General features: G+C 46.5%; 84 protein-coding genes and 1 tRNA gene. 56 read left to right on the top strand and 29 right to left on the bottom strand.

Annotation, left to right across the window (positions count from 1 at the left end; genetic code table 11):
* The first annotated feature begins 70 nt into the window (after nucleotides 1–70).
* The 13 genes from BGP75_RS26565 (at nucleotide 71) to BGP75_RS26505 (ending at nucleotide 14,709) form a co-directional block, all read left to right on the top strand.
* Nucleotides 71–147 (top strand) — tRNA-Asp (locus tag BGP75_RS26565).
* 247 nt (nucleotides 148–394) lie between these two features.
* Nucleotides 395–1,276, top strand: coding sequence for an NAD(+) kinase (locus tag BGP75_RS26560; protein WP_076721949.1), 882 nt, complete (start codon nucleotides 395–397; stop codon nucleotides 1,274–1,276).
* A 5-nt stretch (nucleotides 1,277–1,281) separates the two neighbouring features.
* Nucleotides 1,282–2,271, top strand: coding sequence for a metallophosphoesterase (locus tag BGP75_RS26555; protein ID WP_076721948.1), 990 nt, complete (start codon nucleotides 1,282–1,284; stop codon nucleotides 2,269–2,271).
* Between the two features lie 4 nt (nucleotides 2,272–2,275).
* A complete protein-coding gene (locus BGP75_RS26550) occupies nucleotides 2,276–3,148 on the top strand; it encodes a rhomboid family intramembrane serine protease (RefSeq protein ID WP_158070187.1) in 873 nt (290 codons plus the stop codon).
* 176 nt (nucleotides 3,149–3,324) lie between these two features.
* Nucleotides 3,325–3,594 (top strand): YeaC family protein, encoded by a 270-nt coding sequence (locus BGP75_RS26545; protein WP_076721946.1) that lies wholly within the window; start codon nucleotides 3,325–3,327, stop codon nucleotides 3,592–3,594.
* Nucleotides 3,595–3,687: 93 nt separating this feature from the next.
* Nucleotides 3,688–4,521 (top strand): DUF2797 domain-containing protein, encoded by an 834-nt coding sequence (locus BGP75_RS26540; protein WP_076721945.1) that lies wholly within the window; start codon nucleotides 3,688–3,690, stop codon nucleotides 4,519–4,521.
* A 77-nt stretch (nucleotides 4,522–4,598) separates the two neighbouring features.
* Nucleotides 4,599–7,232 carry an aminopeptidase N gene (pepN, locus tag BGP75_RS26535; RefSeq protein ID WP_076721944.1) on the top strand — a complete coding sequence of 878 codons (2,634 nt, stop codon included), beginning with the start codon at nucleotides 4,599–4,601 and terminating at the stop codon, nucleotides 7,230–7,232.
* Nucleotides 7,233–7,473: 241 nt separating this feature from the next.
* Complete coding sequence (locus BGP75_RS26530; protein WP_076721943.1) at nucleotides 7,474–7,860, top strand: hypothetical protein; 387 nt, start codon at nucleotides 7,474–7,476, stop codon at nucleotides 7,858–7,860.
* A 293-nt stretch (nucleotides 7,861–8,153) separates the two neighbouring features.
* Complete coding sequence (locus BGP75_RS26525; RefSeq protein WP_369832163.1) at nucleotides 8,154–8,858, top strand: YceH family protein; 705 nt, start codon at nucleotides 8,154–8,156, stop codon at nucleotides 8,856–8,858.
* Between the two features lie 23 nt (nucleotides 8,859–8,881).
* The gene (locus tag BGP75_RS26520) at nucleotides 8,882–9,421 is read left to right on the top strand and encodes a DUF924 family protein (RefSeq protein WP_076721941.1); all 540 of its coding nucleotides are present in this window, start codon (nucleotides 8,882–8,884) and stop codon (nucleotides 9,419–9,421) included.
* Between the two features lie 96 nt (nucleotides 9,422–9,517).
* Nucleotides 9,518–10,114, top strand: coding sequence for a DUF938 domain-containing protein (locus BGP75_RS26515; protein WP_076721940.1), 597 nt, complete (start codon nucleotides 9,518–9,520; stop codon nucleotides 10,112–10,114).
* A gap of 318 nt (nucleotides 10,115–10,432) precedes the next feature.
* Nucleotides 10,433–11,467, top strand: coding sequence for an ABC transporter substrate-binding protein (locus BGP75_RS26510; protein WP_158070186.1), 1,035 nt, complete (start codon nucleotides 10,433–10,435; stop codon nucleotides 11,465–11,467).
* A 23-nt stretch (nucleotides 11,468–11,490) separates the two neighbouring features.
* Nucleotides 11,491–14,709, top strand: a complete 3,219-nt coding sequence (locus BGP75_RS26505; protein WP_143821203.1) for a bifunctional diguanylate cyclase/phosphodiesterase — start codon at nucleotides 11,491–11,493, stop codon at nucleotides 14,707–14,709.
* A 61-nt stretch (nucleotides 14,710–14,770) separates the two neighbouring features.
* On the opposite strand, the gene BGP75_RS26500 is transcribed toward BGP75_RS26505, so the two are convergent.
* Entirely contained in the window at nucleotides 14,771–15,544 is a 774-nt protein-coding gene (locus tag BGP75_RS26500; protein ID WP_076721938.1) for a TIGR01458 family HAD-type hydrolase, read from the bottom strand.
* Between the two features lie 232 nt (nucleotides 15,545–15,776).
* Here BGP75_RS26500 and BGP75_RS26495 point away from each other — a divergent pair, with 232 nt between their 5' ends.
* Nucleotides 15,777–15,944, top strand: a complete 168-nt coding sequence (locus tag BGP75_RS26495) for a DUF3012 domain-containing protein (RefSeq protein ID WP_076721937.1) — start codon at nucleotides 15,777–15,779, stop codon at nucleotides 15,942–15,944.
* Between the two features lie 53 nt (nucleotides 15,945–15,997).
* On the opposite strand, the gene BGP75_RS26490 is transcribed toward BGP75_RS26495, so the two are convergent.
* A complete protein-coding gene (locus BGP75_RS26490; protein ID WP_076721936.1) occupies nucleotides 15,998–17,305 on the bottom strand; it encodes an ATP-binding protein in 1,308 nt (435 codons plus the stop codon).
* A gap of 239 nt (nucleotides 17,306–17,544) precedes the next feature.
* Between BGP75_RS26490 and BGP75_RS26485 the strand changes: the two genes are divergently transcribed.
* On the top strand, nucleotides 17,545–18,006 hold the full coding sequence (locus BGP75_RS26485; protein ID WP_076721935.1) for a GNAT family N-acetyltransferase: 462 nt from the start codon (nucleotides 17,545–17,547) through the stop codon (nucleotides 18,004–18,006).
* 72 nt (nucleotides 18,007–18,078) lie between these two features.
* On the opposite strand, the gene BGP75_RS26480 is transcribed toward BGP75_RS26485, so the two are convergent.
* The 5 genes from BGP75_RS26480 to BGP75_RS26455 form a co-directional block, all read right to left on the bottom strand.
* The gene (locus BGP75_RS26480) at nucleotides 18,079–19,857 is read right to left on the bottom strand and encodes an SLC13 family permease (protein ID WP_076721934.1); all 1,779 of its coding nucleotides are present in this window, start codon (nucleotides 19,855–19,857) and stop codon (nucleotides 18,079–18,081) included.
* A 192-nt stretch (nucleotides 19,858–20,049) separates the two neighbouring features.
* On the bottom strand, nucleotides 20,050–21,363 hold the full coding sequence (locus BGP75_RS26475; RefSeq protein WP_076721933.1) for a DUF945 family protein: 1,314 nt from the start codon (nucleotides 21,361–21,363) through the stop codon (nucleotides 20,050–20,052).
* Between the two features lie 131 nt (nucleotides 21,364–21,494).
* Nucleotides 21,495–22,886: an ATP-dependent RNA helicase DbpA gene (dbpA, locus tag BGP75_RS26470; protein WP_076721932.1), complete on the bottom strand. Its 1,392-nt coding sequence runs from the start codon at nucleotides 22,884–22,886 to the stop codon at nucleotides 21,495–21,497.
* A gap of 199 nt (nucleotides 22,887–23,085) precedes the next feature.
* Nucleotides 23,086–24,486, bottom strand: coding sequence for an SPOR domain-containing protein (locus BGP75_RS26465; protein WP_158070185.1), 1,401 nt, complete (start codon nucleotides 24,484–24,486; stop codon nucleotides 23,086–23,088).
* Nucleotides 24,487–24,751: 265 nt separating this feature from the next.
* Nucleotides 24,752–27,439 (bottom strand): EAL domain-containing protein, encoded by a 2,688-nt coding sequence (locus BGP75_RS26455; protein WP_076721929.1) that lies wholly within the window; start codon nucleotides 27,437–27,439, stop codon nucleotides 24,752–24,754.
* Nucleotides 27,440–27,834: 395 nt separating this feature from the next.
* Here BGP75_RS26455 and BGP75_RS26450 point away from each other — a divergent pair, with 395 nt between their 5' ends.
* The gene (locus BGP75_RS26450; RefSeq protein WP_076721928.1) at nucleotides 27,835–28,188 is read left to right on the top strand and encodes a HopJ type III effector protein; all 354 of its coding nucleotides are present in this window, start codon (nucleotides 27,835–27,837) and stop codon (nucleotides 28,186–28,188) included.
* Between the two features lie 198 nt (nucleotides 28,189–28,386).
* Nucleotides 28,387–29,874 carry an FMN-binding glutamate synthase family protein gene (locus tag BGP75_RS26445; protein ID WP_076721927.1) on the top strand — a complete coding sequence of 496 codons (1,488 nt, stop codon included), beginning with the start codon at nucleotides 28,387–28,389 and terminating at the stop codon, nucleotides 29,872–29,874.
* A 12-nt stretch (nucleotides 29,875–29,886) separates the two neighbouring features.
* Here the strand turns inward: BGP75_RS26445 and BGP75_RS26440 are convergent, their stop codons facing one another.
* The 7 genes from BGP75_RS26440 to BGP75_RS26410 form a co-directional block, all read right to left on the bottom strand.
* Nucleotides 29,887–31,440, bottom strand: coding sequence for a hypothetical protein (locus BGP75_RS26440; protein ID WP_233153035.1), 1,554 nt, complete (start codon nucleotides 31,438–31,440; stop codon nucleotides 29,887–29,889).
* A complete protein-coding gene (locus BGP75_RS26435; RefSeq protein ID WP_076721925.1) occupies nucleotides 31,358–31,954 on the bottom strand; it encodes a hypothetical protein in 597 nt (198 codons plus the stop codon). Before BGP75_RS26435 ends, BGP75_RS26440 begins: the two co-directional genes overlap by 83 nt.
* Nucleotides 31,955–32,095: 141 nt before the next feature.
* A complete protein-coding gene (locus BGP75_RS26430; protein WP_076721924.1) occupies nucleotides 32,096–33,499 on the bottom strand; it encodes an FAD-dependent oxidoreductase in 1,404 nt (467 codons plus the stop codon).
* Between the two features lie 374 nt (nucleotides 33,500–33,873).
* Entirely contained in the window at nucleotides 33,874–35,937 is a 2,064-nt protein-coding gene (locus BGP75_RS26425) for a hypothetical protein (RefSeq protein ID WP_076721923.1), read from the bottom strand.
* 328 nt (nucleotides 35,938–36,265) lie between these two features.
* The gene (locus BGP75_RS26420; RefSeq protein ID WP_158070184.1) at nucleotides 36,266–36,766 is read right to left on the bottom strand and encodes a DUF2750 domain-containing protein; all 501 of its coding nucleotides are present in this window, start codon (nucleotides 36,764–36,766) and stop codon (nucleotides 36,266–36,268) included.
* Nucleotides 36,741–37,094 (bottom strand): hypothetical protein, encoded by a 354-nt coding sequence (locus tag BGP75_RS26935; RefSeq protein WP_076721921.1) that lies wholly within the window; start codon nucleotides 37,092–37,094, stop codon nucleotides 36,741–36,743. Before BGP75_RS26935 ends, BGP75_RS26420 begins: the two co-directional genes overlap by 26 nt.
* Before the next feature lie 495 nt (nucleotides 37,095–37,589).
* Nucleotides 37,590–38,204 (bottom strand): flavin reductase family protein, encoded by a 615-nt coding sequence (locus tag BGP75_RS26410; protein WP_076721920.1) that lies wholly within the window; start codon nucleotides 38,202–38,204, stop codon nucleotides 37,590–37,592.
* A 252-nt stretch (nucleotides 38,205–38,456) separates the two neighbouring features.
* On the opposite strand from BGP75_RS26410, the gene BGP75_RS26405 reads away from it, so the two are divergent.
* On the top strand, nucleotides 38,457–38,687 hold the full coding sequence (locus tag BGP75_RS26405) for a hypothetical protein (protein ID WP_076721919.1): 231 nt from the start codon (nucleotides 38,457–38,459) through the stop codon (nucleotides 38,685–38,687).
* A gap of 109 nt (nucleotides 38,688–38,796) precedes the next feature.
* Here the strand turns inward: BGP75_RS26405 and BGP75_RS26400 are convergent, their stop codons facing one another.
* Nucleotides 38,797–39,579 (bottom strand): enoyl-CoA hydratase, encoded by a 783-nt coding sequence (locus BGP75_RS26400; RefSeq protein ID WP_198939547.1) that lies wholly within the window; start codon nucleotides 39,577–39,579, stop codon nucleotides 38,797–38,799.
* 230 nt (nucleotides 39,580–39,809) lie between these two features.
* Here BGP75_RS26400 and BGP75_RS26395 point away from each other — a divergent pair, with 230 nt between their 5' ends.
* On the top strand, nucleotides 39,810–40,763 hold the full coding sequence (locus BGP75_RS26395; RefSeq protein WP_076721917.1) for a tRNA-dihydrouridine synthase: 954 nt from the start codon (nucleotides 39,810–39,812) through the stop codon (nucleotides 40,761–40,763).
* 23 nt (nucleotides 40,764–40,786) lie between these two features.
* Here the strand turns inward: BGP75_RS26395 and BGP75_RS26390 are convergent, their stop codons facing one another.
* Entirely contained in the window at nucleotides 40,787–41,917 is a 1,131-nt protein-coding gene (locus tag BGP75_RS26390) for a methyltransferase (RefSeq protein ID WP_076721916.1), read from the bottom strand.
* Nucleotides 41,918–42,493: 576 nt separating this feature from the next.
* Complete coding sequence (locus tag BGP75_RS26385; RefSeq protein WP_076721915.1) at nucleotides 42,494–43,108, bottom strand: LysE/ArgO family amino acid transporter; 615 nt, start codon at nucleotides 43,106–43,108, stop codon at nucleotides 42,494–42,496.
* Between the two features lie 145 nt (nucleotides 43,109–43,253).
* On the opposite strand from BGP75_RS26385, the gene BGP75_RS26380 reads away from it, so the two are divergent.
* From BGP75_RS26380 to BGP75_RS26360, 5 genes are all read left to right on the top strand, one after another.
* Nucleotides 43,254–44,150: a LysR family transcriptional regulator ArgP gene (locus tag BGP75_RS26380; RefSeq protein ID WP_076721914.1), complete on the top strand. Its 897-nt coding sequence runs from the start codon at nucleotides 43,254–43,256 to the stop codon at nucleotides 44,148–44,150.
* 190 nt (nucleotides 44,151–44,340) lie between these two features.
* A complete protein-coding gene (locus BGP75_RS26375) occupies nucleotides 44,341–45,078 on the top strand; it encodes an SIMPL domain-containing protein (RefSeq protein ID WP_076721913.1) in 738 nt (245 codons plus the stop codon).
* Nucleotides 45,079–45,220: 142 nt separating this feature from the next.
* Complete coding sequence (locus tag BGP75_RS26370) at nucleotides 45,221–47,521, top strand: tRNA(Met) cytidine acetyltransferase TmcA (protein WP_076721912.1); 2,301 nt, start codon at nucleotides 45,221–45,223, stop codon at nucleotides 47,519–47,521.
* Between the two features lie 156 nt (nucleotides 47,522–47,677).
* A complete protein-coding gene (locus BGP75_RS26365) occupies nucleotides 47,678–48,697 on the top strand; it encodes a DUF1614 domain-containing protein (protein WP_076721911.1) in 1,020 nt (339 codons plus the stop codon).
* Entirely contained in the window at nucleotides 48,633–49,373 is a 741-nt protein-coding gene (locus tag BGP75_RS26360) for a glycerophosphodiester phosphodiesterase family protein (protein WP_076721910.1), read from the top strand. The genes BGP75_RS26365 and BGP75_RS26360 overlap by 65 nt, the downstream gene beginning before the upstream one ends.
* A gap of 208 nt (nucleotides 49,374–49,581) precedes the next feature.
* Here the strand turns inward: BGP75_RS26360 and BGP75_RS26355 are convergent, their stop codons facing one another.
* Genes BGP75_RS26355 through BGP75_RS26340 form a run of 4 tightly spaced genes read right to left on the bottom strand, consistent with a single transcriptional unit; the run spans nucleotide 49,582 to nucleotide 51,923 of the window.
* Nucleotides 49,582–49,893: a helix-turn-helix domain-containing protein gene (locus BGP75_RS26355; RefSeq protein WP_076721909.1), complete on the bottom strand. Its 312-nt coding sequence runs from the start codon at nucleotides 49,891–49,893 to the stop codon at nucleotides 49,582–49,584.
* Between the two features lie 56 nt (nucleotides 49,894–49,949).
* Entirely contained in the window at nucleotides 49,950–50,411 is a 462-nt protein-coding gene (locus BGP75_RS26350; RefSeq protein WP_076721908.1) for a hypothetical protein, read from the bottom strand.
* A 19-nt stretch (nucleotides 50,412–50,430) separates the two neighbouring features.
* Nucleotides 50,431–51,309: a hypothetical protein gene (locus BGP75_RS26345; RefSeq protein ID WP_083705088.1), complete on the bottom strand. Its 879-nt coding sequence runs from the start codon at nucleotides 51,307–51,309 to the stop codon at nucleotides 50,431–50,433.
* A complete protein-coding gene (locus BGP75_RS26340) occupies nucleotides 51,306–51,923 on the bottom strand; it encodes a PilZ domain-containing protein (protein WP_076721907.1) in 618 nt (205 codons plus the stop codon). Before BGP75_RS26340 ends, BGP75_RS26345 begins: the two co-directional genes overlap by 4 nt.
* 84 nt (nucleotides 51,924–52,007) lie before the next feature.
* Here BGP75_RS26340 and BGP75_RS26335 point away from each other — a divergent pair, with 84 nt between their 5' ends.
* Nucleotides 52,008–53,252, top strand: coding sequence for a lipoprotein-releasing ABC transporter permease subunit (locus BGP75_RS26335; protein ID WP_076721956.1), 1,245 nt, complete (start codon nucleotides 52,008–52,010; stop codon nucleotides 53,250–53,252).
* Between the two features lie 19 nt (nucleotides 53,253–53,271).
* Complete coding sequence (lolD, locus tag BGP75_RS26330; protein WP_143821205.1) at nucleotides 53,272–53,985, top strand: lipoprotein-releasing ABC transporter ATP-binding protein LolD; 714 nt, start codon at nucleotides 53,272–53,274, stop codon at nucleotides 53,983–53,985.
* Nucleotides 53,986–54,098: 113 nt separating this feature from the next.
* Here lolD and BGP75_RS26325 read toward each other — a convergent pair whose 3' ends face one another.
* Nucleotides 54,099–54,650, bottom strand: a complete 552-nt coding sequence (locus BGP75_RS26325) for a DUF2062 domain-containing protein (protein WP_076721906.1) — start codon at nucleotides 54,648–54,650, stop codon at nucleotides 54,099–54,101.
* Nucleotides 54,651–54,876: 226 nt separating this feature from the next.
* On the opposite strand from BGP75_RS26325, the gene BGP75_RS26320 reads away from it, so the two are divergent.
* The 10 genes from BGP75_RS26320 to murB all read left to right on the top strand — a co-directional run bounded on the left by BGP75_RS26320 (nucleotide 54,877) and on the right by murB (nucleotide 63,391).
* Nucleotides 54,877–55,821: a PD40 domain-containing protein gene (locus BGP75_RS26320; RefSeq protein ID WP_158070183.1), complete on the top strand. Its 945-nt coding sequence runs from the start codon at nucleotides 54,877–54,879 to the stop codon at nucleotides 55,819–55,821.
* Between the two features lie 95 nt (nucleotides 55,822–55,916).
* Nucleotides 55,917–56,111 (top strand): hypothetical protein, encoded by a 195-nt coding sequence (locus BGP75_RS27540; RefSeq protein WP_233153037.1) that lies wholly within the window; start codon nucleotides 55,917–55,919, stop codon nucleotides 56,109–56,111.
* Nucleotides 56,023–58,248: a DNA internalization-related competence protein ComEC/Rec2 gene (locus BGP75_RS26315; RefSeq protein ID WP_233153036.1), complete on the top strand. Its 2,226-nt coding sequence runs from the start codon at nucleotides 56,023–56,025 to the stop codon at nucleotides 58,246–58,248. The genes BGP75_RS27540 and BGP75_RS26315 overlap by 89 nt, the downstream gene beginning before the upstream one ends.
* A gap of 172 nt (nucleotides 58,249–58,420) precedes the next feature.
* Nucleotides 58,421–59,041: a MotA/TolQ/ExbB proton channel family protein gene (locus tag BGP75_RS26310; protein WP_076721954.1), complete on the top strand. Its 621-nt coding sequence runs from the start codon at nucleotides 58,421–58,423 to the stop codon at nucleotides 59,039–59,041.
* A gap of 61 nt (nucleotides 59,042–59,102) precedes the next feature.
* On the top strand, nucleotides 59,103–59,525 hold the full coding sequence (locus tag BGP75_RS26305) for a biopolymer transporter ExbD (protein WP_076721903.1): 423 nt from the start codon (nucleotides 59,103–59,105) through the stop codon (nucleotides 59,523–59,525).
* A gap of 3 nt (nucleotides 59,526–59,528) precedes the next feature.
* Nucleotides 59,529–60,503, top strand: a complete 975-nt coding sequence (gene lpxK / locus BGP75_RS26300) for a tetraacyldisaccharide 4'-kinase (RefSeq protein WP_076721902.1) — start codon at nucleotides 59,529–59,531, stop codon at nucleotides 60,501–60,503.
* Between the two features lie 127 nt (nucleotides 60,504–60,630).
* Nucleotides 60,631–60,816, top strand: coding sequence for a Trm112 family protein (locus BGP75_RS26295; RefSeq protein ID WP_076721901.1), 186 nt, complete (start codon nucleotides 60,631–60,633; stop codon nucleotides 60,814–60,816).
* A gap of 77 nt (nucleotides 60,817–60,893) precedes the next feature.
* The gene (gene kdsB / locus BGP75_RS26290) at nucleotides 60,894–61,664 is read left to right on the top strand and encodes a 3-deoxy-manno-octulosonate cytidylyltransferase (RefSeq protein WP_076721900.1); all 771 of its coding nucleotides are present in this window, start codon (nucleotides 60,894–60,896) and stop codon (nucleotides 61,662–61,664) included.
* A 187-nt stretch (nucleotides 61,665–61,851) separates the two neighbouring features.
* Nucleotides 61,852–62,382, top strand: a complete 531-nt coding sequence (locus tag BGP75_RS26285) for a low molecular weight protein-tyrosine-phosphatase (RefSeq protein ID WP_083705087.1) — start codon at nucleotides 61,852–61,854, stop codon at nucleotides 62,380–62,382.
* Nucleotides 62,372–63,391 carry a UDP-N-acetylmuramate dehydrogenase gene (murB, locus tag BGP75_RS26280; protein WP_076721898.1) on the top strand — a complete coding sequence of 340 codons (1,020 nt, stop codon included), beginning with the start codon at nucleotides 62,372–62,374 and terminating at the stop codon, nucleotides 63,389–63,391. Before BGP75_RS26285 ends, murB begins: the two co-directional genes overlap by 11 nt.
* Before the next feature lie 91 nt (nucleotides 63,392–63,482).
* Here murB and BGP75_RS26275 read toward each other — a convergent pair whose 3' ends face one another.
* The 3 genes from BGP75_RS26275 to rne all read right to left on the bottom strand — a co-directional run bounded on the left by BGP75_RS26275 (nucleotide 63,483) and on the right by rne (nucleotide 69,824).
* Nucleotides 63,483–65,567, bottom strand: a complete 2,085-nt coding sequence (locus BGP75_RS26275) for an ATP-binding protein (RefSeq protein ID WP_076721897.1) — start codon at nucleotides 65,565–65,567, stop codon at nucleotides 63,483–63,485.
* The gene (locus BGP75_RS26270) at nucleotides 65,567–66,262 is read right to left on the bottom strand and encodes a response regulator transcription factor (RefSeq protein WP_158070182.1); all 696 of its coding nucleotides are present in this window, start codon (nucleotides 66,260–66,262) and stop codon (nucleotides 65,567–65,569) included. Before BGP75_RS26270 ends, BGP75_RS26275 begins: the two co-directional genes overlap by 1 nt.
* A 328-nt stretch (nucleotides 66,263–66,590) precedes the next feature.
* Nucleotides 66,591–69,824 (bottom strand): ribonuclease E, encoded by a 3,234-nt coding sequence (gene rne, locus BGP75_RS26265; protein WP_233153033.1) that lies wholly within the window; start codon nucleotides 69,822–69,824, stop codon nucleotides 66,591–66,593.
* A gap of 799 nt (nucleotides 69,825–70,623) precedes the next feature.
* Here rne and rluC point away from each other — a divergent pair.
* From rluC to thrH, 4 genes are all read left to right on the top strand, one after another.
* A complete protein-coding gene (gene rluC / locus BGP75_RS26260) occupies nucleotides 70,624–71,598 on the top strand; it encodes a 23S rRNA pseudouridine(955/2504/2580) synthase RluC (RefSeq protein WP_076721952.1) in 975 nt (324 codons plus the stop codon).
* An 11-nt stretch (nucleotides 71,599–71,609) separates the two neighbouring features.
* Nucleotides 71,610–72,716: a DNA-binding protein gene (locus BGP75_RS26255; RefSeq protein WP_076721895.1), complete on the top strand. Its 1,107-nt coding sequence runs from the start codon at nucleotides 71,610–71,612 to the stop codon at nucleotides 72,714–72,716.
* A 276-nt stretch (nucleotides 72,717–72,992) separates the two neighbouring features.
* Nucleotides 72,993–73,967, top strand: coding sequence for an HTH-type transcriptional regulator CysB (gene cysB, locus BGP75_RS26250; RefSeq protein WP_076721894.1), 975 nt, complete (start codon nucleotides 72,993–72,995; stop codon nucleotides 73,965–73,967).
* 280 nt (nucleotides 73,968–74,247) lie between these two features.
* On the top strand, nucleotides 74,248–74,865 hold the full coding sequence (gene thrH, locus BGP75_RS26245; protein ID WP_076721893.1) for a bifunctional phosphoserine phosphatase/homoserine phosphotransferase ThrH: 618 nt from the start codon (nucleotides 74,248–74,250) through the stop codon (nucleotides 74,863–74,865).
* A 203-nt stretch (nucleotides 74,866–75,068) separates the two neighbouring features.
* Here thrH and pabB read toward each other — a convergent pair whose 3' ends face one another.
* Complete coding sequence (gene pabB, locus BGP75_RS26240) at nucleotides 75,069–76,451, bottom strand: aminodeoxychorismate synthase component I (RefSeq protein ID WP_083705086.1); 1,383 nt, start codon at nucleotides 76,449–76,451, stop codon at nucleotides 75,069–75,071.
* Nucleotides 76,452–76,672: 221 nt separating this feature from the next.
* Here pabB and BGP75_RS26235 point away from each other — a divergent pair, with 221 nt between their 5' ends.
* Nucleotides 76,673–77,569, top strand: a complete 897-nt coding sequence (locus BGP75_RS26235) for an alpha/beta fold hydrolase (RefSeq protein ID WP_076721891.1) — start codon at nucleotides 76,673–76,675, stop codon at nucleotides 77,567–77,569.
* Here BGP75_RS26235 and BGP75_RS26230 read toward each other — a convergent pair.
* The gene (locus BGP75_RS26230; RefSeq protein ID WP_076721890.1) at nucleotides 77,554–77,778 is read right to left on the bottom strand and encodes a hypothetical protein; all 225 of its coding nucleotides are present in this window, start codon (nucleotides 77,776–77,778) and stop codon (nucleotides 77,554–77,556) included. The genes BGP75_RS26235 and BGP75_RS26230 overlap by 16 nt on opposite strands.
* A 282-nt stretch (nucleotides 77,779–78,060) precedes the next feature.
* Here BGP75_RS26230 and BGP75_RS26225 point away from each other — a divergent pair, with 282 nt between their 5' ends.
* From BGP75_RS26225 to BGP75_RS26195, 6 genes are all read left to right on the top strand, one after another.
* Nucleotides 78,061–78,765, top strand: a complete 705-nt coding sequence (locus BGP75_RS26225) for a GntR family transcriptional regulator (protein WP_076721889.1) — start codon at nucleotides 78,061–78,063, stop codon at nucleotides 78,763–78,765.
* Between the two features lie 5 nt (nucleotides 78,766–78,770).
* A complete protein-coding gene (gene prpB / locus BGP75_RS26220; RefSeq protein WP_076721888.1) occupies nucleotides 78,771–79,661 on the top strand; it encodes a methylisocitrate lyase in 891 nt (296 codons plus the stop codon).
* Nucleotides 79,662–79,737: 76 nt separating this feature from the next.
* Nucleotides 79,738–80,865: a 2-methylcitrate synthase gene (gene prpC, locus BGP75_RS26215; protein WP_076721887.1), complete on the top strand. Its 1,128-nt coding sequence runs from the start codon at nucleotides 79,738–79,740 to the stop codon at nucleotides 80,863–80,865.
* A gap of 100 nt (nucleotides 80,866–80,965) precedes the next feature.
* Nucleotides 80,966–83,569, top strand: coding sequence for a Fe/S-dependent 2-methylisocitrate dehydratase AcnD (gene acnD, locus BGP75_RS26210; protein ID WP_076721886.1), 2,604 nt, complete (start codon nucleotides 80,966–80,968; stop codon nucleotides 83,567–83,569).
* 179 nt (nucleotides 83,570–83,748) lie between these two features.
* Nucleotides 83,749–84,927: a 2-methylaconitate cis-trans isomerase PrpF gene (gene prpF, locus BGP75_RS26205; protein ID WP_076721885.1), complete on the top strand. Its 1,179-nt coding sequence runs from the start codon at nucleotides 83,749–83,751 to the stop codon at nucleotides 84,925–84,927.
* 502 nt (nucleotides 84,928–85,429) lie between these two features.
* Nucleotides 85,430–86,164: an ABC transporter permease gene (locus tag BGP75_RS26195; protein ID WP_076721883.1), complete on the top strand. Its 735-nt coding sequence runs from the start codon at nucleotides 85,430–85,432 to the stop codon at nucleotides 86,162–86,164.
* A 63-nt stretch (nucleotides 86,165–86,227) separates the two neighbouring features.
* Here BGP75_RS26195 and BGP75_RS26190 read toward each other — a convergent pair whose 3' ends face one another.
* Nucleotides 86,228–86,890, bottom strand: a complete 663-nt coding sequence (locus tag BGP75_RS26190; protein ID WP_076721882.1) for a pseudouridine synthase — start codon at nucleotides 86,888–86,890, stop codon at nucleotides 86,228–86,230.
* Nucleotides 86,891–87,083: 193 nt separating this feature from the next.
* Between BGP75_RS26190 and BGP75_RS26185 the strand changes: the two genes are divergently transcribed.
* The 3 genes from BGP75_RS26185 (at nucleotide 87,084) to BGP75_RS26175 (ending at nucleotide 92,795) form a co-directional block, all read left to right on the top strand.
* Complete coding sequence (locus BGP75_RS26185) at nucleotides 87,084–87,836, top strand: DUF599 domain-containing protein (protein WP_076721881.1); 753 nt, start codon at nucleotides 87,084–87,086, stop codon at nucleotides 87,834–87,836.
* A gap of 152 nt (nucleotides 87,837–87,988) precedes the next feature.
* Nucleotides 87,989–89,899 carry a molecular chaperone HtpG gene (htpG, locus tag BGP75_RS26180; RefSeq protein WP_076721880.1) on the top strand — a complete coding sequence of 637 codons (1,911 nt, stop codon included), beginning with the start codon at nucleotides 87,989–87,991 and terminating at the stop codon, nucleotides 89,897–89,899.
* A gap of 145 nt (nucleotides 89,900–90,044) precedes the next feature.
* A complete protein-coding gene (locus tag BGP75_RS26175; protein WP_233153032.1) occupies nucleotides 90,045–92,795 on the top strand; it encodes a bifunctional acetate--CoA ligase family protein/GNAT family N-acetyltransferase in 2,751 nt (916 codons plus the stop codon).
* A gap of 120 nt (nucleotides 92,796–92,915) precedes the next feature.
* Here the strand turns inward: BGP75_RS26175 and BGP75_RS26170 are convergent, their stop codons facing one another.
* Nucleotides 92,916–93,200 carry a helix-turn-helix transcriptional regulator gene (locus BGP75_RS26170; protein WP_076721950.1) on the bottom strand — a complete coding sequence of 95 codons (285 nt, stop codon included), beginning with the start codon at nucleotides 93,198–93,200 and terminating at the stop codon, nucleotides 92,916–92,918.
* Between the two features lie 393 nt (nucleotides 93,201–93,593).
* Here BGP75_RS26170 and BGP75_RS26165 point away from each other — a divergent pair, with 393 nt between their 5' ends.
* From BGP75_RS26165 to BGP75_RS26140, 6 genes are all read left to right on the top strand, one after another.
* A complete protein-coding gene (locus BGP75_RS26165) occupies nucleotides 93,594–94,526 on the top strand; it encodes a universal stress protein (protein WP_076721879.1) in 933 nt (310 codons plus the stop codon).
* Nucleotides 94,527–94,766: 240 nt separating this feature from the next.
* The gene (locus BGP75_RS26160) at nucleotides 94,767–94,964 is read left to right on the top strand and encodes a hypothetical protein (protein ID WP_076721878.1); all 198 of its coding nucleotides are present in this window, start codon (nucleotides 94,767–94,769) and stop codon (nucleotides 94,962–94,964) included.
* Between the two features lie 260 nt (nucleotides 94,965–95,224).
* Complete coding sequence (locus BGP75_RS26155) at nucleotides 95,225–95,731, top strand: GNAT family N-acetyltransferase (RefSeq protein ID WP_076721877.1); 507 nt, start codon at nucleotides 95,225–95,227, stop codon at nucleotides 95,729–95,731.
* Between the two features lie 112 nt (nucleotides 95,732–95,843).
* Nucleotides 95,844–96,503 (top strand): phytanoyl-CoA dioxygenase family protein, encoded by a 660-nt coding sequence (locus BGP75_RS26150; RefSeq protein ID WP_076721876.1) that lies wholly within the window; start codon nucleotides 95,844–95,846, stop codon nucleotides 96,501–96,503.
* 116 nt (nucleotides 96,504–96,619) lie between these two features.
* On the top strand, nucleotides 96,620–97,090 hold the full coding sequence (locus tag BGP75_RS26145; RefSeq protein ID WP_076721875.1) for a hypothetical protein: 471 nt from the start codon (nucleotides 96,620–96,622) through the stop codon (nucleotides 97,088–97,090).
* An 88-nt stretch (nucleotides 97,091–97,178) separates the two neighbouring features.
* A complete protein-coding gene (locus BGP75_RS26140) occupies nucleotides 97,179–97,460 on the top strand; it encodes a hypothetical protein (RefSeq protein ID WP_076721874.1) in 282 nt (93 codons plus the stop codon).
* Nucleotides 97,461–97,674: the final 214 nt, after the last annotated feature.

The following is a 97,674-nucleotide window of genomic DNA, read 5'->3' as shown; positions in this document are numbered from 1 at the left end:
ATTGATGAAAAAGCAGTCGTTTTGAAAGAAGCACTGCAGCGAAGTCCTGATCAGTTTTCAGGCATATTGCGGAGCGGTAGTTCAGCTGGTTAGAATACCGGCCTGTCACGCCGGGGGTCGCGGGTTCGAATCCCGTCCGTTCCGCCACTTCTATCCTCATATACGATTGGCTGGCAAGAGTTTTTCTGCTCAAATAATATCCTCCAGTTCCTTTTTCGATAATCAGCAGCGATGCTGTTAGAAGCTGTTATAATTCTCACGCTCTTGCCCCTTGTCGATAGCTTTCAGACGGGTTTGGGCTGCCGAGTTGCTCTTTTACCTTTGTTCTTGGTTGTCCTTATAATAATGGTCATTGTCGCGGCTGAATTTTGTCCGTGTTATGGAACCTAAATCTATGGATCAGTTCAAAAATATTGGCCTGGTAGGTCGGCTGAACAGTAGTTCAGTTGTTGTTTCGTTGAAGCTTATCATTCCTTTTTTGCAAGAGCGTGGTTTAAACGTAATTGTAGATCGTGCAATAGGGGAGTTGGTTTCTGAGTATGGATTGCAAGAAAGTGCTCTCAGGTTGATGGGAGAAAGTTGCGACATGGTTATTGTTGTGGGCGGTGATGGAACTCTCCTTGGGGCCGCCAGGGAGCTGGCGCCATACAAGGTGCCAGTGTTGGGAGTGAATCGTGGTAACCTCGGTTTTCTCACTGATATTACCCCTGATCAGGTGTGTGAAAAAATTACAGAGGTGTTAGAGGGACGATACACCATTGAGAATAGATTCCTGATAGATGCATTTGTGCGACGAAAGGGGTTGCCTGTCGGAGAAGGCTCAGCACTCAATGAGGTGATTCTACATCCCGGTAAAACCGCCCGTCTAATTCGTTTTGACCTCTATATTGAAGGTGAGTACGTTTACAATCAACGTTCAGACGGACTGATTGTGGCGACTCCAACCGGTTCTACCGCCTATTCCTTGTCTGGAGGCGGCCCCATCATGCACCCTCGGCTGGATGCTATCGTGTTGGTTCCAATGTTCCCGCATACTCTCAGTAGCCGACCAATCGTGGTCGATGGAAATGTCGAGCTAAAAATTGTCGTTGATGAGCGCAATGAAACCTTTCCTAACGTCAGTTGTGATGGTCAGACAAACATTGTGTGTGCTCCTGGTGATGTCATAACTATCAGAAAAAAACCTCAAAAATTACGCCTTATCCATCCCTTAAGTTACAACTTTTATGAGACCTGTCGGAGTAAGCTTGGTTGGGGGGCAAAACTGGGTGAATAGGAGGTATGGTGAAATCTCGCGGTTATGATCTGATTGGCGACGTGCATGGCTGTGCTCGAACGTTGGAGCAGCTTTTATGCAAGCTGGGATACTCGCGACGAAATGGTTGCTATCGGCACCCCCAGCGCCGTGCTGTATTTTTGGGTGATATTGTCGACAGAGGAAACTTTATCCGGGAATCGTTACACCTTGTTCGAGAGATGGTTGACGCTGGTGTTGCCCAGATAGTCATTGGTAATCATGAGTATAATGCTATCGCATACTGCACTGAGGCAAGGCCTGATTCAGGGCGTGATTTTTTACGTGCTCATAATGAACGACATGAAAGACAAATTCGGGAATCCCTGGCGCAATTTGAAAATCATTCCAGCGAGTGGCAGGCGTTTTTGAAGTGGTTCAGAAAGATGCCGCTATTTCTTGAGTTTGATACATTTCGAGTGATTCATGCCTGTTGGGATAAAAACCTGATATCTGAACTTAAACGACGACAGATTCTTGATTTTAGTGATGATGAAATGCTTCATCGTTCCGCAGAATATGGAGGATTCGAATGGCAGGTTGCTGATAGGTTATTAAGGGGAACCTATCTACCGCTGCCAAACAGTGAAGTTATGACCAGCGAGGATGGCTACCGTCGTCGGGTCTACCGGACTCAGTTTTGGTCAACCACTCCAGAAATCCATAATGATGTCGTTTTTCAGCCGGATCCCTTGCCAGAGCATATTGGCTCGTTGCCTCTTTCCGTATCAGACCGGAAACAACTGTTGCATTACTCGAAGGAGGAGCCACCATTGTTTATAGGGCACTATTGGAGACAGGGCATTCCTGAATCAATTCGGCCGAACATTGCCTGCTTGGATTATAGTGCCGTGAAACAAGGAAAATTGGTGGCCTATCGTATGGATTCAGAATCTCGAATTGATAGAAAAAAATTTGTATGGGTCGATGTGGATCCGGATGATATTCAGCCGGCAGTGCAGATTGAAGGAGGCTGAAGCGTTGAATATAAAAATATTGGATATTCCCAGCTCGGAAGATTTACAGGAGTTTGCCGGCTTTTTGTGGCAGGCAAAGATTCCTCATCGTATTAGGCATCAGGGCGACCGTCAGGAGTTGTGGCTTCGAAATGCCGCGGATACTGATTATGTGCTTGAGCAGTACCAACGCTGGAAACAAGGGGATGAATTTGAGCTTGTCATGGCTCAGAATGACAATCCAAATCTGAAGGTGTCCCAGTTTATGTTCTGGGTTCAGCACGTGCCGGTTACACTGTCGTTAATTGTAATCAGTCTTGTACTGACGTTGCTGACCGGATTTGGCCGGCAAATGGAGTTTTTACATTGGTTTACGTTTGTCGATTTTACTTTCCAGGGACAGTACCCGGTATTCCAGAGTTTGGGTACGCTGATCGCTGAAGGGCAGTGGTGGCGTTGGATTTCACCGGTGTTTTTGCACTTCGGTTTTATGCATTTGGTGTTTAATTTATTGTGGACCTGGGAGCTTGGAAGACGAATAGAGTTAGTGCACAGGCGTTCAGTTATTGTTGTTCTGGTATTGTTTATGGGAGTGATGTCCAATATCTCTCAGTTCGTCATTACCGGGCCCATATTTGGTGGTTTGTCAGGCATTATTTTTGGTTTGATGGCGTACACCTGGCTTTGGGATCGCATATGTCCAGCCCATAGTTACGGTTTGCCGCCGGTTATGATGACATTTATGGTCGTTTGGCTGATCTTTGGTGTAAGTGGTTTACCCGAGAAAATGGGCCTGGGTTCTTTTGCCAATACGGCTCACCTTATCGGCTTGCTCAGTGGGCTGTTGTGCGCGCCACTGGTTTATTTGTTTCGGGATCAGTTGTGGCGAAAGATATAAGCAGGCACCGCTCTCCGGCGGGCGTTCAGAAGTCTCTGTTACTGATGACAGAGACTGCTCGCGTGGTATTATGGCCAGAAAGCTCTGATGTGGCATTTACCGTAGCTATGAAGACTATCTGGCACTGTCTGTATAATAGGGTGTAAACCGGATATTTTAAGGCGAAATACTGAATTATGACTTTTGAAGAATTATTGAAATCAATGAACCCTGAAGTTCATGCGTCAATGAAACGGGCTGTAGAATTAGGGAAGTGGCCGGATGGACGAAAACTCTCGGAAGAAGAACGAAAGGCCTGCATGCAAGCCGTTATCGCTTATGACGCTGAGCACCTGCCTGAAGAGGAGCGAGTGGGTTATATCAGCCGAAAAAAGGCTGATGGCAGCAATCATAGCCCTAGTCAGTCCACAGAAGATATTGTTAAGATACTCGGCAACGATACTTAGTGATTGTCTCCCATACCGGATATACCTGCGACTCTTACCAGCTAATATCCCCCGGTATTCTGGCCAACAAATAACAACTAGTAAGTCATATCCATGAGTTTACAGATTCAAGGCGCAGGTGCCCTGCGCAAGCTTCGGATTCAACTTGATTCTCCAGCGGTTTATAAAATGCCCGTCGGAGATCATGAAATAGACCTTAACGGACTTTTGGGAAAACCGATCCGGCTCAATTTCCTGGGTGCAATCAATTGCATACATTGCGGCCGCAAGACGAATAAAAGCTTTAATCAGGGCTATTGCTTTCCTTGCTTCAAGTCACTGCCTGAATGTGACAGTTGCATTATGAGCCCGGAAAAATGTCATTTTCACTTGGATACCTGTCGCGATCCTCTGTGGGGCGAACAACAATGTATGCAGGGGCACGTTGTTTACTTAGCAAACTCTTCCGGGCTGAAGGTTGGTATTACCCGAGCTTCGCAAGTTCCTACTCGCTGGCTTGATCAAGGCGCTGTGCAGGCGCTTCCTATTCTTCGAGTTGCGACACGCTACCAATCAGGTCTAATTGAAACTGCATTTAAAGAACATGTTAACGACCGCACTAACTGGCGGGCAATGCTTAAGAACAATGTTGAAATGCTGAATATGGAAGCGGAGCGCGATCGTCTTTTCGAGTTGCTGGATGAGCCATTAAGAGGGCTGGAACATCGATTTGGGGTCACCGCAATACAGCGTCTGCATCAGGCGGAAGAAGTTGCGTTAAAATACCCGGTTATTGACTATCCGAAGAAAATTACATCCCTGAGTTTTGATAAAACACCTATAGTTGAGGGAACTCTACAGGGTTTGAAGGGACAATATTTGATGTTGGATAGCGGCGTGATCAATATTCGAAAATTTGCAGCCTATGATATTGAGCTGCTTGCCTAGTATGCTCAGATGTTTACTCCCTAAATTATCCGAGCCCAGCGTACGAACATCGAGCTTTTCTTTTAGCAGGTTGAATCATGAGTAAGAACAATCCACAGCCCATTCATTTAAAAGATTATCGTGTCCCCTCATTTCTCATTGACAAAACTGATCTTCATTTCGAACTCGGTGATAAAGCGACTCTGGTTAAAAGCAAGTTGTCTTTGAGGCGAAATCCGGCCTGTACCGTTGCGAATGCTGCGCTAGAGCTGAATGGTGACAAATCATTGAATTTACGCCGTTTGGTGATTGACGGGAAAGACCTGTCGGTAGGGGACTATGAGCTGAGTGAAGAGCTGTTGCGGCTCGCAGATGTGCCTGATTACTTTACCCTGGAATGCGTTACGTTGATTAATCCCCAGGATAACACCTCGCTGGAGGGGCTCTATCAGTCAAATGGCATGTTCTGCACTCAGTGTGAAGCGGAAGGGTTTCGCAAGATTACCTACTACCTGGATCGTCCTGATGTAATGTCTGTTTTTACCACGACGATTGTTGCCAGTAAAAATAGATTTCCGGTTCTGTTATCAAACGGAAACCCTGTTGATCAAGGTGAAGTGGATAATGGACGCCATTGGGTAACCTGGGAAGATCCCTTCCCCAAACCTGCCTATTTGTTTGCGCTCGTGGGAGGCGACCTGGAGCTGGTTGAGGATCTTTTCATTACCGCCAGCGGTCGTCAGATTCCGCTGCGACTGTATGTTGAGAAGAAAGATCTGAATAAGTGCGAACACGCTTTAGACGCTTTAAAGCGATCGATGAGGTGGGATGAAGAGGTTTATGGTCGAGAATATGATCTGGACATCTTTATGATCGTTGCAGTGGACCACTTTAATATGGGGGCGATGGAAAATAAGGGGCTGAATATTTTTAACTCCTCATGTGTACTTGCCAACCCGCAAACAACGACTGACGATGCATTTCAGCGTATAGAAGGGATCGTTGCGCACGAATATTTCCATAACTGGTCTGGTAACAGGGTGACCTGTCGCGATTGGTTCCAGTTAAGCCTTAAAGAAGGGTTTACCGTATTTAGAGATTCAGAGTTTTCAGCTGACATGGGATCGCGGACGGTCAAGCGCATTGAGGACGTCAATGTTCTGCGTACCGCCCAGTTTGCTGAAGATGCAGGACCTATGGCTCACCCTGTACGGCCTGCTTCGTATATTGAAATTTCCAACTTCTACACCCTGACAGTGTATGAAAAAGGGGCTGAAGTGGTCAGAATGATTCATCGTCTCCTGGGTAAAGATCTGTTTCGCAAAGGGAGTGATTTATACTTTGATCGTTATGACGGCCAGGCGGTTACTACTGATGACTTTGTTGCCGCGATGGAGGAAGTCAGTGGCCAGGATTTAACGCAATTCCGGCGTTGGTATTCTCAGGCGGGAACTCCCCGTCTGGATGTTACCGATGAGTATGATCCTGCAAACAACTGTTACCGTTTGACGATTGAACAGAGCTGTGCCCCTTCTCCCGGACAGCCGGTTAAACAGCCTTACCATATACCAGTAGCGGTTGGATTGCTGGATGAAGAGGGTAAAGATATTCCTCTTACCGGGGGAGAAAGCACTGAACTGTTGCAGCTTAAAGAACAGAGCCAAACTTTTACCTTTGAGAACATTCCGAGCAAGCCGGTTCCTTCGTTACTACGTGGGTTCAGCGCCCCTGTGAAGCTGTGCTACAACTACAGCCGAGAAGATCTTGTTTTTCTGATGAGTCATGATAGTGACGGTTTTAATCGCTGGGAGGCGGGCCAAAAACTGTCAGTGGATATTATTCAAGGGTTGATCGCAGATTATCGGGCTGGACGCGAAGGGGTTCTGGATTCACTATTAGTGGACGCTTTTCGAAAAGTTCTATCGGATCGTAGTCTGGATCAGGCGATGGTGGCTAAAGTGTTGTTGCTGCCCTCCGAGGCTTATCTGGGAGAACTGGCCGAGGAGATTGATGTCGAAGCAATTCACAATGTCAGAGAGTTTGTCAGGAAAAGTCTTGCGACGCAGCTTCAAGATCTTTTCATGGACTGTTATCGTCGCAATCGGTCAACCGGAGGTTATGAACTCAACGCAGAAGCTGTTGCCCAGCGCCGTTTGCAAAACCTGAGTTTGGCCTATTTGATGACGCTGAACACACCGGCAGTATTAAAGTTAGCTCAAGAGCAATTTCAAAATGCGGACAACATGACCGATACTTTGTCTGCTTTAACTCAATTAGCCAATTGTGAGTTTGTCGAAGAACGGGATTCGGCCCTGGATGCTTTTTATCAGCGTTGGCATGATGATAGTCTAGTCGTTAATCAATGGTTCAGTGTCCAGGCTTCCGCAGCCAGGGATGATGCTTTGGAGCAGGTGCAGTCGTTACTTGAACATTCTGCATTTGATTTTAAGAATCCTAATCGAGTGCGTGCACTGATAGGTGTATTCTGTAATCAAAATTCGGTAGGGTTCCACCGGCTGGATGGAAAGGGCTATCGTTTTCTTTCTGATCAAATAATAAAGCTTGATGCAATGAACCCACAAATTGCATCACGATTGTTAACGCCTCTAACCCGTTGGAAAAAGTATGATAGTGAACGTAAGAAATTAATGACTGCTGAGTTAAAACGTATACTAGATACCAAGGGCTTGTCTAAGGACAGTTTTGAAGTCGCGAGTAAAAGTCTTGGTTGAGGGGGGGGATAGAGCTAAAAGCCGGAAAAATAATGAAAGACAAGGAGTAAGCCACTTGACTGAAGTCATCGCCTTATTGGTGCTGGTTTCTTAGTCTATAGTGATATGGCGGTGAGTTAGGAAGAGTTATATTCTTCTGTTTATTGATGCATGGTGAGAGATCAAGAACATTGCAGCCGAGCGGAATGCCCGCAATGCATAGCTACAATTTTTGTTAACAACGACAATAAGGACTGGATTGATGAATCAACATCTGTCTGCTTTTTTAAAGAGTGAATATCAGCGTAACTATCGACGATTTGAGGATCATTACACTAAGGGAGAATCGGCAAATAACGCCTTAAAACAGGCCAAAGCAAGCCGCATATGGATTGTAGGGGTCCTGGCTTTGTTGTTTTCGATGCACTCAGAATTTTATCTTGGTGTCGGGGCAGGTCTGATCGGGGCTTATTTTTATCAGATAGTTTCTGCCTACATGAAACGAGCACAGGCAGAAGATGTGGTTGAAGAGGTGGAGCGTTGGTTTAAGTCCAAGGGTGTTATTCTACAGGGTAAGACTGCATTCCTGAAGGATGATGATCAGCTGGAAAACCCTGTCGACTTGTTCCAGGACCGGATTTATCAGTAACACGGACATTTTTGCCTGTTCAGGTTCCTCTGAACAGCTACTTTAAAAAGGGGCTCCAGATCGGAGCCCCTTTTTTACAGATTAAGACAATCCATAAAATTACTGCTTTGTAGAAAATCTATTAGTTTTCCATACGGGGGCTAGCATAACTCTGAATGACCAAGGGACTTGTTTCAGTTAGCGGTGTTTTCCGGCGGTACCCTGTTATCTTTACTGGTTTTTTGTTGATAAGTTCCTGAGAAGGTCGCATATTTACAACTTCACGTTGCTGTAGAAGGATACCTTGAGTGGAGATGAAATTATCACCTAATGAATTGAGGGTCATCGGTTGTCTTCTTGAAAAAGAGAGAACCACACCGGACCAGTACCCTTTGTCCCTTAACGCACTTGTTAACGCCTGCAACCAGAAAAGTAATCGAGAACCGGTGCTGGAACTGTCTGAATCAGTCGTTCAGGAAACTCTGGATGAACTTGCCAAAAAAAGGCTGACTCGGGAAGAGTCGGGTTTTGGGAGTCGAGTGGTAAAGTATGGGCACCGTTTTTGTAATACTGAATTTAGTGAATTACAGTTAACTGAACAAGAGCTGGGAATTCTTTGCGTTCTTTTCTTAAGAGGTCCCCAAACACCAGGAGAGCTGAGAACAAGAACAAATCGCTTATGTCGTTTTGATGATATTCATCAAGTTGAAAGTGCTTTGTCCAGTCTGGCTGATCGTGAGGATGGCAAGCTTGTGCTTTGCTTACCTAAGGAGCCAGGAAAGCGGGAATCGAGATTTGCCCACCTGTTTGGTTTGGAACAGGAGGTGTCTGAATTTCTTTCCCTTGGTACCAGTCAGGAAGCAGATAACGCAGGCCGTTCGCAGGGTGATAATTCTGCCGCTTTTGTAGCGCAGGGGAGCGTTAACGAACAACTGGAGCAGAGGCTGAAGGCACTGGAACTGGAGGTAGAAACACTTCGCAGTGATCTTGATTCGTTGAGATCCCAACTGGGTGAGTAGCGGCAACTTGCTAGGGAAAATTTATGGAATATCAAGCGATTATCGACTTCTGGTTTAAGGAAGTAACACCGCAGCAAAAGTGGAAGAAAGATCCCGCTTTTGACCAGATGCTAAAAGAACGTTTTCTGGATATTAATCAGGCTGCTGCAAACTGTGAGCTTTTTGGCTGGCGTATTAACCCCTTGGGGCGCCTGGCTGAAATTATTGTTTTAGATCAGTTTTCACGTAATATTTTTCGAGACCAAGCTGAGTCTTTTTCTCAGGATTCTCTCGCTCTGGCACTCGCTCAGGAAGCTGTTGCTTGTAATGCTCCGGCCGGTCTCGATACTGAGCAGAGAAGCTTTCTGTATATGCCATACATGCATAGCGAATCTCCACTTGTTCATCAGCAGGCTGTTCAGCTGTTTTCAGAGGAAGGATTGGAAAACAGCTATAACTTTGAAATTAGACATAAGGAAATTATTGATCGTTTTGGGCGTTATCCGCATCGAAACGCAGTGCTTGGACGACAATCAACGCAGGCAGAATTGGAGTTTTTGGAGCAACCTGGTTCCTCTTTTTAGATCCAGGTTCCCTGGCCAGTACGGAGCCGTTTTGTTAAATATATTATTCAGTATTATCCGGTTTGTTCTCTCCCCTGGAGGAACTGAGGTGCGTAGATGATCGTTAATTTCAGTGAAGCTTGCGAGCGTAACAAAGAACCTATTTTAAAGATTCTTCGGCAGCACCTGAATAATGGGCAAAATGTTCTGGAGATTGGAAGTGGTTCAGGTCAGCATGCAGTGCACTTTGCCACCAAGATTCCAACACTAAGCTGGCAACCTACCGAAATATCAGAGAACCTCCAGAGTCTCCAATCCAATTTAGAGCAGTATGCTGGCTCTAATGTAAAACATCCTGTTGAGCTGAATGTTTGTGACGAGCTCTGGCCGGATTGCGGCTTTAATGCTGTTTATACCGCCAATACACTACATATCATCAGCGAACTCCTGGTGGAGTATCTCTTTCGTGGGGTCGGAAAAATTCTGGAAAAAGAAGGAATGCTAATAGTGTATGGACCGTTCCGCTATCAAGGGGAATACACCAGCGAAAGTAACGCTCGTTTTGACCAATGGCTCCAGAAAAGAGATCCATTGAGTGCCATTCGCTCATTTGAGTATGTTAATAAACTGGCTTCAGATCAGGGGCTTAAACTAGTGCAGGACATCCTGATGCCGGCAAACAATCAGATGTTGATTTGGCGAAAGACGATCTGAATAATCTTTTGATAACTGCAAAGATATCTTCAAACCTTGCTTATTTGTGATCGATATCAATGTTTACGCTAAGCTTTATGAACTTTAAATCGTAGCTGTGGTATTAGTATTTAACCCCAGTCGCCGGATGTTGTCTGATGGTGGTGACGCCGTGTTAAGGGAGATCAGAGTGTCTTGAGAATAGCCATATACGATCTGTAATTTGCCTTTCTTTGCAGCTTGCACTCGCCTTGTCTTCCTTCAGTGTTTGTTACGGCATATATGGTTCACTACGAGATATGGAGCGGTTATCAACGTAGCTCTTTGGAGGAGTGCAAGATGATAGGTCGAATGGCCAACCGGCCGACCTTGCTGTTATCACTTGCTTTGTTGGTCCTGATTGCTGGTATTTTCGGGGCTGGTTCAGCCAATGCAAATGAGGATAAACAGGCAAAAAAACACAATAAAGTGTTGGTTGTGATGAGCTATGAGGAGGATTTCTGCTGGTCAAAAGAGATTAAAGAAGGAATCGATTCCACGCTCGCTAAGCAGAGTGAGCTTACCTATTTTTATATGAATACAAAAACAGATTTGAGTGGCGGAGCTGCCAGGGCTGCTGAAGCCTATGAGCTATACCAAAAGCTTAAACCCGATGGGGTCATTGCTGTTGATGATAACGCCCAGCAGTTGTTTGTCGTTCCTTATCTTAAGGCTAAGGTTGAGACTCCGGTTATGTTTTGTGGAGTTAACGCTGAGCCAGATGAATACGGATACCCCGATATTAATGTATCAGGGGTCCTGGAGCGTGGGCATGTTAAAGAATCTATTTCGTTTCTGAAACAACTGATGCCTTCCTTATCATCAGTTGGTTTTATCACCAATAACAGCTCTTCCGGAAGAGCTGTTTTGAAGCAGATCAAGAAAGATTCTGATCACTATGGTGTCAACATCTGTGGCTTGACTGAGGTGAACAATCGCAATGATCTCTTTGAAGCTGCCAAAAAACTCGACTCTTTTTGTGATGCGGTTTATATAGAGAGTACTGAAGGCATTTTAGACCAGGGTGGTGATACATTATCCTATCAGCAAGTGTTAACGGACTTCACTTCAATATTTCGTGGTCCGATATTAGGTGCCAATCAGTATCATGTTGCCCAAGGAGCCTTAGCTGCAGTAATAAAAACAGGACAAGAACAGGGTGCTAAAGCCGCTTCGATGCTTATGCGCGCGATGAAAGGGGTCCCTGTGGCGCAATTACCCATTACTCGAAACTTTAAGGGAAGACGGGTTCTCAATGTTTCGACGATGAAAGCGCTGAATCTTAATCCCAGACCCATTATATTTCGAGGTACGGACTTTGTCCGTACTCAATAGTCCTCAGACAGGAAGTCAGTGTGGTGAATAATCCGTTTAAGAATGGAATTTCAATCAGCAAAAAACTGCTGATGCTCATGGTTTTAATAAGCCTAGCTTTCGTACTCGTAGCTACTATGGTGCTGGGATCCCTGTTCCAGGTGAAGGAGCTGTCAACAGATGTTGCAACCACTCAGATGTCCCGGGTCATCAGTAATTCTGAAGTAACCCGGGGATTACTAAGTGTTTTTGGCGACATCGATCAGCTCAGCTTTTTAATGGATAAAGATGGTTCCTCATTAACAAGCGCGCAGAACCGTCTGCAGTTTGAAATCAGCCAGATTACTCAAACAACCACTAATCTTGAATTAAAAGAACGGCTGAATGAACTCACTCGACAGTTAGATAAAATCATTGGTCAATACCAGTCTGTTAACAGGACCTATAATCATCTCAACGAGCTGGATCGCAGCATTAACATCACTATGTCCCGTTTCGAGGCCGATGTTAGTAATCAGCTGATTAATGCCACCATTGCAGGAGAGGATGCACCTTATATCCGTCAGGTAATGTCTTTGATTACCGGTTACCGCCAGAGTCTGTTACAAATTGAAAAGCAAAATGCAGCTCTGATGTCGGCATTTTTGATGCCGTTGAAAAAGCCTTCAGATAGATCAATCGTACCCCTGATCGATGATTTGTTATTAAGACTGGAAACTCTTTCCGCATCACCGCCGGAAATATCCGGGTATGGTGATCAGATTTCTGCGCTATTGTCGGAATACCGTGCAAGTTCTCTTGCCATGGAAAGCAGCATAGGGCTTATTTCAAATTCACTGGTGACGCTGGCTGTTCATAAGAAGGGGGTGCTTAAGACGATTGAGCAGACTGACGAGCAGACGAACCAGACTGTCCGCAAACTGGCTGATGACTTAGAGGCTATTGTTCGTTCTTCCGGGGTCTCAGTACTGTTGCTGTCACTCAGTGTTATGCTGCTTCTGGCGATGATTATATTTAAAATTGTGAAAACCAGTATTAATCAACCCCTGAAGCAGATCATCAGTGGAATCGAAGAGTTTCGGCAAGGCCGTTTGCTTAACCAGATAAGTGTTCATGATATTAGTGAATGGAGCACCATTGGTGAAGCGTTAAACAAGATGGCTAACGATCTCCATTTGAGCTATTCAGAGTTGAAAGAGAGTGAGGATAAGTTTTATCAGGTTTTTGAAAATGAACTAAATGGATTACTAATATTTGACCAGGATACAGGACTTTGTCTTGATGCAAATCGAGTTGCTCTGGACCTGTACGGATATAGTCTAAGAGAAATAAAGAAAATACGTGTGCAGGACTTTGAGATTACCTTACAGGAAGCACCGCAGGTTGATGGTAACGAAGGATGGATTAACACTTACCATCGGCGTCGTGATGGCCGTCGCTTTCCTGTGGAAGTGCATACCGGTATTTTCCAGAGACAGGGATGTAAGTATCTATTCAAGTCAGTTCGGGATAAAACCCATGAACGTCACCTGCAGAGAATGCAGAAGAAGACTCTTTCATTGCTGGAGGCTACTCTGGAGTCTACAGGAGAAGGTATTCTGGCGTTGTCACAGGAGGGGATGGTTCTTAATTTTAATAAGAAGTTTAGCCAGCTTTTCAATATTCCTGCATCGAAAATTAAAGAAAAAACAGGAAAGCAGATTTTACCTCTGGTGTTGCAGCAGTTGCAGGATAGAAAACAATTTAAAATGATGATCCGTCGTTCGCACCAGGGGACCAAAACCATCACCAATGAAGTGTTCAAACTGAAAGACGGGCGCATGTTTGAATGTCATTCTCAGCCTCAGCTGCTGGGAAATGAAGTGGTCGGACGCGTTTGGAATTTTAGAGATGTATCAGAGTATTTTAACATTATGGATGAGCTGCGCGATAAAGAGAGTCGCTTGGCGCATTTAGCCCATCATGATCCATTAACCGGTTTAGCTAACCGTTTGCTGTTTGTCGATCGTTTAGAACATGCGATACATAAAGCCAAGCGTTCACGGAAGAAGCTCGCGCTATTCTTTATTGATCTTGATCGTTTCAAAAGTATTAATGACAGCTTGGGGCATATTGCGGGGGATATGTTGTTAAAATCCTTTGCCGAGCGCTTAACATCCACGGTCAGACAGATTGACACCATCGCCAGACTGGGAGGGGATGAATTCACCCTTATTCTGGATTCCATTGATAGCGCACAGGATGCAGCAAATGTTGCATTGAAAATACTTGATTCACTTAATATGCCTTTCGAGGCGAATGAACATCGATTCTATGTAACCTCCAGCATCGGTATCAGCTTCTATCCTCAGGATGGTACTAGCGCCGAAGTTTTATTGAGAAATGCTGATGCCGCTATGTATCGTTCTAAGAATGAAGGCCGTAATACGTTCCATTTTTACACAGAAGATATGACTGTCCAGGCCTATGAACGGGTTAAAATGGAAGCGAGCCTACGTGCTGCTTTGGATGAGAATCAGTTTGTTGTCTATTATCAGCCGCAATATGATCTGGCTTGCGGGCGGTTAATGGGAGCTGAAGCCCTTGTCCGCTGGCAGCATCCTCAGCATGGTCTGATAGGCCCGGATAGATTTTTGCCGACTGCTGAAGAGGCTGGGCTGATTGTTTCTGTGGATGAATGGGTTTTTACAAATGTTTGCAAAAATCTGGCAGAAATGGAGGCGAAAGAAGTCAATCTGGAGGGGATTCGTGTGGCGGTCAATCTTTCAGGGGGGCAGTTAAAACAGGAGAGCTTGCCTGAAACCTTCGCAAAGATCATCGATCAAACAGGCTGTAATTCGAGCTTTCTGGAATTGGAAATCACCGAAGGCTTTATCATGGATCAGCCCGATCTTGCTACACGTATTCTTTATCAATTGAGAGATCTGGGTCTTCAGCTTTCAATTGATGATTTTGGTACGGGTTATTCTTCCCTCAGTTACCTTAAGCGGTTACCCATTAATAAGCTAAAAATTGATCGTTCTTTTGTGATGGATATTGTCGACGATCCCAATGATGCGGCGATTGCAAAGTCAGTTATAGCACTGGGTCATAGCATGAACTTACAGGTGGTTGCTGAAGGTATTGAGGAACCTGAGCAGGAGCTGTTTCTTAAGGCGGAAGGGTGTGACATGGGCCAGGGATATCTCTACAGCAGGCCCGTTGACGCCAGTGAGTTCGCGGCACTGTTAAAAAAGGGTTCAAGCTATGAGCAGGCGATATAGCACGGTCGTAAGGGTTGGTGATGATTTGAGGATGATCTTTTGATTTCTGCGCAAGGGTTAACTAATCGGGTTCTTCGCGAACCTGATTAAGGGCGAGATTCACCGCTTCTGCAACCGTCCCGGCAATATGAAATTTTTCCTGGATCAGTAATTCATCGCCCTTAAGGTACTTACCGGTTTTTACCAGACAGCCTGACAGGCCCGCTTTAATTGCACCTTGTACATCACCAAATATGTCATCACCGATCATCAGTACGCTATTTTCTGATACTCCTGTGGTCGCTACTATCTGCTTGAAAAAATCTGCGGAAGGTTTTCCCATTATGATGGGAGTTGAGGACGATGCATATTCAATTGCTTTGATAAAAGGGCCAGCATCAAGATGTAGCTGGTCGTCCAGCTTAAAGTAGCGATTACATCCAATTCCGATTAAAGGGGCACCAGCTTTGCATAGTTGAAATGCATAGTTAAGTTTTTTGTAACAGAAATTTTCTTCAGCATCTCCGATAATAACGGCGTTCGGGTTTTGTTGGTCCAGATCAGAGAACTCAGGAACTATCGATTGGTGGATAAGGCAATAAGGCCTGAGCTGGTGTTCTTTAACCCATTGTTTAGCTGCTATAGGAGCTGTATATAATTGCTCTGGAGGAATATCAAAACCTAAGTTTTTTAGATCGCCGATAATTTGATTACTTGTTCTTCGGGACGTATTGGTGACAAATCGAATGGCTAACCGACTGCGCTGAGCTTGAGCGACAGCTTCGACTGCTCCGGGGATTGCTGCGTTCCCGGTATAGAGGACGCCGCTAAGGTCAAAAAATATTGCCTGATACATAGGTTAGAGTGCTCTTTGTCCTAAAAGCCCTAAACTCCGATCAATAGCGATAACAGTCAGATTCAATCTGGCGGTGGTTATTTACTCGGTTTTTTCATTTTTTGTAACCAAGATGACAGCTTTTAGTATAGAACACTTCATTGATAATTGTCCTTTAGCAAGAGGAGGTTATGCCGATAAGACTATCTCGCTGACTAATCACATAGTAGAGAGAATACTGGAGAAATTTACGATGACCTTGAAGCATATACTGTTTGTGTTGATTATGGCTTCTGTCCTTGGCGGCTGCTCGCCTGAAATAGGCAGTGAGTCCTGGTGTCAGAATATGAAAGATAAGGATAAGGGTGATTGGACAGCCAGTGAAGCAACCGACTTTGCAAAGCACTGCATATTCAAGTAGCTGACTAAGGAGTGAGCTTGAAACTGAAATGAGAATAGAATCTAAGACAGATTTTATTCTTGGGCAGGATGCGGTTGCTGGGTAGGAAGGGTAATGATGAATTTCGTGCCTTTTCCTACCTCACTCTCTACTTTTAGCGTTCCATTATGCTTGTTGACTATTCCGTAAGATATAGCCAGGCCCAGGCCGGTTCCTTTCCCTATTGGCTTTGTCGTATAAAAAGGTTCAAAAATATGAGTTAGGTTCTCTTCCGGTATCCCGCTGCCGGAGTCTTCGATTTGAATGACTACGGTTTCATCTGTTTGAAGTGTTGAGATAGTAATTGTTCCAGCTGTATCGATAGATTGGGCCGCATTAACCAACAAGTTCATCAGAACCTGATTGATTTGACCGGGAATGCACTCAATATCCCTTATGCCCTCGTAATTCTTAACTACAGTGGTTTTATACTTCAGTTCGTTTTGGGCGACATTTAACGTGCTCTCCAGACATTTGTGGAGATCGACAATTTGCCAATCATCTGTTCCAGGGCGTGAAAAGTCCTTCAGGCTCTGAACAATTTTGGTGACACGATCAAGGCCTTCATTAGTCTCCTGAAGTAACTCAATCATATCCGTTTTAAGATAATCCAGATCGACCGATTTTTTGATTTCTTCAAGTGCCTGTAAATGGGTATCACGGGTCAGAGTTTTTTCGAGAGTTTCATAGGCAGAAATGACTTTAAGCAGGTCGGCGGAATAGGCGCCCAAGGTGGAAATATTTGAATGAATGTAGCCTACAGGGTTGTTGATTTCGTGTGCGACTCCAGCAGCCAGTTGCCCGATTGCCGACATTTTTTCAGACTGCATCAGCTGTTGATGGGCCTTCTTTAATTGCTCTTCGGTACTTTTTCGGGTGGTGACTTCCTGTTGAAGCTGATCTATTTTTCTTGCCAGCTGAGTTTGGAGGGTTTTTATACTTAAATGAGTTTCTATCCGGGCTCTTACTTCTTCCAGGTGAAAGGGCTTGGAGATAAAGTCAACGCCACCGGCACTTAATCCATTGACAATCGCTTGGGTGTCATCCAGTGCGCTCATGAACACAACAGGGATGGCTTTAGTTTTATCATCTTTTTTTAGTCGTGCGCAGGTTTCATAGCCGTCGATTCCTGGCATCAATACGTCCAGCAAGATAATGTCAGGGTTTATCCGCCTGGCTCGCTTCAACCCTTCTTCGCCACCTCGTGCCACAGATATTTGATAATTTTGATCAGCCAATTGGCTGACCAGAACACCGATGTTTGCCGGTGCATCATCAATAATCAATATTTGTTGCTGTCCTCTGGGGGCTGGAACCGCCCCATCTTCCTTAGAGTCGAGCATACTCTGCCTCTCACCTGTCCTTTTCCATCTAAGGATAGTCGTATTCGAGAGATAAAGGAGGATTAGAAAGAAATTAAAGCCAGAACTTTAAACACTATAAACTCTTTGGTAAAAGCAGATCAGTCAAGCTTGTTTCACCGGAAAATAAGGTAGCCTCCGAAACGGGTGATTTATAATCGGCAGAAGTTCAGATTAAACGGCCATCCATGCCGTTATTAATCGTTTAAGGGAGCTGCTATATGGGGCAGGGGAGCATTGATATCAGTTTTGAAAGACTGGGTAATACGGGGTTTTCTTTTGCTGAGGAAATAGTACGGGAAAACATGGCCGTATATTATCAACAGCATGAGTTAGGTTTTAACAGACAACAGTTTCGACAATTCCTGTCAGAATATGAAAGCTATATTCTAAAGACAGGGAATAATGAGATAGGAATCATCTGTCTATCATTTGAAGCGGATGTAGCATATATCCGCGATATTCAGTTATTGCCGGAGTATCAAAGCAAAGGGATTGGTTCATGGGTAATAAAGCAATTTGAAACAACGCTTCTCCGACGTAACTATAGGGCTCTGCGCCTTCGTGTTTTCGCCTCTAACCCCGCTTATCAGCTTTATCAGCGCTTAGGGTTTGCTGAAAAACGGAACGATGGAGCCACTATCGGAATGGAGAAGATTCTATCTGCTCCCAGAGACCAATGAACAACGCTATTCGGCCTCTGAAAGCCTACAGAGAACACAACGGACTTATTGGTTCCCTGATTCTGATTAACATCATGCCGGCCAGACGAGCAAAATCAGTGGGACGGCTAATATAACGATTAAAAATTCAAGAGGGAGCCCCATTCTCCAGTAATCGCCAAACTGATAACCTCCGGGACCAAGTACCAGGGTGTTTGACTGATGACCAATAGGTGTGAGGAAAGCACAGGAGGCACCAACGGCTACGGCCATAAAGAATGGGTCGGGATTTAATTGCAGTCCATTGGCGATACCATAGGCCAACGGGGCCATAACTACGGCTGTGGCTGCATTGTTGATGATATCTGACAAAAACATTGTGACTACCAGCACCAATCCAACAATAAGATATACCGGGAGCCCTTCGGTTACGCCAAGTACGGTAGAGGCCAGTATCTGAGTCAGTCCGGTACTTTCTATTGCTCCTCCAACCGGTATCATCGCGGCGAGAAGAATAATGACCGGCCAGTCGATGGCATCGTAAAGGTTAAGTACAGGCAGGATGTCCAAAAGCACGTAAACCAGGACCGCCAGAACAAAGACAATGGCCAGAGGGAGAATTTTTGCAACGCCCAGTGCAATGGCCAGGGCAAAGATAGTGAGGGCCACAGCAATTTTTTTCGGTTGGCCAATATTAAGGTTTCTTTCTGCGAGAGGAATCATGCCGAGCACACTGATCTGCTCGTCAACATTGTCGGCTGCCCCTTGTAATAACAATATATCACCGGCCTGAAAAGTCTGTCGACGTAATCTGCGGCGAATACGCTGACCCTGTCTAGCCAGACCAATCAGGGCGAGTGAACTACCGCTACGACGTCGTAAGAAGGGGACGCCTTTCCCTTCCAGTATTGAGCCTGCTTTGATAACGCCTTCGACAAGTACGAGGTCACCCCGGGTCAGTTCCGCAAATTTCTTATCGGCGCTGGTGATTAATTCCAGGTCATTCTTTTCAAGTAACGGCTGAATCTCAGACGGATCACCTTGCACGATTAAAATATCACCGGCTTTCAGCAAGTAGCCATGTTTTAGGGACATGGTTTTACCATGGCGGTGGGCGAGTCCGATAATTTCAATTGAACTGTCGGTGAGACCTTCTATTTTCTCGATTGGTTGATCAACCAGACTGGAGTCTTCGGTGATAATCACTTCAGTCAGATAGTCACTGATGGCAAAAAGTTGTTCTGGGCTACTGCGGCTAAGCCTTGCGGCGGGAATCAGCCGCCAGCCGATAAGTGTGATGAAGAGTACTCCGGCAATGGCCACTGCGGCACCGACGGGAGAATAGTCAAACATGTTAAACGCTTCTCCACTAACATCCGCTCTAATCATGGCGATGATAATATTAGGTGGAGTTCCTATTGCTGTGGTCATTCCCCCAAGTATGCTGCCAAAGGCCAGCGGCATTAAAATCATTGCCGGTGAACGGTTATGTTTAGCGCAGGTGGCTAAAGCCACGGGGAGCATGAGTGCAAGTGCTCCAACGTTGTTCATAAACGCTGAAGCTATGGTAACAACGGCAGTAAGTACAAAAATGTGGCTAAACGGATGTTCAGTATAGGGCAATATTTTCTGGGCAAGCATATCCACTACACCGGATCTGCGCAGTGCTTCTGAAATCACCAATACGGCTGCTACGGTAATAACTGCCGGATGACCGAAGCCGGAAAATACCTGATCTGTAGTAACCAACCCTGTAAGAACACAAAGGGATAGGGCAATACCGGCAACCACATCGTGTCGATACCTTCCCCAAATGAAAAGTACCAGCGTTAATAGCAAAATTATCGCTACAATTGACTGATCAATATTCATGTTGACAACCCTTGTCCGTTAGATTGTTTGGGCTTTTCTCGAAAGGCCTGTTGCCACTGATGAAAGAGGACTTGCGAATAAGTCAATCAGGTTCTGTGTGGGCCTAGAGGGCTTGTTGAGCGAGGTTGCTGTCTTTACAAGGCAGGTGCTGACCGGTTTGACTCAATCAGCACCTAACATTTGAAGTCAAATTTACATTGGCATCGGGTTTCCGTTCAATGTGATGGTGCCATCCTTGATCTGCAGTTCGGTGAGATAATCATCATCCTGCTTTTGAATGAATCCCATGCTCAGCATGCCTTCAATATCCTGCGGATTGTAGCCGGGCATCATCTCAAGCATTTTCGCTGGTACTCGAAGTTGGGCATTAAGAGTCAATTTTTGCTGCATTAACATAGGATTTTCCATAGCCGTGGATACAGAAAATGGAGCTACATCCAGTTCTGCGCTGCCAGATGCCTTTTCACCACTCCAACTAACGGCTACTTCATCCAGATCCAAACCAATCCCTTTACCCGTAAGCTTGTCAGAGAGGGAAAGCATATTTTCCATCTGCTGGTCGACTGCTTCAGGCGTATGTTCCATCTGTTGAAGCTGGATAGTGAATTCTCTTGTGGCGAGGTAATCCAAATCAATAACGAGCTTAATAACGGGTTGATTTAACAGTAGTTGCTTTTTATTCTCCGGGGATACTGTTATCGCTTCGGCCTGATATCCAACCTTGGTTATCAGTCGGCCTTGTTCGATTTCCTGTTGGATATCGACATTAAGTGCTTCGATTTCTGCTTTAAACTGCGGATTTCCAATATGAATTTTTTGAATATCGAAAAGGGCTGACATGGATTCAAACATGACGGCTTTCATTGGATCATCGTGATCCAGACGTCCCGATTCAGTACCACTGATTCCTGAGAGTTCGAGCTGCAGCTGGGGGGCTTCAATTTTGGTATCTGCGATTTGAAACTCGATGGAAAAATCTCTCGCCTGCTGTTCCATCGACATCTGTAGAGCACCGATGTCAGCGGTTGTCTGATCATCTTCCTTAATTAGAAAACCGTCTGTTGTAAAGTCCGCTTGTACCGAAAGCTGTTGCGAGAAGGGGTTGAATTGCTGATCGGCCATCAGTTCCAGAGGTTGTTGCTGTGGGTCTTTCTGATAGGTTTTTAATTTTTCAGTAACAACACCGGGCGCAAGAATCAAATTAGAATTGGCACTAAGAAACCCGTGTTGTATTTGCAGATCAAAAGGTATCTCTTTGCCGCCTAACCAGGTTTCAACATTTGGCGGTAGCTCTGCAAATGTATAAAGCAGCTTATGGTTTGATGAAAAAAAGCCTTTGCTTGACTCAAGGCTGATTGTTCCCTGACCTTGAGTTTGAAGTTTCATCCGTTCGACGGTTTGTTCTAGATACTGATTCGCTTCAACCCCGGAGTAATAGACTCCGGCCAGATATGCGGCAGAGACTCCTAGAAGAGATAATACTCCCGCTGCTAAACCCTTCTTCATAAATCGATATTCCTTTCAGTTATGTGGCTGCGAAGACAAAGCATACAGTATCCATTGGAAATTGGAATCGGCGGTATCTTAGCAGTCTTCGCTATTTTAGACAGGGAGTCTTTTCAGTGTTGTGAATCAGTTTACAGTTTTCTTACCTTAAACTTACGACCTTTGATTTTTCCGTTAATGAGTCGTCCAAGTGCTTTTTCGGCGAACTTTTTGGTAATAGCCACGTATGTCCAGTTTTCGAAAACGTTTATTTTACCGACCTGATCGCCGGCTATTCCTGCATCCCCGGTAAGGGCTCCAAGAATATCGCCAGGACGGACTTTTTGTCTGCGTCCGGCTCCTACACATATAGTGGTCATTCTGGGTTTTGGAATATCCCGACTGGCTGATTTTAATTCGTCGCTGGTCTTACGAATAACGTCCTGACCGATATACTCTTCTATCATCGCCAGCTTATAACTTTCTGAGTCGCTGTAGAGACTCAATGCCAGACCTTCTTTGCCTGCACGTCCTGTTCTTCCAATTCGATGAACATAAACATCTGCTTGTCGCGACAACTCAAAATTTATAACAGCGGCCAAATCATCGATATCCAAGCCTCTTGCTGCGACATCGGTTGCTACAAGAATTGAACTACTCTGATTGGAAAACTGCACCAGCACCTGATCTCGTTCTTTCTGGTCCAAATCCCCATGAAGTGCCAGTGCGTAATAGCCCTGTTGTTGTAAAAACTCACTGACATCGTTACAGCGTTGCTTTGTGTTGCAGAATATTGCTGTTGAAACGGGTCGAAAGTGTCCGAGAAGATCGATCAGTGTTTTTAGTTTGTTATCGGCATTTACTGAATAAAAAAATTGCTGGATCTGAGTTTGTTGATGTACCGATTCAACAGACACTTCCACTGGGGAGGATTGGAAATTTTGACTTAAGATCCGTATTTGCTCTGGATAGGTTGCAGAAAACAATAAGGTTTGTCTGTTGTCCGGGGTGTGTACAAGAATTCCTTCGATGGCTTCGATAAAGCCCATATCCAGCATTCGGTCAGCTTCATCGAGCACCAGTGTTCTGATGTTAGCTAAGTCCAGGGTTTTCTTTCGCAGATGATCTGCGATTCTGCCAGGGGTTCCAACCACAATATGAGCACCGTGAGCCAAAGAGCCAATCTGCGGGCCGATCGGCTGACCACCGCAGAGAGTAAGAACTTTCAGATTTTGTCTGTAGCGCGCGAGGCGACGAAGTTCCGTTGCGACCTGGGTGCTCAGTTCGCGGGTTGGACAGAGCACCAGGCACTGAGGTGCAAAAAAACGCGGATTAATTGATTCCAGCATACCTATCCCAAAAGCTGCTGTTTTGCCGCTTCCGGTTTTTGCCTTAGCTATCAGATCCTCCCCCGCGATCACTGAAGGCAGGCTTTTAGCCTGGATAGGAGTCATTTGCTGGTAACCCAGGGTGTTGAGATTTTCGAGCTGAGCCTTGGGTAGTTTTAATGAAGCGAAATCTAGCGATGTTGTCTGATCGGTCACAGGGGAAAACTCAAAAGGGAGGGGGACGTTAAGGCGCAGAAGTATAGCAGAATATGGGGATGAATCCTTTTTTTATGAGCTAACTTTTCTTAGCCGACAGATAAATCTCAGGAATGCGGTTAAGCGGAGTAATCCCCCGGTATTCGTAGATAGCAGTAATATTTGATGAATACTGCTCTGTTGGCGATAGTGTGCTGTATTATTCTTTGACTGGTTTATAGCTTTTTTGCAAGCTGCTGATTTTTCGAATCCAGGGTTTCATGCTCCGTACCTTTTCCGGTAGCTTTTTTTCTGCTGCCCTGGCCGCTGAAAGCGTAGGGTAGCTGCCGAATAAAAGAACATACATTGGTCCGGATTTGAAATTTGATCGGTAATGTTGGGATTGCTCTCTTAAACCATATTGTTCAAAGAATCGTTGAATGCTGCTGAGTTTGCGCATTTGGGCCAGCTGAATGCTGTAATGTTCGGAGGGCTGTTCCATTAACCAGTTTTTCTGATCACTGATTACGGTTGTTGGCGAAAGGTTTCGCTTAGTGTCGGAAGAGGCTGAACTTTCCGGTGTTAAAACGGGGGGGCTGGTTACTGCTGAAATCTGTTTGGCAGGGCTCTGGGGAGCGACTGCATCAGATTCCCTTTTCGCTGCATTGGAAGATGATACGACCCTGTTGGTTACTGAAACTTTGGCAATTTCAGGACTTACCGTTGAGGCGTCAGCTACGGGTTCCGGTTTGTTGTTAACTGAATGCAGTTTCGTTTGTTGTGTTATTGAGACCGTCGGCATCTTAGCCTGAGATACAGAAGAAGTGGTTGCCTGAGACAGAACGGGTGCGGTTAATGATGGAGGCTCTGTTGCTAATGAAGGAGAGCTTTCAAGAATCTTTTGTTTAAGTAAGGCTGCCCGGGTATGCCCCCCCGCTAGCGATCGTTCGGCGTAGTCTAACGCAGTGGCCATGTCTGGTCCGATCTGTTCTCCGCGATAGTAGAGCAGCCCCAAGCGATACAGAGCATAGCTGTTGTTTTGACTGGCTGATTTCTGGTACCACTCGAGTGCTGTAACCGGATCAGTTTCGTATAAGATTTTTCCATACATGTATTGTGCGTTTGCTTCCCCGGATTTGGCCGCTTTTTCAATCCAGGCCAATCCTTGCACCGGATCTTTTATCGTACCTGCTCCATCCAGATACATCATGCCGGTCATCAGCTGGCTGTGAGGCTGCCCTTGTTCGGCAGCCGCTTTGTACCATTTGAATGCCTGCCAGCTGTCCTTTGGAATTCCAAAGCCGCTGTCATAAAGACCTGCTAAATTTCTCTGGGCTAGAGGGTGGTTTTGTTTAGCAGCAATCAGATACCACTTTGAGGCTTCCTGACCATCACGCATACCGCCCTTAACATACTCATAGGCCTCACCCATTTGAAAGGCGGCCTGAGCGTTATTTTTCTCTGCATCCTGACGGCAGGTCTGTATAACTTTCTCGTAGTCTTTAGTCGAGAAAGCCTTATTACAATGGGATATTTCTTGACTCTGGACGGGGAGTGACAAAACCATCAACGAAGTTATGGCTAAGGCAGATGCGAAAGAAGAGTGTATCAAAGGGTTCACTGAGAAGTTATTCCAATTCGGTCTCGCCGCCATGTCAATTTGGTTCACCATTACGTCAATTCGGTTCTACCACCTAAGTTATTTCGTTAAGGGCGATATCAACCGGATGCGGTGGTATGAGGCGTTAGGTTATTTTTGAGACAAGAATGTAGCAAATTGTCAGGCCTTCGCCTAGTTGCATAGACAGTAATTTATCGCCTGGGGCTGCCGGGATCTTGGCCTGGTGAATCGAAGGGACCGAATATCCGATCGCTGCTTGAATCTATCAATGAGGACGCGGATTTACAAAACAGGCTTCGCTCAGATTGCTGAATGTTGCTGTTTGTACAATTGTTCGAGTAAAAACATCAGCGTTTAGCGGTTTACTGAACAGGTATCCCTGTACTGCATCACAACCCGTTCTCTTTAGGAATTCTAACTGCGCCGTTTCTTCGACGCCCTCTGCGATGACTCTTAATCCCAGTCCCTGCGACATAGCAACCGTTGCTTGAATAAGCTGCCGGTCACTGGAGTCGCTGACCAGATCGATAACAAAACTGCGATCTATTTTCAGATTATTAAACGGAAATTTTTTGAGGTAACTCAGAGCAGAGTAGCCGGTACCAAAATCATCCAGTGATAAATGGATACCAAGAGATTTAAGCTCGTTAAACGTTTGCACGGTCCCCTGGTCATTCTTGATTAATAAACCCTCTGTTATTTCAATGCACAGAGCCTCGGCTGGTAATTTAGTCTGTGCCAGTGTACGTCTTATGGTTGGCATGAGCTGATTGTCCCGGAACTGTCGGGGTGAAATATTCACGGCAACATGGAAGTCTTTAAGGCCGAGGTTAAGCCATAATTTGGTTTGTTCGCATACTCGTTTTAATACCCATTTTCCAATGGGTATTATCAGTCCTGTTTGTTCTGCAAGTGGTATAAAAGCATCTGGGCCGACAAATCCGAGCGTTGGGTTTTGCCACCGTAACAGGGCCTCAGCACCAATCAGGTTTCCGTTCTGGGTATCGTAAATCGGTTGATACTGAATGTAGAATTCATTGTTTTCCAGTGCCGTTCTTAAATGATGTTCCATCTCAAGTCGTTCTTGAACATGTTGGTTCATCGATGGCGTGTAAAAATGATAGGTGTTACGGCCTTCTTCTTTAGAGCAATACATAGCCGTGTCGGCTTTTTGCAGCAATTGATCGACGTCCTGACCATCATCGGGATATACCGCAATACCAATACTGGCAGAAATGTAGAAAGACTGATCTCCGAGAATAAACTCCTGAGACAAAGCTCTTAACATCTTTTCAGCAACAACTTCCGCATCCAGCAGGGAATCAATATCCTCAAGAATCAGGATAAATTCGTCTCCACCATAGCGGGCCAGGGTATCCCCTTCTCTGGACATTGACTGAAGACGTTTACCGGCAGCCAGCAATAGTTGGTCGCCGGTACTGTGACCGAGGGTATCATTAATCTTCTTAAAGTCATCAAGGTCCAGGAACATAACGATGGCTTTTTGCTCGTGTCTATGCGCCTTTTTTATTGCCTGGTCTAAGCGGTCAAGCATCAGATTTCGGTTAGGAAGGCCGGTAAGCGCATCGTAATGAGCCTGGTGTATGACTCGTTGTTCCTGTTCTTTGCGTTCGGTAATGTCCCGTACACAGGTAACTCTTAACTGGCGTCCGTTAACAAAGCTGGTTTTTGCACAGATCTCAATTGGGAAGCAGGTCCCGTCCCTGTGCATGGCGGTTACTTCGTAGGGTAACTCGTAATTTTCGACATAATGAGCTCTTGCCTTGGCGATGCTCTCCGGGTCCATCATTTCCCAGATCAGTAATCTGGAAAGTTCGTCCTGGCTATAACCAAATAGTTTTTCTGCCATGCTGTTGGCGTCAATTATCCGCCCTTGATGATGAATCAAAATGGCTTCGCTGGATATTTCGATGAGTTGTTTGAGTCGTTCCTCGCTCTGTTGGAGTTCTTTCTCAGCCTTAAGCCGGTTATTAATATCATTGCTACCCAGTCGATAAAGGGTCAGAACAGCGATGGTGCTAAGCAAAAAAAACAGGGCAAAGCTGTAGGCCGCGCCACTATCAAGCGCTATTCCGTAGGGGATTTTGTCCAGGTTGCATAGGTACAGGATTTTCCAACCGGGTAGGGAGGGTACCTCCTGGCTCCCTAACAGATATTCAGTTCCATCAATACCGGCGGCGATATTGTTCGCCACCTGAGTGAACCCCAGCGTATTTAATGCCTGGTCGCCAAACTGACGACTGCTAATTAAAGAGCGCTCCTGGTTCTCACTTAATTGCCACAAACTCTTTAATGCCCATTCCTGACGAGTGCTGGCAAAAACGACTCCGTTAGGGTCAGTCAGGGCTGAGATGCCCTCTCCGGTAGAGAAATTCTCTTCTATTTGATGGGTAGGGTATTTGATGACGACAATGCCAATGATCTCTCCATTTGCAGAGCGCACCTGGCTGGAGAAATAGAGCCCGCGTTTTTGGGTCGTTATTCCCATCGCCATATAGGTGGCCTGACCATGTTCAATCGCTTGCTTAAAATAGGGTCTGAAAGCGTAGTTATTACCGATGATGGAGGGTGCCGAGGCGCTGGTGTTGTTGGCAATAACAGTACCGTCCCGGTTCATTACATAACAGAGTGAGGCATCCAGAGCATCACAGGTGGTATTAAGAATTTGGATTGACTGTTTGGTGTTGGTGTTGCCAGGAGCGTTAAGCTGATCAGATATCTGCGGTATTCCTGCTAATAGCTTGGCTGCTTTTTGCTGGTCCTGCAGATAAATTTCAAATTCACCCATCAGCAGCTTGGAAGTGTGTTCGACAGACTTATAAGTGTTCGACATTGCCAGTCGATGGGCATGTTGAAAGTACAGAGTTGCACTAATTGCTGCAATAGTACAGCAAGCTAACGCCAAACAGGCCAGAATCTTTCTTGCACTCATAGAGAATCTTAATGCTTATATTATTCTTATAGCGGCTTAAGCTTCGTCCATTTAGGCTTGAATGCCAGCAAAGGTTCGTGAACAAGCGTTCAAAATACCACATCTTTAATGTATAAAGCCAACCGGCTTTTGAAAGCTGTCGGGTAAAATGGCTGGTGATAGACTTATCTTATTGAAATAAAATTATTTTTCTGTCAGCTTTGTAAGGTCGTCTGTTTGACTAAAATACCTGGAGTCGTTGAGTTAAGGAACCTTCGAATAATTCCGTGATGTTCTCAGCGAGATAAGACCCTTGTATGTACAGGGCAAGGATTTAATGTGTTTAAGATTTTTGCTGCAATCACCTTGATCAGATTATGCTTTTTTCTCTTACCTAATAGCCTGAGGATTATTATATGACGCTGGAGCAGTTCCTGAGTTTAGTACATTCCGAGAATCTGATTGAATTTGAACAGACCATGGAAGTTATCGACAAAAACTATAGTTATACCCCAATGGGATTTCGTAATGGTTTGGGTGATCATCAGGTCTTTAACGAAGCCGGTCAAAATGCAGGCTCATGCAAAATATTTAATTTTGCGCGGATTCATCAACTGAGTGAAGTGCATACGCTTAAGTTGTTTGGACGTTACTATCGGGAAGATGTGTTGCAGCATCCAGAGGGTAGCGATCATGCAAACATCCGCAATTTTATACGTGACGGATGGAGCGGAATTAGGTTTGAAGGGGATGCTCTGGAGCCTGATTAGTCGGATTCAACTGCTCAGTGCAGTTGGCTGCATATCAATGCAATCAATCACATCGACGATTAAAGGCATAACAGGGGATCTAGGATCGTTCGTTTAGCAGAAAATGCAGGTAGGAGATATGTAGGGTTAAGTGGCGCACGATGTTTGAGAGTTGCTTGTTAATTGCAATATTCAGGGTTATTTCAGCGGAGTCTGCATATGGAACTCGGATCGGTATTAAATTTCGGGCTGGAATTAATGTCCGGGTTGTTTATGGTGTTGGTTAGCGCTGTCGTTTTGACGCTGATCTACTTCTATATTGCTGATGTCACTCAGACAAAACAGGCCATACGTCGAAATTATCCAATTGTTGGCCGATTTCGTTACCTGTTTGAGAAGCAAGGGGAATTCTTTCGGCAGTATTTTTTTGCAATGGACCGGGAGGAAATGCCTTTTAATCGAGCAGAACGAAGCTGGGTCTACCGGGCGTCGAAAAATATCGACAGAACCATTGCCTTTGGTTCCACTCGTAATCTAAGTGTTCCTGGAAGCATATTATTCTTGAACTGTGCTTTTCCAACTTTAAAAGAGGATGCCGTACCACCCGGTGCCGTAACCATTGGTCCTTATTGTGCCAAACCCTACAAGACAGTCTCTATATTCCATATCTCAGGGATGAGCTATGGCGCTATTTCAAAACCTGCGATTAAGGCGCTTGGTAAAGGAGCCGCTGCAGCAGGTTGCTGGCTTAATACCGGTGAGGGAGGTGTTAGCCCTTATCATCTGGAGTCCGGTTGTGATTTGGTATACCAGATAGGTACCGCAAAATATGGTGTCTGTGATGGATCTGGTCATCTATCCGATCAAAAGCTGAAGGAAGTTGCTGATCTGGAAGCAGTGAAAATGTTTGAAATAAAGCTGGCTCAGGGGGCCAAGCCCGGCAAAGGAGGGATATTACCAGCCCGGAAAGTTACCGAGGAAGTGGCAGCAATCAGGGGGATCTCTGTGGGAAAGGCCTCTATCAGCCCGAACGGACACCCGGATATTCGCAGCGCCAGTGATTTGCTGGATATGATTCAACGAATACGCTCTGTTACCGGTAAACCGGTGGGATTTAAAACTGTGCTTGGAAATATCGAGTGGTTGCAGCAACTATTTGATGAAATCGAGAATAGAGGGATACAGAGCGCACCAGATTTCTTTACATTAGACAGCGCTGACGGTGGAAGCGGTGCAGCCCCGCAACCGCTGATGGACGATGTTGGCTTACCTCTCACCGAAAGTCTTCCAGTGCTGACAAATTTATTGCGAGAACGAGGCTTGAATGAACGTATCAAAGTGATAGCCTCAGGAAAGTTGATAACGCCCTCTAAAGTGGCATGGGCGCTGGCAGTCGGCGCCGATTTTGTCGTATCGGCCAGAGGGTTTATGTTTTCACTGGGCTGCATTCAGGCGATGCAGTGCAACAGGGATACCTGTCCTACGGGTATTACCACGCATAATCCGCGTCTTCAGCAGGGATTGGATCCGGCAGATAAGGCCGCGAGAGTCGCTAATTACCACAAGTATATTGTTTATGGTGTTGGTCTGATTGCCCATTCTTGTGGAGTCAAAGAACCACGCCTGTTACGCCGCAGTCATGTGCGGGTGGTTACTGAAAATGGACGTACTGTTGATTTGGATGAGTTTTACCGTTCAGACCGATAAGTGGATTTTGTCTTATTTTCGAACGGCTTGATGGTAAATCCACAGGGGCTTATCAGCAGGGGAGCGGGCGAGAAATCTGGCTGTTAACAGCAGGTTTGAATGGTCCAGCTGAGTGGCGGAGAGCCGCCATCCCCCTTGATCAATTATGCGTTTGGCTGTGCCTGGATAATAAGCATCTGCCACTGCAAACGCGGGTAAATTGTGGCGTAACAGTTCTATTCCATGATTGCTGACCAGTATGCTTGGCTGACGGTCAGAGAGCCATTCCATTGCTTGATGGATAGCCGGAGCTGTGGGATTCCAGCGCAGTTGCAGTTGCATATGCCAGATACTGGCGCCGGTCAGAACAATTGCAGCCAGCCATTGTATAGAGTGATTGACCTTATTTAGTAATAAACAAATCAGAATGATACCTGTCCAGATAATGGGGGCCAGGTGTCGCAGGTTATCAGGATTTTGTGCAATCAGCGTCCATGTTAAACCGGAGATCAACAATATGGTTGTGATCAAAAGTTCTGGATTAAGATAACGAAATTCGATGCGCTTGGCCGGATTCCGGGAGTTTTTTGTGGGTGTTATTGATACAGGGGGCTCGGGACTATTTTCCAGGTCTGCAGAATGCTTGTATAAGAAGGCCTTGTTTAGCAGAGAAAATAACGTTGCAGCTGCTATACCGGCAAGCGCTATCAACAGGACCAGACCGTTGCCGTAGTAGCCCGAGACCGTTTGATACCAGTTTTGTTGCTGGGATTTCATGAGCATACTGTTACCCCAGAGACTGAAATGCCCATCAATAAATCGCCAACCTTCTATAAAATAGCCGGTACCGTCATGGGCCAGTACAAACCCAAGAGAGATCAATGCGATAAATCCAACGCCGAACAAGAGTCTTCTTCGACATTCAGGTAGGTAATAAATAAACCACAGTATTAACGGAAGTACTATTGGCGCATAAGAGGGGCGAGTTGCTAAACAGACTCCAAATACCAGTCCCGTCAGAGAATATTGTCGGCAGTAAATAAGCCAGCATGCTGCTGCCAGCCAGCAAAGAGCGGGGGATTCAGATAGGCCTTGCAGGCCTAAGCCCAGCAGCAGTGGCTCGGTGATACAGAGTAAAAAACCAAGTAGAGCATTGGTTGGTGAGCATCCCACAGCTCTTAGCAAGCCATAACTCAGCCAGGGAAGCAGTAAAGAGGAACTTCGGGTCGCGAACAGTATTGCTTCAGTTGAATTCTCAGTAATTGAGAGTAGCGCCTGCCCAAGCCAGATAAAGCCTGGATAGCCAGGGAAGTGGGGAGAAAACTCCATGACGCTGAAAAACGTTAGGCCTCGGCTGAAGAACAGGGCATCATCTGAGGCCAGCAGGTCGGGTTGTTGCCATAGCCAGAACGCTCCCAGTGCTGTACCGGTAAGCATTGCAGCCCACACCGCTATAGTTGCACTCCATACAGCTACAGCGTTGCGGGGAGGGAGTGATATGTGGTTATTGGGCTGCACGTAGCTGATGCAACAGGTCAGTGCGGGACGCTTTAAATACAGATAGGTCAGCGGGTTGCTGACCAGCACCGAAGAGCCCCGGACTACCTAGTGATTTCAGACAGTTATCAATGGCATTTCGAACTTTTAACTTTTGCGTTGTGGTTAGACGGGTAGCAAGAAGATCAGTGTCGTTCAGAAGCAGATCCAGAAAGCGTTTACTCTTGGCTACATGGACCTTGGCTGTCTGATAGGCGTTAATCTCAGATTGGGCCAGCTCCAGGCGAGCCGCGATAACAGCGGTGAATATCTCACTGAAAACCTGACCTGTTGCTGTCAGATCCTGATTCTCAACCGCGCTATTGAGTCGCCATACAAGCGCAATGTCTGCTTCACTTTCCAGGTTGACCAATTCGTCATTAAGCTGCTCAAGTACTTTTCTGGCGTGATCTTTATTCTGCTCGTGTAATGCTTTACTGATTTCTACCCAGCCTTCCAGAAAGGGTTCTTTACCGGCAGCAGAATAGGAATACCCATAGCTCTGGACACTGAACAAAAATAACGAAACGACAATAAGCAAGCGATTCAGTAAGGGGTTATACATAGACCTGCTTTCTCCTTAGGGCTGATTTTTTGTATCAATTATTGTTGCTGCCGAGTTCATTCAGCACTCATTGGCAGCCGCGTTCAAGTCGGTCTTTTGCAATAATCAATGCTCGGGTGATTGAAAACCAAAGGGTTACATTCAGGCAACGCTCTGGGTTTCAATAACCGTAGGTTCGTTACAAAAATCAAAAATTTCCTCTCGTCTGTCTTGTTTTTCTATCAGGCTGCGGGCAGCCAGTTGGCCCATTTCCATTGCTGTATCTGTGAAAATGTAACGGAATGTGCCCTGTCGGCCCGTCATAATAAGATTGGGTATGCTGTTCAGTTGTTGAATGACCCGACGACGTTCCTGTTGATATCCCATTCGCATCATCGGGTAGGCGTGAGCCGTATGGCAGCTAAAATATTCCCCGGTCGATTTATCAGTGTCGACTCCCAGTGCGCGTAGATCAGTTAGCACTCTGGGGAGGAGTTTCTCGTTTGTCATTGACCATGTTTCATCGTCCTCAAAACAGGGTATCTCCAGCATAAGGGAGGTATGTCCTTCAGGAGCCATGTAGGGGGATCTCCGACGAGGTTCCTGTAAACGAGTGGCCAGAATTCCAGGATCAGAAAGATACTGCCAGGTGTTATCTGAAATGTTTTCAGTCGCCATTGGCATATTGAAGAATCGAAGTGATCGATATCCCAGTTGATGAGGAATTTCCAAAAACTCTGCCATCATTGGTAGCGGAAGCGTTGAGATAACCTGGTCTACCGGTATCTCGATATTATCAGAGTGCACCGCTTTCAGTGTTTTACCTTCCATCTTCAGGCCTGTTACAGAGTGATTCAGTAACAGTTCCACGCCATCATCGACCAGTTTTTCGGCTAATCGATCAAAAATTCGTCCAAAGCCGAGCTTTGGGTATCGGTATTTACGGGCATAGGTTCTCGGCGTGTCCCCCTTTCTGGGAATTAACCGTTGTGCCACGTCTTTCAGGTCCAGCAGGCTGATTCGTTGGGCAGCCCAATCAGCGGACAATTCTCTGGGGCTGATTCCCCACAGTTTTTCGGTATATCCGGCAAAGAAATTCTGGTACAAGGTGGTCCCAAAACGGCTCTCTATCCATTCGGCAAAACTGGCTGTGTTTCGGTCTTGAGTGGGAGTCTGGAACGGCAGCTGACAGAGCAAATCCCTGGTTGCTCCGGCAAGCAGAGACAAAGGAGCATTTTTGAGCAGATCATTGATAGCCAATGGATATTGGTAAGTTCTTCCATCCAGCCTGATGGCGCTCTTTCTGAATGAGAGCAACAGCTCATCGCCCATCAGAGATTCAACGAAGTTCAGTAGTTCCTGGTTACGTGTAATAAAACGATGGCCACCGTAGTCGAAACGATAGCTTCCATGTTTGCCGGTGTATGTTTGTGTGGCTGCCATCCCACCAACCTGTGAGGATGATTCAATGAGAATCACGCGAAACCCAGCCTTGTTTAGCTCCCACGCAGCCATCAATCCAGAAGGGCCAGCTCCGAGGACTGCGACGGTTGATGATTTAGTCATATAGCTTAACCTTTAATCTTTTGGCTTTAAGCAAGTCTGAAAACTCCGCTGACCATATGCGATGAAACTCCAGGCTGTTGAGTACTGATGCCAGGTCATTGGAGTTGACCTAAATGATTTTTTAAAAATGGTAATGATGATCAGCTATGGCCGAAACCGGGATCGCAATTATTAGTGTTGCGATCTGTTATGTCCAGATGACCACTAAGGTTTTTCGTTAAGAAAACCACCCGTAGCTCTTTGGCTCCCCAAAGAACATAATGACTTGCGTTTATGGGGCTTCCAAAGAAAAGGCCTGGGGTATTGCAACCAGGCCTTTGGCATACTAACCAACGTTTAAAGAAAAACGACGATTGATTACAACTTAAAGTTGCCTACTTTGCTGCAACGTTATGGCTGGAGGATACTTTGACTTTAGAGGCCATTACCATTGCAGTACCGTGAGGGCCTCCGGCTTCTGTTACGCGGGCAACCTTATCGCCGTCATTATCCTTGCTACCACCGTCAACCTGATGTTCTCCAGAATCTCCCAACCACTCAGCCAGCTGCATTCCCTGTCCAATATCGGGACCATTTATTACCCCTCTGAACCAGCCAACATAGCGCTCGGACAGGGTAGATAATTCAAGGGCGGAATCGGATTCGCTTTCCTGGTTTTTCAGGTGCAGCATCGCTTCACGTAATGCTCCTGAGATTGCGGCAGCAGTCCAGGGGGTGTGTTCGGTTATCTTCCCTGGTGTCTGTGCCCAGGTGTTGATTCCGTTATCAAACAGCTTCTTGTCGATATTCAGGTACAGATTACGAGCAGCGGTACGATATTTTTCGTCTTCAGTCGCTAAGAAAGCTGCTGTCAGCCCTCGAACAACAGCAAACTGACTGTCTAGAGACTGATTGGAATCGGTCTTGCCTTTTAAGGTGATTCCGTCAATGACCAGTCCGTTGGTCGCAATCAGGTTTTCAATAATAAAGTCTGCCTGGGACTTAATCATTGCCAGTGCTTTTTGTCCGTTGGCGGATTTCAGGTTAACGTCGCTGCCGTCTGCAGAGGCGTATCCAACGGGAAGAGCATCCTGGGAGCGCTGGTAGATAGATAAAGCTACCAGGCTGTAAGCCGCATCATAAGTTGTTACATGCGCCCCTTGTTTGCCATCTGCTGAATAGCTGTCAACAAGTGTTCCTGCCTGTGAATTGAAGTGTAAGGCAGAAATGTTTTTGAATAGCAGGTTGCTGAGGTTGCTGGCGACAGAGAAGGCATCAGTGCCCTGGATATCATTTGTTTGGTCTGCGTCAGTGTTAACTGCGGGAGCGGCTGCAAATGGAGCTCCGTCAAATACGGCATAAAACGAGGGGTTCTGAGCAGTATTTGCTTTGCGCTGATCAGAAAACGCAAAGTACTCGCTGACGGGCCAGAGCATCATCCAGCTATCCCTGAGCGTCGACTGTCCATCGCTTACGCTTAGCTTACCAATTGCGCCGACATTGTTCTTTGCAACTTCTTCAGCTGCAACCTTGTGAGGAAACCAGATAGCACCCTTTGTCGGGTCGTAGTCAGGCGTGATCGTGACGCCCAGTTTCTTGCCATCGTATCCCAGTTGGTTTTGCATAATAAGCAGCTTATCGAGGGACAGCTCGGTCAAAATCATGCCATTCATGCCGTCAGCTGCGGAAACCCCCAGAGCATGTACACCATCCTGATCTTGCTGGGATGAGGTTGCTTCTACTTCTTCGTCGTTTTCAGCTATATGCATCCCACCGAGAAAATCCTGAGACCACATAACTTCTTTCAGAAGAATTCCACCGACAGTGGCTGGGTTTATTGTTTTGTTTGTTTTAGAACTGGTCCAGGCCAAAGATGAATAATCCCTGAAGTAGGCTGGAACCTGTGTGGTTTGAGTTCCTGATTTGCCATTGGCATCCAGATACTCAACCTCGTCAGAACTGACAGAGCTGGTATCGACAGCGTTAGAAAATTCTGGCAGGCCTGCCTCATAGGGCAGCGAAATCGGGTATATATTCAGAGGTATTTCTTCTGGAGGAAAGGCAACAGCTTTGGCCATTTCCAAAAAGCGTGCTCCAAGTCCATCCAGGTTGCCACCACGGGCAGCATTTAAAGGGCCGTTCGCCAGGTGGGGTCCCATCTTTGACTGATAATTCAACGCATACATCGCTTCTTCAGAGTATTCGTAGCTTTCTATACCCGCGCTGTAATCGAATGCTGTTGGATAGTTCAGTTGATCCGGATCGAGAATATCCAAGTCAAGCCCCAGGCTTTCTGCCAACGGCTCTCCTGAGAGCTCAAATTCCGTATACGCCAGCATTGAGCCAGCAGGTCTGAATAATTTATCAACGACTTCTACCTGAATACCGTCCGCCTGAGCGGTTGTACAGACCAAAAGTGCCGACAAGGCAGTCGATAATCGCGTTCGAGGGCTTAACATGAATTCTCCTTGATCACTAAAACAAATATGTGCAGGGCAGGTCAAAGATCGCAAATGTTACACTAATCTAAATGCAAATGAAAACCCATATCATTTGCATTTTTGATATGAATCATTTTTGGCTATTCTGTTCTGTGGCAAAAGTGAATGATTGGCCTTGAGCAAATTTGGCTTGTTTGATTAAGAAAGGGGATAATTGGAAATTTTCCGAGCCTGTTCAAATTTCAATAACGGCGCTGCTGTCTCCAGATAAACTCTATTGGTGCGGTGATTTAGTGCGGTAATTTGCCGGAATGATTCACTGTGGGCGTTTTTGTGGGTACCCATTTCACTGGTATTTTTTCATCTCTTGCCTGAGGTCCGATTCAAATTTTTCTACATCAACCAGTACAGAGTGCCATTGACGATCCGGGAAAATCGAAATTTTGATATTCTCCTGTTTCAGCAGAGGCAGCCATTCGTTCAAAAGATATTCGAAGTCGATTTCTTCCTCGAAATTACCCGGAAAGTGGCGTCTAATTGCATCGGTAGCGAAGGCAGGATGAGGCCAAAGTGAAATATAAGCCTGATTGGTTGAGGTGGCCTGGACAAGCCAGCCTTGTTCGTCACGCGCTCCCCACAGCTGTTCCCAGTCAGCTACCTTTTCCAAAAAGTGCCGGTAACGTTCTTCCGAGGAGAGGGCCAACAAAGATTCCAACTGACCGTCTTCTAAGCGGTAAGGCATTGAGGTCGTTCCTGTTTCATTACAAAGTTTGAGGTATCGATTACTGTTAGGGTGGATTCTCTCATGAGCGACTGTCTTATTACCAGTTACTCTGGTCGTTGTCATTGCTCCAATCCATAGTGGCACACTTACCCTGTTTCTCCAGCCAGTAAACGACATTGCCAACAACAACGATTGACCCTGAAACAATGGCGGAGGCAGCGGCGGGGATTAAAGCGATCAAACAGCCTTCATTGTGACAGCTCAGCCCGACTCCTCTGATACTTACACTCCTCAGTTCTACCTTCTTTGCGAGGATTTGACATTCTGGATCATAGAACTCAACCGTTTGCGGGTAAAAGAAACCACAGCTACTCAGTAGTAAGGTTGTTAATGCCGCAGCAACCAGTCGTAGCAGACGCCGGCTAACTGTTGGAGCTATTAGTAATGACATAGATAGTATCCCGACGGTTCGGGGAGTTTGATTTCAGTATAAAAAAACAGGGTAATTCTTTTCTGAAATGCTGGCGGTGTCAGGTTTCTCAGTGTAGTCATATTGTCATAATTGAGCTATATACTGATGACATATGAAGGTTTTTTTTTCGCTGTAATGCCCTTTCTTAAAGGGGTAGAGAAGGCTATTAACAATTACTGTGGATAAGTCTGTGAACCAGTAGGGCTATATTCCTTGAAGGCCCCGTTACACTTCTTTTTTTACAGATTGGTTAAAAAACAACCAGAAAAGTCTTAATTCAATTAAATCAATATATTATCTCGTTATCTTAAACGTATATCTAAATATATGACTTGACTACATCTCTCTATGCACCCCGGTAATCGAAGATTCAATGACTTGTGTATAAACGTTTGTTTTAAATCGGTGTGCTTATTAAATTAGAGTGGCTTCTGGGGCAAAAATATTGCCCCTCCTTTTTTTATCTTTATGATACTAACGGGGCCTGCCCAGTGTAATGATTTCGCCACTACGCATATATTCTGAAGCCCCCAGACGAGACACAGGTTGCAATTTTTCAGTGTCGACTTTGAGCCTTCCCTTGGGATCATTGACAGCGATGTTATCGTCTATATAGAGACTCTGGACCTTACCAAGGATCATTGCCTGGGGGGTGTTCCCGATCTCGTGTATTTCGTAACACTCGCATGCAAAAGCGATACGGCTCTCTTTCAGCCTGGGGAGTCTGATTCCTTCCATTGCAGTCGTTTCCAGCTTTAGTCGTTCCAGCTCCGAATCCCCTTCAGGCAGGGTTGCTGAGCTTTCATTCATTTCTGTTAACTGATCAAAGTGTGGGATGTGGATGATGAACTCTTTGCGTTGCTCGATATTGATCAGCGTGTCTTTGTCACTACCATCCGGTTTTTTTCCGACAGAGATCATTAGTAAAGGAGGGTTGCTGGAAACAGCGGTGAAATAAGAAAAAGGAGCAAGGTTATAACTACCGGATCTGTTCTCAGACAGCACCCAGGCAATAGGGCGAGGGACCAGTGTTTGAATAATATTAAAGTAGACAGCGTTTGGGCTTAACTGATCGAAGTCGATTTGCATTGTCTGTTTCCTACTAAATAAGCGTTAACGAATGAACGCTATACTACCTCGTTAACTACGCTCTAGCCCAGGTTTAAACGGGTGTTTGGCGTTTTTTTATGTTCTTGAGTCAGAGATTCAGGTTTCAGTTTATGGAAAAGTTTCAACAAAAAATTCCTGTCTTGTACCTGAGAAACATTCATTCGCAAAAACCCTTCACCTGCTATGCTTAATTACAGGCGCTTCAATATTGAGGACATATTAGGAGAGCTTATGGAGTTCTATGATGTACAAATTGGTTTCGAAATTGGTGCCTTGAAAGAAGCGCTTATCGAGCCGGGAACAGAGGGCAATGGTTGGGTCATTCAATTCCGTGATATTGATGACAGCCTGCTTCCTCTGACAAATGGTGGTCATGAGCGTGTATTTCATGACCTGGATGTAGCCACCCGCCTAGCAAAGGATTTTGGTTTTAAGCGTGTATCCATAGTGGAGCACTTCTAATTATTATTTTGATAACAGTGGTGGAACACTTTCGATCATTAAGAGTGTTCCACTTCTAAGCTAAGTTCCGGTGTGCCCGTTCTGCACCTTTCTTTGTTTCGTTGTTTAATTAACAACCTTTCCAGACGGCTGGGCGCTTGTTTAGAAAAGCATTAATCCCCTCCTGAGCATCTTCGCTATTGAGATTGCAGCTCATCACCTTGCTGCAGTGGTTATAGGCATCCGCAAGCCCCTGGTCTATTTGATGATAGAATGCCTGTTTTCCTGTTCTGATAGTTAACGGTGATTTGGTTGCCAGTTGTTTAGCCATAGTCTGCACGCTTTCTTCGATACTTTCCTCATTAACTACACGATTTATTAAGCCTATTTCGTATGCCCGTTGTGCGCTTAGCATATCTCCAAGCAGCAGCATCTCCATTGCATGTTTTCGGGATACTGTTCGACTGAGGGCAACCATTGGGGTCGAGCAGAATAGGCCAATATTCACACCAGGAGTGGCGAATTTCGTATTCTCCGACGCTATTGCCAAATCGCAACTGGCAACAAGCTGGCAACCAGCTGCCGTCGCGATGCCGTGAACTTGAGCAATTACAGGCTGAGGCAATTGGGTGATTGCCTGCATCAGTTTGGAGCAGGTTTGAAAAGTCTCATCATGAAGTTTTTGATCTTGGGAGGAAGTCATTTCTTTTAGATCATGACCCGCGCAAAATCCTCGTCCGGCACCTTTAAGAATAACGACGTGGATGTGTCTGGCTGCAGATATTTTCTTCAGTTGAGCCAGTAACTCTCTCATCAGAGGGAGGGATAGTGCGTTATAGGCTTCGGGTCTGTTCAGGGTAACGGTAGCAATACCATCAGCGTCATCAGTTAAAATCAGAGGGGTGCTATTCATAGGATTTCCCATAATAAGAGTTCCAATTCAGTAAGGGATTGTACCTAGTTTTAGTGGTTGCTAATACTATCTTTAGTCGAGTGTCGCGGTTTGCAGGTTATCTGATCGTAGAATATCTATCGGGTGCACGTGGGATTTTCTCGGGATTGGGTTAATATACAGGGCCATTGATCTGTTACGTCAACTATTCCTTTCGGATCGAATAAAACGCTGCCCAGGTACTGTTAACATTGAAAATACTATTGGCCCCTATGGAAGGGGTGGTGGACCCTGTTATGAGGGACTTGTTGACAACGGTTGGCGGTATTGATCGCTGTGTGACAGAGTTTGTGCGTGTTAGTGAGCGTGTGCTGCCCTCTCGGGTATTCTATCGACTGTCTCCTGAATTGCATGTGGGTGGAGTCACTTCTAGCGGGGTTCCGGTGTTTGTGCAATTGCTTGGTAGTGAGCCAGATGTTATGGCGGCTAACGCACTAAGAGCCGCGACTCTGGGGGCGCCAGGCATTGATTTGAATTTTGGTTGTCCGGCCAAAACCGTTAACCGTAATCGTGGTGGTTCAATTCTGTTGAAAGAGCCCGATCTGGTTAATCTTATTGTGTCAGCTGTACGTGAAGCTGTTCCTGACAATATTCCTGTAACCGCCAAGATGCGTTTGGGTTATGAGGACAAGGCGTTGGCGATAGATAATGCTGTAGCCATTGCTGATGCAGGTGCCAGCGAAATTTGTGTTCACGCACGTACCAAGGTTGAGGGCTATCGACCTCCTGCCCACTGGTCCTGGATCGCACAGATTCGGAACCGGGTTGATATTCCTGTTGTCGCCAACGGGGACGTTTTCTCGACCAGCGATTATCAGCTCTGTCGTGAAGTGAGTGGTTGTGAAAATGTGATGGTCGGCAGAGGGTTGCTGCAACGCCCTGATCTGGCTAGAGGGATTGTTGCGCAACGGGATGGAGTATCCTATGTCCCCATGGACTGGGCAACAGTAGTGAGCATGCTGTACCGTTTTTTCGAGTCGGTTCAGCAGCAAGTTGCTGCCAAGCATGCTCCCGGGCGAATCAAACAATGGCTTTCTTTTCTACAAAAACAATACCCTCAAGCGAAGCGATTATTTGAGCTTATCAAAAAAGAGATGCATATTGAGGGTGTCAGATCTGTATTCCAGCAGCACAGCTGTCTATAGGCCGTTTACGTTGTTTTTTTCAGTTACAACTTTGTGGTCTTAAGTATCACGAACTTACTGTTGCTGGCCACCCTGGTGCAGTTACCGAAGATCTGCTTTAGTCGTTTATGGTAGCCCAAATGGCGGTTGCCAATTACCCAGAGCTCCCCTTTTTGACGCAGTACCCGATGAGACTGGCGAAACATCTGTAAAGCGATGTGGTCTCCAATCGCTTGCTGCTGATGAAAGGGAGGATTGTTTAGAATCAGGTCTGCTGAATCTGAGTCAGTTTTATCAAGACAGTTATCAACAACAAATGTTGCTTTGTGTTGACCGTTGAAAGCATTTTCGAAGTTTTGCTTTGCACTGGCAACAGCCATATATGACTCGTCTATGAATTTAAGCTGAGCGCTCGGATTACGCTCAGAGGCAATAAGTCCGACAATCCCATTACCACAGCCTAAGTCGATAATGGATTGAGCGGTGGCTGATACAGGCAGATGTTGTAAAAAAAGTCGTGTACCGATGTCCAGCTTCTGTCTTGAAAAAACGTTAGCGTGATTAATAATCTGATGTTTGGTTCCTTCCAGGGTATAGCTATTGGGATAAGGGGATTTAGAAGGTTTTATCTCCATATCCGGTGTTGAGAAAATCAAGCGTGCCTTTTTTGTGGCGAGGGACGTTTTTGTTGGACCGATTATCCGTTCGAACAGTGATAAGGTTGAGCTGTGAATATGCCTGACCATTGCTGCACCGATAACTTGTGTCTGTGCGGTTAGAAACGGTCTAAGCCGACACAGCTGGTCTTCCAGCAGGGCTAACGTTTTTGGCACCTTGATCAGGACAATATCCGGTGTTCCTTCGAGAGTTTCAATAGAACTCTTAACTGTCAGCGAATCTGTTACTAAATGGTTATCACAATAATTATTATCAATGCTTCTATGGGCCAGATAGGAGTCTGAAATGGCCTGCACAGAATAGTTGTTCAACGCCACACTGAGGGCTCCGAAAGAGTCATTGTAAATCCATATACCGGGATCAGGGTGGGTCAATTGCTCATCAACGTGCTTCAGGATTAATTCATCAGCTGCGTCCCAGGCTCGAAGTGATGGATTCGCATCGACTGGATATCGTTGCAGGCTAAAATGTCCCTGCGGAACCTGAAATTGTTGCATTAGCCGTTAGCCTTAGGTGCGGTACTGAGAAGAGGCGCTATTTTAGAGGATTCCTTCCATCGAGCAAGAGAAACACCAATTGATTTTTCTCGGCAGCATTTTGAATTTATGCTGGTTGTTGAATGAGGCCTCAATAAAACAGCTGAAAATAGGATATTTTCCTAGAGATTAATCGGTCCGTATAGGCCAAACTGTCTACATCGCAACAGGGATGCAGAAGGAACTGACCGCAGCTTGGAGCAGGACGGATCGTTGCACAAAAGGATCGAAGACCAGTCTAGACGGAGTATAGGCTGGTCTTTTTTGTATCTCTGTTTTAAACCTGCTTAAGGGTTGAGTCCTTTTCTTCGAAATTCTTTAACGTTGTTCTGTCAGGCTAAAGGTTATTTTACTAATGGCCTTCTTACCGGAAAGCCCTTTGACAGAAAGTCCGGTAAAGAAGCTACCTTGCTGATCTGGTCTGTTTCATATTTTATTCCTTTTAGTACAAAGCCCACAGGCGTTGGGGCCACACCGATTAAATACTGTATCAGGCCAGGCTCCTTAGTGCTTACTTAAAGACGGTCTGCCTGATCATCATAAAACGGAGAGCGCCAGGAGTATTGAGAGAGTCAGCATGGTGAATGCTACGAATAAATCAAGCATCTGCCATGCTCGTGTTGACTGGAAGAATGGACGAAGCTTAGTCGCTCCCCAGCTCAGAGAGAAGAACCAGCCAAAGGAGGCTAACACTGCTCCAGTGGCAAATATCGCTTTTTCTATACCGCTATACTGTCCGGCTATGGTGCCAATTAGAACCATCGTATCCAGGTAGACATGGGGGTTGAGCAAAGTCACCATCAGTGTGCTTGTCATGACGAGTGCAAAAGACGGATTCAGAGTTTTCTTGTCGAGACTGAGGTGCTTTGGCAGCATGGCGCTGCGTATCGCTTTTATGCCATAAATAAACAGGAACAGCGCACCACCAAGCGTCGCCAGCACTTTGAATTCGGGAAACTGATCGAGCAGCATCCCCATGCCAATCACACCTGCAATAATTAGCAGCGCATCACAGAGGCTGCATACCAAGGCTACGGAAAGAGGGTAATGTCGTTTAATCCCAAGTGTTAACACATGTGCATTCTGAGCACCGATGGCGATAATCAAACCTGCACTAACGCCGAACCCCTGAATAAATGGCGACAAAAGCATAACAATCCTCAAAATCCTATTTGATGTTGGGTTTCCCGCCTTCAAGCGGTGGGAAGATAGAAGAATTCAGGTTATAGTCGATAGTGTTTTAAGTAAAATTAAATATTTTCTACTTACATTATAAAATTTTATGTGACTCTTGATTATGCTGGACTACAAGCTACTAGAAGCGCTTGCGGTGGTATTTGAAACCGGTAGTTTTGAAACGGCAGCTAAGCAGCTGCATCTGACTCAGTCAGCCATTTCGCAGCGAATTAAATTGCTGGAAACTCGTTGCGGGCAACCTCTGCTGATTCGTACCAGCCCTGTTCAGGCCACGCCAAAAGGGCAGCAACTGCTTAAGCATTATCGGAAGGTGAGCCTGCTAGAAGATGAGCTTTGGTCGGCTTTTGATGATCAGTTGGCCGGGTTTGTATCTTTACCAATCGCTGTTAACGCTGACAGTATGGTAACCTGGTTTGTTGATGCTATTGCTGAGAAAGCTCAGCAAAGCCAGTGGTTGCTTGATCTTGCGGTTGAGGATCAAGACGAAACCCTGAGATTGCTTAAAACAGGTGAAGCTATAGGCTGTATTACGGCGGAATCTCAGCCGCCGCAGGGATGTCGCTGCGAACCTCTGGGGACAATGCGTTATCGTTGTGTTGCCACAAAAGAGTTTCTGGAGTGTTACTTTTCTGCTGGTTTTGGTCAACAGGCAATAGAAAAGGCACCTGCGGTGACGTTCAATAGCAAGGATCGTTTGCATGATGAATTTTTAAAGAAATGCTGGAACGAATTTCAAGGGGTGTATCCAAAGCATCGGTTGCCATCAACGGGAACGTTTTTAAAGGCCATTAAAATGGGGCTGGGTTATGGATTAGTGCCTGATTTGATGCTGGGAAGCCTGATTCGAACAGGTGAGCTTATAGACCTTGAACCTGAACATGCCTTTGGTGTCGATTTATACTGGCAATGTTGGGGTGTCGATACTCCTCTGGTTCGGGAGCTGTCGTCGATTGTTATTCAGGCAGGGCGGACCGTACTTAGCCAAGATTGCCAGTAATAATTTATACCGTTATCTTTGTTGTGATAAGTATTGGATCTATTAACTCATTTAAAGTCAGTCCCGTTCAGTAACTGTAAATAAAAGTATCGATAAACTCGGTCAGAAACTAATTTCTGCTGCCTTCCAATAATTTTGTTTGGATTGCATTGGAAAGTAATAAAATGGAGTCTTAAACAGGAAGGGTATTATGAAGAAAAGGTTATCAACTCTATGTTTGTTTTCTACGTTATTGTTCGCACTTTCTGCTCAGGCTGAAAACCTATCTGAGCCTACTTTGGATGTTCGTGGCGAAGCCACTGTCGAAGTACCTGCGGATCAGGTTGGTTTTCGTGTTGGAGTCGAAACCAGCGGCAAAACCGCAGCTAAAGCTTTGGAGCAGAACAACCGATTAATGTCGGAGGTACGAAAAAGCCTGTCTAAAGAGGGGTTAAGCGACTCTGAGCTAAAGACCGGGAGTTTTTCCATTAGTCCGCAATGGTCTCCTCGTCCTCGTCAAAGTGAACCAGACTGGAAAGCAACGATTGTCGGGTATGTGGTAAGTAATCATCTGGAGATTGAAACGTCAAAACTACAAAGGGTTGGAGAATGGATTAACGTTGCTACCGAAGCAGGAGCGAACACCATCGGGCAGTTGGAGTTTGGTCTTAAGAATCCTGATGAGCATCGTAACCAGGCGATTCGTTTAGCAACCCAAAAAGCCCGAGGCTATGCTCTGGCAGCGGCTGAGGCTGCTGAAGTTGAGCTGTTGTCAGTATCTGCGATTCAAGTTGACGGAGCCAGTATACGACCCATGGGGCGTATGCGTAGTTCTCGGATGGAAGTTTCTATGTTAAGTACTGCTGATGCGCCTGTTGTGCCGCAGGTTGTGCCTGGTGAAATAGAAGTAAGGGCAAGTGTTAGCCTTAGCTATAAAATAACACCTTAGTTTTCCAGCTCCGGTGTATTGTGGGTGCCATATCTATTATGGGGTCAATGGGGTTGTGTGCCGGGGCTTAAAAAGAGTAACAGTCGTTGCATACAACCAAGTCACGGTTAGATATTTCTTTATTTCTGGGTGTTAAGAACAGGTGAATCTGAATCGTTCTTTTAGACAACTGGTTGTTGATGTTACTGATCAGCTCTTGTTACGAAAGCACCGAAGTGTTCTCGTCCTGGCTGGACGTTCTGACTGGTGCAGGGAAAGCGCACAAGAAGTTCTGAGTATAGTGCTCTCTGGCAATTCACGGGCCTGTGCTCTTTGGGTAGGAAAAAATCCCGTCGCAGGAAGTCGTGCCGTGACGGCGAAACAAAGTGTTCATCTGCTGGGCACAGAGTCCCATGTATTGTTTATTGACACTTACGATGGCTTTAATCCGGATGTGATGGCTGCGTTGTCTGGTACCCTGGTTGCCGGTAGTTTACTCGTACTGATGACACCTCCTTTAGACCAATGGTCAGGGAAACTGGATCTGGATTTTCAACGAACGCTGGTTGAATTGCCGAAAACGGATCATGCTGAAAACGAACCGGCAGGAGAGACCCTGAATCGCAGTGCCTTTATCTCCCTGGTGTCTGAGTCCATCAGAACAAATCCTGATATTCTGGTTGTCGATCAGGGTGAACCCATACCGCCTTTCTATCCCACAGTTAGTGATAGGCCGGATCATCCAATAGAGGTTCCGGAATCTGCTAACGGTGGCTGTCAGTTGGATATGTCTGATTGTTGTACCAGTGATCAGGCTATGGCTGTAGAGGCGATTGTTCATGTAGTAACCGGGCACAGGCGTAGACCCCTGGTTATTACCGCAGACCGGGGAAGAGGTAAAAGTTCTGCTCTTGGTATAGCGGCGGCCAGATTGTTGAAAGCCCATCAGGATAGGCTGGGTCCTGGCGTGATTATTGTTACAGCTCCAAGGTTTTCAGCAGTCGAAGGAGTATTTGATATCGCAGAGTCGCTGCTTTCCGGGAATAGAATCAAGTCTATGGAATTGCAGTTTGCCAATGGGGTTTTACGGTTTATACCTCCTGATGAGATTATTCGCAGCAGGCCGAAGGCTGATTTGGTTTTGGTGGATGAGGCCGCTGCTATTCCTGCACCGATGTTGCAGGTGTTGTTAGAGCATTACTCCCGAATAGCTTTTTCAACGACAGTTCACGGATATGAAGGAACAGGGCGTGGTTTTCAGATTCGTTTTAAACAAACATTACAACGTCTCGCTCCTGGATGGCGATTGCAAACACTAAAGGAGCCTGTTCGTTGGGCTGATAATGATCCTCTTGAACACTGGGTCTTTAATGCCCTGTTGTTAAACGCAGAAATTGCTCCTGATGACCAGCTGTCAGCAATTAATACCGAGACTTGCAGTATAGAATTGATGAACTCGGAGCAGCTTCTGGAGCAGCGCTCGACTTTAAAACAGGTCTTTGCTTTATTGGTTCAGGCCCATTACCGAACGACTCCGGGAGATCTTCGGGATTTGCTGGATGGCCGAAACCTGAGTGTACAGGTGATGAAGCAGGGATCTGTTGTTGTCGCAACCATGCTGGTTGCTCAGGAAGGCGGGTTTGATAACGACATGGCCGAAGCTATCTGGTCTGGCCGGAGACGACCGCGAGGGCATTTGCTCCCGCAGATTATGGCGGCGCAAGCCGGTTGTATTGACGCTCCTAAGCTGAGGTATCTTAGGGTGGTGCGTATCGCGGTACATCCTTCATTGCAGGGCCTGGGTGTGGGGAGCCGCATGCTTGCGCATCTAATGGAAACAGCCACTGCCAATCGTATTGATATGGTCGGCTCCAGTTTCGGTGCAACGGTGGATCTTCTTCAGTTCTGGCGTAGTAACGATTACAGAATTCTGAGATTGGGATTAACAAAGGACGCCAGCAGCGGGTGTTATTCAGCCTTGGTCGCTCAACCAATATCAGTTGACGCCCAGATTTTGATAACGGGTATTTGTCAGCGATTCCGCTATCAGTTGGTGGAACAGTTGCGGGAATTCTGGAAGCAGCTGGATATGGCTCTGGTTGTTGAACTGTTAAAAGAGCCTGGTGATTTTGGCTGTTCTGTGATTAATGAGCAGGGACAGTTGGATTTATTGGCCTTTGCTTATGGTCATCGCGGCTATGAGCAAGCATTACCCTCGCTCCGTCAGTTGACGCTGATTATGCTTGCTGATAAGGCTTTGTACGAACGGCATGAGCATGCAGATGTTGAGCTTCTGATTGCTAAAATACTACAAAATCAACACTGGAGTGAGTGCGGCCAGGCAACAGGATTGGTTGGACGTAAACCTCTGGAACAGCGTCTTCGAGCTATTTTTGCCTCGGGCCTGGATACGCTGGAATTAGTGGGGCGTGCCGTAGAACTGCATTCTCGTTTATCTGCTTAAAGAGCCTGCGAGTAAGCTTATTGAACCTCAGGATTTAGAGTGATTGGAGATCAAAGCAGCGATTGTAAAAACGCTGGGCGCCGGTCAAAACTTATTATCCAGGTCTTGTCAGGCACATTAATAACCTAATAAAGGATCACTGGAAATCACTGAAATGTGATCAATACTTACAGTAATGGGGTATCAGGGTGGTTTGTTATTTTGCATTATTTTGCCACACTCGCGTTATTGTTAATCTGTTTCCATCTCGGATTGATGGAGGCGGTCCTCCACAAGCTCTCTCTTTCACAAAGCGACATCAGTTATGCCATGCTGTTGGCTATCTTGCTTAGTCTGGTGAACATACAGTTGTTCAGGCTAAAGGTAACAAGTGTAATTAACAGTAACGCCATTAAAGACGCTCCTGACAATGACGTTGTTGATGCTGAACAACAGGTTAGTATCGACCGGGCCGATATGAACGAACGGATTTGCTATGGGGTTAACATTGGTGGCTGTATTTTACCAATCATATTCTCACTTTATCTTTTTCGAGAGAGCGCCCCTGACCCTTATTCTGCGCTGTTTTTGGTGATTGTGGTTTCAGCGGTTGTTTATCCTCTTAGTCGAGTAGAGGGAAAAAGAGGGCTGGTGATTAATCTTTTTGGGGCTATTGTCAGCTCGGCCATTGGCGGCGTTTTGCTGGGTGGTGATGATTACTTGGCTTGGGCTTATATGGCAGCAGTACTGGGTACTCTGATTGGCGGAGATTTACTGCATGTTGTGCAGTTGAGTCGTGTGAGGCGATCCTGGCGTCAAGGTATTTTTGTTGGTGGCGCAGGTTTGATGGATGCAATCTTTCTGTCTGGGTTATTTGCGATGATGGCGGCGGAAATGGTGCACGATAACGAAATATTTCGAGTGGCAGATCAATCGGCTGTTTTACAATACCAGCAGCCGAAACAGGTCGGGTGGGCTTTTTCTGAAAATGACATAAATCGTTCAAGGAACAATCCTGGAATAAGAAACCACCATAGAAAAAGAAACCGTACGCTTGTAAAAGAAAATACCTCGCTAAGTCGGATCAATATAGAATGGATTCAGAATTCAATGATGGATAGGATCAATATAGATGGACCCAAGCAGCAAACCATACGAACTGGTAGCCCATCGGGGGTATCCCAGCCGCTATCCTGAAAACACTCGTCTCGGATTTGAGAAAGCGATTGAAGCTGGGGCTTTACGCATAGAAGCTGATGTACAGCTTAGCGCTGACGAAGTACCTGTCATTTTTCATGATCAGACACTGGTTCGACTCTGTGGTCATAAAGGCGCGGTACACCGTTCCACTAAAGCCCAGCTGGATCGTTTAAGTCCCTTTGAACCCGGTCGGTTTGGTAACCGTTTCAAGGGTGTCAGATTAATGGACCTGCAGGATATGGTAGAGCTGTTGCAGCGAAATCCGAAGGTTGTTCTCTATCTGGAAATAAAGCGTATTGCGCTAAAGGCCTTCGGTGTTAATCGCGTGCTGGATCGAATTCTCTCTATTATCGAATCGGTTAAACATCAGGTAGTGCTCATTAGCTTTTCGATATATGCGCTAAAGGCGGCCAAATTAAGAGGCTACCAACGCCTTGGCCCGGTTCTTTCTCGCTGGGCAGAAATTTGTCATCCGAGCGTAGTCAAAATGGAACCAGAAGTCCTGTTTTTTAACCACAAGCGTCTCCCGCTGGGAGCACGATATGAAAATCCTCGGGTTGAGTTGGCATTCTATGAAACTTCAGATTCCAATGTTGCAGACTCGTTGGCAGATAAAGGAGCGAGGCTTATTGAAACGGATGCTATCGGAGAGATGATTCGAGGAGAGTTGTAGCCCGAAGTACCATCTGAGTACAGGCTCATTAGGTATTTAAAAGATGGGGCTTTGGAGGCTTTTCTACCGTTTTTACGCGACTGAAAACTGAACAGATGCCCGCAGGTTTTCCTCCGCGAAAGCGACACCGGGGCCCCAGTTCTGTGAGACTGAAGTGCATACAACTTCGGCAATTGTATCTTTTACTCATGATTGTTGTTAAGTGCTGTTAAGGGGGAGTGAGAGTATTTGATTCCATGGGTTCCAGCGCCTTATCTATGTCGCTGCGGTTTGCCTTAACCCATTGACGATCAATTGGCCCCCAGCTATCGACTATGTAGTAGCCGTCATTATTACGTTTGCCATCCTGATGAAAGTGGATCTTTACGCCCAATCCCGGCAGCGCTTTGATAATGTCCTGAACTGTTCGTCTTGGCCAGCCTGTGGTTGCAATAAGTTGCGGCACGCTGGGGCGAGAATCCGTATCAATTAAATCAAGAATAATAAGTCTTCTGCAAAACGTAGAGTTAAGTATGCTCATAAAAGTTTAAGTGCTCATTTGGGGCCTGTTCGTAGGTTCTAAGATCATAAACCTTATTACTCAGGGTCCGGTCTGGGTTTTGAATCGGTAGTGGCGTTTTCTGTTCTTTGGGCGGATTCATTGTCAGTTTTTGGGTCATTATCCTGGTCTGACAAATTTGATTCAGGCTTATCTTTAACGGGTGTTGGTTTCCCGTAGTAATGGTCCTCATAAAAAATACCCTGAATATCGAGCTTTCTGTTTATATAACGCATGTAGTATTTCCAGCACAAAAACGCCGGAAGCATCCAGATCATAACTGCAAGCATATTCATGGCACCCTTATGGGTTTCCGGGCCCAGTGCGGTAACCCAAGTCATAAACTCGATTTCTCGCATCAGATAAAACCAGCCGATCAGGGCCAGGAATCCAAGCCCCACCAGAAAATGGTAGATTATATTTCTGTCAGGGTTCCTTTTTTTGCTGTCTCCCTGAGTGTTTTCTGGTCTGTTTTGGTGATTGCTGTGTTTTTGATTCATTGCCTTACTAACTTCCCCGTTAATTTTTACTATAGCGATGTATCCGAAGGCTCGGCAAGAAAGGGGTGTCCTCGATAATTCGATCACTGCGAACTTTTCGTTGGCGTTCTTCCGGCGGCTGTAACAGCGGTTCATTATGATCCGGAAATGGTTGTTTTGATTTCCAGGCAAAGACCAGTGGTAAGGATAGATTCATTGCTTGACGGTCCGAGCATTGGTCTTCTGAATCAAAACGAATATTTGCGCGCATTAATGGGGCTTGCTGCTGTACTTTTGCCAGCGGTGTCTGAGAAGGCAAGTGCTTAAGCTGGTCGTATTGCAAAGCTATATGAGGTTTATCTAACCCCATTTTGGTTAGCTGTTTTTGTACCTCAATAACGGTTACCTTCTTAATGCTTCTGCCACTGTTATACCAATTAAACCCGACTCGCGTCGGGTGTTGATCAAGCGTAGGGATAAGGCGGTAGCATTGCTTGAGATGCAATCGTCCGATACCTTTGGTATTCAGGTCCTGCTTAAGCTGTGAGTCTCGCTGACTTAATCCCAGTAACCACTGTTTTTCGTCGGGGTTGCCACGAATGGCGTCTATGGCTGAGCGAAATTCCATTTTGGCCTTGTTAGCCTTTGCACAGGCCTCGAGCATCTGTTCGTCAGCCGCTATTAGACCATGGCAGCTTCGCGTTACCCGTCCATCTTGTCCGTCCAAGTACCAGATATCACAAAAAAGCTGAATGGCTTTGTCACGGGGAAGGACTTCGCTACTTTTCTCAGATTCTGTAAGCGGTACCCAAAGAGGCAACTTGCTGTTCTCTATGACAGAAGCAAGCCTGCCCAGGGAGTGGTTTAAGTTGTCATAAGATTTAGTCAGCTGAGCTTGCGGATAGAGACTGCCAGTCACGACTGCTTTCCTTGTTGACCCTTGATAAGCTGCTCCTTCAATAATCTGCGCTCTTTGGCCTGGGATTCGATCAGATGCCTGGCTATCAGGCTACGGTCATGTTGCTTCATATCGACAAATTCACCACCCAGACGAAAGCTATTTTGCTCATCTTCATTGAAATATTCTGTTGTAGCAAGGCAGTAGATGACCTTCAGCATAGCGATAATACCAACGCCCTCGGGCAACAGTTGCAGTTTGACCGCCATAAGTTGCCCCGGTTCTACAGGGTTTTGCGTTGATAATGACATCCCTTCCTCGCTCAGGGTGATAGCTATTTTACTATCTTCAGTATGCGGGGATGTCAGTGCTTGAGCCAGTCGCTCAATTTTCCGGTTGAGCAAACGAAGGTAAGCTGCTGCGGCTTTATCGGTTTCTGATACCTGGCGAAGCAAAGATTCCGAGTCTTCATCAATACTACGTAAATCATTGAGAAGAGTGAACTCGGGTGAGGCAGGAAACAGTTTTTCTGGTGATTGATAGCGATTACTGTCCAGCACACGAAAACTAACCGATGCTTTTTCCTCAATTCGAAATGTACGTCGGCGGTCATTATCGATGTTCCAATCGCTCATAAAAGTATTTTCTCCTGGATTCTTCTGTAAAAATACAGCGATAGGGCTAGGTGCTCAAGGATCCTTTATGTTTTAATGCGGGCCATGTTTAGACCCCTATCTCTATTTGTTGGGCTCAGGTACACCGGTGCCAAGCGTAGCAATCATTTTATATCTTTCATTTCCTTGGTATCCATGATCGGATTGACCTTGGGTGTTGCCGTGCTGATTCTTGTTTTATCCGTGATGAATGGTTTTGATCGTGAGTTGCGACAGCGAATCCTCGGGATGGTGCCTCATGCGACTATCAGTCAGTACCGCGGAGAAATTGATGATTGGAGCGGCTTGATTCAACAAATCAACAGCTATCCTGCAATTGAAGGCAGCGCCCCTTATATCGATGCTCAAGGCATGTTGACTTCCCGGGGGGTGGTCCGCGGAGTCTTGGTGAACGGCATAGAGCCGGAGTATGAAGGGGCGATTTCGATCATTAAAGACCATATGACCCGTGGTCGGCTTGAAAATCTGAAATCTGGAGAGTTCGGGATTATTCTGGGCGATATTCTTGCGAGATCCCTTGGAGCCTTTGAAGGTGACAAGGTGACCCTGGTACTGCCTGAGGCATCTATCTCGGTTGCTGGTGTGTTTCCCCGTTTAAAGCGCTTTACGGTTGTCGGGACATTTAAGGTCGGTGCTGAATTAGATGCCAATATCGCCTATATCCACATCAACGATGCAGCGAAGATAAAACGTATAAAAGACGGTGTTCAGGGCGTTCGCCTGAAATTTGATAACCTTTTTGACGCGCCGCAAGGGGTAAGGCAGATTGCCGGTGATTTAGGGGAAAACTTCCGGACCAGCGACTGGACACGCACCCATGGCAATCTATTCCAGGCTATTCAGCTGGAGAAGAAGATGATTGGTCTGCTGCTCTTTATTATTGTCGCCGTGGCTGCCTTTAATATTGTCTCGACCCTGGTCATGGTCGTTACAGATAAAAGATCCGACATTGCGATACTTCGCACAATGGGGGCCAGCTCCGGCACTATTATGAGAACCTTTATTGTCCAGGGCGGATTTATTGGTGTAATAGGCACCCTGGCAGGAACGCTGCTCGGAATCCTGCTGGCATTAACGGTAACCGATCTGGTTGCCTGGGTTGAGCAGTTATTTAATATCCAATTCTTAAGCGCTGAGGTTTATTTTATTAGCTATTTGCCCTCTGAATTGCGTTGGCCGGATGTAACGACTATTTGTCTAAGTTCTCTGGTGCTCAGTTTGCTTGCCACCATATACCCTGCTTACAGAGCTTCTCAGACGCAACCTGCAGAGGCGCTGAGGTATGAGTAACAATAGCGGTATGGCGAATATGGCTGTCGAACAGAAACCAATAAATAGCATAACCAGCATCGAGCCTGTTATTAGTTGCCGCGGGGTCACCAAGGTATTTGTTGAAGAGAAAAACCGATTGGAAGTGCTTCGAGGCATCGATCTCTCAATTGAGCCGGGAGGCCGGGTTGCGATAGTTGGAAGCTCGGGGTCCGGGAAGAGCACGCTGCTGAATATTTTAGGTGGATTGGACCAACCCAGTGAGGGTGAAATTCATATAGGTGGTCAATTAGTTAATAATATGACGGAAAACCAGAGAGCATTGTTAAGAAACAAGTCTTTGGGGTTTGTCTACCAGTTCCATCACTTGCTGGCTGAGTTCAGTGCCCTGGAAAATGTTGCGATGCCTCTGTTAATGGGAAAGAGACCGCTGTCAGAAGTCCAGCAACGGGCACGAGATATATTGGTTCGAGTCGGGCTGGAAAAACGCTTGGAGCACAAGCCTTCGCAGCTGAGTGGCGGAGAGAGACAACGGGTTGCCATTGCCCGTTCATTAGTCACTGAGCCCCAGACGGTATTAATGGATGAGCCGACTGGGAATCTGGACCGACATACGGCAGGGGAAATTCAGTCGCTTATGCTGGAGTTAAATACGAACTTGAATACTGCGTTTGTGGTAGTCACTCATGATCATCAGCTAGCAGAACAAATGGATCGGGTTTTACGAATAGATGATGGTCTGCTAGTGGACTGATTTGAACGATTAACCCGGTAGTAATTCAGACTTGAGCTGTTTTACATGTCTTCCTCAATTGATTTCCAAACCCAAGAAAACTCAGTAACTCATCTTTCCAGATGGGGTCGGGGTTAGTCCTTTTCGAGCTCGCTTTTGTTTCTTATGTTGTTCTTCCGGCGCAGGGAGCGTTTTCTCCAATTGTGACCTACATGAAGAGCCCATAAAAAGCGTATCAGAAGGCAGCTTAGTGCCGATAAAACAACTCCGCAAACCAGCGAGCCAAACAGCAGTGGCCACCAGATATTGGAGAAACCTTGAGAGAGCCACTCCATCGACAATTCCATCTCAAGTTCTGTTGCAGGGCTATCCAGCAGAAAGCTTCCAACTCGGTAGGCGAAATAGAAAATAGGCGGCATGGTTATCGGGTTGGTGATCCAGACCAGCCCAATTGCTATGGGTAAATTACATCTGAGCAGAATAGCCAATACTGCAGCGACTATCATCTGCATTGGGATAGGTAAAAAAGCACAGAAAATCCCAACCAAAAACGCCAAGGAAACAGAGTTGCGATTAAGGTGCCAGAGATTCGGTTCGTGAAGGTGCTTTCCCAGCTTACGAAGATGAGGATGTTCCTTAATCTTCGCTTCATTAGGCATGTGACGCTTGATAAATCTGCGTGGCATGTAAGGTAAGTCGCCTGCAAGGGTTGAAATATGGCCTTCGATTATGCACTTTATAGCACCGTAAGCCAACCAACTTAGTGTTTGAGGGACTGTATTAGTCTGATGGAGGTCAAGGATGGTCCGCTTTTTTATCGCCGTATTAGCGCAAGTGCTTCTGGAAATATTGGATCTTTTGTCAGTTAGGAATTTGAAAACAGGTAGTCGGCGTTTGGTACGGTGCTGCTGTTTGATTTCGCTTATGGCAACCGGTGGAGGAGTATACAGCAGTCCTGTCGGGCTACAAGGGAGCTTGTTTTTTGAGAAGCCAGTCAATAAATACCAACAATACAAATTTTCAACAGGGGTTAGTGGAACGGTTCTTGAGCTGGATGGGTTAGTCGGTATCGATAGCTCAGAAAATATCCTGTTTGTGAGTGATGATTTTAAAGTAGCAAGAGGGAAAATGGAGTTTGGGGTCACTGTTTCCACTCTGGATCGTAAAGGTAAAGTGATCAGCAAATTTGTCAGGCCCGGCAGTTACACTTTAGAAAGGCCTCCGAAAGTATCCCCGGACGGCAGCGTTATCGCCCTGTACTACGAACCTGCTGAAATTGGAGAGGCAGCTCTTGCTCTGCTCCTCAAGAGTGGAAAACTACTTTATTACTACCGGGATCCGAGATCAAAAATCAGAAGTTTTGATTGGACACCTAATGGAAATCTGATTATTGGCGAAGGTAACTCAATTTATAAAGTGGATTTTAATGTAAGTGCAAAAAAGCAACTGATTAGAACGTTCCGAAACGGGCATATATGGGATACCCTTTCTGTTAGCCCTGATGGCCGTATGATTGCGTTCAGTATGAGCCCGGATCTCAAAATAAGAGGTAAGGGGCATTATAATTTGTACCTCATCAATGTTGATGGAACAGGGTTGCGGCTCCTGGCAGATAATAAGGATGATGATATCCACGGCGCCGCCTGGTCTCCTGATGGAGGCTATTTAGCGGTTACGCGGGGTATTGACGTGCATGATAATGTTCGTCCTTGTCGTGGAGCCTTGTACATCGTTAAGGCGACAGCCACAGGTTTAACTCTGGATGAAAAAAATGCCGATGTTATATCGCTGGTTGACAGACACGGTGATCTGTTTTGTTCCAATCCCGCTGAAACACCGATTTGGACGAGCTGGTAGTTTTGCTGGCAGGATAAGTCGATTGTAGAGCTGTTTCTGCGGGCAGAAATGGCCGTCTAGCTGCTTATCTGCTGGGTGAGGGAGTATATAGTCTGATGGAGATCAAGGATGATCCGATTTTGCTTGGCGGTATCTGCGGTTGCGTTTATGGGAACGCTACCGTCAATGCCGGTCGCGTTGCTTTGCCTGTCGTTGGTACTTATTTGCCTTTGGAAGCGTTTTTTACGCTGGCTCTTCCCGATATGGCTTGGGCTTTTCTGGGGTATCGTTTTTGCTCATTGGACGGTTAGTCATAAACTGCCGGCTGCATGGAATGGAGCCGACTTCAGCGTAACCGGAGTGGTCGTTGGATTGCCCATTCACAAGGTCGGTTATTGTCGATTCAATTTAAAACTCAAGTCACTTCAACTCAAAAAATCTCATTTACCTGTTGTTTTCAAACCGGCCCGGCTAACTCCCCGAACAGTTCAGCTGAGTTGGTATAAGTGTCCAGAGAAAATACTCCCAGAGACAGAGTATTCAATGGTTGTCAGACTAAAACGACCCAGGGGATATAGAAATCCCGGGGGATTTGATCGGGAGAGATACTTAATAGCTGCCGGTATTGACGCAGTGGGCTACGTACGGGAAGTACAGAGCATTCAGCTGCTAAACACAGATAAGTGGTCTGTCGATCTTTTTCGATCAAGGATCAGCGACTTTATCGCTGCCGGAGTGAAACCAACTGAAAAGGCTGCTTTGCTGCAGGCATTATTGGTTGGGGATACGCGCAATATTAGTTCACAGCAGTGGGAGCTTTATAAAAATACCGGAACAGTACATTTGTTAGTGATTAGTGGTCTTCATATCGGATTAGTCGCGGGCGGAAGCTATTTGTTGCTGATGAGCGCTGGCCGATTGTTTCCCGGATTGTCTTTACGAAAACGTACCCGTTTTGTTGTGGTTTTGGCACTCTTGCTATCGTTTGCATACAGTCTTCTGGCGGGGTTTTCTTTACCGACTCAGAGAGCTTGGGTCATGGTTTGCGCATTGATGATGTCAACAGTATGGGGCAGGCAATCAAGCCCGCTCTCAAGGCTTCGGCTGGCAGCAGCAGTCGTGCTGACTCTAGATCCCCTGGCGGCTGTTTCTCCTGGCTTTTGGCTCTCCTTCGGCGCTGCCGGAGTGTTGCTGTATATTGTTTGTGGTCGTCTGGGAAGCGGCGCTTATCTAAAAAGCAAGTTCGCCTCTATGATAAAAATTCAGTTGGCCGTTAGTTTGGTATTGATCCCTCTGCTTGCCTTCCATTTTTACCGTATTCCTCTCGGCTCTTCCGTCATTAATCTATTGGCCGTGCCCTTTGTGAGTCTGCTGGTGTTGCCGTTGGCAATGCTGTCTCTGTTATTGAGTCAAATGTTTGCAGAGCTGGGTAGTCAGGGGCTGAATGCTGCAGGGTGGCTTTTACTGGAAGGCAGTTTCTGCCTGCAGATTGTTGCTGACTGGGTGGTGACGGTTTGGACCCCGGAAACTGTATCGCCGCTGGCAATAGGCTTTGCATTGTTAGGTTGTGGCATCCTCTTAATGCCAAGGGCGATTCCGGGGAGAAGTCTGGGGGTTGTGTTTTGGCTGCCTATGTTAACGGGATATGAGCAGCCTCTGGAATCTCCGGCCTTTAACGTTACAGTGTTGGATGTAGGTCAGGGATTATCAATTCATGTAGAAACGGCCACTCACCATTTACTCTATGATACAGGTCCAAAGTTCAGAAGTGGCTTTTCGGCTGCGCAGGCTGCTATTTCTCCCTATCTGTTGAACTCCGGTGTTCGTCACTTGGATAAACTGATTGTCAGTCACGGTGATAATGATCATGCCGGTGGGATAGATTATTTTCGCGATAATTGGGAGATCAATCAGCTGATAACCGGCTCGGCCAAGCTTGATGGTACTTACTCCAAATGTTCTGTTGGCCAGCGTTGGGTGTGGGACGGCGTGATATTCACAATGCTCCATCCTGATTCGCGCGCAGAGGCGGGCGCCGATCAGCTATCTGAAAATAATCGGTCCTGTGTTCTGAAAATTCAGAGTGAATTCGGGAGTATTTTATTGACGGGAGATATTGAACGGGAAACCGAGTTAAGGCTGTCTGAACGCTACAGGTATCAGTTGCAAGCAGATGTGTTGGTCGTGCCCCATCACGGTAGCCAGACTTCGTCACAATCTGAGTTTATTAAAAATGTTCAACCAAATGTCGCAATTGTCAGTAGTGGTTTTCTGAATCGTTTCGGACACCCTCATCCAAAGGTGGTGAACCGGTATCGCCTGCAAAAATCGATATTAATAAATACCGCTGATTCTGGTGCGATCAGGCTTTCCTTCAGATCAGAATACAAAAAGGAGCCGATAATCAGTCGTTACCGATATCAAAATCAGCGCTATTGGTGGGACTGATCATCCTGAACGGCGCGGTGGTCCGGATCGTTTTGAAACAGTATATTTCTCTCGTCATATTTCAGGAGCAAGAGGCAGGTTCTGCATTCTGTTTTTAACTGACCGGAGCTGTTGCTGGGAATTTTGTTTAACTGTGTTACATTAGCGCGGACAATTTTGAAAGGAGTGTATGGTGTTCGAATTGGTTAATTCAGGCGGCTGGCTAATGCTGCCGATACTGCTTTGCTCTGTTATGGCATTAGCAATTTCGATAGAGCGTTTTTGGACGCTCAGAGAAGCTCGGGTAGCGCCTAAACACCTGGTAGGAAGCGTATGGGCTCTTGTTCAGAAAGGAGAGCTTACAACCGAGAAGTTGTCAGAAATACAAAAAGGATCGGCATTGGGTCATATTATTGTTACGGGCCTGAATAATTCGAAGTTTGGCCGGGAAATAATGAAGGAAAGTATCCAGGAGTCAGCCAGTAAAGTTATCCATGAGATGGAACGCTTTCTCAATCCGCTGGGTACTATCGCTCTTGTGTCCCCGCTATTAGGTCTTCTGGGAACGGTGGTGGGCATGATCAAAGTGTTCACTGAAATCATGATTCAGGGGACGGGTAATGCAAATGTGCTTGCCGGTGGCATTTCTGAAGCACTGGTAACCACTGCTGCTGGACTTAGTGTTGCTATTCCAGCGTTGATACTTCATCGTTTTTTTCTTCGGCGGGTGGATTATTTAGTCGTTGAAATGGAGCAGGAAGCGGTAAAGCTGGTAGAAGTCGTTCTTGGTGACAGGGCAGTGGATTTTGATTAACAACAAAACGAATAACCAGAATAATGAATCGGTTCAGAGCATCTTATAGCGGGCGTTGGCAGTGAAATTCAAGCGACAAAACACGGAGGAAGTCAGTGTAAACCTTACACCGCTGATTGATGTGGTGTTTCTATTACTGATTTTTTTTATGATTTCGACAACCTTCACTAAAGAAGCTCATCTGGAAATCGACTTACCGAAAGCCAGCGCCGAAGTGACTGATGAAATACCAAGAGTCATTGATATTACCATTACTGCTCAGGGGCAGTATTCGGTCAATGGAAAGCCATTGGTGAATGGTCAACTGGAAACTCTAAAAAAGGCTATCAGCAAAGAAGCCCGTAATAAGAAGGATCTTCCGCTGATTATTACGGCCGATGCTCAATCACCTCATCAAACTGTGGTAACGGTGATGGATGCCGCTGGGCAATTGGGTTTTGTTCATCTGAGCATAACCACTCGCAGTGCAGATGAGAGCGAGTAGCGGGTGAGCTTTATCGACCGGGTTTGGTACGGGAAAATTCCATGGCTGCTACCCCTGTGGCCTGTCGAGAAGTTGTTTGTTTTTTTGGCGCATCGACGTCGAACGGCTTTTGGAAAAGGGTTAAAAACTGTATGGCAAGCACCTGTACCAGTGATTGTCGTTGGTAATATTAGTGTCGGAGGGGTCGGTAAAACTCCTGTCGTTGTGCATTTGGTCGAGCTTTTAATACAGTTTGGATTTCGTCCTGGTGTTGTCAGTCGTGGCTACGGTGGTAACGCTCCAGATTACCCTTATCGAGTCGTTGCCAGTTCAAATGCTGCGGATTCTGGTGACGAACCCCTTATGATTGCCCAGCGTTGTGGTTGCCCAGTTGTTGTTGATCCTGATCGAGCGCAAGCGTGTCGGGCATTGTTGGAGTCGGGAGAGGTTGATGTCATCATCAGTGATGATGGCTTGCAGCATTACCGGCTATCCAGAGATATTGAGATTGCCGTTGTGGATGGGGCTAGAGGATTAGGGAATGGTCATTGCCTTCCCGTGGGGCCATTAAGAGAACCTCCTGCTCGCCTTGATGAAGTTGACTTTTGCATTGTAAACGGAGGAGGGTGGAAGCATTGTAACAGTTACCCCATGAGCCTGAACGTTTCTTCCATTCAAACGCTTTTAGCTGAACCGGTTCAATTGCTCCCCGGTAAAGTCAATGCAGTAGCGGGCATCGGTAATCCTCAGCGTTTTTTTAAGACCTTGCGATCACTGGGGTTTGAAGTGATTGAGCATAGCTTCGCTGATCATCACCATTTCAGTGCAAATGACCTGTTGTTTGATAATGACTTTCCCGTGATAATGACTGAAAAAGACGCAGTAAAATGCCGCGCATTTGCCGCTGACAACAGGTATTATCTGCCGGTTAGTGCGGAGCTGCCTGAGGTGTTTGAAAAACAGTTGCTGGATCAGTTGAACCGTTTAATCAGCAACTAACCAGCGCTTCAGTGTTAATCCAAAACGGACTGCTTTAGGGCCAGGATGTTTTATTCATGGTATCCGGGTGGCGTGAAACCGATACAAAGCTCCCTTTGGAGCTGTTTTATAGATTAGGGCTCTTTCAATGGACAAAAAACTCTTAGATATTTTAGTGTGCCCTGTTTCAAAGGCTCCAGTCGAGTGGAATAAAGAAACAGATGAGCTATTTTGTCGAGTCAGTGGTTTGGCTTATCCTGTACGTGATGGTATTCCGGTAATGTTGGAAAATGAGGCACGCAAAATGACTCAGGAAGAACGGGAAAAACACTAGACTTATCCCGCCATCGATAGTTATTCCAGTTAAGCAATGAGTTCCTATTAAATGCTCGTTTAAGGTAAGAGTGTGACATGGCATTTTCAGTAATCATCCCTGCACGTTACGCTTCCAGCCGCCTTCCTGGCAAGCCGCTACTTGATATTGCGGGAAAGCCTATGCTTCAGCACGTCTACGAGCGTGCATTAGAGAGTGAGGCCGATCGGGTTATTATTGCAACAGATGATAAGCGCATAGAGGCAGCAGCAACAGCGTTTGGGGCTGAGGTTTGCATGACTTCTGATCAACACCTCTCGGGAACCGACAGGTTGCAGGAAGTGGTGCAGGTTTTGGGATTATATGCTGATGACATTGTCGTCAATGTCCAGGGGGATGAACCTATGATTCCTCCGAGGATTATTAACCAGGTTGCTCATAATCTGGCTGCTGAACCCAGAGCCAGTATAGCGACATTGAGCGAGCCTATTCTTGATGTGCAGAGCTTGCTCAATCCTAATGTCGTTAAAGTGGTGGCGGATAATCAAGGGCGAGCACTTTACTTCAGCCGAGCGCCGATACCCTGGCCGAGAGATCATTTTTCTGCTCAGGGAGAACTCCCCTGTTTACCGGAAGGCGACAGTTATCGGCGTCATATCGGCATATACGGCTACCGAGTCAAGCTACTGAATGACTTTGTTCGCTGGCCTGCTTGTGAGTTGGAAAAAACGGAGTGCCTGGAGCAGTTACGGGCTATGTGGAATGGTGCCTTTATTCATGTGGCTGATGCTGATGAGGCACCGCCAGCGGGCGTTGACACTCTGTCAGATCTTGAGAGAATCCGTGGTTTAATAGATACTCGCAATTGATGAAGGAAGCCCTTTTGTATGGCCTTTTAGAATAATAGGCCTTTGGAGAATCATGGTCTCTTAGCAGGCAAATGCAGATATTCTATCTCGCCTCGTTGCTATGTGAAGAGCTGGATCTGGGTGTTGGTTGAATACTCGTTTCTAGTCTTGATACTGTCTGTCTTGTCGATAAATCCGGTGCAATTGCATGTCATCAGTTAGCGTTAATACCTCCTCTCATTCAGGGGCTCGGCTTAATAGGCCTTGCTCCGTTTTGTTTGTCTGTCTGGGGAATATTTGTCGATCACCCACCGCGCATGGCGTTTTTGAATACAAACTCAAACAGCAGGGGCTTGAGTCTCAGGTAACAGTCGACTCCGCCGGCACTTCTGATTTTCATATAGGTGGGCCACCTGATCAGCGTTCAACACTTGCGGCAAAAAAGCGTGGCTATGATTTGAGCCAGCTTCGTGCTCGCCAAGCCTGTTATGAGGACTTTAATCGGTTTGATTATATTCTCGCCATGGATGAGTCAAACCTCCATGATTTGAAGGATATTGCGCCCGACAATAGCCGTGCAACACTCCGACTGTTCCTGGATTTTTCTGAAGGGGAAGCTCTACGGGAAGTGCCTGATCCGTACTATGGCGGAGCGGGAGGCTTTGATCGAGTGCTTGATCTTATCGAGCGTGCATCAGAAGGGCTCCTAAAAGAAATCAGGCAAAAGTATGGGAGTTGAAAACGCTGTGTTGAAGGACGTATCGCTCAGGTCTCTCAATACGCTAGGTCTTTCGGTTAAGGCTAGATATTTTGAGTCAGTAACTCAATCATCCCGACTGCAGGAGTTGTTAGCCTATGCCAAGGACCGCAAGCTTCCGGTGATGATATTGGGTGGCGGCAGTAATGTTATTCTGCGGGATGATTTTCCCGGTCTCTGTATACAGATGGCAACCCAGGGTGTTCAGTTTTCAGATGTGGATGAGCACTGGATGCGGGTGACTGCTCAATCCGGGGAGTCATGGCACGAGTTTGTAATAAAGTGTCTGGCAAAGGGCTGCTTTGGGTTGGAAAACCTGGCCCTGATTCCCGGTACTGTTGGTGCGGCACCGATACAGAATATTGGCGCCTACGGTGTTGAGATAAAGGACTATATGTATGGGCTGCAAGCATTGGATCGAAGGACTCTGGAGTTTCGCCATTTTACGGTGGATGAGTGTAAGTTTGCCTATCGTGACAGTGTATTTAAAAGGACTTTTTTGGATCAGTTTGTAATTACAGAGGTTTCGTTTCGGTTACGCAAAAAACCACAACTTCAGTTAAATTACGGCGGCCTGACGAGTGAGCTGGCCGAGATTAGTAGTCCAGGTCCACAGGACTTGTTTGAAGCTGTCGTTAAACTGAGATCCAGCAAGCTGCCTGATCCGGCGTTGCTGGCTAATGTCGGCAGCTTTTTTAAGAATCCTGTAGTGTCCAAAAGTCAGTATGAACAGCTAAAACGGCAACATCCCGGGATCATTGGATACAACGATCCGCAGGGGGTCAAGCTGGCTGCCGGCTGGATGATTGATACTGCGGGCTGGAAGGGATTCAGAAAGGGCTCTGTGGGGGTGCATGACAAGCAGGCTCTTGTGCTGGTTAATTATAATCAGGCTGAAGGCGCTGAAGTTTTAGAGCTTGCCGGATTAATTCAGGCCGATATTGCCAGCCGTTTCGGTGTTGAATTGGAGATAGAACCGAGAATTTACTAGGACGGTTATGGCATCGCTTTCATGTTATGGCTGCAAGTCATCGCTCAGCTCTCTGTATTTGCTTCTATAGAGCTATAGAGCAGGATTGGATTTACTGTACCGGCGCTGGGTTTATTGCAGGAATGCTTACCCTGAAAACCACTTCATCTTTTCTATTCAACGCTTGTACCTTACCTTTATGGTGTTGGGTGATGACCTTTACTATAAAGAGCCCAATGCCCAGATGAATACTCTGAGATGTGTTTTGTTCGGCTCTCCTGCTGTCATGGAGATTTCTAGTGTCATGGGAGTTAGTGGCATCACGGGGGCTTTTCGCCTCCCTGTATGACACCAGAGAATCGAACAGACTGTCTGTTATCTCATCAGCAATATCAGGCCCTTGATTGGCAATCTCGATCACCCAGTGTTCATCTTCCATTGCTAATCTGAAATTGACACAGCTATCAACAGGGGCGTAGTCCAGGGCGTTATCTACCAGCTTATCGAGAAGCTGCTCAAGTCTTATATCATTTCCCTCTATCCAACATTCGCATTCAGGGGGCTGAAACTGAACGTTTTGTGAGATTTTACTTGCTGAGAGTTGGGTCACGTAATTTCCCAGCAGGCCTTTCAGATCAAGCGCAAAAAGTGATTCGCTGCACAATGCATCTTCCAGATTAGCTGCTTCTGTTATGCTGTTAATGATTAACGTCAGTCGATTTACACCTCGCTCAGCACTATCCAGATAGGGTTGTTGCTGCGTCTTCGAGTCTTCCCGCATCATTTCAAGCGACGTGCTGATAGTGTTGAGTGGATTACTCAGCTCGTGACGAAGGGTTCTAGGCATTCGTTCGAGAAAGCGGGTGTATTGGTAGAGCCTGTTAATGAGCCCAGACATATCACGGGCCAGGTCTCCCAGCTCGTCTCTACTGTCTTGTTCAGTACTCAAACCGCTGGACAGCACTCTGCCTTGGTTATCGACGCTGGATCGAATTTCGTTCCGGACATTACTGATGCGCTGGGTCAGTCTGTAGCCAAAAATAAGGAGGCCAGCGACCAATAGAGCAAACGCAATGGTCGTGGCAATAGCTGACTTCAAAAGTGTAAGGCGCTGGAGGTTAAGAATGTCCTCAGTTGCGACCTCTACAACGGCTGCCCCTATGGGTTTTTCTTGATCAGGGGCTCCATCACTGGATACCGAGCGGGCTCCCAAAATAGGTTGAGCAGCAAGTATGTAATCTTTTTCTCCATCAGTATACCTGGTTACTGCAGGCAGGCCCTGCATGGCCCGGTTTATAACCGATTGGTGCCTTTCCAGTAGATTCGGGCGTGCATCAGGTATATTCGAAACGGCACGAATTCTAGAGTTTTTGTCTAGAATCCAGACATGTCTGTTAACTTGCCTGAGCCCTTGTACTAGCCGCTGTAAGTCGGGTGAATGTACCAGCAGCCGACTTTTGCCTCCCGTTTCGCTGGTTATTTTTTCAACGACATTACGCTGATCCAGGTCGTCTACATCAACAACAGCAATATCAAAGCGGGTAGCGTTACTAACCAGAGAAAGTGGGAGTTGTAGCTCAACTCTATATCCTCCGGGGGTTTCTACCCAGGAGCCACGAATACCCGCGGCCGTTGCTGGTTGACCGTTAATCCACTGGTCATCAGTATTGAGAACAAGAACTTGACCGATTGCTTCACTGGTTATCAGATAGTGCTGGTTACCTATGGTTAATTGAAGCTGGTCACTGGTGTCCAGTCGCTGATATCCGGGGTGGTGATAAACCAGATAACGGTCTCTAACGTCAACTAACAAATAAAGTTGGTTGTCCCTTTGCAGAAATCTGATCTGCATTGACAGAGGATCAATCTTGTCCGGATTCTCTCGGGGACCAAAGCGATATATGGGAGTTGGCCGATCCCACTCTTCATCATAGCCATCCGCCAAAAGATGGCGGTCAGTAGGAGATGCATAAAACAGCTTTTGTTTATCGGAATCTTGTCGGTCAGGCAGGCTGGTAAGTAGTTCTGGGCGCCCCTGAAGAGCAGTGGCTATTGCCTGGGTCGTCAGCAGCTGGGCCTGTTCCTGGCCTTTAATCAAAAAGTCCTGAATATCATTGATATAGCGAAACCCAAGCCAGGGCAGGACCAGTAAGCCCATACTGAGAAACAGTAGTTGTGTTCGTAGACGGAAAATCATCAGGAAGCTTGTTCTTTCCACCGATAACCGGCGCTGTAAACATTTTCAAGCTGATCAAACATGCTGTCAGCGTCCTGAAACTTGCGTCGTATATGGCGAATATGAGTATTAACTGTATTGTTGGTAACCAGAGTCTGCCGTGTTGCTTTAGCAAGTTCATCGTAGCTGGCAACGCCACCTTCTTTGCTGACGATAACATCCAGAATAGCGCACTCTGTAACGGTTAGGGATATTCGTTGAGTCTTCCAGCTGACTGCAACTCGCTCTATATCCAGCTCCAGGTCTCCATACAGGTCGGGCTCGGGCGGCTGTTGTTTTCGATTGCTGGCCACTTTTAACAGGGCCGCAATGCGTTCTGCAAGAAGTGTTAATGATACCGGTTTGGTCTGGTAATCCCAGGCTCCCAGCCGTAAACCAAAGACTTGATCGATTTCGTCGCTTCTGCTGCTGAGAAATATGATTGGAAGGTCTGGGTTTAACTGTAGTAACTCACTGCAAAGCTTAAAGCCACCATCAAATTCGTCTGTAAGCATTACATCAAGGATAGCAAGATCAGGCATTTGTTCTTTGATGCCTGCGAGCGCTTGCTGTCGGGTTCCATAACTGCTTACTCTGTAGTGTCTTTTGCGTAGTGCATGCTCATAGTTTTGTCGTTGGTCTGGATCATCTTCAACGATAGCAATCAAATTATTCAATATTTTTCCGGACATAATTGTCTATGTAAGAATCAAGAGTGGTAGTTCGATACCCAGGGGATGGGCCAATATCCTAACCCCAAGAATGGATTAATATCCTAAAGAGTACGATGGAGTCTGTCATCCTCGGTAATTTTTTTATCGGGTTTGATTTTGATTTAACCTGAATAACAGGGCATTGGTGTTACTAAAGGTTTTTAGGCAATTAAGTATAGGCAATTAAGTAACAGCTGAAATTACCAATCTGAATGAGACTTGCCGGGATTATGCGAAAAAAAGGCGGATATTAAATCCGCCTTTTTCCTGCACTCTTTTATCTTTTAAGCCTCTAAGATTTCTCTACTGTTTCAGACTTTGCTTCGTCTTTCTGTAAAGAAGCATCATCTGATTCAACAGTCTTTGCCGGCGTTGATACTAAAGGTTCCTTGGGTTCAGGCGCCGGTGATGCTGAGTACTCAGCTTTTGGTTTTTGCTCGGAGCTGGTTTCCGCTGGGGCCATCGCTTCTGTGCTGCTGGAAGAGGCGGTAGATGATTTTTCAGCACCTGTTGCCGCTGCTTCAGCAGCTGTTGTTTCGGAGGCGTTATCGACAGACTTCTGAGCCGCATCTGAAGCTGTATCGCTTTCTTTGTTGGCTGCAGTCTGCTGCTTTGCTTTTTCCTCCTGCTCTCGTTTTCTTCGACGTATTTCTCTAGGGTCGTTGGCAACCCTTGTTCTGCGTCTGGGGCGCTGCGCGGCGGATTCTGCCTGTGATTCTGACGATTGGCTGACTTCGCTTTTGCTGGTTTGCACCTGTCCGGATTGGCCCGTTTTAGCAGCCGCGTCCTCGTTTTTAGGTGGTGTTTTTTCCAGACTGTCTTTCGACACATCGGTTGCTGTCGAAGGTTTATTTTCGCTTTCGACCCTGGCGGGCTCCTCTGTCACTGCTGGAGAAGTATCTTTTGCAGCGCTGCTTTCATCCGATGCCGGCTGGTTCCGTTCAGTTGCTTTCTGTTCGGTCAGATGCTTTTCACCGTCAGCCTTGGGCTCTTTTTCCTTAAGCGTGGTGGCTTGAGTGGTTACATCCTTGTCTTTCGGCTGATGAGATTTTTGCTTTGCCGCTACTTCAGCAAGTTCAATGATTTCTGCTGATAATGGAGCTTCTGAAGCAGCAGGTGTCTTGCTATCTGCTGTTGCTGTTGTTTTTACATCAGATGAATTTGCTTCAGAATGTTTTTGAGGCTCTGATTTTACCTTGGTCCTATTGTTTTCTTCATTGGCAGTGCTTTTATCGATAGTTTCTTTTGCAATGCTTTCTTTAGCTGAAGTGTCTTTGGAAAGCGCTTCTTTTGCTTTGCTTTCCTGCTCTTGCGCGGTGGCCGCATTTGTGACTTCAGATGCCTGCTGCTCTTCGAGTTTGTTGATTACCTCTGAACGATTTTTGCGCTCACCTGACCGACGTCCAGAGCGTTCTCTGCGGCGCTTGCTGCCACGATCTCTGCGGCTTGGAGTTTCGCTCTGGGTTTGGCTGTTATCAGTATCCGTGGTGTCAGCAGATTTTGCGTTAACCTCTTCAGGCTTCTCTTTCTGAGCCGCTCTGTTGCCGCGACGGTCATTGCGGGTATTGTCCGCAGTCTCAGCAGTACGACGGCGACTGTGGCGGTCATTGCTTTGACCGGAGTCATCTTTATCAGCGGATTTCTTTTCCGTCTTACGAGGCTGCTCCTTGGTGCTGCCTTTGGAGTCATCTTTATTACGTTCAGGGCGGCGATCTCTATCGCCTCTGCGCTTACGGCTGCGACTGCGGTCGCGGTCGCGGTCTGAACCGCTACGAGAAGGTTGCGCATTGCGCTTGGGTGCTTCTTCTTTTTCCTGTTCTGGTTCTTTTTCGGGAGTGGAAGAGGTGAACAGGCTGGCTATCGCAGATAAAAGACTACGGCGTTGCTTTGGTTCTTCCGGAGATTGTGCAGGAACGGGTTTGGAAGGAGTTACTCCTTTAACGGCTGCTTCAGTTCTTTGGGCCGTTTGCTGAGGAGTCAGCTCTTCCAGATCGCCATGAGGCTCCGGCGTCAGCTCGTAACTTGCTGAGCTGCTTGCTGTCATTTCACTGCTGTCATCGCGTAAACGCTGTACTTCGTAGTGAGGCGTTTCCAGATTCGGGTTTGGAACTACGATGATTTCTGTGCTGTGACGTTTTTCGATTTCACTGATATTCGCGCGTTTCTCGTTCAGCAGATAGGTAGCAACATTAACCGGTACAATCGCTCGGATCTGGACTGTACGCTCTTTTGAGGCCTCTTCTTCAAGAAGTCTCATGATCGAAAGGGACAGTGAACCCACGTCTCGGATAGTGCCTTGCCCGTCGCAGCGAGGGCATACAACGCCGCTGGTTTCGCCAAGTGATGGGCGTAGTCTTTGCCGGGACATCTCCAGCAGTCCAAAGCGAGAGATGCGGCCGAGCTGCACGCGTGCACGGTCGACTTTGAGAGCGTCTCTCATGCGGTTTTCTACTTCCCGCTGGTTGCGGACCGGGGTCATGTCAATAAAGTCGATGACGATAAGGCCGCCAATGTCTCGAAGGCGGAGTTGTCTGGCGATTTCGTCTGCTGCTTCCAGGTTAGTCTGCAGCGCGGTTTCTTCAATGTCACGGCCTTTGGTGGCTCGGGCGGAGTTGATATCAATTGAAACCAGTGCTTCTGTCGGGTCTATGACGATAGAGCCTCCAGAAGGCAGGCGAACCTCTCTCTGGAAAGCAGTTTCTATTTGTGACTCTATCTGGAAGCGATTAAATAAAGGGGTTTCTTCGCTGTATAGCTTGATCTTGCTTTCATATCCCGGCATGACATGCTGGATAAATGATAAAGCTTCCTGTTGCACTTCTTCATCGTCAAACAGAACCTCACCAATGTCCTGGCGCAGATAATCTCTGATCGCTCGAATGATGACATTACTTTCCTGATAGATAAGAAACGGGGAGGGCTTCTTTTTACCGGCGTCTTTGATTGAGTGCCAGAGTTGTAGCAGGTAATCCAGATCCCATTGCATTTCTTCAGAAGAGCGTCCGATGCCAGCGGTACGTACGATGGCACCCATCTGATCAGGGATGTTAATTTGATTCAGTGTTTCCCTAAGCTGGGCGCGATCCTCGCCTTCAATGCGACGTGAAATTCCACCTGCTCTGGGGTTATTGGGCATAAGTACGAGATAACGGCCAGCCAGACTGATAAAAGTGGTCAGCGCTGCGCCCTTGTTGCCTCGTTCTTCTTTGTCGACCTGTACGATCATCTCTTGTCCTTCAGAGATGACATCTTTGATGCTGACTCGGCCTTTATTGCCGCTGGCGGATTTCTTAAAATACTCTTTGGAAATTTCTTTCAGGGGAAGAAATCCATGGCGCTCTGCACCAAAGTCGACAAACGCCGCTTCAAGACTGGGTTCTACCCGGGTAATCTTGCCAAGGTATATGTTGGCCTTTTTTTGTTCTCTTGCACCGGATTCAATGTCCAGATCATAAAGACGCTGGCCATCGACTAGGGCTACACGCAACTCTTCTGATTGAGTAGCGTTGATTAACATTCTTTTCATAGGTGCTTATTCACTCTAAACGTAAATACACGCACCCCACTTCAGTCAACTTGTGCCGAATCTTAAAATCGATATGTTTATGCGTGTGCTGGTGTCCCAATGCTGTATTTTCAACGCCAGCTTCCCCAAGTGTTTGTTTTCGGGGGATGTCTGATTAAGCTGATTGTTGCAAAGAAGGCGCTGCAAGGTGGGTTCTTCGATCTTCGGAGGCGAATAGCTAGCTATCTATCTAACGAAAAAAGATCGCAAAATTGACCAAGGTCGGCTTCAAAGCGGTGGATCAGTGTTAAGTCAGACTCCTAGCGTCTTCCGGTGATCTGTGATCACGTCATGTTATGCGATTAGGGAACCTCTTATAGTGGAGGAATCAACTGCCATCTCGGATAAGCCAATAAACCAGGCTAGTAAGCGCTGTCTCGTATCGAAATACGCGCAATCCACGGGCCGTCGTGCATCTTCACTTGAACACAAGGCATAAATCAATTCTAAATCGCGGTGCCAAAGTGGGCGCGACTCATTATCGGGAGCAGCCAACGGGTACCATCTGTTGGTCCTGTTCGGCTACTCTCCATCAAAAATATTTTCTTTCAAGGCTTACCGGATTTAGTCCTGCCCGTTTGCCAGGAATCAGTTACAATGCAAGCCTGCGTCACCCAGCTGACTATTTTTCAACAAAGCACTTTTTAAGAGGCTGCCTTTTTACAGCTAAGTGTCTGAAAAATGCCGCATTTGGGCGACGAATCAATATAACAGTAAACGCCCCTTTCAGCAAATTCTTAAGGGCCTTTTTCCGGATATCATGGCAACTAACTCTCAAATTTCACAACCAAGTGTACAGTGGATTGAAGTCGAGCAGGATCTTTGCGGTCAACGCATTGATAATTTCCTGATTGCGCGTTTAAAAGGCGTTCCTAAAACTTTGATATACAGGATAATTCGTAAAGGTGAGGTGCGGGTAAATAAAAAAAGAGTCAAGGCTCCTTACCGTTTACAACCGGGGGATCTTGTTCGTATACCTCCTGTCAGAGTTGCATCTGAAAAAGAGCCTGCAAAGGTGGGGAAGGGGCTGATAGAAGCTCTGGAAAGCGCCATTTTATTTGAGAATGATGAGCTGTTGATTATTAATAAACCATCTGGTTTAGCGGTTCATGGTGGTAGTGGTGTCAGCTTGGGCATGATTGAAGCGCTCCGGCAGATCAGGCCGGAAGCTCGGTTTCTGGAGCTGGTTCATCGATTAGATCGCGATACGTCTGGTTGCGTTATGGTTGCCAAAAAACGCAGCACGCTGAAAGCACTGCATGAAGATCTGCGTGTGGGCCGCATCAGTAAGATTTATAATGCGCTGGTGATAGGCCGTTGGCCGAATCGAAAGCTTAAAGTGGACGCACCATTAAAGAAAAATGAATTACAGTCGGGTGAGCGGGTTGTTCGTGTGAGTCAGGATGGCAAGGAGTCGCTGACTGAATTTCGTGTATTGCAGCGGTTCGAGCAAGCCACATTGGTTGAAGCAAAGCCAATCACTGGTCGAACTCACCAGATTCGCGTTCATGCTCAATTTGCCGGCCATCCTATAATGGGTGATGAAAAGTATGGGGAAGAATCCATTAACCGAGATATGAAGACCAGAGGGCTACGGCGGTTATTTCTTCATGCTGCACAGTTAACGCTAAGATTGCCAAAAAACCGCGAGCGTATTACCGTATCTGCCCCGCTTGAAGAGAGTCTTGAGAGAACTCTTGAAAACTTGTCGACCAATGGCGCTAACCAAGGCTGAGCTGATTTACTATGAGTACCATCTTTACTGCAGAAAATATCCATAATATTGCTGATTCCATGCTCCGCAAAGGGATTCAGCCAACTGTGGAGTCAATCTCGCAACAACTGGGGCTTGATGAAGCAGACCCGATGGTGGCCGAGGAGCTGGAGCGTTGGTGGTCAGGCTTATCCAGCCGGGTTTTGTTAACCTCTGAAGGAATATCTGACGCACCGGATGCGCTGACTCGAGCGGTTAGAATACTCTGGCAGGATGCAGTTAAGGAAGCTTCGGAACATCTGGCCATTCAGCAGCAAACACTTGATTACAGTGCGCAGACGTTGCAACAGGAGTCAGAAGAGCTGTTAGATAGCAGTCGTGCTGATTACGATACGTTGGAGAGTCGCTTTCGCAGAGAAGTGATGAAGGTGGAAGAGGCTGAAAATCAGCTCAAAGTATTAGAGGCAGAGATAACCGTATTAAAGTCAAATCTGACTGGAGAGATTACTCAGAGAAAGCAGGTCGAGGACCAGCTTCAGGACAGCCGTCATGAAGTGAAACGCGTAGCAAAAACACTAGAAGACGCGAAGCGTACATTTGACGGTCGCTTAAAAGATGAGCAAAGACACAATCAGGAATTGCTGGCCAAGGCTGAGGCTGAGTTGAGACATTATCGTCACAATCTTGAAGTTGTCCGGGATGATGCAGGCAAAAAGGAATCTGCTCTGACCAAGAGTATCCATGATTTACAGTCTGAGGTTGCGAGAAGGGAAGTTAAAATAGAAACCCTGCATGGTCAGATGAAAAGCCTGGAGATGGAGCTGAAAACAATGAGGGCTGATACTGGCTCTCAGGCTCGAAAGTTGTCCCAGGCGAGTGCCAAAATGCTGAGCGAAACAAATAAAAACAAGCGATTGGAAGAACGAGTAAAGCAATTGGAGGCTGATCTTAAAGCAGAGCAACAGCGGGTTGCACTGTCTTCTAGTGAAGCCATGAGAAAAGAAGCCGATTTAAGGCAGGCTATCAAGCTGCGTGATGATGAGCTCCTTCGTGTTAAGGGTTCTGTTTCCGGCTTGCAGAAAAAACTAATTGGGCAGGAAGAGCAGATTCGCAGACTTCATGCTCAGGCTAACGTGTAGATCATTTTTTATCAAAACTAGTTCTAAAGTACTGTTTTTTTATATTGAACAGTACTACCTTCAGCTATATTCTGGAAAAGAATAAGTTAATAGCTTCTTCTTATCATTTTGAGGCGTCTTAATGTGAGGAGCCGGGTTGTCAGCAGTGTTTTTCTCTGCTTTTGGTGGCTGGTTCTTCAGTAATAGGCGCGTATTTTTTCTTAACCCGGGAGTCGAATTGGCCCGCGCCTAAAGCAGTACGGGGTTGATGTCGATCCTTTTTTTATTGGTGGCATCATGAAGCTTCAGCAGCTGCGTTATATCTGCGAAGTGGCGAAACACGAGCTAAATGTATCAGCTACAGCTCAAAGTCTATATACCTCTCAGCCAGGTATCAGTAAACAAATCCGTTTGTTGGAAGATGAGCTGGGTGTCGAGGTCTTTGCTCGAAGTGGAAAACATTTAACGCGCGTTACTCAAGCAGGTGAGTCGATTTTAAGTATTGCAGAAGACATCCTCCGCAAAGTTGAAACAATTAAGCAAGTGGCACAGGAATTTAGCGACGAAAAGAAAGGCAGTCTTGCTCTTGCGACTACCCATACCCAGGCCCGCTATGCTTTGCCCAGAGTTATTCGAGAGTTTATCGGAGAGTACCCGGATGTTTCGTTGCATATGCAGCAGGGCACACCTGTGCAAATATCCGAAATGGCAGCAGATGGCACTGTTGATTTTGCTATAGCCACGGAGGCGTTGTCTCATTTTGGTAATCTGACAATGATGCCTTGCTATCGTTGGAATCGTTCTATTGTTGTGCCTAAAGATCATCCGCTGGCGAAGGTCACCAAGTTACAGCTTGAAGATCTGGCTAAGTATCCAATAGTGACCTATGTATTTGGTTTTACCGGGCGTTCGAAACTGGATGAGGCTTTCAGCCGCGCCGGTCTGGAGGCCAAGGTTGTTTTTACAGCGGTTGATTCCGACGTGATTAAAGCCTATGTCCGTTTAGGCCTGGGTGTTGGGATCATAGCCAGCATGGCATACGAGCCAGAAGTGGATAGTGATCTGGTTGCTGTGGATGCCAGTCATCTGTTCGAATCCAGTACCACTAAGATTGGGTTTCGCCGTGGCACCTTCTTGCGTGGCTATATGTATGACTTTATTCAAGGTTTTGCGCCTCACCTGACGCCGGAGCTGGTTGATAAGGCAGTGGCTTGTCGAAATCGGACTGAACTTGATCATTTGTTCGAGCATATTGAGTTGCCGGTGCTGTAACACTGGAAGCTGTAACAAATAGTATGCTGTATCCCCTCCCGCCTCTGACTGATCCCGGAGTCTTAAGCAGGCCCCCCGGGGTCTGCTCTGCGGTTGTGGCCACGGAATATGGCTTTCTTTGTCCTGTTAAAGCAGCAGAAAGCTAAGAGGTTGTTAAAGACCGGGCTGTGAATGATATGCCATTCAGCAGCCCGGCTGAGACTAAGTGCGTGATTGAACCGCTGATTAAAGCAAGGTAGAGTCGTTGCCTTAAATATTCAATCGCCATTGGGAGAAACTTGTGGAAGTTGCATGCTTGGACCTTGAAGGGGTATTAGTGCCCGAAATCTGGATAGCGTTTGCGGAAGAAACCGGCATTGAGGAGCTTAGAGCGACGACTCGCGATATTCCTGATTATGATGTGCTGATGCAGCAGCGCCTGAGGATTCTTGATGAGCATGGTTTTACACTGCCACAAATTCAAGCGACGATCTCTAAACTAAAACCCCTGGATGGTGCGGTTGAGTTTATTGATTGGTTGCGTGAGCGCTTTCAGGTCGTCATTTTGTCAGATACCTTCTACGAATTTTCTCAGCCTCTGATGCGGCAGTTGGGTTTTCCAACCTTGTTCTGTCACCAGTTGGTAGCAGATGAAAATGGCCGTGTTGTTGATTATGTCATTCGTCAGAAAAATCCTAAGCGGCAATCCGTGTTGGCATTTAAATCGCTGTACTATCGGGTTATCGCTGCAGGGGATTCTTATAACGACACGACTATGCTGGCTGAAGCTGATGCGGGAATTCTGTTCCATGCACCCGATAATGTAATAGAAGAGTTTCCTCAGTTTCCTGCAGTGCAGACCTTTGAGGATCTGAAAAAAGAATTCGTTAAAGCCAGCGAGCGAGATTTGTCACTTTAATGAGTTAGTGGATTATTCAGACAGAGCACCCTCAAAACAAAGGGTGATTTAAAGGTCTGATATAACGGGCCGGGGCCGACTGCGTCTCGGTCTTGCTCTTTGGCGCCGCCTGCTACCAAGAGTGCTTCAGTATTAAAGGGCCCGCTGGCCTTTGCGCTTTCCTGCAGTGTATCGTTCCTGTTTCGTATTGAAAGCCGGTCGTTTTACGAGTGGTGAAACATTTTCTCTAATGGTGCGACCAGGTTGCTGACTTTGTCGAAAGTCTCTTGATATTCTGCGCTGCATTCAGAGTCGGCAACGATTCCACCACCAGCCCAGCAATGAATTCGTTGCTGGTGGCAAACCAGCGTGCGAATACAGATACTGGTATCGACATTACCGTTAAAGCCAATGTAACCAATAGATCCACAGTAAGCGGATCTGCGGTGCGGTTCCAATTCTTCAATAATTTCCATAGCTCTGATTTTAGGCGCACCGGTAATTGATCCGCCGGGAAAACTGCCTTCAAGCAAGCGTAAGCTGTCAGCAGGACTGTTCAGCTCAGCCTCAACGGTGGTAACCAGGTGGTGTACGTTTGCATAGCTTTCAATGTCAAACAGCTTTGGTACCCTGATGCTCCCTGTTTTGCAACTGCGGCCCAGATCGTTGCGCAGAAGGTCAACAATCATTAAGTTTTCAGCACGGTCTTTGGGGCTTGAAATGAGTTCTTCTTTGAGTTTTCTGTCCAGATCGTCATTCTCGCCTCTGGGACGTGTGCCCTTGATTGGCTTTGTTTCGACAGATAATCCACGCACCTGAATAAATCTTTCCGGGGAAAGACTGAGGATCGCTCCCTCTTTTAGTGTCAGAAATGCAGAGAAAGGGGTTGGCGCTCGCTTTCTGAGTTCTTTGTATGCTTGCCAGGAATCTCCTGTGCAGGGAGCGCTAAAGCGCTGAGCAAGATTCACCTGATAGCAATCGCCTGCATTTATGTAATTAACAATCCGGTTGAATCGCTGCTCATAGTCTTCAGCGCTTAGGTTGGATTGAAACTTATCCTTTAACTGAAACTGACTGGTCTGAGCCAGCGGCAAATCCTGTTGCTCAAGCTGATTGGCCAAGGCTTCCATATCGGATTGCAACGCCGGGCGATTGTAGACAAGGTTGGTTTCTTTAGTTTGATGATCAACGACAACGGCCCATAGATAAATACCTATTTGCATCTCGGGTAGATCTATATCCTGACTGGCGATCGCAGGCAAAGATTCCAGACAGCGCCCCAGATCGTAGCTGAAGTAACCTAGCGCACCGCCATTAAAGGGCAGGTCGTGACTCTGGTCAGGGTCAAACCCCTCCTGAACCAGTACTGATTTAAGCGCTTCAAACGGTGTGCCCTGTAAATGAGTCTGGCGACCGTCGGGCTCCTCTCTCCAGGTGGTGTTGTTTTTGGTAAAAACTCTGCATATGGGGTTAGCACACAGAATGTCATAACGTCCCAGGGTTGATTGAGGTCGTCCACTGTCTAGTAATGCGGCTCCGGGCAGTTGGTGCAGTCTCTCGAAGGCTTCGCTACTGTCCGGATGGTATGTAAGGGGGATTTTGTACACTGCTAGGTAACTTCTGGATTGGGCAATCCGGCATTGTACGTTGGAAAAATGCTCTTTGGTATCATTGATTAAGCTTAGGAGCGGTCCTGGGCAAAAAACCGGCTTTCTCAGTCAACCAGGCCGGAGGCTTTACTTTTGATGGCTTACTGCCTTAAAGTTTCGACTCGCGACAAATTGTCGACAATATCCTTTTCATACTTACTGAGGTTTAGCTGGTTTTTATGAAACAGCACTACCGTTGTCAACTCTACTGGCTGAATACTGATGAGCAGCACATTGCTTACCGGCTGTACACGAATATCTACCATCAGCACGGTGGTCAAGACCACAGGTCTGGCCGAAGGTTGTTGCTTCTTCATGGTGCGGGTGTTGCTGGTGAGGATACCTGGTCTTATATAGTCCAGCATCTGGAACATTGGTCTGAGGTGCTGGTCCCGGATATCAGGGGGATGGGGGGATCAAAATACCCGGATGGATCAGAAAAGCCCTATGTGGTTGAAGAGGCGCTGGGGGATATCGTTTCTTTATTGGATCACTTGGGCTGGTGGGCTGCTGACGTAGGTGGTTATTCATTTGGTGGGCTGATAAGCATGTTGCTGAAAAGTCATCACCCGACGAGAGTTCATAAGCAGTATCTTTTGGAGCCCGCGTTACTGGACCGGGTCTGTTATGAAGACGTTGTTGCTCTTCGGGATAAATACGCTGAAGTAGCTGATATGTTGCGCCATCAGAGTGAACCTCAGCCCGGTATACTGCGCTTTCTTGATACTATATCTCCTCATCGAATCGTTTCCCCGAAAACTGAGAATATGATAATAACCCGGCTTTCTGAGCGAGCTTTGGGTTTTGCTAACGCCCTCAATGCCGCTACAGAGGCTTCAAAGCGTCTTGATCGACAGGAGTTGCTTAAGGCTCAGCAGAATGTAAGTAGTTTTATCGGTGGTCGTAGTGTCGAGGATTTGCATCATTACCATAGGCAGTTGGCACATGACCGCGATGACTGGGTCTATCATTCTATCCGGGGTTGTGACCACAGTCTGCCTTTTCAAAAGCCGCGCCAGATTGCTCTTCAGATGAACAACGATATGACAGAGTATTTGCGTTATAAGTCTGCCTGATTGTTATTGATACTCATCTCTATATTGTTTTTCTTATAGCTAAGGTTTCGTTTATATGCTGCCTGCATCTCTTTTTCACGCAGGTTGTACTCTTTTTCCATGCCGGTTACATCCATTCTCTTTGTTGCTTGAACTTGCTGGTTGAATTTCAACGCATTATCTACTTGTGTCTCTTTACTATGTGGCTGAATCACACTGTTCGTTCGCATCTTGAATTATTTTCTGGACTATTTACTTCGATATAGGGGAATTCCCGCTATACTTTTGTCTACTGTAGACACATGTATGGTTGACGAAGAACAAATCCAGCGTTATGGTGTGTTCATTAACTAAGATTGTCGACAATCTGAAAGCGGCAGCAACACAGTAAATAAGTAGTTTTAATCGTTTGGGACCTGTCTTTTCTTTGGTTTTGGTCGTGATGATAAGACTTGATCCCAGCTGGCACAGATAATCATGGTTTGGCTAAAAGACGGCGGCTCAGTAAGGTTATGAATACCAGAATATCTTCTTTTGAACAGGCTCAACCAGAATCAAGAACGCTCGCTGACCGTGTTTGTCAGGAGATTGTCACCGCAATCATCAAAGGAGAAATTCCTCCCGGCCACAAAATCAGTGAGCCTGAGTTGGCAAGAACCTATGGCATTAGTCGTGGGCCATTGAGGGAAGCCATTCGCAGACTGGAGGGCTTGCGTCTGGTGCAGCGGATTCCTCATATCGGTGCCCGGGTTGTTTCATTGTCCTCACATGAACTGATTGAGATTTATCACGTCCGAGAAGCGATGGAAGGTATGGCCTGTCGCTTAGCTGCTGAAAACATGACAGATGAAGAAGTCGCTAGTCTCAGAGCTCTTTTGGAGGAGCATGAGCAGAGCCTGCAAGAAACAGAAGGACGCGCTTATTTTCAAAAGGAAGGGGATCTGGACTTCCATTATCGCATCGTTCAGGGAAGTAAAAACACCAAGCTGAAAGAGTTGCTGGGCGGTGAATTGTATCACTTGGTCAGAATGTATCGTTATCAGTTTAGTTTATCCAGTTCCCGACCAATACGTGCTTTGAAAGAACACCATCACATTGTAGATGCAATTGAGCATAGGGATGGGGAGCTGGCTGAGATGCTGATGCGTCGTCATATAAGTGCAGCTCGAAAAAACATCGAAAAGAAACTGAAACAGAAACATGAGTTAAGAGGGTAACTACCATGTCTGAAAAATTGACTGCTGGCGGACGTTTCCGCAAAGCCTTGGCTGAGCAAAAGCCATTGCAAATCGTGGGTACCATCAACGCTTACACAGCAATGATGGCGGAGCGTGTAGGCCACAAAGCGATCTATCTGTCAGGTGGTGGTGTTGCCAATGCATCTTACGGCTTGCCGGATCTGGGTATGACCTCCTGCAATGATGTACTGGAAGATGTTCGTCGCATTTCCAGCGCCGTTGAGACTCCATTGCTGGTTGATATTGATACCGGGTGGGGTGGTGCGTTTAATATTCAGCGTACCGTTAAAGAAATGATTAAAGCAGGTGCAGCTGCCTGTCACATTGAAGACCAGGTAGCCCAGAAGCGCTGTGGCCATCGCCCAAATAAGGAAATTGTTTCTCAAGCTGAAATGGTTGATCGGGTTAAAGCGGCTACTGACGGTAAGACTGATGATGATTTCTTCCTGATTGCCCGTACTGATGCTTTTCAGATGGAAGGTCTGGATGCAGCGGTCGAACGTGCTCAGGCCTGTATCGAAGCAGGTGCTGATGGCATCTTCGCAGAAGCCGTTCATACGTTGGAAGACTATAAGGCGTTCAGCGCCGCTATTGACGCGCCGTTACTGGCTAACATTACTGAGTTTGGCGCCACGCCACTGTTTAATAAGCAGGAATTGGGTGAGGTGGGTTGCAGTATGGTGCTGTATCCGCTGAGTGCATTCCGCGCCATGAATAAGGCTGCACTGGCTGTTTATCAGAACATTCTTGATAAAGGCGATCAGAAAGACGTTGTTGACCTGATGCAGACCCGCATGGAGCTTTATGATTTTCTGAATTATCACGATTTTGAGCAGAAGTTGGACAAGCTGTTCTCCGAAGGTAAGAACAAGTAAACCTCTGAGTCCCGTTCGACTTGGTTGATCCAATAAAACGCACTAAAGCGACTAAACGAATAGATAGGAGCTGACGATGGCTGATAAAAAATTAAGTGGCGCAGGTCTGCGTGGTCAATCCGCAGGCAGCACAGCCCTCTGTACTGTCGGTAAAACTGGCGCAGGTTTGACTTACCGCGGCTATGACATGGTTGAGTTGGCAGAAAAGGCCAGCTTTGAAGAAGTGGCTTACCTGTTGCTGAAAGGCAAATTGCCTAATCAGGCTGAGCTGGATGGTTACATTGCCAAGCTGAAGACGCTTCGTGGCCTGCCTGATCCGCTAAAAACCGTGCTTGAGCAGATTCCTGCCAGTGCTCATCCGATGGATGTTATGCGGACCGGTTGCTCGATGCTGGGTAACCTGGAAACCGAGACTGATTTCTCTCAGCAGCAGGATAAAGTTGATCGTATGCTGGCAGTGTTCCCGTCTATTATCAATTACTGGTATCGCTTCAGTCATGATGGTGTTCGTATAGAAACCGAGACTGATGACGATTCCATCGGCGGTCACTTTCTGCATTTGCTGAAGGGAGAAAAGCCTAACGAACTGCACGCGAAAGTAATGAATGTTTCTCTGATCCTTTATGCCGAGCACGAGTTTAACGCTTCGACCTTTGCCGGTCGCGTTTGCGCATCAACTCTGTCTGACATCCACTCGATTATCACCGGTGCGATCGGCACCTTGCGTGGTCCATTGCATGGCGGTGCTAATGAAGCAGCCATGGATATGATCGAGAACTGGAAGTCTGCTGATGAAGCCGAGCGTGAAATGATGGGCATGCTTGAGCGTAAAGAGAAAATTATGGGCTTTGGTCACGCAATTTATCGTGAATCCGATCCTCGTAATGCTGTGATCAAGGGCTGGTCCGAGAAGTTGGCTAAGGATGTTGACGACACTGTTCTGTATCCGGTGTCAGTACGTTGTGAAGAGGTGATGTGGCGCGAGAAGAAGCTGTTTTGTAATGCTGATTTCTTCCATGCTTCTGCTTACCACTTCATGGGTATCCCGACCAAACTGTTCACTCCGATCTTTGTTTGCTCGCGCCTGACCGGCTGGGCTGCACATGCCTTTGAGCAGCGTGCAGACAACCGTATTATCCGTCCAAGTGCGGACTACACCGGACCGGAAAGCAGCGAATGGGTTGCCATTGAAGATCGTCCTTAAGCGCTGATTGATTAGAGGGGAGCGATCGAGACACTGATCCCGGTATCGCTCCGTCCTCCAGAAACACTGCTTTTCTGAACACAAGCAGGTGGGTTTAGCTATGAATACTGAATACCGTAAATCGTTGCCGGGCTCCGACCTGGATTTCTTTGACACCCGTGCGGCGGTCGAAGCCATTCAGCCAGGGTCCTACGCTACGCTGCCATATACCTCTCGGGTACTGGCTGAACAACTAGTGCGTCGCTGTGATCCAGCTACGCTGACTGACTCTTTGGAACAAATTATTGAACGCAAGCGCGATCTGGATTTTCCTTGGTATCCGGCCCGTGTGGTTTGTCACGATATACTCGGTCAGACAGCATTGGTTGATCTTGCCGGTCTGCGTGATGCGATCGCAGATCAGGGTGGAGACCCGGCCAAAGTTAATCCGGTCGTGCCAACCCAGTTAATCGTTGACCATTCACTGGCGGTAGAACACGGCGGTTTTGACCCTGAAGCTTTCGAAAAGAACCGTTCGATTGAAGATCGTCGTAATGAAGATCGTTTTCACTTTATCGAGTGGACCAAGACTGCCTTTGAAAATATTGATGTGATACCTGCGGGTAACGGCATCATGCATCAGATCAATCTGGAGAAAATGTCTCCGGTAATTCAGGCTCGTGATGGTGTTGCTTTCCCTGATACCTGTGTTGGTACCGACAGTCATACCCCTCATGTTGATGCGTTGGGTGTTATTGCCATTGGTGTGGGTGGTCTGGAAGCTGAAACCGTTATGCTGGGACGCCCATCCATGATGCGTCTGCCGGATATTATCGGTGTCAGGCTGACCGGTAAGCGTCAGCCAGGTATCACCGCAACTGATATCGTTCTGGCAATCACCGAATTTCTGCGTAAAGAGAAAGTGGTTTCCTCTTACCTTGAATTCTTCGGCGATGGTGCCAAGGACTTGACGATCGGCGACCGTGCAACCATTTCCAACATGACGCCTGAATTTGGTGCTTCTGCCGGTATGTTCTATATCGACGAGCAGACCATTGATTACCTGAAGCTGACGGGGCGTGAACCTGAGCAGGTTGCCCTGGTTGAGAAGTATGCGAAAGAAACAGGTCTATGGGCCGATGATCTGGTCAACGCTGAATACGAGCGGGTATTGACCTTCGATTTGTCAACCGTATGTCGCAATATGGCGGGACCTTCCAATCCTCATCGTCGTTTACCGACTTCCGATCTTGAGACCCGTGGTATTGCTGTTGATCTGGATAAGGCTCAGGCGGAAGAGGCCGAGGGGAAAATGCCGGATGGAGCGGTGATCATCGCTGCTATTACCTCCTGTACCAATACATCGAATCCTCGCAATGTTGTCGCGGCAGGATTAGTGGCAAAAAAAGCCAACGAGCTGGGATTGCTGCGAAAGCCCTGGGTGAAGTCTTCTTTTGCACCGGGTTCCAAGGTTGCCAAGCTGTATCTGGAAGAAGCCGGTCTGTTGCCTGAAATGGAAAAGCTGGGCTTCGGAATAGTCGGTTATGCCTGTACAACCTGTAACGGCATGAGTGGTGCGCTGGATCCAAAGATTCAGCAAGAAGTTATCGAACGTGATTTATACGCGACTGCTGTGCTGTCCGGTAACCGTAACTTTGATGGTCGCATCCATCCTTACGCCAAGCAAGCGTTCCTGGCTTCGCCGCCGCTGGTTGTGGCTTATGCCATTGCCGGTACGATCCGCTTTGATATTGAAAAAGATGTGTTGGGTACGGATAAAACGGGTAACCCGGTCACTCTGAAAGATATTTGGCCAAGTGATGAAGAAATTGATGCTATCGTGGCTGAATGCGTTAAACCTGAACAGTTTAACCAGGTTTACATTCCGATGTTTGATCTTGGTAAGGCTGAACAGGCTAAAAGTCCACTTTATGACTGGCGTCCACAGAGTACCTACATTCGTCGTCCTCCCTATTGGGAAGGAGCCTTGGCCGGTGAACGTACAATGAAGGGAATGCGTCCGTTGGCAGTGCTGGGTGACAACATTACCACTGACCATCTGTCACCTTCTAATGCCATCCAGGCATCCAGTGCCGCGGGTGAATACTGTGCCAAGATGGGGCTGCCGGAAGAGGACTTTAACTCTTATGCGACTCACCGTGGTGATCACCTGACTGCTCAGCGCGCAACCTTTGCCAATCCTAAACTGCTAAACGAAATGTGCCGCGATGAAAATGGCGAAGTGAAGCAGGGATCTCTGGCCCGTATTGAGCCGGAAGGAAAAGAAAGCCGCATGTGGGAGGCGATAGAGACCTACATGGAGCGCAAGCAACCGCTGATCATTATCGCCGGTGCAGATTACGGTCAGGGTTCGTCCCGTGACTGGGCTGCCAAAGGTGTTCGTCTGGCTGGTGTTGAAGCGATCGTGGCTGAAGGTTTTGAACGTATTCACCGGACCAACCTGGTTGGTATGGGTGTGCTGCCGCTTGAGTTTAAAGCAGGTGATAACCGTAACACCTATGGTATTGATGGTACCGAGACATACGATGTTGTCGGCGAGATCGCTCCTCGTGCAGACTTGATGGTAGTGATGACCCGAAGCAATGGCGAAACCGTTGAAATTCCGGTCACCTGTCGCTTGGATACTGCTGAAGAGGTGCATGTCTACGGTGCTGGTGGGGTATTGCAGCGTTTTGCTCAGGATTTCCTGGAAGGTAACGCCTGATACCAGTTTGGTTTGCGTTGCCGGGGGTGTCCGGTAACGCAAATCAGCGTTTTTACTCTGTTTTCGGCTGTCTCGTTGTTTGCCAGGATATAGCTATTCGTCTGAAGGATGAATAGCTATATCGCTGGTCCCTCAAGACTGTGTTTCACTAGAGTGTTTTTCAGATTTGGATAAATGCTATGGCTCACGTACCTCAAATTAAAGTGCCTGCTACCTATATTCGTGGCGGTACCAGCAAAGGCGTATTTTTTAATCTTACGGATCTGCCCGAGTCGGCTCAGGTGCCGGGCGCAGCTCGCGACAACTTGTTGTTGAGAGTTATCGGTAGTCCCGACCCCTATGGTAAGCAAACTGATGGTATGGGAGGGGCAACCTCAAGCACCAGTAAAACGGTTATTCTTTCAAAAAGCAGCCAGCCTGATCACGACGTAGACTACCTGTTTGGTCAGGTTTCCATTGATAAGCCCTTTGTCGATTGGAGCGGTAACTGCGGTAATCTGACCGCTGCGGTCGGCGCTTTCGCTATCAGCAAGGGTTTGGTGGATGCTGATCGCATCCCGGAAAATGGCATTGCGACCGTTCGTATATGGCAGGCCAACATCAGCAAGACCATCGTAGCCAAGGTCCCTATGACGGATGGAGAAGTTCAGGAAACCGGTGACTTTGAACTGGATGGGGTTACCTTTCCAGCGGCTGAAGTACAGGTGGAGTTTTTAAGTCCTGTAGACGCCAGTGAGGCTATGTTTCCTACCGGTAAACTTGTAGATGAGCTGGAGGTGCCGGGTATCGGTACTTTCAGGGCGACCATGATTAATGCCGGTATTCCTACGGTATTTCTTAATGCGGCTGATATTGGTTATACCGGTACCGAATTGCAGGAGGCGATTAACGGAGATCCGGCTGCGCTGGAGCGTTTTGAAACTATTCGCGCGTACGGCGCTGTGCGAATGGGCTTGATTAAGAACGTAGAGGAGGCTGCTGGGCGGCAACACACACCCAAAGTTGCCTTTGTATCCGGCCCGGCTGATTATACGGCATCCAGCGGCAAGCTGATCCACGCTGCTGATATAGATCTGAACGTTCGTGCTCTGTCTATGGGTAAACTGCACCATGCCATGATGGGAACTGCAGCCGTAGCAATAGGCACGGCCGCGGCGATACCTGGTACATTGGTTAATCTGGCTGCCGGTGGTGGAGATCGCGAAGCTGTGGTCTTTGGTCACCCCTCCGGTACCCTGAAAGTCGGTGCTGAAGCCAGCAATAGTGATGGTGACTGGACTGTTAACAAAGTCATCATGAGTCGTAGCGCAAGAGTCTTGATGGAAGGCTGGGTGCGTGTTCCCGGGGATGCTTTCTAATCTGTTTTTCACCCGGTTGACAGCATGGCACTGATAGCAGGCACAAGGAACGGCCTGCTGAACAAATTCACAGGTCTGTTTGCTATCCAGTCAGTAGATAGTCAAACAGGATTTGTGAATATCCGCAGCTGCACTGTGCGATTGCCCGATAGTGCAGCCATATCCCCTTTTGGTTGCGGAAGTAGCTGGCAAGTTCTCCTATCAGGGCTTGTTAGTTTTGCATTTGCCCCTGTACTTCGGTGCAGGGGTTTTTTTTGTTATTGGGGCAGCGCTATGCTGCGTAATAACAGTGGCGTACGCTCTACCGAATTGGCCAGAATCTATAGAATAAATTTTAGAGATTTTTATCGTGACCATTAGGTTATATGTTGCTGACAGCATTTTTCAGATCGATTGAGTTGTCCTGAAAGGCTTTTTTGGTGGATGGTGATACCATCTCTCGTTATTCTCTGTTGACGAGGTGCCTTCCTCGAAATTGGTCTGGTAACTGGGATTATAAGTAATGAGTGCCGATATCTATCAAATAAGCCTGAGCGGTTTGGCTATCGCTTTTATTCCGGTTATTCCTGTACTGTATTTTTATTATCGCTGGCAGCTGGGGGCAGGCAAACTTGGTTACGGGTTAGCCAGAATGCTAGGGCAGCTGCTGGTTATCGGTTATTTTCTAACCTTCATTTTTCAATCAGAAAGCGCATCACTAATTTTAACCGTCCTTACATTAATGCTGCTGGTTGCCAGCTGGATTGCGTTAGGTGAAGTGGCCCATCAGCGCAAATCGTTATTTATTTATGCAGCGCTTTCGATTTTCCTTGGTGCGGGGAGTACTTTACTAATCATTACTCAGGGGGTTCTTGAGTTAGATCCCTGGTATCAGCCACAGTACTTGATCCCCCTGTCTGGAATGATTTTCGCCAACTCGATGAATGCTGTCAGCCTGGCTGCTGAGAGGATCAACTCAGAGCTGGGCAGCACTGCTGACTATGACACGGCGAAACGGTTAGCATATCGGGCTGCGATGATTCCGGTAAGCAACAGTCTGTTAGCTGTTGGTCTGGTATCTTTACCGGGCATGATGACGGGGCAAATTCTTTCTGGCGTCTCGCCGTTGATCGCTGCACGTTATCAAATTATGGTTATGTGTATGATCGCTGGCTCGGCAGGATTATCTTCAGCGTTTTTTTTAACCATTGTTAAGAGTTATTTTGAACAACGGATTGTTGACTCTTCACCGCAGTAGCAAAGCCAAAGCATTCCTTATCTGGCCAGTCAGTGTAAAGCAGCGTCTTCTGACTGAGTGATACTAGCGATGAGTTCTACCTCCTTTCAGATTCGGTTTCCCTTTCGGATTCGTTTTTCTGGCAGCAGGGCGTCGGGATCGAACCTGTTGTTGATGTTTTTGTTCCTTGTTAACGAATGAGCTGAAATCTACAGGCTCATTTCGGTATTCCCCGGGTTTCATATCCTGTAATGTCCAGTCACCAATGGCTATCCGAATAAGGCGTAAGGTGGGAAACCCGACATGAGCTGTCATTCGGCGAACCTGACGGTTTCGTCCTTCATGAATACGTATTTCAAGCCAGGAGCTGGGGATCAGCTTTCTTTCCCGCACCGGTGGCGTTCGTGGCCAGAGTTCCGGTGCTTCAAGGCGTCTGACTTTAGCCGGTCGTGTCAAACCGTCTTTGAGATTGACTCCCTTTCTTAACTGTTGCAGAGCAGAGTCGGTTATCTTTCCTTCAACCTGAACCCAATAGGTCTTTTCCAGTTTTTGCTTTGGATCGGTAATACTTTTTTGTAATTGACCATTATCTGTTAGCAGAAGCAATCCTTCAGAGTCGTAATCGAGCCTTCCTGCGGCATAAATCCCTTTTTGATCTATAAAGCTTGCAAGCGTTGCCCGTCCACTGTCATCGGTAAACTGCGACAATACTCGGAATGGTTTGTTGAATAGGACAATATGAGTCATGTATTTTCTGTTGAAGAAGGCGAATAACAAAAATTTCAGGAAGGCTATTTTAACGGGATTATACTGCCTGTCGCCATCTTTCCTTTACCGGAAGGCATTAGAAGGGGCCCGGGTCGAAAGTCGGGATTCAGCTGGTAATCTGTTTATAATCTGAAATCATGTAGCAGTATCAGTCGTAGCTAGAGGTATTTTAATGATAACGGTGGAGCTTTTGTCCAATGATTGGCCGGACTTGCTGGCCCTGGTTTGGTTTTTAATCTGTTTTAAAGGATACGCCTATTTTGCTCAATACCGTGCTTTAACGACTCCCTGTCTTGCTAATGTTCTGCATCTTTATCGCACCGACTGGATGCGCCAAATGTTAACCCGGGATGTCCGAATTGCTGATATATCTGCTGTGGGCAACCTTGAGCGGGCCGTGGCATTCTTTGCTTCCAGTACTATGCTCATCCTGGCCGGTTTGGTGACGGCTATCGGGGCATCCGAGAGATTAGTGGGAGTTGTGTCAGAACTACCACTGTTATCAGGGTCGAGTAAAACCGAATGGGAAGTTAAATTTCTGGTTTTAATTGTGCTGTTTATCTATGCCTTCTTTAAGTTCACCTGGAGCCTTCGGCAGTACGGGTTTTGTGCCGTTCTGATCGGAAGTGCACCGCAGATTGGTGAAGACGTGACTGAAAATGAAATAAAGGCGTTTATCAGTCGTTCTTCAAAAACCTTATCCAGAGCTGCGAACAACTTCAATTTTGGTTTGCGTTCTTATTATTTCAGTTTGGCGGTGCTTGCCTGGTTCATCAATGCCTGGTGTTTTATTGCTTTTACAACAGTCGTGGTCGTTGTGCTTTATCTGAGAGAATTCAGATCTCCGGTACTGATGGAAATGACCGTAAGTACTCCAGATGACAATATCAATGGGATGGACTTTCGAAATGAGTTGCACAAATAAGCAGCTCTGATGGCCCTCTGTGGCCCGGAAATGAATCTTAATATGAAAGCTTGAAAAAAATTCCTTGAAATCGAAAACAGCGCCCCCACCTAAATGAACAGCGCTTAGATGTGCAACATCTAGATTGTTCACAAATGACTGGGTTGTAACCGATGACAACAGAGACACAAAAAGAAACACTTGGCTTTCAGACAGAAGTAAAGCAACTTCTTCACTTGATGATCCATTCGTTGTACAGCAACAAGGAGATATTTCTACGGGAGTTGATCTCGAATGCCTCCGATGCTTCCGACAAACTTCGTTTCGCTGCATTGTCTGACGGGACACTTTACGAGGATGACAGTGAACTCAAAATACGTATTGAGTTTGATGCAGAAGAGAAGCAGGTTCGAATTATCGACAACGGCATTGGTATGAGCCGTCAGGATGTTGTTGAGCATCTTGGGACCATTGCCAAATCCGGAACGTCCGAGTTTTTGGCCAATCTGTCTGGTGATCAGAAAAAGGACTCTCATCTGATCGGACAGTTCGGTGTAGGTTTCTATTCTTCCTTTATCGTTGCCGATAAAGTAGAAGTGTTTACACGTAAGGCTGGTCTGGATGCCGCAGAAGGTGTTCATTGGGAATCTCAGGGGGAAGGTGAGTTCTCTATATCGGCTGTCAATAAGGCAGATCGAGGAACCACGATCGTCTTGCATCTGAAGAAGGACGAAACAGAATTTGCCGATGGTTTCCGCCTGCGTAATCTGGTCCGCAAGTATTCTGATCATATCTCTATCCCGGTTGAAATGATTAAGCAGCCAATGGGTGGGGAAGAGAATGAAGAGAAAGAACAGGAAATAGAATGGGAAGCAGTAAACAATGCAACTGCTCTCTGGACTCGTCCCCGCACTGAAATAAAAGACGAGGAATACCAGGAATTCTACAAGCATGTATCCCATGATTTTGAGAACCCGCTGACCTGGTCCCACAACAAGGTAGAAGGCAAGCTGGAATACAGCAGTCTGTTATATGTGCCTGCCCGTGCTCCTTACGATATGTGGAACCGAGACGGTGCCAGGGGGCTTAAACTCTATGTACAGCGTGTATTTATCATTGATGATGCTGAGCAGTTCTTACCGCTGTATTTGCGTTTTGTTAAAGGTGTCATTGATTCCAATGACCTCTCGTTGAATGTTTCTCGCGAAATTTTGCAGAAAGATCCCGCTATTGATTCTATGCGTTCCGCATTGACCAAGCGTGTGCTTGATATGTTGTCAAAACTGGCCAAGAAAGATAAAGAAAAGTATGCCTCTTTCTGGAAGGAGTTTGGTCAGGTACTAAAAGAAGGACCTGCTGAAGACTTTGCGAATCGCGAAAAAGTCGCCAAGTTGCTGCGGTTTGCGACGACTCATACGGACTCTGCCGAGCAAACTGAGTCGCTGGACGACTACATTGGTCGAATGAAAGAAGAGCAGGATGCAATCTACTATGTGGTTGCTGAAAACCATAACACCGCTAAGAACAGCCCACACCTGGAAATCTTCCGTAAGAAAGGTATCGAAGTGCTGCTGCTATCCGACCGAGTTGACGAGTGGTTGATGAGCAATCTTAACGAGTATGACGGAAAGACCTTTAAAGATGTAGGTAAAGGCGATCTTGATCTCGGCAAAGTTGACGATGAAGAAGAGAAAAAGCAACAGGAAGAAACTGCCAAAGAGTTCAGCTCACTGATTGAACGAGTGAAAGAAACACTGGGTGACAGTGTTGATGAAGTGCGAGTAACCAATCGTCTGGTCGATTCTCCAGCCTGTCTGGTTGTCGGGGCTCAGGACATGGGGGCTCAGATGCGCCGTATTATGGAAGCTGCCGGACAAAAGCTTCCAGATAGCAAGCCATCCTTCGAAGTTAATCCCGAGCATCCTCTGGTTGTTCAGTTAAACGATGAAGCAGACGTAGATCGATTTAACGATCTTACCTGGGTCTTGTTTGATCAAGCCAATCTGGCCGAAGGTGGGCAGCTGGAAGACCCTGCTTCCTACGTTCGTCGCTTGAACAAACTGTTACTTAGCCTAAGCAAATAGGTTTGAGTACATAGACTAAATCTGTTGTTTATCGGCTGTTGTTACCCGATAAAAAAGGGCGATCTTCGGATCGCCTTTTTTATTAGCTGAAATCCGTTGTATCATTACCTATTATCGATTTTGCGTTGCAGCATAGCAGGGAGAAATGTCCGTGAGCACTAGTTATCTAAAGCGTTTTTTCGCACCGAAATCGATAGCCGTGTTCGGTGCTTCAGAAAAGCCCAACAGTATGGGCGGGGTGGTTCTCAGTAATCTGATAGACAGCGGTTATAGAGGAACACTGATAGCCGTTAACAAGCAAGGGTATGAGCAGGTTTTTAATATTCCCTGTTATAGCGGTGTTGGTACTATGCCGGAAATGCCGGATCTGGCCATTATCTGCTCTCCTCCAGATGCCGTACCCGGTATTATTCGTAAGCTCGGTGCTAATCAGGTAAGGGCGGCGCTGATTCTTACGGGTGGCTTGTCCCGCACTCAAAACGATAGCTTGCAACCTCTTAAAGACGCAGTTGTAGAGGCGGCGAAACCCTACGGTATAAGAATTCTTGGCCCTGATTGTATGGGACTGCTTGTGCCTGGTCAGAATATGAATGCCAGTTACTCTCATTTAAATATTAACAAGGGCAAGGTGGCTTATGTCGGACAGTCCGGCATTCTCGGCACTGCAATGATTGACTGGGCCCATGGCCAGGGTATCGGCTTTTCTAATTTTATGACACTGGGGGGAAGCGTCGATGTTGATATGCCAAGCGTTATTGACTACCTGGCGAATGATCCCTACACCCATGCCCTGTTGGTTCAGGTTGATCGTATTGATACTGACCATGCACATCATTTTATTTCGGCTATCCGTGCTGCCGCCAGGAATAAGCTGGTACTTGTTCTGAAAAACGAACTTGATTTTGATGGACAAAAAGGGACAAGAAAAGTGCCTTTGGGTGTCACCGATCTGGACAAGGTCTATGATGCGGTTCTAAGGCGTGTAGGCGTTGTCAGGGTTGCAAGCACAGATGAATTATTTGATGCGTTGGAAACCTTAACGATGATGAAGCCTCTTCGCGGAGAGAGGCTTGCTATTGTTGGTAACGGTGCCGGTCCAAATGCCTTGGCTGCCAACCGGTTGCTTCGTCATAAGGGAAAGCTGGCTACGCTGACGGAAGAATCGACAGATGCCTTAAAGGGGCTATTGCCTGATTTTTGGAACCGTTCTAATCCGATCGACCTCAATGCTGATGCTACGCCAGAACTGTTTTCTGAGGCGGTTAAAGTACTGACCAAAGATAAGAATGTTGATGCGGTTCTGGTTATTCATGCTCCAACCAGATTAGCACCAGGCTCAGCGACGGCTGAGGCCATCATTAAGGCAACCAACAAGATACCGAGGAATGTGCTGACCTGTTGGATGGGGCGTAGTACTGCCATCGCTGCCCGAAATTTGTTTAATGAAGCAAAAATTCCGACTTTCATCACACCAGAGAAAGCGGCTGAAGCTTTTATGCATATGGTTGATTTTCGTCGTAATCAGGAGGTGATGAAGCAGACACCGGAAGCGATGAATCTTCATGAAAATAAAGATGGTCGCGCCCGAGCCAAGGAGATGGTCGATGATATCTGGCGGCAGGGGCGTAACTATTTACGCCATAATGAAGCCAGTCGGCTATTGGAGTTTTATGAAATTCCTGTTTCCCATAGCCATTATGCCCATGATATTGACGGAGCCGTGGAAGTTGCTAAGCATCTTGGTGGAGCCGTTGCGGTTAAGGCTTTGCATCGGGGAAATCTCTATCCGTTCAGTTACGATGAAGGGAGCGGCCAGCGTTGGCGTGATCTGGCATTGGACCTGTATTCTGTCAGTGAAGTGAAACATGCTGTTACCCAATTGGCTTACCGGGTGAGTGAGCGTTACAGCAATGAAGATCAAAGAGGATTCTGTATTCAGCAGATGAAGCGGGGTCTTCAGTCTGTGCAGATCAGCGTTGGAGTTACCCGTGATCCGGTGTTTGGACCGTTGATCTTTTTTGGAGCGGGTGGTTATACCGTTGATGTTTTGGATGATCGCCAGTTGATGTTACCGCCGTTAAATGAAAGTCTGGCCCGTCGCCTGATTAAATCATCACGGATATACAGTTTTATTAAAGAAAACAGTCACCGCTTTGATCAGGATATCAAACACCTTTGTGAGTTGTTAATTCATATTTCCCAGATGGTCGTTGATATTCCTCAGCTTAAATCAATGGAGATCAATCCATTGCTTGTCAACAAGCGTGGCTTACTGGCTGTTGATACCTGCGCGGAACTGGGTGATCCCTGTTCATTGGCTATTTCTCCCTATCCTGATGACCTGTTGGAAGTTGTTCATTTAAAACGTAGCGGCCGAGTGGTCGAACTGCGTCCCATCAGAGGGGAGGATGAGCCTAACCACTTGGAATTCTGGAACAGTTTAAGCCCGGAATCTGTGCGCATGAGGTACTTCTACAGTCGGGGGGTGCCAACTCATAGTGAACTTGCATCCTGGTCTCAGATTGATTACGACCGGGAAATGGCATTTATCGCATCGGCTCCCAGAGTTGATGGCCCAGGTTATGAGACGCTGGGTGTCGTTCGTACCAATACTGATCCTGACAACATCAGAGCGGAATTTGCGGTGGTTATCCGGGATGATTTGCAAGGAGAGGGATTGGGTGCCATGTTGATGGAAAAAATGATCAGATACTGCCGTGATCGAGGTACGCTGCAAATATTAGGAACTACCTTACCCACTAATCTGAATATGCAACGGCTCGCCAAGAAACTGGGCTTTGATAATGGTTATAACGCAGAAGAGGAAGTCGTTGAAATGACAATGATGCTAAACGAGCCGAAGGAAGACTGGCAACTTCAACGCTTGCAGCATTAATAATCTATAGTGATCGTCTGAGAAGAGCTTTAGGGAAGGCTGCTGATAGATAGGCTACAAGTCTTTATTTCGCGGCTCAGCTTGGGCTCCTGTCCGTGTATGAGCCCGTTAGTGAGAAACCTACACCTCTGGGCAATACATTTCGTGTAGGGTGCGGATAACGCGCCTTGCTGTATCTCCACTAAGAGAGTAATAGATAGTCTGTGATTCACGACGAGTGCTCACCAAGCCGTCTCTGCGTAATACAGCCAAGTGCTGGGACAATGCTGACTGACTGAGATCAAGATAGGAATTTAGCTCCGTTACCGATAGTTCTTTACCATCCAGGTAGCACAAAATAAGTAGTCTGCTTTCATTCGCTAGAGCTTTTAATAATTGCGCAGCATCGCGGGCATTCGCACGCATCAATTCTAGAGTTGAGTTCTGATTCACTGCACTTTCCAAGTTGAGACCTCCTCTGATTAATCTATAAAATCGGCGTTTGGGGAAATATACCTGAATATCAAGCAGCGCTCAATATAACATATAAGTATAAACTAATATAAAATAGCACCTTGAATATCCTAATTGACATTATAGGCCTATATGAGAATTATGTCATATAGACCCTTTTTTTATACCTGTATACTAAGTATGTTATTTGTATCATACTGAAATATATGAGTTATTATTATTTTCTTTGTAAAGGTTGTTAGCCCAGCTCAGCCCCTCAAGAGGCTGAATCTGCTGATCGGTTTGTGAATTTCACTACAGTTGCTAAGGTTTATTAAGAGCGTTTTTATTCTGGGTATTATGAAAATGAACGAAATTAAGAAGATCCTGGTATTGATTGAATCTCGCGAGCAGGCACAGCATTTGATCGTGAAAAGCCAAACCCTGGCTGAAGCCGTTGGCGCAACCGTTGAGGTTTTTACCTGCTGCTACAGTCAGTCACTGTCTAACAGTTACCTGTTTGATCGGGAGGCCCGAGAGCATGGAAAAATAGGGTTTATCCACGGAGTGGAAAGATGGCTGGATGAGCTTATTGAACCCTTATTAGAGAAAAACATGAACGTCTCTACTGATGTGTACTGGGATCGTCATCTGGAGCAGGGCATGATGACTAAAATTGAGCGTTATCAGCCGGATCTGGTAATAAAAGACTGTCGTTATCATCATCGTCTTGATCAACATTTATTAGGTCATGTTGATTGGGAGCTGATTCGTCATTGTCCTGTTCCTTTAATGCTGGTGAGACCTGCTGCCTGGTCTGAGGCACCGATCATTGTTGCTGCGATAGATCCGATACGAAGTCATGAGAAAACAGCTTCGCTGGATATGCGGATTCTGGATAATGCGAACCACCTTTGTCACTGGATAGGTGGACGGTTGAATTTGTTTCATTGTTTTCAACCGCTTCCTACGTCAGTGATTTTTGATGACACAGTGATGTTTGATTATGACCAGTTAAGAGATAAATTACGCCAGACTCACCTGCAGGCTATGGAGGAATTGCTGGATCAGTTTGGTTTGCCGGCATCCGGGATGGAGGCGCATCTTTCAGAGGGAGAAGCGCATCAAGAGTTGCCTGCTTATCTTACTGAAGCATCGGCAGATATTGTGGTTATGGGAGCGGTTGAGCGAGGAATCATCGATCGCTTTTTTGTAGGGACGACGTCAGAAATGGCTTTGGACCATATAAGCTGTGATTTACTGATTGTGAAGGATCGAACTGCTGTTGAAGAGGAATAAAGAGTAACCGCAGCCTAATCGGACCTGGTAGAATCCCAGTGCTATCCCTGAATTTTCGTTTTTGAGTAAAAGCTCATTTGCTCGGTTCAATGACTGGATCACACGACGAATCAGTGAGCACGGTTTCACCGACGGGATAGTCTACTTCAAGATTACAGTCAAAACAGAAGGGCAGCGACAAGGAGGTCGTCCAAAGCTGACAATTGTCTTACACTCGAATGGCCAAATAGCTAGTGATGATTGAACGCAGCTCTGTTCGACGTACCCAAACTCGCCGCCAAAATCAAACAACTCGAAGTACTCAACAATGCCATGACCCAGCAACTGGCAGATTTAAAGCAATGCTATGATTTGGGCTGGTTTTTATCGGAAGAAGATTGGCGGTGGACTGGAAGGTTGACAGCTGTTGTTCAAGGGAAGCGTCCGTCTATCCACTGATTTTCTGACTTGGTAAAAATAAAAACATATAAATAACAAGGGTATAAGATAGCTTACTCGGGCTGCTGCTACGAGATAGTTGGAAGGGACATAGACGGACGCTTCCGTGTTTCTTCTGTCCTAATAAATTAGGCTTTGCTAACGCATTGATTCTTTACTGATAATGGATGATTATGGAACGAAATGTGTTGGGATAAGTGGATGTGGGATAAATGGACGCGTCCGGTGAATAACGCTGTTAACCCTCAAGGAGTATCCGATTGAATATTAGTATCCGAAAAGAACAATCAAGCGATGTTCAAAGTATCTATGAGGTTACTGTAGCCGCATTTCTTGATGCACCACATACCGATCATACGGAGCAGTTTATAGTTAAAGCACTTCGTGAATCTGGTGCATTATCAATTTCTCTTGTTGCTGAAGATGAAGGCAATATCGTTGGTCATGTGGCGCTTTCTCCTGTAACTATTTCTGACGGTACAGATAGTTGGTATGGTCTGGGCCCAATCTCAGTTCTTCCCAATAATCAGGGTAAAGGTATTGGCTCGAAGCTTATGAATGCAGCCATTCAAGAGCTAAAGAATATAAAAGCTAAAGGTTGTGTATTGCTCGGAGATCCAAACTACTATCATCGTTTTGGCTTCAAGCCTAGAGAGGGCTTGGTGCTTCCAGATGTACCGACGGAGTATTTTCAAGCCTTGTTATTTCAAGGAGATTTACCTCAAGGAATCGTTACTTACCATGAATCCTTTTCTGCAAAGGGTTAACAAGTCAAAGCACTCGGACTTGGTAAAGCTGTCACCTTTTTTGTTCCAAAAAAGCTGCCAACTTCACCAAGCCGGTGTTTGAGGCGTTACATGTCATCGAGGAATCAATTAAGTGCCATTTGAAGAAGATGGTTTCGAAATTTTAGAAAGCTTCATATCTTGTGAAGAAATCGAATCGATTAAGCAAGAGCTAGCTGCCATGGAATGCAAAGGCGGGGGCATACGAAATGCCGATAAAAAACTTTCTTCGGTTACTAATCTCGTAGAAAGCGAAAAGTATCTATCGCTTGCATCTACATACCTTTCAAGTAAAGCAGAGCTTGTCCGCTCCATTGTGTTTGTTAAGTCAATCGAAAATAACTGGCTAGTAACGTGGCACCAGGACAAGACGGTTGCTGTCTCGAAAGAATTCGATATCCCAGGCTGGGGGCCTTGGAGTAAAAAAGATAGTGTTTTACACGTACAGCCCCCTGTTGAAGTTTTGGAACAAATGGTAACCTTCAGGGTGCATCTCGACGAATCAACAGAGGAAAACGGTTGCCTTAAGGTAATACCGTATAGTCACAGGGAGGGTGTAATGTCGCAAGAATCTATCCATAGCTACACAAAATCACATTCCGCCATTAGCTGTGTTGCACCTTTAGGTTCTGCTCTAGTTATGCGCCCTCATGTTTTACACGCATCAAGTAGAGCTAAGTCAACACAACCACGTAGGGTACTACACATTGAATATAGTAGTTATCAATTACCCGGTGGTGCCACATGGGCGTAAAAACATGTAACAAGCAGCTGCACTGGACTCCGCAAACTGTCGCGCTTTTTGCTTACGCAAAAACTCGCGCCAGCTTGCTCCACCAGTGAGCTGGGCGTTAGCTGCATGGAGAGAACGTGAATTTCCTCGAATCATTAGCTTCTGAATGGTACGCAATACAAGGGTATTTCGTGCGCACGAACATCAAGGCCAATCGCAGGCCCAATGGAGGTTACAACAACGAAATTGACGTTCTGGCATTTCTTCCCGCTACAGGTAAGTTGGTTCACCTAGAAACATCGTGGGATGCTCTTACTTGGGAAAAACGTGAGCAGCGGTACTTGGATAAAAAGTTCGTCTTCTCTGCTGAGCAATATTCCGAGATTGTCGGCGCTACACCGGCCAGCATTCAAAAACGTGCAATCATTGGCACATCTAAGTCCCAGCCAAAAGAAATCTGGGGCACAGATATAGAGGTAACAACAGTACCAAACTTTGTTGCTGAAATAGCGGCAGAAATGAAGCAACGTCATCCAATGCGTGACGTTATTCCAGAAACTTATCCTTGTTTGAGGTCATTCCAGTTTGCTCTGGCATATGGCAGCTAACAAGGCCAGCCAGAGGGACTACCAAACCACCGCTTCGCTCTGGTTTGTCAGCCCCTGCTGGCGGCGTTATGAGTTCAAGAGGTTGTGAATGAAGCATATTAATAAGCTTGATATGGAACCTTGGCAGTTTATATTGTATGAAGTAGATGGTTCTGATTGGATTGTCGACTTTCCATACTCCCCTTTAAGCTATGTAGATGCTTCTATGTCCATAAAGCTGAGCGAAGAAGAAAAGTTACAAGCAAAAGAAAATAGGCAATACCTTATAGAGTTCTCAGAAAAACTAAGAAATAACCATAAAGCCTTTCTAGAAAGGGCTTTAGATTTCAATATATCAATAAGGTACAAAGAGCTGTCACAAAGTGCTTAAGCAGCTCATAATCGGGTAGCCGGAGGTCTCTAACCTCCAGCCCCCACAACACCCCGCATGCGGGGCCGCACAGGGCGTTTCACTTAGGATAGTGAAGCTTGATCCAACCATCACGTAGAGCATAGAGTCCTTGGGATTTCAGATAAGCATTAGATAATGCCTGCTGTATTCCTGGAGTTTTGGAGCTGCGCCATGGTCCTTTGCTGGTTAAACC

The sequence above is a fragment of the Motiliproteus sp. MSK22-1 genome (assembly GCF_001968815.1).
In the GTDB taxonomy this organism is placed as follows: domain Bacteria; phylum Pseudomonadota; class Gammaproteobacteria; order Pseudomonadales; family Balneatricaceae; genus Motiliproteus.
This window is presented reverse-complemented; position numbering and strand designations above follow the sequence as displayed.

What these genes read in the sequence shown, in the direction of transcription:
- BGP75_RS26560 (WP_076721949.1), top strand. Translation starts at nt 395, where the DNA reads ATGGATCAGTTCAAAAATATTGGCCTGGTAGGTCGGCTGAACAGTAGT.
- BGP75_RS26555 (WP_076721948.1), top strand. Translation starts at nt 1,282, where the DNA reads ATGGTGAAATCTCGCGGTTATGATCTGATTGGCGACGTGCATGGCTGT.
- BGP75_RS26545 (WP_076721946.1), top strand. Translation starts at nt 3,325, where the DNA reads ATGACTTTTGAAGAATTATTGAAATCAATGAACCCTGAAGTTCATGCG.
- BGP75_RS26540 (WP_076721945.1), top strand. Translation starts at nt 3,688, where the DNA reads ATGAGTTTACAGATTCAAGGCGCAGGTGCCCTGCGCAAGCTTCGGATT.
- pepN (WP_076721944.1), top strand. Translation starts at nt 4,599, where the DNA reads ATGAGTAAGAACAATCCACAGCCCATTCATTTAAAAGATTATCGTGTC.
- BGP75_RS26530 (WP_076721943.1), top strand. Translation starts at nt 7,474, where the DNA reads ATGAATCAACATCTGTCTGCTTTTTTAAAGAGTGAATATCAGCGTAAC.
- BGP75_RS26525 (WP_369832163.1), top strand. Translation starts at nt 8,154, where the DNA reads ATGAAATTATCACCTAATGAATTGAGGGTCATCGGTTGTCTTCTTGAA.
- BGP75_RS26520 (WP_076721941.1), top strand. Translation starts at nt 8,882, where the DNA reads ATGGAATATCAAGCGATTATCGACTTCTGGTTTAAGGAAGTAACACCG.
- BGP75_RS26515 (WP_076721940.1), top strand. Translation starts at nt 9,518, where the DNA reads ATGATCGTTAATTTCAGTGAAGCTTGCGAGCGTAACAAAGAACCTATT.
- BGP75_RS26510 (WP_158070186.1), top strand. Translation starts at nt 10,433, where the DNA reads ATGATAGGTCGAATGGCCAACCGGCCGACCTTGCTGTTATCACTTGCT.
- BGP75_RS26500 (WP_076721938.1), bottom strand. Translation starts at nt 15,544, where the DNA reads ATGTATCAGGCAATATTTTTTGACCTTAGCGGCGTCCTCTATACCGGG.
- BGP75_RS26495 (WP_076721937.1), top strand. Translation starts at nt 15,777, where the DNA reads ATGACCTTGAAGCATATACTGTTTGTGTTGATTATGGCTTCTGTCCTT.
- BGP75_RS26490 (WP_076721936.1), bottom strand. Translation starts at nt 17,305, where the DNA reads ATGCTCGACTCTAAGGAAGATGGGGCGGTTCCAGCCCCCAGAGGACAG.
- BGP75_RS26485 (WP_076721935.1), top strand. Translation starts at nt 17,545, where the DNA reads ATGGGGCAGGGGAGCATTGATATCAGTTTTGAAAGACTGGGTAATACG.
- BGP75_RS26480 (WP_076721934.1), bottom strand. Translation starts at nt 19,857, where the DNA reads ATGAATATTGATCAGTCAATTGTAGCGATAATTTTGCTATTAACGCTG.
- BGP75_RS26475 (WP_076721933.1), bottom strand. Translation starts at nt 21,363, where the DNA reads ATGAAGAAGGGTTTAGCAGCGGGAGTATTATCTCTTCTAGGAGTCTCT.
- BGP75_RS26455 (WP_076721929.1), bottom strand. Translation starts at nt 27,439, where the DNA reads ATGAGTGCAAGAAAGATTCTGGCCTGTTTGGCGTTAGCTTGCTGTACT.
- BGP75_RS26450 (WP_076721928.1), top strand. Translation starts at nt 27,835, where the DNA reads ATGACGCTGGAGCAGTTCCTGAGTTTAGTACATTCCGAGAATCTGATT.
- BGP75_RS26445 (WP_076721927.1), top strand. Translation starts at nt 28,387, where the DNA reads ATGGAACTCGGATCGGTATTAAATTTCGGGCTGGAATTAATGTCCGGG.
- BGP75_RS26435 (WP_076721925.1), bottom strand. Translation starts at nt 31,954, where the DNA reads ATGTATAACCCCTTACTGAATCGCTTGCTTATTGTCGTTTCGTTATTT.
- BGP75_RS26430 (WP_076721924.1), bottom strand. Translation starts at nt 33,499, where the DNA reads ATGACTAAATCATCAACCGTCGCAGTCCTCGGAGCTGGCCCTTCTGGA.
- BGP75_RS26425 (WP_076721923.1), bottom strand. Translation starts at nt 35,937, where the DNA reads ATGTTAAGCCCTCGAACGCGATTATCGACTGCCTTGTCGGCACTTTTG.
- BGP75_RS26420 (WP_158070184.1), bottom strand. Translation starts at nt 36,766, where the DNA reads ATGACAACGACCAGAGTAACTGGTAATAAGACAGTCGCTCATGAGAGA.
- BGP75_RS26935 (WP_076721921.1), bottom strand. Translation starts at nt 37,094, where the DNA reads ATGTCATTACTAATAGCTCCAACAGTTAGCCGGCGTCTGCTACGACTG.
- BGP75_RS26410 (WP_076721920.1), bottom strand. Translation starts at nt 38,204, where the DNA reads ATGCAAATCGACTTCGATCAGTTAAGCCCAAACGCTGTCTACTTTAAT.
- BGP75_RS26405 (WP_076721919.1), top strand. Translation starts at nt 38,457, where the DNA reads ATGGAGTTCTATGATGTACAAATTGGTTTCGAAATTGGTGCCTTGAAA.
- BGP75_RS26400 (WP_198939547.1), bottom strand. Translation starts at nt 39,579, where the DNA reads ATGAATAGCACCCCTCTGATTTTAACTGATGACGCTGATGGTATTGCT.
- BGP75_RS26390 (WP_076721916.1), bottom strand. Translation starts at nt 41,917, where the DNA reads ATGCAACAATTTCAGGTTCCGCAGGGACATTTTAGCCTGCAACGATAT.
- BGP75_RS26385 (WP_076721915.1), bottom strand. Translation starts at nt 43,108, where the DNA reads ATGCTTTTGTCGCCATTTATTCAGGGGTTCGGCGTTAGTGCAGGTTTG.
- BGP75_RS26380 (WP_076721914.1), top strand. Translation starts at nt 43,254, where the DNA reads ATGCTGGACTACAAGCTACTAGAAGCGCTTGCGGTGGTATTTGAAACC.
- BGP75_RS26375 (WP_076721913.1), top strand. Translation starts at nt 44,341, where the DNA reads ATGAAGAAAAGGTTATCAACTCTATGTTTGTTTTCTACGTTATTGTTC.
- BGP75_RS26360 (WP_076721910.1), top strand. Translation starts at nt 48,633, where the DNA reads ATGGACCCAAGCAGCAAACCATACGAACTGGTAGCCCATCGGGGGTAT.
- BGP75_RS26355 (WP_076721909.1), bottom strand. Translation starts at nt 49,893, where the DNA reads ATGAGCATACTTAACTCTACGTTTTGCAGAAGACTTATTATTCTTGAT.
- BGP75_RS26350 (WP_076721908.1), bottom strand. Translation starts at nt 50,411, where the DNA reads ATGAATCAAAAACACAGCAATCACCAAAACAGACCAGAAAACACTCAG.
- BGP75_RS26340 (WP_076721907.1), bottom strand. Translation starts at nt 51,923, where the DNA reads ATGAGCGATTGGAACATCGATAATGACCGCCGACGTACATTTCGAATT.
- BGP75_RS26335 (WP_076721956.1), top strand. Translation starts at nt 52,008, where the DNA reads ATGTTTAGACCCCTATCTCTATTTGTTGGGCTCAGGTACACCGGTGCC.
- lolD (WP_143821205.1), top strand. Translation starts at nt 53,272, where the DNA reads ATGGCTGTCGAACAGAAACCAATAAATAGCATAACCAGCATCGAGCCT.
- BGP75_RS26325 (WP_076721906.1), bottom strand. Translation starts at nt 54,650, where the DNA reads ATGCCACGCAGATTTATCAAGCGTCACATGCCTAATGAAGCGAAGATT.
- BGP75_RS27540 (WP_233153037.1), top strand. Translation starts at nt 55,917, where the DNA reads ATGGAGATCAAGGATGATCCGATTTTGCTTGGCGGTATCTGCGGTTGC.
- BGP75_RS26295 (WP_076721901.1), top strand. Translation starts at nt 60,631, where the DNA reads ATGGACAAAAAACTCTTAGATATTTTAGTGTGCCCTGTTTCAAAGGCT.
- kdsB (WP_076721900.1), top strand. Translation starts at nt 60,894, where the DNA reads ATGGCATTTTCAGTAATCATCCCTGCACGTTACGCTTCCAGCCGCCTT.
- BGP75_RS26285 (WP_083705087.1), top strand. Translation starts at nt 61,852, where the DNA reads ATGTCATCAGTTAGCGTTAATACCTCCTCTCATTCAGGGGCTCGGCTT.
- murB (WP_076721898.1), top strand. Translation starts at nt 62,372, where the DNA reads ATGGGAGTTGAAAACGCTGTGTTGAAGGACGTATCGCTCAGGTCTCTC.
- BGP75_RS26275 (WP_076721897.1), bottom strand. Translation starts at nt 65,567, where the DNA reads ATGATTTTCCGTCTACGAACACAACTACTGTTTCTCAGTATGGGCTTA.
- rne (WP_233153033.1), bottom strand. Translation starts at nt 69,824, where the DNA reads ATGAAAAGAATGTTAATCAACGCTACTCAATCAGAAGAGTTGCGTGTA.
- rluC (WP_076721952.1), top strand. Translation starts at nt 70,624, where the DNA reads ATGGCAACTAACTCTCAAATTTCACAACCAAGTGTACAGTGGATTGAA.
- BGP75_RS26255 (WP_076721895.1), top strand. Translation starts at nt 71,610, where the DNA reads ATGAGTACCATCTTTACTGCAGAAAATATCCATAATATTGCTGATTCC.
- cysB (WP_076721894.1), top strand. Translation starts at nt 72,993, where the DNA reads ATGAAGCTTCAGCAGCTGCGTTATATCTGCGAAGTGGCGAAACACGAG.
- BGP75_RS26235 (WP_076721891.1), top strand. Translation starts at nt 76,673, where the DNA reads ATGAAACAGCACTACCGTTGTCAACTCTACTGGCTGAATACTGATGAG.
- BGP75_RS26230 (WP_076721890.1), bottom strand. Translation starts at nt 77,778, where the DNA reads ATGCGAACGAACAGTGTGATTCAGCCACATAGTAAAGAGACACAAGTA.
- BGP75_RS26225 (WP_076721889.1), top strand. Translation starts at nt 78,061, where the DNA reads ATGAATACCAGAATATCTTCTTTTGAACAGGCTCAACCAGAATCAAGA.
- prpB (WP_076721888.1), top strand. Translation starts at nt 78,771, where the DNA reads ATGTCTGAAAAATTGACTGCTGGCGGACGTTTCCGCAAAGCCTTGGCT.
- prpC (WP_076721887.1), top strand. Translation starts at nt 79,738, where the DNA reads ATGGCTGATAAAAAATTAAGTGGCGCAGGTCTGCGTGGTCAATCCGCA.
- acnD (WP_076721886.1), top strand. Translation starts at nt 80,966, where the DNA reads ATGAATACTGAATACCGTAAATCGTTGCCGGGCTCCGACCTGGATTTC.
- prpF (WP_076721885.1), top strand. Translation starts at nt 83,749, where the DNA reads ATGGCTCACGTACCTCAAATTAAAGTGCCTGCTACCTATATTCGTGGC.
- BGP75_RS26195 (WP_076721883.1), top strand. Translation starts at nt 85,430, where the DNA reads ATGAGTGCCGATATCTATCAAATAAGCCTGAGCGGTTTGGCTATCGCT.
- BGP75_RS26190 (WP_076721882.1), bottom strand. Translation starts at nt 86,890, where the DNA reads ATGACTCATATTGTCCTATTCAACAAACCATTCCGAGTATTGTCGCAG.
- BGP75_RS26185 (WP_076721881.1), top strand. Translation starts at nt 87,084, where the DNA reads ATGATAACGGTGGAGCTTTTGTCCAATGATTGGCCGGACTTGCTGGCC.
- htpG (WP_076721880.1), top strand. Translation starts at nt 87,989, where the DNA reads ATGACAACAGAGACACAAAAAGAAACACTTGGCTTTCAGACAGAAGTA.
- BGP75_RS26175 (WP_233153032.1), top strand. Translation starts at nt 90,045, where the DNA reads ATGTCCGTGAGCACTAGTTATCTAAAGCGTTTTTTCGCACCGAAATCG.
- BGP75_RS26170 (WP_076721950.1), bottom strand. Translation starts at nt 93,200, where the DNA reads ATGCGTGCGAATGCCCGCGATGCTGCGCAATTATTAAAAGCTCTAGCG.
- BGP75_RS26165 (WP_076721879.1), top strand. Translation starts at nt 93,594, where the DNA reads ATGAACGAAATTAAGAAGATCCTGGTATTGATTGAATCTCGCGAGCAG.
- BGP75_RS26140 (WP_076721874.1), top strand. Translation starts at nt 97,179, where the DNA reads ATGAAGCATATTAATAAGCTTGATATGGAACCTTGGCAGTTTATATTG.